103 protein-coding genes, 2 tRNA genes and 2 pseudogenes (1 of these 107 only partly in view) are annotated in these 114,000 nt (G+C 61.7%); 61 read left to right on the forward strand and 46 right to left on the reverse strand.

Annotation, left to right across the window (positions count from 1 at the left end):
* Both L4G42_RS21165 and L4G42_RS21170 read left to right on the forward strand, forming a co-directional pair.
* The coding region (locus tag L4G42_RS21165) for a hypothetical protein (protein ID WP_237253349.1) at positions 1-294 on the forward strand (294 nt) is incomplete at its 5' end.
* Positions 269-508 carry a hypothetical protein gene (locus L4G42_RS21170; RefSeq protein WP_065988840.1) on the forward strand — a complete coding sequence of 80 codons (240 nt, stop codon included), beginning with the start codon at positions 269-271 and terminating at the stop codon, positions 506-508. The genes L4G42_RS21165 and L4G42_RS21170, both read left to right, overlap by 26 nt.
* Positions 509-529: 21 nt before the next feature.
* Here the strand turns inward: L4G42_RS21170 and L4G42_RS21175 are convergent, their stop codons facing one another.
* The 9 genes from L4G42_RS21175 to L4G42_RS21230 form a co-directional block, all read right to left on the reverse strand.
* The gene (locus L4G42_RS21175; RefSeq protein WP_237259668.1) at positions 530-1,684 is read right to left on the reverse strand and encodes an ATP-binding protein; all 1,155 of its coding nucleotides are present in this window, start codon (positions 1,682-1,684) and stop codon (positions 530-532) included.
* 214 nt (positions 1,685-1,898) lie between these two features.
* Positions 1,899-2,732, reverse strand: coding sequence for a phosphodiesterase (locus tag L4G42_RS21180; protein ID WP_237253351.1), 834 nt, complete (start codon positions 2,730-2,732; stop codon positions 1,899-1,901).
* A 24-nt stretch (positions 2,733-2,756) separates the two neighbouring features.
* Positions 2,757-3,788, reverse strand: coding sequence for an ABC transporter ATP-binding protein (locus tag L4G42_RS21185; protein WP_237253352.1), 1,032 nt, complete (start codon positions 3,786-3,788; stop codon positions 2,757-2,759).
* Positions 3,785-4,579 (reverse strand): ABC transporter permease, encoded by a 795-nt coding sequence (locus L4G42_RS21190; RefSeq protein ID WP_237253353.1) that lies wholly within the window; start codon positions 4,577-4,579, stop codon positions 3,785-3,787. The genes L4G42_RS21185 and L4G42_RS21190 overlap by 4 nt, the downstream gene beginning before the upstream one ends.
* Entirely contained in the window at positions 4,576-5,430 is an 855-nt protein-coding gene (locus L4G42_RS21195) for an ABC transporter permease (protein ID WP_237253455.1), read from the reverse strand. Before L4G42_RS21195 ends, L4G42_RS21190 begins: the two co-directional genes overlap by 4 nt.
* 15 nt (positions 5,431-5,445) lie before the next feature.
* Complete coding sequence (locus L4G42_RS21200; protein ID WP_237253354.1) at positions 5,446-6,450, reverse strand: ABC transporter substrate-binding protein; 1,005 nt, start codon at positions 6,448-6,450, stop codon at positions 5,446-5,448.
* Entirely contained in the window at positions 6,434-7,480 is a 1,047-nt protein-coding gene (locus L4G42_RS21205; RefSeq protein ID WP_237253355.1) for a LacI family DNA-binding transcriptional regulator, read from the reverse strand. The genes L4G42_RS21200 and L4G42_RS21205 overlap by 17 nt, the downstream gene beginning before the upstream one ends.
* A 282-nt stretch (positions 7,481-7,762) precedes the next feature.
* A complete protein-coding gene (locus L4G42_RS26080; RefSeq protein ID WP_272903985.1) occupies positions 7,763-10,345 on the reverse strand; it encodes a M10 family metallopeptidase C-terminal domain-containing protein in 2,583 nt (860 codons plus the stop codon).
* Positions 10,346-10,495: 150 nt separating this feature from the next.
* A complete protein-coding gene (locus L4G42_RS21230) occupies positions 10,496-11,242 on the reverse strand; it encodes an SDR family oxidoreductase (RefSeq protein ID WP_237253356.1) in 747 nt (248 codons plus the stop codon).
* A 101-nt stretch (positions 11,243-11,343) separates the two neighbouring features.
* Here L4G42_RS21230 and L4G42_RS21235 point away from each other — a divergent pair, with 101 nt between their 5' ends.
* Positions 11,344-12,249 (forward strand): AraC family transcriptional regulator, encoded by a 906-nt coding sequence (locus L4G42_RS21235; protein WP_237253357.1) that lies wholly within the window; start codon positions 11,344-11,346, stop codon positions 12,247-12,249.
* Between the two features lie 233 nt (positions 12,250-12,482).
* Here L4G42_RS21235 and L4G42_RS21240 read toward each other — a convergent pair whose 3' ends face one another.
* The 3 genes from L4G42_RS21240 to L4G42_RS21250 form a co-directional block, all read right to left on the reverse strand.
* A complete protein-coding gene (locus tag L4G42_RS21240; RefSeq protein WP_237253358.1) occupies positions 12,483-12,797 on the reverse strand; it encodes an RcnB family protein in 315 nt (104 codons plus the stop codon).
* A 182-nt stretch (positions 12,798-12,979) separates the two neighbouring features.
* Positions 12,980-13,309 (reverse strand): DHCW motif cupin fold protein, encoded by a 330-nt coding sequence (locus L4G42_RS21245; protein ID WP_237253359.1) that lies wholly within the window; start codon positions 13,307-13,309, stop codon positions 12,980-12,982.
* 50 nt (positions 13,310-13,359) lie between these two features.
* Positions 13,360-14,304 (reverse strand): LysR family transcriptional regulator, encoded by a 945-nt coding sequence (locus L4G42_RS21250; protein WP_237253360.1) that lies wholly within the window; start codon positions 14,302-14,304, stop codon positions 13,360-13,362.
* A gap of 177 nt (positions 14,305-14,481) precedes the next feature.
* Here L4G42_RS21250 and L4G42_RS21255 point away from each other — a divergent pair, with 177 nt between their 5' ends.
* The 4 genes from L4G42_RS21255 (at position 14,482) to L4G42_RS21270 (ending at position 17,683) form a co-directional block, all read left to right on the forward strand.
* The gene (locus L4G42_RS21255) at positions 14,482-15,141 is read left to right on the forward strand and encodes a glutathione S-transferase family protein (RefSeq protein ID WP_237259667.1); all 660 of its coding nucleotides are present in this window, start codon (positions 14,482-14,484) and stop codon (positions 15,139-15,141) included.
* A gap of 144 nt (positions 15,142-15,285) precedes the next feature.
* Positions 15,286-15,843 (forward strand): GNAT family N-acetyltransferase, encoded by a 558-nt coding sequence (locus tag L4G42_RS21260; RefSeq protein WP_237253362.1) that lies wholly within the window; start codon positions 15,286-15,288, stop codon positions 15,841-15,843.
* Positions 15,840-16,409, forward strand: a complete 570-nt coding sequence (locus L4G42_RS21265; RefSeq protein ID WP_237253363.1) for a nucleotidyltransferase family protein — start codon at positions 15,840-15,842, stop codon at positions 16,407-16,409. The genes L4G42_RS21260 and L4G42_RS21265 overlap by 4 nt, the downstream gene beginning before the upstream one ends.
* Before the next feature lie 95 nt (positions 16,410-16,504).
* Positions 16,505-17,683 (forward strand): MFS transporter, encoded by a 1,179-nt coding sequence (locus L4G42_RS21270; RefSeq protein ID WP_237253364.1) that lies wholly within the window; start codon positions 16,505-16,507, stop codon positions 17,681-17,683.
* Between the two features lie 45 nt (positions 17,684-17,728).
* Here the strand turns inward: L4G42_RS21270 and L4G42_RS21275 are convergent, their stop codons facing one another.
* The gene (locus L4G42_RS21275; RefSeq protein ID WP_237253456.1) at positions 17,729-18,103 is read right to left on the reverse strand and encodes a MerR family transcriptional regulator; all 375 of its coding nucleotides are present in this window, start codon (positions 18,101-18,103) and stop codon (positions 17,729-17,731) included.
* A 73-nt stretch (positions 18,104-18,176) separates the two neighbouring features.
* On the opposite strand from L4G42_RS21275, the gene L4G42_RS21280 reads away from it, so the two are divergent.
* A complete protein-coding gene (locus L4G42_RS21280) occupies positions 18,177-18,638 on the forward strand; it encodes a hypothetical protein (RefSeq protein ID WP_237253365.1) in 462 nt (153 codons plus the stop codon).
* Between the two features lie 44 nt (positions 18,639-18,682).
* On the opposite strand, the gene L4G42_RS21285 is transcribed toward L4G42_RS21280, so the two are convergent.
* Positions 18,683-19,561 (reverse strand): LysR family transcriptional regulator, encoded by an 879-nt coding sequence (locus tag L4G42_RS21285; RefSeq protein WP_237253366.1) that lies wholly within the window; start codon positions 19,559-19,561, stop codon positions 18,683-18,685.
* Positions 19,562-19,667: 106 nt separating this feature from the next.
* Here L4G42_RS21285 and L4G42_RS21290 point away from each other — a divergent pair, with 106 nt between their 5' ends.
* Positions 19,668-20,063 (forward strand): tautomerase family protein, encoded by a 396-nt coding sequence (locus L4G42_RS21290; protein WP_237253367.1) that lies wholly within the window; start codon positions 19,668-19,670, stop codon positions 20,061-20,063.
* A gap of 4 nt (positions 20,064-20,067) precedes the next feature.
* Here L4G42_RS21290 and L4G42_RS21295 read toward each other — a convergent pair whose 3' ends face one another.
* Entirely contained in the window at positions 20,068-20,922 is an 855-nt protein-coding gene (locus tag L4G42_RS21295; RefSeq protein ID WP_237253368.1) for a LysR family transcriptional regulator, read from the reverse strand.
* A gap of 114 nt (positions 20,923-21,036) precedes the next feature.
* Here L4G42_RS21295 and L4G42_RS21300 point away from each other — a divergent pair, with 114 nt between their 5' ends.
* A complete protein-coding gene (locus L4G42_RS21300) occupies positions 21,037-22,404 on the forward strand; it encodes an NAD(P)-binding domain-containing protein (protein WP_237253369.1) in 1,368 nt (455 codons plus the stop codon).
* Between the two features lie 133 nt (positions 22,405-22,537).
* Here the strand turns inward: L4G42_RS21300 and L4G42_RS21305 are convergent, their stop codons facing one another.
* Positions 22,538-23,743 carry an MFS transporter gene (locus L4G42_RS21305; protein ID WP_237253370.1) on the reverse strand — a complete coding sequence of 402 codons (1,206 nt, stop codon included), beginning with the start codon at positions 23,741-23,743 and terminating at the stop codon, positions 22,538-22,540.
* Positions 23,744-23,863: 120 nt separating this feature from the next.
* On the opposite strand from L4G42_RS21305, the gene L4G42_RS21310 reads away from it, so the two are divergent.
* Positions 23,864-24,511: a TetR/AcrR family transcriptional regulator gene (locus L4G42_RS21310; protein ID WP_237253371.1), complete on the forward strand. Its 648-nt coding sequence runs from the start codon at positions 23,864-23,866 to the stop codon at positions 24,509-24,511.
* 46 nt (positions 24,512-24,557) lie between these two features.
* Here L4G42_RS21310 and L4G42_RS21315 read toward each other — a convergent pair whose 3' ends face one another.
* The gene (locus tag L4G42_RS21315; RefSeq protein WP_237259664.1) at positions 24,558-25,445 is read right to left on the reverse strand and encodes a LysR family transcriptional regulator; all 888 of its coding nucleotides are present in this window, start codon (positions 25,443-25,445) and stop codon (positions 24,558-24,560) included.
* A 103-nt stretch (positions 25,446-25,548) separates the two neighbouring features.
* Between L4G42_RS21315 and L4G42_RS21320 the strand changes: the two genes are divergently transcribed.
* From L4G42_RS21320 to L4G42_RS21330, 3 genes are all read left to right on the forward strand, one after another.
* Positions 25,549-26,211: an NADPH-dependent F420 reductase gene (locus L4G42_RS21320; protein WP_237253373.1), complete on the forward strand. Its 663-nt coding sequence runs from the start codon at positions 25,549-25,551 to the stop codon at positions 26,209-26,211.
* A gap of 230 nt (positions 26,212-26,441) precedes the next feature.
* Entirely contained in the window at positions 26,442-27,293 is an 852-nt protein-coding gene (locus tag L4G42_RS21325) for a helix-turn-helix domain-containing protein (RefSeq protein WP_237253374.1), read from the forward strand.
* Between the two features lie 125 nt (positions 27,294-27,418).
* Positions 27,419-27,967 (forward strand): carboxymuconolactone decarboxylase family protein, encoded by a 549-nt coding sequence (locus L4G42_RS21330; RefSeq protein ID WP_237253375.1) that lies wholly within the window; start codon positions 27,419-27,421, stop codon positions 27,965-27,967.
* A 29-nt stretch (positions 27,968-27,996) separates the two neighbouring features.
* On the opposite strand, the gene L4G42_RS21335 is transcribed toward L4G42_RS21330, so the two are convergent.
* On the reverse strand, positions 27,997-28,170 hold the full coding sequence (locus L4G42_RS21335) for a hypothetical protein (protein ID WP_237253376.1): 174 nt from the start codon (positions 28,168-28,170) through the stop codon (positions 27,997-27,999).
* Between the two features lie 63 nt (positions 28,171-28,233).
* Here L4G42_RS21335 and L4G42_RS21340 point away from each other — a divergent pair, with 63 nt between their 5' ends.
* Positions 28,234-28,548 carry an MDR/zinc-dependent alcohol dehydrogenase-like family protein gene (locus L4G42_RS21340; protein ID WP_237261185.1) on the forward strand — a complete coding sequence of 105 codons (315 nt, stop codon included), beginning with the start codon at positions 28,234-28,236 and terminating at the stop codon, positions 28,546-28,548.
* Positions 28,549-28,841: 293 nt separating this feature from the next.
* Here the strand turns inward: L4G42_RS21340 and copM are convergent, their stop codons facing one another.
* The gene (gene copM / locus L4G42_RS26085; RefSeq protein ID WP_272903984.1) at positions 28,842-29,183 is read right to left on the reverse strand and encodes a CopM family metallochaperone; all 342 of its coding nucleotides are present in this window, start codon (positions 29,181-29,183) and stop codon (positions 28,842-28,844) included.
* A 101-nt stretch (positions 29,184-29,284) separates the two neighbouring features.
* The gene (locus L4G42_RS21350) at positions 29,285-30,154 is read right to left on the reverse strand and encodes an SDR family oxidoreductase (RefSeq protein WP_237253378.1); all 870 of its coding nucleotides are present in this window, start codon (positions 30,152-30,154) and stop codon (positions 29,285-29,287) included.
* 108 nt (positions 30,155-30,262) lie between these two features.
* Here L4G42_RS21350 and L4G42_RS21355 point away from each other — a divergent pair, with 108 nt between their 5' ends.
* Together L4G42_RS21355 and L4G42_RS21360 are read left to right on the forward strand one after the other, a co-directional pair.
* Positions 30,263-31,183, forward strand: coding sequence for a LysR family transcriptional regulator (locus L4G42_RS21355; protein ID WP_237253379.1), 921 nt, complete (start codon positions 30,263-30,265; stop codon positions 31,181-31,183).
* A 154-nt stretch (positions 31,184-31,337) separates the two neighbouring features.
* Positions 31,338-33,998, forward strand: a complete 2,661-nt coding sequence (locus L4G42_RS21360) for a hybrid sensor histidine kinase/response regulator (protein ID WP_237259663.1) — start codon at positions 31,338-31,340, stop codon at positions 33,996-33,998.
* A 21-nt stretch (positions 33,999-34,019) separates the two neighbouring features.
* Here the strand turns inward: L4G42_RS21360 and L4G42_RS21365 are convergent, their stop codons facing one another.
* From L4G42_RS21365 to L4G42_RS21380, 4 genes are all read right to left on the reverse strand, one after another.
* Complete coding sequence (locus L4G42_RS21365; RefSeq protein ID WP_237253381.1) at positions 34,020-35,546, reverse strand: FAD-dependent monooxygenase; 1,527 nt, start codon at positions 35,544-35,546, stop codon at positions 34,020-34,022.
* A gap of 99 nt (positions 35,547-35,645) precedes the next feature.
* Positions 35,646-37,055 (reverse strand): efflux transporter outer membrane subunit, encoded by a 1,410-nt coding sequence (locus L4G42_RS21370; protein WP_237253382.1) that lies wholly within the window; start codon positions 37,053-37,055, stop codon positions 35,646-35,648.
* A 1-nt stretch (position 37,056) separates the two neighbouring features.
* Complete coding sequence (locus L4G42_RS21375; RefSeq protein WP_237253383.1) at positions 37,057-38,085, reverse strand: HlyD family secretion protein; 1,029 nt, start codon at positions 38,083-38,085, stop codon at positions 37,057-37,059.
* Positions 38,082-39,623, reverse strand: coding sequence for an MFS transporter (locus tag L4G42_RS21380; protein ID WP_237253384.1), 1,542 nt, complete (start codon positions 39,621-39,623; stop codon positions 38,082-38,084). Before L4G42_RS21380 ends, L4G42_RS21375 begins: the two co-directional genes overlap by 4 nt.
* A gap of 348 nt (positions 39,624-39,971) precedes the next feature.
* Between L4G42_RS21380 and L4G42_RS21385 the strand changes: the two genes are divergently transcribed.
* The 9 genes from L4G42_RS21385 to L4G42_RS21425 all read left to right on the forward strand — a co-directional run bounded on the left by L4G42_RS21385 (position 39,972) and on the right by L4G42_RS21425 (position 49,037).
* Positions 39,972-40,862: an alpha/beta fold hydrolase gene (locus L4G42_RS21385; RefSeq protein WP_237253385.1), complete on the forward strand. Its 891-nt coding sequence runs from the start codon at positions 39,972-39,974 to the stop codon at positions 40,860-40,862.
* Between the two features lie 26 nt (positions 40,863-40,888).
* On the forward strand, positions 40,889-41,431 hold the full coding sequence (locus L4G42_RS21390) for a carbonic anhydrase (protein ID WP_237253386.1): 543 nt from the start codon (positions 40,889-40,891) through the stop codon (positions 41,429-41,431).
* A gap of 31 nt (positions 41,432-41,462) precedes the next feature.
* Complete coding sequence (locus tag L4G42_RS21395) at positions 41,463-41,858, forward strand: hypothetical protein (RefSeq protein ID WP_237253387.1); 396 nt, start codon at positions 41,463-41,465, stop codon at positions 41,856-41,858.
* Positions 41,859-41,998: 140 nt separating this feature from the next.
* Entirely contained in the window at positions 41,999-42,937 is a 939-nt protein-coding gene (locus L4G42_RS21400; RefSeq protein WP_237253388.1) for a GlxA family transcriptional regulator, read from the forward strand.
* Between the two features lie 93 nt (positions 42,938-43,030).
* Entirely contained in the window at positions 43,031-44,005 is a 975-nt protein-coding gene (locus L4G42_RS21405) for a nitrilase-related carbon-nitrogen hydrolase (RefSeq protein ID WP_237253389.1), read from the forward strand.
* A gap of 174 nt (positions 44,006-44,179) precedes the next feature.
* Positions 44,180-44,701, forward strand: coding sequence for a winged helix-turn-helix transcriptional regulator (locus L4G42_RS21410; protein ID WP_237253390.1), 522 nt, complete (start codon positions 44,180-44,182; stop codon positions 44,699-44,701).
* Between the two features lie 21 nt (positions 44,702-44,722).
* Positions 44,723-45,898: an HlyD family secretion protein gene (locus L4G42_RS21415; RefSeq protein WP_237259659.1), complete on the forward strand. Its 1,176-nt coding sequence runs from the start codon at positions 44,723-44,725 to the stop codon at positions 45,896-45,898.
* Entirely contained in the window at positions 45,895-47,460 is a 1,566-nt protein-coding gene (locus L4G42_RS21420) for a DHA2 family efflux MFS transporter permease subunit (protein ID WP_237253392.1), read from the forward strand. The genes L4G42_RS21415 and L4G42_RS21420 overlap by 4 nt, the downstream gene beginning before the upstream one ends.
* Before the next feature lie 20 nt (positions 47,461-47,480).
* Complete coding sequence (locus L4G42_RS21425) at positions 47,481-49,037, forward strand: efflux transporter outer membrane subunit (RefSeq protein WP_237259658.1); 1,557 nt, start codon at positions 47,481-47,483, stop codon at positions 49,035-49,037.
* 133 nt (positions 49,038-49,170) lie between these two features.
* Here the strand turns inward: L4G42_RS21425 and L4G42_RS21430 are convergent, their stop codons facing one another.
* On the reverse strand, positions 49,171-49,959 hold the full coding sequence (locus tag L4G42_RS21430) for an SDR family NAD(P)-dependent oxidoreductase (RefSeq protein ID WP_237253394.1): 789 nt from the start codon (positions 49,957-49,959) through the stop codon (positions 49,171-49,173).
* A gap of 145 nt (positions 49,960-50,104) precedes the next feature.
* Here L4G42_RS21430 and L4G42_RS21435 point away from each other — a divergent pair, with 145 nt between their 5' ends.
* A complete protein-coding gene (locus L4G42_RS21435; RefSeq protein WP_237253395.1) occupies positions 50,105-51,001 on the forward strand; it encodes a LysR family transcriptional regulator in 897 nt (298 codons plus the stop codon).
* Here L4G42_RS21435 and L4G42_RS21440 read toward each other — a convergent pair.
* Positions 50,986-51,606: a TetR/AcrR family transcriptional regulator gene (locus L4G42_RS21440; protein ID WP_237253396.1), complete on the reverse strand. Its 621-nt coding sequence runs from the start codon at positions 51,604-51,606 to the stop codon at positions 50,986-50,988. The genes L4G42_RS21435 and L4G42_RS21440 overlap by 16 nt on opposite strands.
* Positions 51,607-51,721: 115 nt before the next feature.
* On the opposite strand from L4G42_RS21440, the gene L4G42_RS21445 reads away from it, so the two are divergent.
* On the forward strand, positions 51,722-52,123 hold the full coding sequence (locus L4G42_RS21445; protein WP_237259657.1) for a DoxX family protein: 402 nt from the start codon (positions 51,722-51,724) through the stop codon (positions 52,121-52,123).
* Between the two features lie 124 nt (positions 52,124-52,247).
* On the opposite strand, the gene L4G42_RS21450 is transcribed toward L4G42_RS21445, so the two are convergent.
* Positions 52,248-57,527, reverse strand: coding sequence for a DUF4011 domain-containing protein (locus tag L4G42_RS21450; RefSeq protein ID WP_237259656.1), 5,280 nt, complete (start codon positions 57,525-57,527; stop codon positions 52,248-52,250).
* A gap of 546 nt (positions 57,528-58,073) precedes the next feature.
* Positions 58,074-59,126, reverse strand: a complete 1,053-nt coding sequence (locus tag L4G42_RS21455) for a GGDEF domain-containing protein (RefSeq protein ID WP_237253399.1) — start codon at positions 59,124-59,126, stop codon at positions 58,074-58,076.
* 328 nt (positions 59,127-59,454) lie between these two features.
* On the opposite strand from L4G42_RS21455, the pseudogene L4G42_RS21460 reads away from it, so the two are divergent.
* Positions 59,455-59,693: pseudogene (locus L4G42_RS21460) on the forward strand (hypothetical protein); the annotation flags it as partial.
* Positions 59,694-59,796: 103 nt separating this feature from the next.
* On the opposite strand, the gene L4G42_RS21465 reads toward L4G42_RS21460, so the two are convergent.
* A complete protein-coding gene (locus L4G42_RS21465) occupies positions 59,797-60,096 on the reverse strand; it encodes an ArsR/SmtB family transcription factor (protein ID WP_237253458.1) in 300 nt (99 codons plus the stop codon).
* 85 nt (positions 60,097-60,181) lie between these two features.
* Here L4G42_RS21465 and L4G42_RS21470 point away from each other — a divergent pair, with 85 nt between their 5' ends.
* Together L4G42_RS21470 and L4G42_RS21475 are read left to right on the forward strand one after the other, a co-directional pair.
* Complete coding sequence (locus tag L4G42_RS21470) at positions 60,182-61,273, forward strand: NADH:flavin oxidoreductase/NADH oxidase (RefSeq protein WP_237253400.1); 1,092 nt, start codon at positions 60,182-60,184, stop codon at positions 61,271-61,273.
* 130 nt (positions 61,274-61,403) lie between these two features.
* On the forward strand, positions 61,404-62,282 hold the full coding sequence (locus L4G42_RS21475; RefSeq protein WP_237261187.1) for a LysR family transcriptional regulator: 879 nt from the start codon (positions 61,404-61,406) through the stop codon (positions 62,280-62,282).
* An 18-nt stretch (positions 62,283-62,300) separates the two neighbouring features.
* Here the strand turns inward: L4G42_RS21475 and L4G42_RS21480 are convergent, their stop codons facing one another.
* The gene (locus L4G42_RS21480; RefSeq protein ID WP_065988806.1) at positions 62,301-62,726 is read right to left on the reverse strand and encodes a VOC family protein; all 426 of its coding nucleotides are present in this window, start codon (positions 62,724-62,726) and stop codon (positions 62,301-62,303) included.
* A 253-nt stretch (positions 62,727-62,979) separates the two neighbouring features.
* Here L4G42_RS21480 and L4G42_RS26450 point away from each other — a divergent pair.
* From L4G42_RS26450 to L4G42_RS21545, 14 genes and pseudogenes are all read left to right on the forward strand, one after another.
* Positions 62,980-63,051, forward strand: a pseudogene (locus L4G42_RS26450) (hypothetical protein); the annotation flags it as partial.
* Between the two features lie 115 nt (positions 63,052-63,166).
* Positions 63,167-64,378, forward strand: coding sequence for a GGDEF domain-containing protein (locus L4G42_RS21485; protein ID WP_237253402.1), 1,212 nt, complete (start codon positions 63,167-63,169; stop codon positions 64,376-64,378).
* Between the two features lie 1,182 nt (positions 64,379-65,560).
* On the forward strand, positions 65,561-71,176 hold the full coding sequence (locus L4G42_RS21490) for a putative Ig domain-containing protein (RefSeq protein WP_237261189.1): 5,616 nt from the start codon (positions 65,561-65,563) through the stop codon (positions 71,174-71,176).
* 473 nt (positions 71,177-71,649) lie between these two features.
* The gene (locus tag L4G42_RS21495; protein ID WP_237261192.1) at positions 71,650-73,005 is read left to right on the forward strand and encodes an iron-containing redox enzyme family protein; all 1,356 of its coding nucleotides are present in this window, start codon (positions 71,650-71,652) and stop codon (positions 73,003-73,005) included.
* A 56-nt stretch (positions 73,006-73,061) separates the two neighbouring features.
* Positions 73,062-74,003, forward strand: coding sequence for a methyltransferase (locus tag L4G42_RS21500; protein ID WP_237253459.1), 942 nt, complete (start codon positions 73,062-73,064; stop codon positions 74,001-74,003).
* Complete coding sequence (locus L4G42_RS21505) at positions 74,003-74,317, forward strand: hypothetical protein (protein ID WP_237259654.1); 315 nt, start codon at positions 74,003-74,005, stop codon at positions 74,315-74,317. The genes L4G42_RS21500 and L4G42_RS21505 overlap by 1 nt, the downstream gene beginning before the upstream one ends.
* 138 nt (positions 74,318-74,455) lie before the next feature.
* Positions 74,456-74,971, forward strand: a complete 516-nt coding sequence (locus L4G42_RS21510; protein ID WP_237253406.1) for a DUF4142 domain-containing protein — start codon at positions 74,456-74,458, stop codon at positions 74,969-74,971.
* Positions 74,972-75,104: 133 nt separating this feature from the next.
* Complete coding sequence (locus L4G42_RS21515; RefSeq protein ID WP_237253407.1) at positions 75,105-75,347, forward strand: hypothetical protein; 243 nt, start codon at positions 75,105-75,107, stop codon at positions 75,345-75,347.
* A gap of 689 nt (positions 75,348-76,036) precedes the next feature.
* Positions 76,037-78,748 carry a DNA ligase D gene (ligD, locus tag L4G42_RS21520; RefSeq protein ID WP_237259653.1) on the forward strand — a complete coding sequence of 904 codons (2,712 nt, stop codon included), beginning with the start codon at positions 76,037-76,039 and terminating at the stop codon, positions 78,746-78,748.
* A gap of 351 nt (positions 78,749-79,099) precedes the next feature.
* Positions 79,100-80,341, forward strand: a complete 1,242-nt coding sequence (locus L4G42_RS21525; RefSeq protein ID WP_237253409.1) for a zinc-dependent alcohol dehydrogenase — start codon at positions 79,100-79,102, stop codon at positions 80,339-80,341.
* Positions 80,342-80,366: 25 nt separating this feature from the next.
* The gene (locus L4G42_RS21530) at positions 80,367-80,585 is read left to right on the forward strand and encodes a PLD nuclease N-terminal domain-containing protein (protein ID WP_237253410.1); all 219 of its coding nucleotides are present in this window, start codon (positions 80,367-80,369) and stop codon (positions 80,583-80,585) included.
* Positions 80,586-80,878: 293 nt separating this feature from the next.
* Positions 80,879-81,643: an apolipoprotein A1/A4/E family protein gene (locus L4G42_RS21535; protein WP_237253411.1), complete on the forward strand. Its 765-nt coding sequence runs from the start codon at positions 80,879-80,881 to the stop codon at positions 81,641-81,643.
* Positions 81,643-82,074, forward strand: a complete 432-nt coding sequence (locus L4G42_RS21540) for a phage holin family protein (RefSeq protein ID WP_237253412.1) — start codon at positions 81,643-81,645, stop codon at positions 82,072-82,074. Before L4G42_RS21535 ends, L4G42_RS21540 begins: the two co-directional genes overlap by 1 nt.
* The gene (locus tag L4G42_RS21545; protein ID WP_237253413.1) at positions 82,071-82,913 is read left to right on the forward strand and encodes a DUF3618 domain-containing protein; all 843 of its coding nucleotides are present in this window, start codon (positions 82,071-82,073) and stop codon (positions 82,911-82,913) included. Before L4G42_RS21540 ends, L4G42_RS21545 begins: the two co-directional genes overlap by 4 nt.
* Before the next feature lie 115 nt (positions 82,914-83,028).
* On the opposite strand, the gene L4G42_RS21550 is transcribed toward L4G42_RS21545, so the two are convergent.
* Positions 83,029-83,886 carry an SDR family oxidoreductase gene (locus L4G42_RS21550; protein ID WP_237253414.1) on the reverse strand — a complete coding sequence of 286 codons (858 nt, stop codon included), beginning with the start codon at positions 83,884-83,886 and terminating at the stop codon, positions 83,029-83,031.
* A 446-nt stretch (positions 83,887-84,332) separates the two neighbouring features.
* Here L4G42_RS21550 and L4G42_RS21555 point away from each other — a divergent pair, with 446 nt between their 5' ends.
* Positions 84,333-84,713, forward strand: coding sequence for a RidA family protein (locus L4G42_RS21555; protein ID WP_237253415.1), 381 nt, complete (start codon positions 84,333-84,335; stop codon positions 84,711-84,713).
* Positions 84,714-84,836: 123 nt separating this feature from the next.
* A complete protein-coding gene (locus tag L4G42_RS21560; RefSeq protein ID WP_237253416.1) occupies positions 84,837-86,831 on the forward strand; it encodes a peptidase U32 family protein in 1,995 nt (664 codons plus the stop codon).
* 68 nt (positions 86,832-86,899) lie between these two features.
* Here L4G42_RS21560 and L4G42_RS21565 read toward each other — a convergent pair whose 3' ends face one another.
* Positions 86,900-87,229, reverse strand: coding sequence for a hypothetical protein (locus L4G42_RS21565; RefSeq protein ID WP_237261194.1), 330 nt, complete (start codon positions 87,227-87,229; stop codon positions 86,900-86,902).
* A gap of 286 nt (positions 87,230-87,515) precedes the next feature.
* Here L4G42_RS21565 and pcsA point away from each other — a divergent pair, with 286 nt between their 5' ends.
* Complete coding sequence (gene pcsA / locus L4G42_RS21570; protein WP_133770588.1) at positions 87,516-88,235, forward strand: phosphatidylcholine synthase; 720 nt, start codon at positions 87,516-87,518, stop codon at positions 88,233-88,235.
* 106 nt (positions 88,236-88,341) lie between these two features.
* Here pcsA and L4G42_RS21575 read toward each other — a convergent pair whose 3' ends face one another.
* Positions 88,342-88,803 (reverse strand): Lrp/AsnC family transcriptional regulator, encoded by a 462-nt coding sequence (locus L4G42_RS21575; protein WP_237253418.1) that lies wholly within the window; start codon positions 88,801-88,803, stop codon positions 88,342-88,344.
* Positions 88,804-89,009: 206 nt separating this feature from the next.
* On the opposite strand from L4G42_RS21575, the gene L4G42_RS21580 reads away from it, so the two are divergent.
* Positions 89,010-90,170 (forward strand): aminotransferase class V-fold PLP-dependent enzyme, encoded by a 1,161-nt coding sequence (locus L4G42_RS21580; RefSeq protein ID WP_237253419.1) that lies wholly within the window; start codon positions 89,010-89,012, stop codon positions 90,168-90,170.
* 218 nt (positions 90,171-90,388) lie between these two features.
* Here L4G42_RS21580 and L4G42_RS21585 read toward each other — a convergent pair whose 3' ends face one another.
* From L4G42_RS21585 to L4G42_RS21595, 3 genes are all read right to left on the reverse strand, one after another.
* Positions 90,389-90,802, reverse strand: coding sequence for a hypothetical protein (locus L4G42_RS21585; RefSeq protein WP_237253420.1), 414 nt, complete (start codon positions 90,800-90,802; stop codon positions 90,389-90,391).
* A 382-nt stretch (positions 90,803-91,184) separates the two neighbouring features.
* Entirely contained in the window at positions 91,185-91,445 is a 261-nt protein-coding gene (locus L4G42_RS21590) for an Imm32 family immunity protein (RefSeq protein WP_237253421.1), read from the reverse strand.
* Complete coding sequence (locus L4G42_RS21595; protein ID WP_237259649.1) at positions 91,442-96,004, reverse strand: RHS repeat-associated core domain-containing protein; 4,563 nt, start codon at positions 96,002-96,004, stop codon at positions 91,442-91,444. The genes L4G42_RS21590 and L4G42_RS21595 overlap by 4 nt, the downstream gene beginning before the upstream one ends.
* A gap of 451 nt (positions 96,005-96,455) precedes the next feature.
* On the opposite strand from L4G42_RS21595, the gene L4G42_RS21600 reads away from it, so the two are divergent.
* The 3 genes from L4G42_RS21600 to L4G42_RS21610 all read left to right on the forward strand — a co-directional run bounded on the left by L4G42_RS21600 (position 96,456) and on the right by L4G42_RS21610 (position 99,512).
* Positions 96,456-96,800 (forward strand): YggL family protein, encoded by a 345-nt coding sequence (locus L4G42_RS21600; protein WP_237253423.1) that lies wholly within the window; start codon positions 96,456-96,458, stop codon positions 96,798-96,800.
* A 386-nt stretch (positions 96,801-97,186) separates the two neighbouring features.
* A complete protein-coding gene (gene dacB / locus L4G42_RS21605; protein WP_237253424.1) occupies positions 97,187-98,653 on the forward strand; it encodes a D-alanyl-D-alanine carboxypeptidase/D-alanyl-D-alanine endopeptidase in 1,467 nt (488 codons plus the stop codon).
* 226 nt (positions 98,654-98,879) lie between these two features.
* Positions 98,880-99,512: a DUF5666 domain-containing protein gene (locus L4G42_RS21610; protein WP_237261196.1), complete on the forward strand. Its 633-nt coding sequence runs from the start codon at positions 98,880-98,882 to the stop codon at positions 99,510-99,512.
* A 129-nt stretch (positions 99,513-99,641) separates the two neighbouring features.
* Here L4G42_RS21610 and L4G42_RS21615 read toward each other — a convergent pair whose 3' ends face one another.
* The 3 genes from L4G42_RS21615 to L4G42_RS21625 all read right to left on the reverse strand — a co-directional run bounded on the left by L4G42_RS21615 (position 99,642) and on the right by L4G42_RS21625 (position 100,979).
* Complete coding sequence (locus L4G42_RS21615; RefSeq protein ID WP_237253426.1) at positions 99,642-99,938, reverse strand: 2-oxoacid ferredoxin oxidoreductase; 297 nt, start codon at positions 99,936-99,938, stop codon at positions 99,642-99,644.
* Positions 99,939-100,091: 153 nt separating this feature from the next.
* Complete coding sequence (locus tag L4G42_RS21620) at positions 100,092-100,649, reverse strand: DUF4174 domain-containing protein (RefSeq protein WP_237253427.1); 558 nt, start codon at positions 100,647-100,649, stop codon at positions 100,092-100,094.
* Between the two features lie 253 nt (positions 100,650-100,902).
* Positions 100,903-100,979, reverse strand: a tRNA-Val gene (locus L4G42_RS21625).
* 311 nt (positions 100,980-101,290) lie between these two features.
* On the opposite strand from L4G42_RS21625, the gene L4G42_RS21630 reads away from it, so the two are divergent.
* Positions 101,291-101,614 (forward strand): hypothetical protein, encoded by a 324-nt coding sequence (locus L4G42_RS21630; RefSeq protein WP_237253428.1) that lies wholly within the window; start codon positions 101,291-101,293, stop codon positions 101,612-101,614.
* A 164-nt stretch (positions 101,615-101,778) separates the two neighbouring features.
* On the forward strand, positions 101,779-102,000 hold the full coding sequence (locus tag L4G42_RS21635) for a hypothetical protein (protein WP_237253429.1): 222 nt from the start codon (positions 101,779-101,781) through the stop codon (positions 101,998-102,000).
* Between the two features lie 111 nt (positions 102,001-102,111).
* On the opposite strand, the gene L4G42_RS21640 is transcribed toward L4G42_RS21635, so the two are convergent.
* Positions 102,112-102,188, reverse strand: a tRNA-Val gene (locus L4G42_RS21640).
* Between the two features lie 236 nt (positions 102,189-102,424).
* Between L4G42_RS21640 and L4G42_RS21645 the strand changes: the two genes are divergently transcribed.
* Entirely contained in the window at positions 102,425-103,708 is a 1,284-nt protein-coding gene (locus L4G42_RS21645; protein WP_237253430.1) for an NAD(P)/FAD-dependent oxidoreductase, read from the forward strand.
* A gap of 171 nt (positions 103,709-103,879) precedes the next feature.
* Here the strand turns inward: L4G42_RS21645 and L4G42_RS21650 are convergent, their stop codons facing one another.
* Positions 103,880-104,581 (reverse strand): peptidase C39 family protein, encoded by a 702-nt coding sequence (locus tag L4G42_RS21650; RefSeq protein ID WP_237253431.1) that lies wholly within the window; start codon positions 104,579-104,581, stop codon positions 103,880-103,882.
* Positions 104,582-104,807: 226 nt separating this feature from the next.
* Between L4G42_RS21650 and L4G42_RS21655 the strand changes: the two genes are divergently transcribed.
* Positions 104,808-104,984, forward strand: coding sequence for a hypothetical protein (locus tag L4G42_RS21655; protein ID WP_192172473.1), 177 nt, complete (start codon positions 104,808-104,810; stop codon positions 104,982-104,984).
* A 143-nt stretch (positions 104,985-105,127) separates the two neighbouring features.
* Here L4G42_RS21655 and L4G42_RS21660 read toward each other — a convergent pair whose 3' ends face one another.
* On the reverse strand, positions 105,128-105,892 hold the full coding sequence (locus tag L4G42_RS21660) for a TerC family protein (protein ID WP_237253432.1): 765 nt from the start codon (positions 105,890-105,892) through the stop codon (positions 105,128-105,130).
* Between the two features lie 118 nt (positions 105,893-106,010).
* Here L4G42_RS21660 and nhaR point away from each other — a divergent pair, with 118 nt between their 5' ends.
* Positions 106,011-106,907 carry a transcriptional activator NhaR gene (gene nhaR, locus L4G42_RS21665; RefSeq protein WP_237253433.1) on the forward strand — a complete coding sequence of 299 codons (897 nt, stop codon included), beginning with the start codon at positions 106,011-106,013 and terminating at the stop codon, positions 106,905-106,907.
* On the opposite strand, the gene L4G42_RS21670 is transcribed toward nhaR, so the two are convergent.
* On the reverse strand, positions 106,904-108,061 hold the full coding sequence (locus L4G42_RS21670; RefSeq protein ID WP_237253434.1) for an MFS transporter: 1,158 nt from the start codon (positions 108,059-108,061) through the stop codon (positions 106,904-106,906). The genes nhaR and L4G42_RS21670 overlap by 4 nt on opposite strands.
* A 157-nt stretch (positions 108,062-108,218) precedes the next feature.
* Positions 108,219-108,728 (reverse strand): DUF1993 domain-containing protein, encoded by a 510-nt coding sequence (locus L4G42_RS21675; RefSeq protein WP_237253435.1) that lies wholly within the window; start codon positions 108,726-108,728, stop codon positions 108,219-108,221.
* A 109-nt stretch (positions 108,729-108,837) separates the two neighbouring features.
* Here L4G42_RS21675 and L4G42_RS21680 point away from each other — a divergent pair, with 109 nt between their 5' ends.
* A complete protein-coding gene (locus L4G42_RS21680) occupies positions 108,838-109,527 on the forward strand; it encodes a YceH family protein (RefSeq protein WP_237253436.1) in 690 nt (229 codons plus the stop codon).
* A gap of 425 nt (positions 109,528-109,952) precedes the next feature.
* On the opposite strand, the gene L4G42_RS21685 is transcribed toward L4G42_RS21680, so the two are convergent.
* Positions 109,953-110,765 (reverse strand): shikimate 5-dehydrogenase, encoded by an 813-nt coding sequence (locus L4G42_RS21685; RefSeq protein ID WP_237253437.1) that lies wholly within the window; start codon positions 110,763-110,765, stop codon positions 109,953-109,955.
* 227 nt (positions 110,766-110,992) lie between these two features.
* On the opposite strand from L4G42_RS21685, the gene L4G42_RS21690 reads away from it, so the two are divergent.
* The 3 genes from L4G42_RS21690 to pbpG all read left to right on the forward strand — a co-directional run bounded on the left by L4G42_RS21690 (position 110,993) and on the right by pbpG (position 113,058).
* Positions 110,993-111,346, forward strand: coding sequence for a hypothetical protein (locus tag L4G42_RS21690; protein ID WP_237253438.1), 354 nt, complete (start codon positions 110,993-110,995; stop codon positions 111,344-111,346).
* A 240-nt stretch (positions 111,347-111,586) separates the two neighbouring features.
* Positions 111,587-111,769, forward strand: coding sequence for a hypothetical protein (locus tag L4G42_RS21695; RefSeq protein ID WP_237253439.1), 183 nt, complete (start codon positions 111,587-111,589; stop codon positions 111,767-111,769).
* Positions 111,770-112,107: 338 nt separating this feature from the next.
* On the forward strand, positions 112,108-113,058 hold the full coding sequence (gene pbpG, locus L4G42_RS21700; protein ID WP_237253440.1) for a D-alanyl-D-alanine endopeptidase: 951 nt from the start codon (positions 112,108-112,110) through the stop codon (positions 113,056-113,058).
* 190 nt (positions 113,059-113,248) lie between these two features.
* On the opposite strand, the gene L4G42_RS21705 is transcribed toward pbpG, so the two are convergent.
* A protein-coding gene (locus L4G42_RS21705; protein WP_237253441.1) for a magnesium transporter CorA family protein crosses the window boundary here: on the reverse strand, positions 113,249-114,000 show its 3' portion. 181 nt of this gene lie beyond the right edge of the window; the window shows 752 of its 933 coding nt (coding positions 182-933); its start codon lies beyond the right edge, outside the window; its stop codon occupies positions 113,249-113,251.

Below are 114,000 nucleotides of genomic sequence, written 5' to 3' on the forward strand. Positions count from 1 at the left end.
GACCACAGCAGTGCAGCCGTGCAAAAAGCCGATAGGCGTCAAACCCAGGGCTTCCAGTCGATCTTCCGCAACAATCAGGCAAGCGGCCGCCGCATCGTTGCGCTGGCAGGCATTACCCGCTCGTTAGCGGGGAATGCCTCGATCGGGGCTGTGAAGCGCATGACATTGCCGGTGCAGAACGCCATTGAGGTCGCGACACAGCCCCGTTATTGGCACACTGTGCAGCATTCGCTTAAACACACAGCGCCAACCTTTATCTGGACGTCACATGACACCCAACGCAGAACTCTATAACCCTTCCACCGAATACGCCGACAAGCTGATTTCGCGGATCGGACAAACACCTTCGTGGATCGCCAAGCGTATTGGCGTCACTGACAAGCGCATCCGCTACATCCTGGACGGCGAAAGAACCGTCAAGGGAGAGACCACGCCCATTCAGATGACGTACACCGAGCAGTTCGCCCTTGAGTGTCTTGTCCAAGAGGCCATCGCCCTTAAAAGGTAACGATTCCGGGCTGCCGCGACGCTACAAGCCTTCCAGCAGCCCGTCCGCACGAAGCAAATCAACGATCACGTGCTCATCCACCGCATACACACCCCGCGAAGCCTTCCAGACCAGGTTCTTTTCCTGCAAGGCAATGAGGGCTTGTTGCACGCCCGGCACCTCAACCTTGATGTCGCTTTCTGCAATCCCCGCCTGCTTCATCGCTGCGGCGTACAACGCCATGGTGGGCGCCTCGAACGGGGCGTAGCTGTCGCCCATACTGCCCATGACGCGAATCACGGCGGACTGGATCGGAGTAAGGCTGTGGATCACCTTCTTGAGGTTCGCGTTCAGCTCATCCGCTTGCGCCCGAACCAGCTCGGCAAACCGCTCGCGTACGTCTTCAGGGTCGATGAAAAAGTCAAAGCGGATGGCATCAGCCGCCGCACCGAGCAGTTCGGGGCGATAGCCACTTTCTTTGAACAGCTGGAACACCTCCGCCGGATCGAGCGGCGATGGCAGGTCGATGTTGGCGCACAGCCAATCAATGTAGTTTTGATCGAGCGTCGGGAACGGCACCATCGACGCCCCGAAGAACGCCTGATCCTTGCTATTGCGCAGCATGGCCAGCTTGTCCCGGTTCGAGCCGGTGCAGACGATGCGCAGACCGTGGTGCCGGGAGCTGTTGAGTTCGTCCCTTGCCGCCTTGAGCGCGAACAGCGCCGCCACACCCGCCTCGGTAGTGATCGCGTGCTGCGCTTCATCGATCATCAGAACAATGAGCTTCTGCGATTCGTCGGAGAGCGCCACCAGCGCGGTGGTGAGGTCGATGTCTTTGCCGAGGCCAATTTTATCCACGCTGAAGTTCAAACCACCGACGACCACCTTCTCTATTCCGGAAGACTTGGCCAGTCGTGTGATGAAACCATCGTTTCGGCCAACCGCTTCGCGGATGGCTTCCACGATGACAAGGCCGGGATCTTTGGTCAGGTCTTGCCAGAGGTCGGCGTACAACACAATGGCCCCCGCTTTTTCTAGCGCGGGGCGCAGGTCTTCACGCGCGAAGGTGGATTTGCCGGTACGCCGTGGCGCTGCCAGGAAGACGCCTGAGCTCGCGGAACTGCCCACAGATACCTGCATGATCAGCTTCGAGAGCCGGGCGGCCAACTCGGGACGGTGGTAGAAGATTTCAGGCATCTGTAGACCTCGATCACATCTCTATAGGCAATTATAGAGCGACTATAGACCAATTATAGATGTGAGTGAAATCTACGTTTATAGGTGATTATAGAACGACTATAGAACGATTATAAAAACGTGACTTTAGCCATGCGACATCCATCGGCGCCCGCAGAACATTCGGGTGCCGCCGGGCCAAAGCGTCAGCACACTCTTCTGAGATGGGGATTTCCTAATCGATCAACCCCTGCGCGTCATAAAACGGATACGGCCCTGGGTAATCACCGAACACGCCGTTGTGGGTCACCAGGCCCTGCTCCGCATCCCAGCGATGCAGCAGGTAGCCCGCCGGCTCAAGGTTGAAATGCGCCGGTGCGTCGTCGCGAAGGTCCAGCACGATCTGGTGCGAGGTGCCCGGGCAGGTGCAACTGAGGCTGCCGGCAAAGCGCCGTTGCATCGGCCGATGCAGATGGCCGCACAGCACCCGTTCGACTTGCGGGTGACGGGCGATCACCTCCTCCAGCGCCGCGCCGTTGATGAACCCTTCGCGTTCCATGTGGCCGATCCCGGTGACAAAGGGCGGATGGTGCATGATCAACAGGGTCGGCACGTCCGGGCGTCGGCCGAGGACTTCATCCAGCCAGGCCATCTGACTGTCCAGCACCTGCCCGCCGTGGGCACCGGGAATGGTCGAGTCCAGACCGATCAGCCTCACCGGATGCTCTTCGACGATCCAGTCCAGTGGCGCTTCGGCAGAGATCGGCAGGTACACGTGATCGGCGAACTCGGCCAGCAGGTGCTCGCGGACGTCGTGATTACCGGGCACCAGGTAGTACGGCATGCTCAGGCGCGCCAGCTCGGGGTGCAAGACGGCGTATTCATCCGGCCGACCGAAATCCACCAGGTCGCCGCTGATCACCACGATGTCGGGACGCGGCGTGCTGGCATTCAGATGATCGACCGCGCGACGCAACGCGCCGAGGGTGTCGACCACGCCATAGGTCAGCTTGTTGCCGGCTTTGAGGTGCAGATCGCTGATCTGCGCAATGAGAAACGGAAGACTCAAAATTGACCTACCCAAAAACGATGATTACGGGTGCAGGGCGAACAGTGCCTGCGGCTCGATGGCCAGGGCAATGAGATCGCCCGGGGCATGAATAACGCTGTCGGCGCTGTCGACCAGCAGCGGTTGCGCAGCGCCGACCTCAATCAGCAAGCGGCTTTGCGCGCCCTGAAAAAACTGTCCCAGCAGACGCCCGTGCAGGTGCCCTTCGCTCTTCACCACCCGCAGGTGCTCGGGCCGGCAATAGACGGTGGACGGCTCACCCGACCCACTCCACGGCAGTTCGCCGCCACTGACTTTCAGGCCGTTGCTAGTGCGGCCTGCCACCGAGAAGGCGTTGAGATTGCCGACGAAACCGGCCACGAACGGGTTGGCCGGCTGCTGATAGATTTCACGCGGGGTGCCGAGCTGGGCGATGCGCCCTTGCTGCATGACCAGGATCCGGTCGCCCAGGGCCATGGCTTCGCCCTGGTCGTGGGTGACGAACACCGACGTAATGCCAAGGCCGCGTAACAGCTGATCGAGTTCGCTGCGCAGGCGTTCACGCAGTTGCGCGTCCAGTGCGGCAAGGGGTTCGTCGAGCAGCAGGACTTTCGGCCGTGGCGCCAGGGCGCGGGCCAATGCCACCCGCTGACGCTGCCCGCCCGACAGCTCATGAATGCCGCGCTTGGCGTGTTCCTGCAGCCCAACCAGTTCCAGTAGTTCGGCGCAGCGCTTGTTGCGCTCGGCGACGGCCATACCGCGCACCTTCAGGCCATACACGATGTTGCCTTCCACCGAGAGGTTGGGAAACAGCGCGTAATTCTGAAAGACCATGCCGACGTCGCGGCGCTCGATGGGCAGACGGGTGACGTCTTGATCACCGAAGAACACCTGGCCGACGTCCGGCCGCTCCAGCCCGGCGATCATCCGCAGGGTGGTGGTTTTACCGCAACCGGACGGGCCGAGGATCGCCAGGGTCTCCCCCGCCTCGATGGTCAGGTTGAGGTCGTGAACGGCAACAGTGCCGTCGGCGAAGGCCTTGCGGCAGCCGATCAGGCGCAGCGTGGTTCCAGTCATCTTTGCTCTCCACGGGAAAGGCGCGCGCTGATGGCCTGCAATGCCACCAGCAGCGGCACGATCATCAGCAGAAATATGAGGGTGTAGGCGCTGGCCACTTCCAGCCGCGCCGAGGCGTAACTGTCCGCCAGACCGACCGGCAGGGTTTTGGTCATGGGCGTGTGCAGCATCCACGACAGGTTGAATTCGCCCAGGGACAGCGTGACCACCATCAGCACGCCGGCAAGAATCCCCGCGCGGCAGTTGGGCACCACGACGCTGAAAAACCGTCGCAACGGTCCGGCACCGAGACTGGCGGCGGCCTCTTCCAGCACGGGCAGGTGTTGACGCTGCATCACCGCCATCACCGGCCGCACCAGAAACGGCAACGTGAACAGCACGTGGCCGACGAGGATGAACAGCCAACTGCTGCGGAAACTGCCGAACTGGCCGTAGGTCAGCAGCAGGGCCAGGGCGCTGGCGAGGCCCGGCATGGCGACCGGCAAGACCATCAATTCCTCAAAGGCGCGACTGAAACGGTTGTTCATCCGCACCAGTGCATACGCGGCGGGTACGCCGATCACGCAGACGCACACCGCGCAGGCGAAGGCCAGTTGCAGCGACAGCCACACCGTCGGCGAATAGGCCTGCCAGACTTGCGCGATCCAGTCGAAGGTCAAGCCGCTGGACACGCCCTGAAAGTAATTACGCGTCAGCCCGGCCAGCAGCGACATCAGCACCGGGACCAGCATGAAGGCGCAGACCAGCAGCGTGAACAGCAGCTGCACAATGAACAGCGATGAGCGCTTCACAGGACGGTCGCCGATTGCTTGACCATGCGCCGCGCGAGCAGCAACACCGCCCAGGTCAGCGCGCCCAATACCACCGACAGCGCAGCCGCGACGGTAAAGTTGGCGTAATTGGTGAACACGTTGTAGATCGCCACGGGGGTGACGTTCAGCTGGGTGCCGAGCGTGAACGCCGTGCCGAACGCGCCCATGGACGTGGCAAAACAGATCGCACCGCAGGACACCAACGCCGGTGCCAGCCCGGGAATGATCACGTCACACACCACCCGCCAGTGCCCCGCGCCGAGGGAATGCGCGGCCTCTTCCAGGCTGCGGTCGAGGCTTTCGCAGGCGGCCATAATCGTGAGGATCACTCGGGGAATCGAGAAATACAGATAACCGAGGAACAGGCCCGCCAGGGAATAGGCGAACACCCAGCGCTCACCCGCCAGTTTCAGGCCGAGCATGGCAAACAGACCCTGCCGCCCTGCCAGCAGAATCACCAGAAAGCCCACCACCACGCCGGGAAATGCCAACGGAAAGGTCAGCAGCGCCACCAGTGTGGCGCGTCCAAAAAAACGCTGTCGGGCGAGAAACACCCCGGTGATGCCGCCGACCAGCAGCGCGGCGAAGGTCACCACCGCCGCGAGCACGCAGGTTTGCGCCAAGCTGCCCAGGTACTGCGGGCTGCTCAGCACTTGCCAATAACCGCTGCCGGCGCCGTCCCGCTGCTGTCCGCCGAGCAATATCAAATGTGCTAATGGCAAGATCCAGAACGCCGCGAGTACTGCCGCCGCTGGCGCCAGGGCCCAGGCCGCTGTCGGGCGCAGACGCCCTGGCCGCGACCCGCGCGCGCCGGCGGCCTGCGCCTTCAAAACCGTGCTGCTCACTTACTTGACCTCGCTCAAATAGCGCGCGGAAAAGGCTTCCTGCACGTCGGCCATGTGCTGGTAATCCACCACGCCGGCGCGGGCGTAATCGCTGTCCGGTAGAAACTGCGCGGCTACGTCGGCCGGCATTTTCATGGCGCGAACCGGGCGCAGATACGCCTTGGCCCACAGTGCCTGGCCCTGCTCGGAGAGGACGAAATCCAGCACCTTTTCGGCGTTGGCCTGATGCGGAGCATTGGCGACCAGACTCATCACGTAGGGAACGCTGATGCTGCCCTCTTTCGGGATGACGAAGGCGACGTTGGCCTTGTCCTTGTAGCGGGCGCGGTAGGCGTTGAAGTCGTAGTCCACGAGGATCGGCAATTCGCCCGACAGCACCCGCGCATAGGCCGTTTGCTTGGGCACGATCGGCGCGTTCTTCGCCAGTTTCTGGAAGTAGTCGATGGCCGGGGCGAAGTTATCCAGGGTGCCGCCCATGGCCTGATTGATCGCCACGGCGGAGACGTAGCCGACGAATGCGCTGGACGGATCGAGGTAACCGACCATGCCTTTGTATTCCGGCTTGAGCAGATCAGCCCAGCTTTGCGGGACCGGCAAGCCACCCAGTGCATCGACGTTGACCATGATGCCGAGGGTGCCGGAGTGGATCGCGAACCAGTGACCCTCCGGGTCTTTCAGGCCTGCGGGAATTTGCTCCCAGCCTTTGGGTTTGTAGGTGCCGACCACGCCGGCTTTCTGCGCCTGCAAGCCGAAGGTCACGCCGTAATACACCACGTCCGCCACCGGGGCGGCTTTTTCGGCCACCAGTTGCGCCAGCGACTGGCCGGAGTTCTTGTTGTCCAGCGGCACTTGCACGCCGGTGCTGTCGGCGATGGCCTTGAGCTGGGTGCCCCAGTCCGCCCACTCTGGCGGGCAGTTGTAGCAAATCGCGGTTTCGGCGGCCTGGGTCAGGCTGGCCACGCCACACAGCAGCAGTGCCGCCAAGGTTTTACTGAAGCGGATCATGGAGCGTCTCCTCGTAGGGCTGATTGTAGGGTTGACTACTTTCGCCCGGCCGGATGTGGCACGGCAGGCAATGGGAAGTCGGGGCGGCGCCGGCGATCTGCGCCAGCAATTGATCGATGACGGTGGTTGCCAGCGCGGCGACGGGCTGGACCACGCTGCACAGGGTCGGGTGCATCTGAGTGCCGATGGCAATGCCGTCGAAACCGATGATCGACAGCTGCTGGGGCACCGCCCATCCATGGCGGCGCAGTTCGGCGATCAGGCTGATCGCCAGCAAATCGTTGGAGCAGACCAGCGCTGTGGGCGCGTGATGGCCTCCTAGTAACGGCGCGAGCGCGGCGAAATCGGCCTGGGTGTGGCTCGGCATCTCGATGATGGGCATGGCGGTGATCGGCGGTTGTGAGGTGCCGCGTTCGCCCATGGCGTCGCAGTAACCTGCGTAGCGCTGCCGCGCCCGGTCGGACTGCAGCGTCGGCCCCGCGACCATGCCGATGCGTCGATGACCGGCGTCCAGCAGATAGCGCGTGGCCAGGGCCATGCCCGCACGGTTGTCCACCGAGACGGCGCTGTATTCGGTGCTGCCGGGCTGGTGGTAGGCGAGTACAAACGGCGTGTCCTCGGTGCTGAGGCTTTGCAGCACGCGATTGCTGTGGGCGTCAGTGACGGTGAGGACCAGGCCGTCGACGCGTTGGCGCAGCAGCTCCTCAACCACTGCGCTTTCCCGCTCGGCGCTGTAATCGGTGGTCGCCAGCAGCAGGTTATAGCCTCGCGAACGCGCGGCGCGCTCCATGGCTTGAAATTGTTCGGCAAAGACCGGATTGAGCAGGCTCGGCACGACCACGCCAATGAGCTGGGTGGTTTGCAGGCGCAACTGGCGGCCCAGCAGATTGGGGCGAAAACCCAGTTCCCGCGCGGCGGCGAATACCTGCTCACGGGTCGTTGGACGCACCACTTCAGGGGAGGCAAAACACCGGGCAGCGGTCGCTCTGGAAACCCCGGCCACCCTCGCAACGTCTTTCAGGTCACTCATGATCACTCGCTTGAGATCGATCTCATTGGCGAGGACATTACGGCGTCAATGTGGCATTTCAGGGGCGGGGGTGTGACAGATTGGAGTCAATGGGGGTTGCAGGGGCCAGCTGCGTAGGTAGACATGTGACTGGCTCAACTCACTGTAGGACCGGCTTCAGCCGGGAAGGCGTCAGGTGTCACACCGTAAATCTGGGGGTGTCCGGACTGGCCTCTTCCCGGCTGAAGCCGGTCCTGCAATGAGATCGCGTGCAGCCTGAGAGACCGCATGCATTGAAGGCGATCAGGCGTCGGACAACACCACATGATCCATCGGCGCCGCCACACCCACCACCTTGATCTCAGCCGCGTTCCCTGCCGGGCTAAACGCGAAGTCCTCGGCCTTCAGGCTATGGCTGTAATCCCCCGCCAGGCTGACCTGGAATTTCTGGCCAGCGCTGTCCGCGTCGTTGCTGCGCACGTAGGTGCGGTCGCTGTTGGCGTTGTAGCTGACCTGCAAGGTGCCGTGGCTGCCATCGCCCAGTCCGGTGAAGCCCAAAGCGGAAACATCCAGCGTGTCATGGCCAGTGGTGAAATCAGTGATCAGGTCCGCCGCGCCGACGTAGCTGTCGCTGATGTGATCGAAGCGGAAGGTGTCCTCGCCCGATCCGCCGGTGAGTCGATCGCCGCCGGCACCGCCAACCAGTAAATCATCGCCGACGCTGCCCGCCAGCACGTCATTGCCCGCCAGGCCAGACAAGGTGTCGTTGCCCCAGTCGCCATACAGCGTATCGGCGCCTGCCGTGCCGGTGGCGTTCACCGAGGTCAGCGGCTGGGACGAATCCGTGCGGGTGTCGTCGGGGTTGGCGAACAGCACGTTGCTGGCGGTCAGGTCATAGAGATGATTGCCGTTGAGCAGGATTTCGAAGCGGTTGCCGTCGGCGTCCGGCTCCAGCGACTTCAGCGCCGTTTGATCACCGGCCAGGTTCAACACCACTTTCAGCGTGCCGTCGTAGCCGTTGCCCAAGCCTTTGAAACCCAGCGCCGTGAGGTCGAGGCGATCATGTCCGTTGCTGTTGAAATCCGTGATCAGGTCGCGTTGCGCGTAACTGCCGCTGGCATCGTTGCGCAGGCTGTCGCTGACGCTGGTGTAGACGAAGGTGTCCGCGCCAGCCCCGCCCGTCAGCGTGTCGCCGCCGCTGCCGCCGAGCAACCGATCTGCACCGCCGTCGCCCGACAACGTGTCGCGCCCTGCGCCGCCGATCAGCACGTCATCGGCGGCGGTGCCGAAAAGCTTGTCGTCGGTGGCTGTACCGGTGATCGACGAAAAGAAGTTGGCCGCGCTCAGCGTGCTCAGGTGATTGCCGTCGAGTGCCAGTTGAAAGCGATCGCCGGCCGCATCGGCGTCCAGGCTGGAGAGGTAAGTGATGTTGGTGGCGGCGTTATAAGTCGCCTTGAGCGTGCCGTCGTGGCCATTGCCCAGGCCGGACAATCCCAGCAGGGTCAGGTCGAGACGGTCGCTGGTGTCGTTGAAGTCAGTAATGCGATCGGTGAAGGACGTGGTGGCCGTACGGTAGCTGTCGCTGACCGAGGTGAAACGAAACACGTCGCTGCCCGCGCCGCCGCTGAGGCGGTCCGCGCCTGCACCGCCGTGAATGACGTCGTCACCTGCGCCGCCATCGATGCGATCGCGCCCTGCCCCGCCACTGATGAGTTCGTCCGAGCGGCTGCCACTCAGCGTGTCGGCGCCCGCACTGCCGCGCACGATCAGCACATCGCTGTTGTTGTAGACCTGGCTTTCGTTGCCCGCCGCGCTGATGTCACCGGCATGAGTGCCGTTGATGACGTTGCCGAAGATCACGCTGCCTTGCACGCTTGCCACGTCCGACGGCACCTCGGCCACGCCCCAGGTGGATCCGGCGCTGCCCGTGATCAGGTTGTCGTAGACGAAATTCTGCGTGCCGCTATCGCTGCCCAGGTTGCGGATTGCCACTTCCGGCACATCGCTGCTCTGCGCATTGGCGTGGATGACGTTGTCGGACACTTCGATGTGGGTCGTGCCTTGCAAATTGACGCCCGACCCGCCGTTGTCATGGATGTCGAGGCGATACACGCCGCCGTATTCGATGCCGCGCATGTGCACGCCGTCGCCGCCGTTGCCGTAGACGTCGCCGCCAATCACGCTGAAAAAGCCGGTGTCGACGCCACTTTCTTCATGGACGTGAATCCCGTCACCGGCGTTACCGGAAGCCTGGTTGTCGGTCAGGGAAAGCGCCACGCTGCCAAGGCCGACATTGATGCCGTTGCCACCGTTGTCCAGCGCGCGGTTATCCTGAAAGGTCAATGCGGCCAGCGACCCTCCCAGCACGAAGCCGTCGGAGGCGTTGTCTGTGGCCGTGCTGTTGCGCACCGTCAAATGCACTGATGCACCGGTCAGGTCAAAACCGCTGCCGCTGAAGTTCGTGGCGGTGACGCCGTCGATCAACAGGTTGGTGCTGCTCGCCCCCGATTGAGACCAGCCACTGACCTGCCCACCGCCGTTGGCCTGATTGCCATCCAGCGAAAGGTTGCTGACGGTTGCGTCTCGCACGGTGCTGCCTGCCACCACGCCCAACAGCGAGGTGGTATTCAAGCCGGCGCCATCGGCGAGCTTGAGCACGCTGTCACCGGCGCCATCGCCGGTGAGAGTGACGTTGCTTTTAAGCGCGAGCGCGTTGCCCGAACCGTCGCTGTCCGACACCCGCCAGGTGCCGCCAGGAATGTAAACCTTGCCCCCACCCGAAGCGCTTGCGGCATCAATTGCCTTTTGGATGGCGACGGTATCGTCAGTGAAGCCGTCGCCCTTGGCGCCATAATTACGGATATCGAAAGTGGGGGTGATGCTCATGCGCTGCTCCTGCCTGGAATACTGACGACCTGTGAACCCGTTGTCGCAACCGGTTCGGGAACAGGTTGGACCGGCAGAGTTCCGGATTGTTAGTACCTTTTCAGGGGCTTTCGTCGGATGAGCAGCACGATCGGCGATAACAGCGGATCGTCAGTGCGCCTCGCCCATCAACGCGACCGCATCCGCGCCGGCCGCCAGGCGCGTTGGCGAAGCCGGGTCGTTCGCCGCGCGCCAGATCACCTCGGCGACATCCTGAGCCTCGGTCGCCAGGGTCGATTGCGACCACTCGCTGAACACCCGCTGCGCCAGATCGGCATAGGCGTCCGGAATGCTGCCCTGCATGCGCGGCTGTGCGTTTTTGCCGAAGTCGGTCCCCGGTGCGCGCCCCGGCAATACCAGATTGACGCGAATGTTGAACGGCTCAAGTTCCAGCGCCAGGGATTCGGTGAACGCATTCACCGCCGCCTTGCTCGCCGTGTACACGCTGAGCAATGGCAGTGATTTGATCGTCACGCTGGAGGTGACGTTGATCACGACCCCCGCATTGCGTTGGCGAAATTGCGGCAGCACGGCCTGAGTCATTGCCAGGGTGCCAAACGTATTGGTCTCGAAAATGCTGCGAATCTTCTCCATCGAGCAGCCTTCGAGGGCGCCCAGCAGTCCGATGCCGGCGTTGTTGACCAAAACATCAATGGGCCCGGCAGCGTCGAGCGCCTGCTGAATGCTGTCCAGATCGGTGACGTCCAGCGAGAGCACGCGCAGGTGATCGGACCCTTGAAACAGCGCGGGGTTGGGTGTGCGCATGGTCGCAATGACCTTCCAGTTTCGGTCGAGGAAATACTGGGCGGTAGACAGGCCGAAGCCCGAAGAGCAGCCGGTGATCAAAATGGTTTTCATGGGTGTGTATCCATCGGGTGATTGACAGTGACGCCACGATAAGCTGTGGTAACCGGACTGAATATCATCGCCAGTCCGCCTTTTTTTCGCAGGAGTCCGGGATGCTCGATCCGCTCGCTGAAGTCGTCACCCTGCTGCAACCCAGCGCTTCACTGTCCAAAATCGTCAACGGCGCCGGCGCCTGGCGGGTGCAGCGCTCGGTACACGGCCAGCCTTTTTACTGCGCGATTCTGCAAGGGGGATCTCGGCTTTCGGTGGCCGGTCAGTGGCCGATCACGCTGCAGGCGGGGGACTTCGTGCTGATTCCGGCGGCTTATGATTTCGAAATGATGAGCCTTCAGCCGTTGGCAGAAGGCGATGCCGAGCGCGCTCCCGTTGAGGTCCGCCCTCGGGACATACGGGTCGGCCCGCCCGACGTGCCCGTCGACGTTCAACTGCTGGTCGGCCACTGCACGTTCGGCTCACCGGACACGGCACTGCTGGTATCGCTGCTCCCGCAACTGATCCATGTACGCGGCGAGCCCCGACTGGCGATGCTAGTAGGGTTGGTGACCGAGGAAGCCCGGGCTCAGCGGCCAGCGAGGGACGTGATCCTCGCCCATTTGCTGGAAGTGCTGTTCATCGAAGCACTGCGTTGCACCGCCACCGAAGCCGCGCCACCCGGATTGTTGCGCGGACTGGGCGACGAACGCCTCGCGGTGGCATTGCGGCAAATGCACGAACATCCGGGCCGCCCGTGGACCGTGGATCAACTGGCGAGGGAAGCCGCCCTGTCGCGCTCGACGTTCTTCGAGCGGTTTCAGAACGCATTGGGCATGGCACCCATGGCGTATCTGTTGGCATGGAGGATGGCACTGGCGAAAAAGCTGCTGCGTGAGCGAGTGGCGGACATTGCCGGGATTGCCCAGCGCGTGGGTTACGGCTCGGTGAGCGCGTTCAGCGTGGCATTCGCCCGCTACACCGGGCGGGCGCCGGGTCGGTATTCGCGGGAAGGAGACGGTCAGTAGGACCGGCTGCGCTCCACTACAGGACCGGTTTCGGCCGGGAAGACGTCATGTGTCACGCCGAGAGCCTGATAGTGCGCACACAGGCCTCTTCCCGGCTGAAGCCGGTCCTACCAGACCGCGTGCATCCAGTGTCATCGGCGATGTACTCCGGTGTAGGACCGGCTTTAGCCGGGAAGGCGTCAGACGTCACGCCATCATTCGTTGGCTGAGGAATGGGGTCTCAGCCAATGGCGTTACTTGTGTCCTTTGGCCTTCGGCACCATCTGTTTGATCGTCCCGGTAGGGATGTCAATCAACGCATATTTGTCCTTGATCTCCACCCACTGTTGGTTCTCGTCCGGCGCAGTCAGGTGACGTGCGCGCCAGTCTTTGAGGGCGAGGCTCGGACGTTGGTATTGGTCTGGGGCGTTGTCGCCTTCCTTGATTTCCTTGACCCCTGCGCCCGGTCGATCCATCGTCACGCTTGGCTGTTCGGCTGCGTAGGAGAAGCTGCTGACTGCGCATACCGCGGTGAACAGCAGATGAGGGAGGTATTTCGTTCCGAGCATGATCAGATCCTTCGGCAAACGAGTGCCGCTGATTGAATAAGGGGTGACGGTGCATCCGTCATGCTCTGACCGGGACTGATTCGCAGGAGTTCGATCTGATCACGTGCGTTCAGATCCGTATCACCAGGTTACGTACCCGAGTGGCAGACCTTGCTCGTATCAAGCCCCGAACACCCGCAACACTAATCAACGATGAATAGCCTGGCGCCCACAGCGCTCGAGGACCTATGCGCCTCCGCGTTGTCAGCCACCTGATAGCTCATGCCCGGACGCAAAGTGAATGTCCGGCCATCTTCGAGCTCGGTGTCCAGTTGGCCGTCCAGGCACAGAAGAATGTGCCCCTTGCTGCACCAATGATCGGCCAGGTAGCCAGCACTGTAATCAACCATGCGCACCCTCGCATCGCCAAACTGGCAGGTGCGCCAGAGCGCTGTGCCCGTCTCCCCCGGATGCGGGACGGATTCGATTTTAGACCAGTCGGTCGTACCAAATGGAATAGCGGTAAGTTTCATGGCGGCCTCGCCGAAAGAAGGACTTTCGATGCTACCGATGCGCTAACGGGTCAAACAGATACAGATCGGGTTGATTGGGCCCATACGCTCGCATTCAGCCCCGCCGAGCTAGCCCCCAAGACGTCAATGAGGTGTGCGACGAGCGCCCGCACCTTCGCCGAGGGTCTGGGGCCGGAGGGGAATACGGCGAACACCTGCAAGGGCTCAAGTTCGCAGTCGGGCAACACGTGAATGAGGCTGCCATTGCGCAGCTGTTCTGCCGCCATGAGCGTCGTGACATTGGCGATCCCGAGGCCTGCCGTGGCGGCGGCCAGAATCCCGGGCGCCGCATCTATTTTGACGCGGCCGTGCAGCGTGACCCGTTGCTCAATGCCTGCCTTGAGGAGCTTTAGCGTGCTTTTTGCCGGAAAGCTTTGTTCGTGCAAGAGCGCGTCGTGGAACGCCAGGTCTGCGGGTGTTTCCGGCAGCCCTCGTTTGGCAAGATAGGTCGGGGATGCCACCAACATGCGCGGCACTGAAGCAATCCGCCGGGCGCCAAACGTGGAGTCCTCAAGCGTGCCCATTCGAATGGCCAGGTCGACGCCGGCCGCCACGAGGTTCTGCCGCTCGTCGCGCATGCTGATCTCGACGCGCAGTTCAGGATAACGCTCAAGGAAATCAGGCAATGCGGGAATCACTGCCAGGGTGCCGTACGCAATGGGCACCGCAAGACGGAGGGTGCCCCGCAGCGAATCGATGCCACGGGCTGCATCTTCCGCGTCCTGCAGGTCGGCCGCGGCCTGACGAGCCTTGTCCAGAAACGCCGCGCCCGCTTCAGTGAGGGCCACACTCCGGGTCGTGCGCAGCAACAGCTTCACGCCCAGCCGCGCTTCCAGCCCCGTAACGATTCGCGACGTCGAAGGCTGGGAAAGTCCGAGTGCCTGCGCGGCACGGGAGAAGCTGCCCGACTCCGCCACGCGGGTGAATACCTCGATCTCCAGCCAGCGGTCATTCATTTGAATTCCAGATAAGTGTTCTGCGAAACAACGGCATAATTTTGTTTGGAGAAAGAGTCTACCGTGGTCTCGTCATTCAACGGAGCTGACGGCTGACATTTTATTCATGGCCCGCTCCACGCCATGGGTGCCGATGGGTACACCCGCCGGTTCCACCATCCAATTGTGAGGAAAACCATGTCCATCAAACTCTACGGCGATCCGGGCTCGGGCAGTCTTCGGCGCGTCACTGCAGCGGCCGCGATCATGGGCGTCGACATCGAACGCATCAACGTCGATTTATTCAAAGGGGAAAGCCACACCCCTGAGTTTTTGAAGCTCAACCCCCATGGCCTGACGCCGGTACTTCAGGATGGCAATGCCGTGATCTGGGAAGCATCGGCGATCAACCTCTACCTCGCCGAGAAAGCCAACTCGAACCTGCTGGGACGTACTTCTGCGCAAAAGTTCGAAGTCCTGCAATGGATGTTCTGGTCGGGTGAACAATGGCGGGTATTCTCTACCTTTCTCTTCAACGAATGGGCCGGCAAGACGTTGATGGGCAAGCCGCCGACCGACGCCGTGGTTGAGTTGGCAATGAGCAATATCCGCAACGCTGCGAAGGTGCTGGACGCGCATCTGGCGACCCGAAAATTCATCGTCGGTGAGGACCTGACCCTCGCAGACATCGATATTGCAGCGCCCTTTTCGCAGTATCAGCGGACGGGCGCGCCGTTCGACGAATTCCCGAATCTGATGGCCTGGCAACAGCGTCTGCTCGACACGGTACCGGCATGGGCCGCCACTCGCGATGAGGTCGAGACGCGCATGGGTGGTGTGGTTGAGGCCCTAGGCTGACGTCGAAAGGTGTGGGAATCGTTACCCCTGTCGGGGGGACAATGTGCGATATCGACGTAAGCCGCCGGGCAAAACAGTGCAGTGGACTGCGTCGCTACGACAAGTTAGCGTCCGCCCTTCAGCAACTCCCAAGGAGAAAACCGCATGGAAAGCCCCACGCTCCAGACTGCCCGACTCATACTCGCCCCGCTGCGGTTGCTCGATGCGCCCGTGATTCAACAGTTGTTTCCCCAGTGGGACGTGGTCCGGTATCTGGGCAGCCATGTGCCCTGGCCCTATCCTGACGACGGCGCGCTGACCTACATTCGCGACGTGGCGCTTCCTGCCGTGGCAGAGGGACGCGAATGGCACTGGACGATACGCCTGACCTCCGAACCGGCGCGGGTGATCGGCTGCATCAGCCTGCACGATCAGCCCGAGAACCACCGGGGTTTCTGGCTGGCGCCGCAGTGGCGAGGTCATGGCTATATGCGGGAAGCGTGTGAAGTGATCAACGCCTTTTGGTTCATGACCCTGCAGCGGCCGTTGATGCAGGTTCCCAAAGCGGTTGGCAACGAAGCCTCGCGCAGGATCTCCCAGCGCGAGGGCATGCGGGTCATCCAGCGTCAAGACGGCGATTTTGTGTCCGGGCCGATGGAACAAGAAATCTGGGAATTGACGCGCGCCGAATGGTTGGCGATGCACGGGCGGACCTCAGCATGATGCAGCGGAAGTTGATCTCGCTCCTGACCCGCGATCCTGTGCGAATGCAGATTCTGAGACAGGTGAGCACACTAGCCTCTCCTGACTGCTGGGTAGCGGCAGGGTTTGCGCGCAGTCTGGTATGGGATCATTTGCATCACCGCACGCGGTCACCGCTTCCCGAGGATATTGATGTCATCTGGTTCGACCCCGAACACGCAGAACAGCAAGCGGATCATCGTCTGGAGAACGCTCTCAAACGGATGAACAGCCACCTGAGATGGTCGGTAAAAAATCAGGCCCGGATGCACGTTCGCAATGGCGATGCGCCATATCAATCGGCGACTGATGCGATGACGTATTGGCCAGAGACGGCAACTGCGGTGGCTGTCAGAATCAATGGACAAGACGAAATCGAAATAGCCGCGCCGTTAGGTCTGGAAGATCTGTTTTCGTTAATGGTGAGACCTACGCCGCGCTTCGAGGGCGACAAATACCCGGTCTTTCTGGACCGTATCCGGGCCAAAGAGTGGGAGACGGTGTGGCCGGGGCTGATGGTGCTGGCAGGGCGGCACGACACACGCTGACGAACCCACCTACTCGGATGAACACCTGATTGCCTGTTGACCTGCCCCGTCTCAATCCCTAGGGTAGCCGGCCTTCTTTACCCGTCAGGAACCCCATGTCCAGCCGCAGCAAACTCCCGTCCACCTTCTACCTTCTGGGCCTGACGATCTTCTCGCTGGTGACGGCCGAATTCATGGTCGCTGGAATGATGCCGGCGCTGGCCGATGCGTTCTCGGTCAGTCTCGCGCAGGTCGGCAACCTGATCGCCTTCTACGCCTTGGGCATGGCGATTGGCGGCCCGCTTGTGACCGTCCTGCTGCTGTCCAGAGGCGTCAGCAACAAACGCTCTTTGATCGCCCTGCTCGTCTGTTATGGGGTGGCCGGCGCAGTCGCAGCGGCCGCGCAAAGTTATCTGGTGCTTGGCGCTGCTCGCGTGGTCATGGGCATTGCCAGTGCCGTCTGCATCGGTTTGTGCATGACGGTGTGCGCAGGCCTTGTCACCCCGGAACGACGCGGCCGAGCGGTGTCGGTGGTCCTCGCCGGGCTGATACTGTCCCCTGTCGCAGGCGTGCCACTGACCACGTGGGTCGAGCAACACTTCGGCTGGCGTGCGAGCGCCTGGCTTGTGGTCGCGCTGGCGATGCTCTGCACGGTGCTGGCGAGCAAGCGCCTGCCGGCGAGCGCCGATGGCAGCGAACCGCAATTGCGGCAGCAATGGACCGACATGAAGAATGCACCCCTCTGGGCGGCGTACCTCACCAGCGGGCTGATCATCGGCGCCACCTTTGCCGCATTCAGCTATTGCACGCCCATCCTGATTCAGGAAGTCGGGGTCGCGCCGAAGTTCGTCGCACCGCTGCTGGCGCTGTATGGCGTCGCGAACGTGCTGGGCAACTGGGTGGTGGGCAGACTGGCGGATCGCTACATGCTGGCGATCGTCGGCTGGGGCCTGGCAATCATGGTGCTGGCATTGTCGGGCTTTGCCCTGGCCGGGGATCATCTGTGGCTGAACCTGATGTGCTTCCTCGCCCTCGGGCTGACCGGCGTAGCGCTGAACCCTGCGATGGTCGCGCGTGTCATGAAAGCGGCCGAACCCGGCGCGCTGGTGAACATCATGCACACCTCGGTGATCACTGCCGGACTGGCGCTCGGCAGCTGGGCAGGCGGCGTGACCATCGATGCAGGCCTGGGTTTGCGATCGCCCCTCTGGGTCGGTGCGGCCATGGCGCTGGCGGGATTGCTGAGCCTGGTGCGGCCCATAGCGATACGTCGCAGCCCGGCGCTGTGCGACTGAAGGCAGGGTAACTGACGTCCAGGAATTGCGAGCTGATGTGGTCCTTCACCGCACGTCAGCGGCGCCAGTGCCCACCAGCGGACAGACCTGCCCGGCGCGCTCGGCCAAGCGATTGCGCAGCGCGTGCATCTGCCCGATGCGCTCATCCAGCAACGCGATCTTCTCAGCGAATAATCGCCCCAGCAGGTCGCTGGAGACCTGCTCGCTGTTCCACAGCAGCGGCAGGTTTTCGCCAATTTCCTTCAGCGAAAACCCCAGCTGTTGCGCCAGCTTGATGTACCCCACCAGCTGCAGAGTTTCCTCCGGATAATGCCGGTAGCCATTGGCACTGCGCCGGGGTTTGATCAGGCCTTTCTCTTCATAAAAACGCAATGCGTCCACGGACACCCCCGCACGCAATGCCACTTCACCTATTTTCATGCGTTCAATGCTCACGTTGACTCTGGACCCAAGACCAGGCTTTAGCCTGCGGGCTCCACTGTGAGGGATGATCATGATCAGCGCAAAGACCAACAGGCACCTTGTCAGAGGCAGCGCCTTTTACGATTTGATAATGACAGCGGGCTTCATGACGCCCTGGACGGCCGCATGGGTGTTCAACACCTTTGCCGCGCTGTCGGCCGCTCTGGCACTGGAACGCCCAGTGCCCGTGCTGGACGTCAGCGGGATGCTGTTCGCAAACCTCCTCGGCAGCGTGGTGGTGATCTGGTCGTTATGGCGCCTCGCGCGACCGAGCCGCCGCGTGGGGTTGTACGACGCACTGGCGAGAACGTTGTTCGCGACCTGGCAGCTTTATGCGGTCGCCCACGGAGCGAGTGTTCTGATTCTCGGGTTTACGGTTTTCGAGGGGGTGTTTGCTGTTGCGCAGGTGCTGCCGGTCAGTCGTTCAAGGGCGATTCAAGCCACTAATGCGCGCCGGGCTCTATCCGATACAGGCGCGCGGCAGTTGGAATGACCGCTTGGTGGACGAACACGTCGCGCCGCTCAGGACGGCGTCCTCTACAGCGCCAACGTTGCGGCCACAATCTGTCCCACCGATTTCAGTCGCTCACCGGCAGCTCCACGGCTGCGGATCGATGGCAATAAAACGATATCGGCTGTCGGCAGCGCGGGCAGATTCAGGCCGGTGACTTCCACCATATCGGCCTCGATGACCGCAGAGGCATTGAGGCACGCCACGCCCAGACCCGCCGCAACAGCCGCTTGAAGTCCGGCAACACCGGACGCCATGTGAGCGACAACGTGAGGAATGCCGTGTGCATCCAGCGCGCTGCACGCCAGCCTGTGCAGCGAGCAGGTTTCAGGCAACAGCGCGAGTTCGATGACCTTGTCTTTGAGCGGAAGCGGCTTGCTGCGGGCGGCCACCCACAACAACCGTTCGGTACGCAGTATTTGAACATCTCCCGAGGACAAGGAAGGAGATCCGGTCGTGCGCAGGATGATCGCCAGATCCAGCCCTCCGCTGCTATGAGCGGTGGCGATGACGTCGCTCTTGTCGATCTGGGTGCGCATCCGCAAACCGGGGTATTGCTCAGCGATGCGCGCCAACAGCGTCGCCAGGTGGCTGGGCCGAACGTAATCGGAAATCCCGATGTGGACCTCGCCCTCAAGGGGGACGCTGTGCATGTCTCGCCAGGCCGCATCCGACAACGCGAGTATCTGCCGCGCGTGAGCGATCAGGCGCTGACCGGCGACGGTGGGGCGTACGCCCTGCTTGCTGCGCACCAGAAGCTGTTCGCCGGCGGCTTCCTCCAGCTTGTTGAGCTGCTCGCTGAGCGCCGATTGCGATCGATAGCGCAACGGCACCGCCGCCGTAAGGCTGCCAGCGTCAACCGCAGCGACAAGGGTCTTCAGTTGTTCGATATCGAAACCGTGCATAGCTATCTACCGGAATACCTGATGGCTTCCGACGGATCTTACTGCTATTCCGATACGAGCATCACGAGCAATCTCAACGCTCGTACTCACGTAAAGGAATGCCGCCATGCCATTTGTAAGAATATCGCTGCGCAAAGGCAGAACGCCTGACCAACTCCGCGCCATTGCCGATGGCGTACACAACGCGCTTGTCGAGACTTACGGCGTACCGCCGGACGACCGATTCCAGGTCATCGATCAATATGAGAAGGAGCTGTTTTTCTACGATCCGGGTTTCATGGGTGTTGAGCGCACGGACGATGTCGTGTTCATCCATATCCTCGCCAGCCGGTGGCGCGACACGGCGACGCGGCAGGCGCTTTACCGCGCCATCGCCGATCAACTCACTGCCAGCCCGGGCATGCGCCGCGAGGACATTCAGGTGTTTATCTCGAACAACGATAAACACGACTGGTCGTTCGGTAACGGCGTCGCTTCCTATGTGCCGGAGGCTGACGCCTGACCCGTCAGTCTTCGCCAATGATCTGCCCGGCAAGGTCCGCGAATGCGCGTAGCCGGTCCATCTGACGCATGTCGTGGTGGTAGCCCATCCAGATATCTCGCCCGGGCGGCGCCTGGCCGACGTCCAGCAGCCTGAGCGCGGCGGTCTGATCTCCCAGGGCGCGCGGCAATACGCAGACGCCAAGCCCGAGGGCGCACATCCGCGCTTGCACGGTGCGGCTGCTGCTGGTGAAGACCACACGCGCCTGCGGGTACAGTGCTCGCAGCCAGATGACGTCCGGGTAATGCGCCTGGGCGGTGTCCATGGTGATTAATCCGACGCCTTCCCCGTCCGTACCCGGACAGAACGACTGCTGTGCGCCCACGTACAGACCGTAGTTCAGGGTAGCCAAGCGACGCTGGACGATGTCCGGCTCCGTGAAAGGGACGATCCGGAATGCAATATCCGCCTCCCTGCGTGTCAGGTCGGACAGCCGCTGTCCGGCGATCAGTTCGGGCACGATCAGGGGATGGCGCCGGAGCAGTTCGGCCAGCACCGGCCCGAGCACATAGCCGGCAAACCAGTCCGCCGACGAGATGCGCAGCAGGCCTTCGAACTGATCACTTTCGCCGGCAATGCGCCGCTCGATCGTCAGCGCATTGCGCTCCATCTCTTGCGCCAGCTCGAAGATGCGCTCACCGCTGTCGGTCAACACCAGGCCGGTCGCCGTGCGGCGAAAGAACACTTCACCACTGGTCTGCTCCAGCACATGCAGGCGCCGCCCCACGGTGGGATGGCTGACGCCCAACAGCTTTGCGGCGGCCCCCAGCGAGCCGCCTTGGGCGACGGCCAGGAAGACGCGCAGGTCATTCCAGTCCATGGCGTACCTCGTACAAAAGTGAACGCCGAAGATGCAGCAATGACAGTCCCTAAGCAACCGCACGGCTCGCACAATGGTTCCTCGAGCAAAACAGCCATGGGCAGAGGGGCATTGATGAACATCGGGTTTATCGGAGTGGGAAGCATGGGGCGGGTGATGATCCCGCGGCTGATGGCGGCAGGTCATCGCGTGAGCGCCTGGAACCGAAGCCCTCAGGCACTGGCACATCTTGAAGGCGTGACCGCGCTGGCTGACCCCGCGCTTGCTTTTGAGCAAGAGGTGGTCATCAGCATGCTCGCCGATGATCCGGCGGTGCGGCAGGTGCTGCTGTCTTCAGATGCACTGGCGCGGGCCAGCCAGGGCTGCATTCACGTGGTGATGTCGACACTGTCACCCGCTTTGATCAATGAGCTGCAAGGCAGGCACGAGCAGGCTGGTATCGAGTTGGTCGCGGCCCCGGTGTTCGGGGTGCCGGCGGTGGTGGCTCAGGGTGAATCAAACATCCTCGCGGCCGGCCCCGCTGGCGCGATCGAGAAGATCCAGCCGCTGTTGGATGTGCTCGGAAAAAAGACCTGGCGGATGGGCGAGCGACCTGTGCAGGCCTGCATCGCCAAGATCGCCGGCAACATGATGATCACCCAGGCCATTGAATCGCTGGGCGAAGCAACACGCCTGGTCGAGGCCTACGGGCTAGCCCCTTCGGCATTCGTTGAAACCGTCACTCAAACCCTGTTCGCCTGCCCGAGTTACCAACGCTACGGGCATTACATCGCCAACCGCGTTCACGAGCCGGGCTTCAAGCTGTCCCTGGGCCTGAAGGATGTCAACCTGGCGCTGAGTGCCGCCGACGCCATGGGCCAGGAGCTGCCTGCCGCGAGGGTGGTGCGCGCCGGCATGTCGGCGGCTGTCGCCCAGGGCCTGGGGGATCGGGACTGGTCCGCGTTCGCCACCGTCAGGGCAAATCCACAGAGTGGAGACACACCCCATACGCTGCCGAGGGGAAACACCATGAACATTGAAATGCTCGCTGCACGGCTTGAAGCGCTGGAAAACCACGCAGCGATCGAAGCGCTCATTTTCGGCTACGCCAACGCCTTCGACCTAATGGACATCGACTTGCTGCGCAGCCTTTGGCACCACGACGCCACGCTGGACCTGCCGGGTTTTGGCGCCGGGGCAGGCCTTGAGGAGATCCTCGCCATGGCGCAGGCCAACTGGATAAAGATGCCGCACATGCATCACTGGATGTCCAATCCAATGATTCATATCCAAGGTGCGATGGCGACGGCAACCGTTGCGGCGGACTGTCTGTTTCATGATCGCGAACAGGGCCCGGTACAGGTCAGCGGCCTTTACCACGACCGCTTCGAGCGTCGCGATGAACAGTGGCGATTCACCTCTCGCCGCTTCGAACTGCACTTCCTGACGCCCCTGCTCAACTGGACGCCGATTGCAGGTTCCGAAGCCTTCGAGCGCGTCTGAGACCCTCCCGCCTCAACCGCGCATCGCGCTCTGCCTGGGCGCCGGGGTGCTGTTGAGTATCATGCTGGTGCGCGAGCCGACGTTGCCCGATGGAAAAGCCGCCACCCGGGCAGAGGGTCAAGCGGCGCAAATCTTAATGAGCGCCGGCCACTTCCCCGGCAAACCGTTCGCCCTGCACAAACCCATGGGCCCGCGCACGAAACGCAATCGCCAGGCTGATCAGCAGCACCAGCAACATCACCCACGCAAAGGCGCCCGCGCCCCAGTGATCGAGCAGCACGCCACCCAGAAGCCCGCCGCCGGCAATCGCGCTGTTCCAGACGACCACGTTCATCGACAGGGCAACGTCGGCGCCCTCACCTGCTGCGTCAGCCAGTGCGGTTTGCAGCAGTGTGGCGGCGCCGCCGAAGGTCAGGCCCCAGACGAAGACGCCAAGGTAAATCGCCGTGGCGAAGCCCGAAAATAGTCCGAAGAACACTGAAACCCCGGCGAAGGTGGCAAGGCTCAGCAGCACCGCAGTGCGAAGATGACGATCAACCAGACGACCCCCGACCCAAATGCCCACCAGCGCGGCAATGCCGAACACCAGCAGCACCAGATCCACATGGCGACCCAGCCCGGCGAGGGAAACGAATGGCGCGACGTAGGTGTAGAGAATGTTGTGGGCCAGCATCCAGGTCAGCACCACGCCGAGGACGGGACGCACGCCCGGCGTGAACAGAACCTGACCCAATGCCATGCGCCGGGACGACGATTGACCCGGGTAGTCCGGCACTTTGATCAGCACCCAGGCGATCAACACCAGCGTCAGTCCGGACATCACGGCAAACGACATCCGCCAGCCGATCGCTCCGCCCAGCCAGGTGCCAAGGGGCACGCCCAGTGACAACGCGATTGGCGTACCCACCATCGCCACCGCCATGGCGCGGCCCTGTGAGGCGGGCTCGACCATGCGCCGCGCGTAGCCGCCAACGAGGCTCCAGGCCAGTCCCGCTGAAACCCCTGCGAAAAATCGCGCAATCAGGGTCAGCCAGTAAACCGAAGACAGCGCCGTGATGGAGTTGAACAGCAGAAAGCCGACGACGGTGAGCAGCAGCACCGTCCTGCGCCGCCAACGGCGCGTGGCAATGGTCAGCGGGATGGCGGCCAGCAGAGACCCTAATGCGTACACCGTCACCATCTGGCCTGCCAACGACGCCGATATGCCCAGGCCATTGCCAATTTCAGGCAACAGCCCGGCTGGCAACGTCTCCGTGACAATGCAGATAAAGCCGGTCATCGCCAGCGCCAGCAGCGCTCCATACGGCAGCTTTGTGGCCTTTCCCTCATGGGTCATCATTCGATTCTCCGACTAATATACTGATCGGTAGCAATCTAAAGAGCGAAGGCCGGGTAGTCAATAACTTATGTATCGACTAGTATTTAAGTGGCTGGATAGGTGACTTTAAAGGAGATCCATATGGCTCAGATGGGACGACCGCGCACGTTCGACCGTGACGTGGCAATCACCCAGGCACTGCATCTGTTTTGGGAACATGGCTACGACGCAACGTCACTCAGCCAGCTCAAGGCGAGCATCGGCGGCGGTATTACCGCGCCCAGCTTTTATGCCGCGTTTGGCTCCAAGCAGGCGCTGTTCAATGAAGTCATGGAGCGCTACCTGAACACCCATGGCCGCGTGACCGACAGTTTGTTCGACACCGCCCTTGCCCCCAGGGAAGCGATCGAGCGCACGCTGCGTTGCTCGGCACACATGCAATGCGAGGCGGGTCATCCCAAGGGCTGTCTGGTGTCACTGGGTTTGCTCAGTGCGTCCACCGAAGAAAGCAAAACCATCTCCCAGCCACTGGCGGATGCGCGAGCGTTGAACCGCGCCGCCATTGTCGCGTGTATCGAACGGGCCATCGCAGCGGGAGAACTGCCCGGAACGGTGGCGCCGGTCGCGCTGGCCACGGTGTTCGACAGCTTTATGCTGGGCATGTCGGTATTGGCCCGCGACGGCGCGACGTTTGAAACGCTGGACGCCGCAATTACTCATGTGATGGGCGTATGGGACGGGCTGAGCATCGACACGTTGAAGGATGCTGACGGCCGGCCCGATGCCTGATGGCCGCCAACGCCTGAGCCTGGTATCGCCACCCGCCTGCTACGGCTTAACCAAAACGCACCAATGCCGCATCAATGAATCGGCGCAGCTTGGCCGTTCGCTGCCGGCTGGCGGTGTAGAGCACATGCATGGGCCGGCTCGGCGCTTGGTAATCCGGCAACAGACGCACCAGTGCGCCGCTGCGCAAGGCGGGCTCGAGGTATTCCAGCGCGCCCAGCACAATGCCGAAACCGTCCAGCGCGGCCGAGAGTAACGCGCGGCTCTCGTTGACCCTCAATCGACTCGCCACCTGAACCCGCTCCACCATTGGCCCTTTGCAGAAGACCCACTCGCGGTCAGTCGGCCGCGACCACCAGGCGTACCCCAGGCACTCATGCTGGCTCAGGTCCTGCGGACGTTGCGGCACGCCGCGTTCGGCCAGATAGCCAGGCGCCGCGCAGGCGACCAGTTGATAAGGCGCCAACGGCCTGGCGGTCAGGCTGGACACTTCAAGCGGGCCGATCCTGAACGCGATGTCGAACCCCTCCTCCACCAGATCAACGAAGCGATTGGTCAATTGCAGATCGATTTCAATCTCGGGATGCTGCCGCAGAAATTCCGTCACGAAGGGCATGAGGCAAGAGGAGCCGAAGGTGATGGGTGCGCTGATTTTGAGCTTGCCGCGCGGGGTGTCGTTCATGATCTCGCCAAGGGAGTCAGCCGCCTTCGCTTCACTGAGGATGTGTCTGCAACGTTCCAGATACGCCTGGCCCAGTTCGGTCAGGCTCTGGCGCCGCGTGGTGCGGTTCAGCAGGCGTGCGCCGAGCCGATGCTCAAGGGCGGCGACGTGCTTGGCGACCATCTGCGGCGACAGCCCCATTCGCTCGGCCGCCCTGGCGTAGGAGCCGCATTCTGCCGCCGTGACGAAGGCTTCCATGCTGCTGAGACGGTCCATGATTCAACACTCCGGGTGGCGAGACTAAGTGCCTGATGATTATTTATCTGCTGCAGGTTCGCAATCATCATGGCCGCTTCCAGCACACCATCGGAGTCATCACATGCGCATCGGCATTATCGGAGCAGGCTTTATCGGGCAGGCAGTGGCGCAATTGGTCATCGCCGCAGGTCATGAAGCCATGCTCAGCAATTCACGCGGGCCGCATACCCTGAAAGACGTGCTCGCCGAGATACCCGGCGCTCAGATCGGCACGACTGAGGACGCTGCTGCCTTTGGCGATGTGGTCCTCGTGGCCATTCCCTTCATGCACTACCAAAGCCTGTCCGCAGAGTGGCTTGAGGGTAAAACGGTGCTGGATGCCAACAACTACTACCCCGAGCGCGACGGCCCTATACCGGCGCTCGATGCGTTTGAAACCACCACCAGCAGGCTGCTTGCGGAGCATCTGTCTGGCGCCCTTGTGGTGAAGGTGTTCAATGCGATCCTGGCCGATGACCTTCTCCGCGATGCCCGCCCAGGTCAGGCGCACGACCGACGCGCATTGCCGGTGGCGGCCGATGATCCTGCGGCGAAGGCGCTGGCGATCAGGCTACTGGACGAGGTGGGATTTGACGCGGTCGACGCCGGCAATCTTGATGAAAGCTGGCGGTTCGAACGGGCCAAACCGGCTTACTGCATTCCATTGAACAAGGAGGCGCTGAAGACCGCACTGGCTGAGGCTGACCGACGCATTGAATTGCCCCATGGGTCTTGGCGCCATTAGCGCGGGGGTTAGATCCTCGCTGATCAGAGGCCAAGCCTGCTCGGCTCGCTCGGCCAGAAAATTACGCAGGGCGTGCAGCTGTGCGATGCACTCGTCTCATTAGAGCGCAGCGCGTCGACAGCCACGTCCGCGCGCGGTGCCACTTCAGCCAATCGTCTCCCGGATCATTGTGACGACCTGGCCCGGTTTCGCTAAAGTCTCATCCGCCCACCCGCTCAAGAGGTCACCCTATGCGCACCATCCGCCTCGCGTCCAACGTGTCAAAAGAGCTGGGCGGCCTGCTGCGCTACTGGCGAGATGTGCGTGGCGTCAGTCAGTTGGCGCTGTCGCTGGACGCCGGGATTTCGCAACGGCAGATCAGCTTCATCGAAAGTGGCCGCAGTGTGCCCGGTCGACAGACCCTGCTGGACCTTGCCCAGTCCCTGGAGGTGCCATTGCGCGAGCGCAACATGTTGCTCCTGTCGGCGGGCTACGCACCGATGTATTCCGAGGCCGGCTGGAGCACTCAGGAGATGGCCCGGGTCAGCGCTGCCGCGCGTCGCGTGTTGGAGCAACAGGAGCCATTTCCCGCTTTGGTGATGGACCGTTACTGGAACGTATTGGAGGTCAGTCGCTCAACGCTGCATTTCTTCAACTGCTTCATCGACATGACTGCCCGCACCGGGCCGCGCAATATGCTGCATCTGATCTTCGATCCTCAAGGGCTTCGCCCGCACATCGCCAACTGGGAAGTCGTGGCGCGTAGTCTGATTCAGCGGGTGCGTCGCGAGTCCCTGGGCCAAGTAATCGACCCCCAGACCCGGCATTTGCTGGACGCGCTGTTTGCCTATCCCGAGGTGCGCGCCGAGTGGCAATCTCAGGGTTTTTCCGGGAGCGAATCCGGTTTGCCCATGGTACCGCTGGGTTTCCTCCACCAAGGCGCAGTGCTCAACTACTTTTCGATGGTGAGTACGGTCGGCACTCCGCTGACGGTGGCCTCTCAGGAACTGCGCATCGAGTGCATGTTTCCCGCTGACGATGCCACTGACGCCTTGCATCTGGAGTTGATGAAGACGTTGAACGATGACGACGCTGAAGGCTGAAGCTCCGCCGTGATTACCTGCCAGGTAGTGATTACCTGCCAGGTAATTGTTGCCCATGAACCCCTGCCAATAAGCTGGCCACGTTGTTTTCCAGAACACTTGGCCCGACTTCACAGGACATGCTCATGACTCATTTTCCCGTCTACACACTCGACACAGCACCTGAACGCTCTCGCCCTGCCCTCAGCGGTCTTGCCCAGGCCTTTGGCCGGGTTCCGGGGGTTGCTGGCGTCATGGCGAGCTCCAGCCAATTGATCAACGGGTTAGTGGCCGTGTTTGGACAGGTGCACGGCGGCAGCTTCACCGAGGCCGAAATCCAGGTGCTGCTGCTAACCAACGCGGTGACAAATTCGGCCGCGTGGGCCGTGGCGTTCCATTCATTTTTAGGACTCAAAGAGGGCTTGACCGAAGCTGACGTCGAAGCGATTCGTCAACGCCAGCTGCCACAGGACGCCAGGCTCGCCGCTCTCTCGCGCCTTGCCCGGGCGCTGATCGAACATCGTGGGCAAGTTGATGACCAAGCGATCGCGGCATTCCTTGAGGCAGGCTTCGATCAGGCGCTGCTGCTTGAAGTCATACTCGTAGAAGCGGCTTCGACCATGACTAACTACACCGCAAGCGTCGCTCGACTGACGCTGGATGAATTTCTGGAACCCCACGCCTGGCGCGCGTGACCAAGCCCCATGGATTTAGGGGCCGTTGATTAATCCAGCCGCCGAACCTGCGCATCCCAGCCCGACATTGCCACCCTGGCGACCTGCTCCAGTTCCTCGACGGTCACACCGTCGCGGGCCTGGATTGACATGCCGAACTGCACGTTTTGCACGAAGCGAGCGAGTGACCCAGCGTCCACCGTGGCAGGGATCTCGAGACCCACTGCCGAATCCATCAGCAACGCATTGACGGCCTCGCGAACGGAGGGGCGCCTGAGTTGGGGACGTTGGGTGTTGATCTGATTTCTGCATCGGTCTGCGGCGCCATCGCACAGTACGACTTCCCAGGCAGCACCGAGGGGCCGAACCGGCTTCCTGATCTGCTGAAGTTGTTACTTTATCGTTTTATCAAAGTGCGCGGATTCGCGACTCCAGACCATTTCCACAGTTTCCCGGAATTCCTCGCCGAGGACGGGCCGTGCGTGGCACAAGGCAAAATCAAATACCGGTCAGAATTCATAGGGATTGACGCGATTTCTGAAGCTTTTATCCGGTTGTTTGGCGGACCCCATGAAGGAAAGTTGATCGCCGGAGTGGGATGAATATTGGCTGGCACGTGCCGTTCTGAAATTACAGTTCAAGACCGGTCCCTTGAATGGCAGCTTCAGCGATCTGCTGATCCTGGGTATACGTGTCGCCCAATACGCCGATGCCGCTGGTCAACTCTCCGGCGCTCATCGGCGAATACCCGCCCACCAATGCGAGGAATCGAGGGAGTCCACGTCCACAATGCCAAACAGGGTTGCTACTCCGGGCGCATTGACCGGGCGTAGACAGGTCCAGGGCATGTCCCTCGCCTCGGTACACCGTAGCGAGGCACATGAAAACTGCGGGATTAATGAGCGGGATGCGCCTTCAGCCAATTCTTCATCTGCGTGATTTCCGCCGCCTGCGCCGCCACAATCTGTCGCGCCAGTTCCAGCATCTCCGGATCCTTGCCGTATTTAAGCTCGATCTTCGCCATCTCCACCGCGCCTTCGTGGTGAGGCAGCATGCCCGCCGCGAAGGCAACGTCCGGGTCGTCACTCATCATCCCGTGATGCATGTCGTCTTTCATGGCGCCCATTGATTGCCGGTAGGCCTCATGCATCTGTTTGACGTCCTCCGTCTGGTCAGCCCTGACGGCTGTTACGGCAAGCAGAGCAATTACGCTGACAACGGCGGCAATCTTTTTCATGACGGAGCATCCTGGATGAGGGTAGATACGAAGCCGTCACGCTAGACCTTTCCATGGCGGCAAGGTCAAGCGCATTCTCGATTGCCGTTTAAAACACTCGCTCAAAGCCCGAATGCATCCTTGAGCAGCGCCGAAAGCTGTTTGGGTTTTCGCCCCAGCACTTTTTCGAGGTCGGTACTGGCCTGGTCGAAGGCGCCGGCTTTGATCGCCGCGTACCAGCCGGCGATAAATCGGGCAACGTGTGGAGGCCAGCCTTCGCTTTCACGGGCCTGCAGGAAAGCTGCTGACGAGATGGGCTCATAGGAGACCGCCTTGCCCGCCAGCCCGGACAACGCGTTGGCGATGTCAGCGAAGGACCAGAGACTGCCGCTGTTCAGCAGATAACTGCGATTATCATGCGCGCTCTGCCTGAGCAGGACGGCACCGGCTTCAGCCAGCTCTTGATAACAGGCCAGCGCAATTCTGCCGTTGCCGGCGGGCGCCGCGAAGCCTGCATTGATCGCATTGGGGCCGATGAACATCGGCAGATCGTTGGCATACAACGGATGCCGGAGCACGGTGTACCCCAGTCCCGACTGCTTCAGCAGGTTTTCAGTGGCAATGTCGCTGTCAGTGACGCCCTCGATCGGACACAGCACATCGTCGAGCCGCTGGATGCCGGTGTACATCACATGGCCGACGCCGGCGCGGCGGGCGGCATCGATCACGTTTTTGTGCTGGGCGATCCGATCGCTGAAGGCTACAGCGGACACCATGTAAATCTTCTCTACACCCTGGAACGCGCTCACAAGGGCGTCGTAATCGGTGTAATCGCCGTAGCGCACCTCGATACCCAATGAGGTCAACGGCTGCGCTTTGACAGGATCCCGCGCCAGACCCACCACGTCGCCGGCGTCGCCCCGTTGCACCAGCGCATGCACGACCGCGTTGCCCAGTCGCCCCGTGGCCCCTGTTACCAGAATCTTGCCCATCGACGTTCACCTGTTTGCGTTGAGAGAACGCTCACTGTGCAGTCATTCACCCGGATGAATTAGTCTTGTATGGGTAGAATCAGCTTCAACCAAACGTTGGAGGCATCGATGGAAACCCTGGGCAATCTGGAGTCGTTTGTGCGAGCTGCGCAAGTCAGGAGTTTCTCCGAAGCAGCCCGGCGCATGGGCGTTTCCGCTGCGGCAGTGAGCAAGAATGTGGCGCGTCTTGAAAGCAATCTGGGCACCCGGCTGTTTCAGCGCAACACCCGCAGCCTGACCCTGACGGAAGCAGGCGAAGCCTTTTATGCGCAGGTTGCCGACAGCCTGGAGACCATTCAGGCCGCCGTCGCGCAGGTAGGTGACAATCGCAATGTCCCGGCCGGTCGCCTTCGGGTCAATGTGGCGCCCTCCTTCGCCTACGACTACTTGCTGCCGTTGCTCAAGCCCTTCAAGGAAAAATACCCGGCCGTCATCCCCGATTGGCACCTGGCGCTTGCCCGTGCTGACTTGATCGGCGACGGATTTGACGTGGCGATCGGCGGTGGCATGGAGCTGTCTCCCGGCGTTGTCGCGCGAGAACTGGCGAAGCTGCATCTGGTGGCCGTGGCCTCACCCGACTGGCTCGAAGGCCGAAACCTGCCGCAAACGCCAGCGGATTTGCAGGGGCAGCCGGGTGTCGTCACGCGCTCGACCGACACCGGCCGGCTGCGCGCCTGGACGCTGCGCAACGGCGTGGGCGAGACCTTTGATTTGGATCTTGACCCGACGGCAATCATGAATGACCCGGAAGCGTTATGCGGTTGCGCGCGCATGGGCCTTGGCGTGGCGTTGGTACCAATGGAGCGCGCCTGGCCCTGGCTGCAGAACGGCGAACTGATTCGGCTGTTACCTGAGTGGTATGTGGATCTGGGTTCGGTCTCCGTCTACTTTTCCGCCCGCAAGGCCCTGCCCGCCAAAACGCGCGTGTTTGTGGATTTTCTGGTCGAGCATTTTCACTCGACGCTCGGTAGCCGGTTTAACGCAGGCTGAGGCACGACGCCCACGCCAAGCGTCTGGACGATCCCGCGGCGGAACCTTTGTCTTTCTGCCCGAGTCCTTTCTGAAAGCCGAATTGCATTGCCAGCATGCAGCGTAAAACGCTGGCCGCCGATACCGCTGGATCAGCCGGCTGGCGCAGTCCCGGATGGCGCATGGCGCACCTCCGACCTCAGGTCATCACGTTACGTTTGCAGGTGGACACTTGAAGCATTTGACCCGGGAAGCCCTTGAGGCTGAAGTCATGCAGTTGCGGTCGGCATTGAAGAGAAGTGAAGCCCTGAGGCTGGAAAGCCTTTGCACCGGCCCACGACAGAACGCTGTCGCGGGCTCGCTCGACAATACGGCTGAGCCCGCCGCCGAAGAAGTGGCCGAGCAGGCGATCGAAGACGCGCAGACCCGCTACCGTCTCGCTGTAAAAGCCACCAACGATGCGATCTGGGACTGGGACCTCAAAGAAAACCACGTCCTGTGGAACGACGCGCTGGAACGGGTCTACGGGCATCCGCTTGCCACGGTCGAGATGACCGGCGACTGGTGGATCGCACAGATTCACCCCGATGACAGGCACCGCATCGTCACCTCGATCCATAACGTGATAGACGGCAGGCAGACTGGCTGGAGTGAAGAGTACCGGTTTCGCCGGGTGGACGGCACCTACGCTCAGGTCCTCGACCGCGGGCACGTCATCCGCGACGTTCAAGGCGCCGCCGTGCGCATGATCGGCGCGATGCTCGATCTCACGCCGATTCGCGACACCGAAGCCGCACTGCGTCAAAGCGAGGAGAGTTTCAGGACGATTCTGGAAACGATCGAAGCCGCCTTCGCCATTGTTCAGGTCAAGTTCGATGCAAATGACTACCCGGTCGACTATCGCTTTGTTGAAGCCAACCCGGCGTTCGAACGTGAGGCTGGCGTCAACCTGCGCGGGAAGTGGGTCAGGGAATTTGCCCCGGATCTGGAGCAATTCTGGTTCGACACCTACGGGCGGGTGGCCAGGACCCGCGTGCCGGCCACATTCGAAAGCTACGCCAAAGCCTTTCAGCGCTGGTTTGACGTGCGCGCCGTACCCGTTGGCGATCCTGCCGAATGTCAAATTGCGATCATCTTCAACGACGTGACGGGGCGGCGTGATGCCGAGGAACGTCTGCGTCAGAGCGAAGCCATCGCACGTGCGAACGTCGAGCGTGTGCAGCTGGCCCTCGCAGCCGGGGCCATTTTCGGCACTTGGCACTGGGACTTGCCCAGCGACAGTTTCACCGTGGATGAAGCGTTTGCCCGAGCCTTTGGCCTCGACCCGGCGCTTGGCCGGGAAGGACTCAGACTGGAACAGGTGGTGGCAACCGTCCATCCGGAGGACCGGGCAGGGCTCATGACGGCGATCAGTGAAGCGCTGGCTCGCGGCGGTGCCTATGCCCACCAGTATCGCGTCCGTCGGGCTGACGGCAAATACTACTGGATTGAGGCCAACGGCCGGGTTGAATTCAACGACGAAGGCACGCCCGTGAGTTTTCCGGGTGTCTTGATCGATGTGGAGGAGCGGCGTTCGGTCGAAGCCCAGCGCGACCTGGCAACCGCCGCCCTGCGTACGCTCAATGAGACCCTGGAACAGCGCGTGGCGGAGCGCACCGCGGCGTTGATGCAGGCCGAGGAAAAGCTGCGCCAGTCGCAAAAGATGGAAGCAGTGGGGCAACTCACGGGCGGGCTTGCCCATGACTTCAATAACTTGCTTGCGGGTATCTCGGGCTCGCTGGAGTTGTTGGGTGCGCGGTTTGCGCAAGGCCGTCTGACAGATGTCGACCGCTACCTGACGACGGCACAAGGCGCCACCAAACGTGCTGCTGCCTTGACTCACCGGCTGCTTGCGTTTTCCCGTCGACAGACACTCGATCCTCGGCCCACCGAAATCAACAGCCTTGTCGAAGGCATGACAGAACTGATCCAGCGTACCGTGGGGCCCAGCATCACCGTGCAGACCGCAGGCTCGCCGGACAGCTGCGTCGCACGGGTCGATGCGAGCCAGCTGGAAAATGCGCTGCTGAATCTTTGCATCAACTCGCGGGATGCCATGCAGGACGGCGGCAGCATTACCATCGAAACCCGCTGTCAGGTCGTGGGATCAGCGGAAGCACCGCTGCTGGAGGTCACCGAGGGCGAATACCTGACCCTCAGCGTGACCGACAACGGGACCGGCATGCCTGCCAGCGTCGTGGCGAAGGCATTCGACCCCTTCTTCACCACAAAACCCATTGGCCAGGGTACTGGCCTGGGCCTCTCGATGATTTACGGTTTCGCCAAGCAATCCGGGGGGCAGGTTCGCATCGCCTCGGTGGTCGGGCAAGGGACAACGCTGTCCATCTACCTCCCCCGCTACCACGGGAATCCCGGCTCCAATGAAGCGCACATACTTGATGCCGCCACTCAGACTGCAGGCATTGGTGAATCGATCCTTGTTGTGGATGATGAACCCACGGTGCGCATGCTGGTGACAGAGGTGCTGAGCGAGCTTGGCTATTCAGTCATGGAGGCGGCGGACAGTGCCAGCGGACTGAAGCTGCTTCGCTCCGACGTGCGAGTCGACATGCTGGTCACCGATGTGGGTTTGCCCGGCGGTATGAACGGACGCCAGATGGCGGACGCCGCGCGCGAGCTCCGTCCGGGACTGAAAACGTTATTCATCACCGGCTACGCGGAAAGCGCGGCCATCGGCGATAACCAACTTGAGCCTGGCATGCATGTGCTGACCAAGCCCTTTGCCATTGAAACACTGGCCGCTCGCGTGCGTGAACTCATGAACACGCCGATCTGATCCTCACCCCGCAAGACGCGGTCAGGCCGAGCTGACGCCTACGCCTGATTGAGCGAGCGTCAGGCCGTGCCGCTGCAGGAACCCCAGCAGCACGTGCGGATCCTGATGTTCCATGACCTGCGCGATATGGCTGTCGGGGCGGACGAGGTAGGCAGCATGCGCCTTGACGCCGTTGGATTTCGCCAGTGCCGAGTACGGGAAGCTGAGCACCGGCACACCCGCCCGGCGGGCCTCGCGTTCGAGGTCTGCGCTCGCCTCGCCGAAGACCTGCACGTGCCAGTACAACGTGGCGGCATGGCCGAAGTTATCGCCCGTCCACGGCATCCGATCACCGCCATGCAGATCGCCGACATGGCCTTCGCTGATGGCGCTGTCACGGTATCTGATGCGGGTCTGCGAAAGGGTCTGGAACAGCGTTTTGCGAAAACCGTTGAAGTGACTCAGCACCGGGGCCAGATGCGGGAGCATCCAGTTGCGCAGGAATATGCTGCGCCAGCCCTCGCCGACCATCCCTTCGAACGCCTTGTCGGTGGTCTCGACCAGCTTGCGCGCGAACGCGATGCGCTCGGTTTCATAGGTGTCGAGCAAGGTTTCGGGAGCGCGCGCCTGAACGACATCCGCGAGCTTCCAGGCCAGGTTGACCGCATCGCCAATCCCGGTGTTCATGCCCTGGCCGCCCGCGGGGCTGTGCAAGTGCCCCGCGTCGCCGAGCAGAAAGGCACGGCCGACGCGAAAATGTTCAGCCACCCGGTGGTGAACGCGATAGGTCGACAGCCAGTTGGCCTTGCCGACCGTAACACCCAGCATCGCTTCTGCGCCGGGGCGAAGGTCTTCGAAGGTCAGCCCTTCGTGCCCGTCCAGCTCGGGCGGAACGATGCCGATCAGGCGCTGCATGCCACTGCTGCGCACGGGCGCCATCAGAACCATGTTGTGCTTGCCGGCGTGCAGGTAAACGTTGGTGCTGGCGGGGCCTTCGAGGGCCACGTCGGCCACATAAAACAGCTGGTTATAGGTGCCGCCGGGAAATCCGACCTGCAATTGCTTGCGCACCACACTGCGCGCGCCTTCGCAGCCACACAGGTATCGGGCCTGGCACACTTCTTCGACACCGCCTCGGCTCAGCGTGGCAACGACATGCTCGGCCTGCTGTTCGAAACGCTGCAGCGCAACGCCCCACTCCACCTCGACGCCCAGCTTCTTCAACTGCTCGACCAGAAAGAGTTCGTGATCGTCCTGAGGGAACGACAGCACAAACGGGTAAGGCGTGAGGTCCTTGCCGGCATCGCCCCAGGAGAGACTGGCAATGTCGCGCCCTTCTTCACTGTAATGAATGCTGTCGATGCGGATGCCGCGCTCGATCAGTTCATCCGCCAGCCCCAGTTGCTGATAGAACTCCAGGGTCCGCGCCTGCACCACCATCGCGCGCGACGCCTGACCCGGGCCGCTGCTCGCTTCGATGATGCGGAACGCAACGCCCATCCGCGCCAGCCGCAATGCCAGTGTCAAACCGGTGGGGCCGGCGCCTGCGATCAAGATTTCGGTATTCATTGGATTCCAGAGTGTCGGTTGAGGTTGATTGCCGTAGGGTCAATCGTGATTACGTTTGCCGCTGCCTTTCCTTGTCTTGCCTTGCTTGTCTTGCCTGCGTCAGGGCGATGGCCAGCCACCGCCCAGTGCCCGGTAGAGATGCACGCGGTCGATGGCGGCTGCCGTGGCGCTGTCCACCTGCTCGCTTTGCGTGGCGAGCAGCGCCCGCTGCACCGCCAGCACATTGATGAAATCCGTCGCGCCCTGGTGGTAGCGATCGCGGGCAATGGCGAGCGCGTCACTGTTGTGCTGCACCGCCTGCTGCAGGGCGGCGTGATGTCGGGTTTCGGCCGCGTAATCCGTCAGGGCGTTGTCGATCTCATGCCAGGCGCCGAGCACCACGCGCTGATAATCCAGCGCGGCCGCCTGCTCCTGGCGCTTGCGCAACTCAAGGGTGCCGGTCAAACGGCCACCCTGAAAAATCGGCAGATACAGGCTCGGCCCATACGACCACTGCCGCGAGTTCCACGCGCCCAGATCAGCGCCGTTCAACGCTTGAAAGCCCATGCTCGCGCCGAGGCTCACCCGCGGATAAAAATCTGCCTGGGCGACGCCGATCGCGGCAGTCGCACGGTGCAGCGCGGCCTCGCTCTGCTGGATATCCGGTCGACGCCGGGCCAGCTCCGACGGCAACCCTAGGGGCACAGACGCGGCAGGCTGCGGAATCGCTTTCGCTTCGCGCAGTTGCGCGTCGAGGGCGCGTGGCGGCTCGCCAAGCAGGTAACTCAGCGCATTGATCAGGGTGTCCTGCTGCGCCTGCAGGACTGGCAATGTCGCTGCAATGGTCGAGACCTGCGCGGCAGCGTTGGCCGTGTCCAGTTGCGTGGTCACGCCGTTGTCGAAACGAAGCCGGGTCAGGCGCTCGCTCTGTCGCGCGATGTCCAGGTTTTCCCGCGCGACCGCCAGCCGCGCCTGAACACCGCGCAGCCGGATGTAATCGGTGGCGGTTTCAGCGGCGATGCTGAGCAAGACGCCATCGCGCTGCGCCGAGGTGAGTTGCAGCTCCGCGTCGGCGGCTTCGACGTCTCTGCGAACGTGCCCCCACAGGTCGACTTCCCAGCTGGCATCCAGGGTCGCGGTCCAGACCTCATAGGGCGACTGACCGTCGCGGTTGGAAGGGTCGAGCAAGCCCTTCTGGCTGTTGCGGTCGCGCTGATAAGCGCCGCTGGCGCTCACACCCGGGTACTGCTGACTGCCGGTCACATCGCGCAGGACCCGGCTCTGCTCAAGGCGGTTGCTGGCGGTGCGCACATCCAGATTGGACTTCGCCGCACGCTCGACCAGAGCAGTCAGTTGCGCATCACCCAGCTGCTGCCACCAACGGCGGTCCACGGCCCCGCCCACGGAGGTCGCGGAATCCGGGACGGTTTCCCATTGATCGGGCAGCTGCGCCCGGGGCGGGTGAAAGTCAGGGCCGACCGTACACGCGCCGAGGCCAAGCAGTGCCAATGACAACATGGCGCGCTTCATGTCATTGCTCCTGAGCGGTGTCGACGCTGACCACCACCGACATGCCGACCCGCAGCCGCTCAAGCCCCTGTTGATCGGCATCGAAAACGATTTTTACCGGGATGCGCTGGGTGACCTTGGTGAAGTTACCGGTGGCGTTGTCTGGGGCGATCTCCGAAAAAGACACACCGCTGGCCGGCGCCACACTGGCGATGCGCCCGCTGAAACGCTGACCGGCGACGCTGTCCACACGGATCTCGACGCGCTGGTTCTGGCGCATGTGCGAGAGCTGCGTCTCGCGGAAATTGGCGACGACGAAGGCCTGCGCCAGCGGCACCACCGCCAGCAGCGGTTGCCCTTGGGACACATAGGCGCCGACCCGCACCGAACGTTGCCCGACCATGCCAGCTTGCGGTGCGGCGATTTTGGTGTAGGAGAGGTTCAGATCGGCCTGACGCAGCGCAGCCTCGTCGCGGGCCAGGATGGCCCTGGCCGCTTCACGTTGCGCCTTGAGCACGTCGAGGGTTTTCAACGCTGCGACCCTCGCCGCGTCGTCGCGATCGCGGGTGGCCTGAAGCCGGTGCAGGTCAGCCTCGGCCTTTTGCCGCTCCTGCTGGGTGCCGGCCCCGGAAGCCGACAGATTCAGATAACGCTGCGCGTTGTATTCGGCGAACTTGATCAGCGCCGCGGTAGAACGCGTGGTGGCCGCCGCCTGGTCAATCACCGCCGCCTGCCGCTCGATGCCGGCCGAGAGGTTTTTGATTTCAGCCTCGGCGCCCTGAACACCGGCCGCCGCCGCAGCCCTGGCGACGGCAAAATCGCGGTCATCCAGCTCTACCAGCGGCTGCCCGACCTGCACCGCTTCATCGTCCTCGACCCACACTTTCGCCACCTGGCCTGACACCCTCGACGACACGAACACCGAATCTGCACGGACGTAGGCGTCGTCGGTGGTCTGCACCGAATCGCTGCTCAACAGGCGATAAATGCCATACACGGCACACAGCAGCAGGGCCGCGGCAACAAGGGAAATAGCGGTTCTATGCTTCATGGCGTGACCGGAGGTTGCGGTGGATAGGCGCGTTTGGGCAGGATCACCAAGATGCAGAAGAGCACGGCGATGACCAGCAACAGCGCAAGAAAGGCGTCGCTGAAACTCAGGACAAATGCCTGCGTCCTGACCCGCTCGGCGAGTTCAGTGATGGGCACCGACGTCCTGGGCGGCGCCAGCGTGTGCCAGCGTGAAGCGACGGCGTCGAGCAGCACGTTTGAATGCAGGTGCTCGCGCCAGGTCATGAAGTTTTCAACCGCAGAACCTGCCACCACCGCCGCGAGACCGCGCAGTGCGTTGACCATCGCCGAAGCAAACGGCCCTTCCATCGGCGCGATCACCCCGGTGGCGTTCATCAGCAGCGGAACGACCACCATCGGCTGGGCAACGGCATGCAGCATCTGCAGCAGGTAGAAGTCTTCGCGTATCCACTCGCCGGTGATAAAGGCGCCGCCGGTGCACGCGACGGTCAGCAGGATCAGTCCTGCCGCCAGCACGTAGCGCGAGTCCAGCCAGCGCCGATTGATGACGAAGGCCACCAGCGGTGCGAGCAGCAGTTGCGGGACGGCGATCAGCAGCGCGATGGGCATCACCTGAAGCGAGCGGTAGTGCTGAATCTCGATCAGGTAGGCGGCGGGAATCGCGCCTCCGGCACTGGCCACCACCACGAACAGACAAAGCGTCGCCAGGCCGAAAGCGAAATTGCGGCGCTCGAGCAGTTGCAGCTTGAACAGCGGCAGCGGGTGAAACCACTCGTTGATCAGGAACAACGGCAGGCACACCGCCGCCCCCAGCAGCATCGCGACGATCAACGGCGAGGCCAGCCAGTCCAGACGCTGGCCCTGGGTCAGGGCGATGACCAGCATGGCAATCCAGCCCACGCCCAGCGCAGCGCCGAGCCAGTCCGCCTGTTTGAAGCGCTCAAGCCGCAGCGGGTCCTGGGGCAGACCGTAGGCGATCAGTGCCGCGCCAATGAAGCCCGCCGGGACGATCTGCCAGAACACCAGTCTCCAGTCACTTTGCTCGGTCCATAACGCGGCCAGCGGCATCGCCAGGTTGGGGCCGAAGGTCGCCGTCAGCGCGTAGGCCGATAGCCCGTACAACTTGATATTCCAGGGCAGAAACCGCAGCGCCACGGTCATCAGCAAGGGTGGCAAAGCGCCGCCCGCCAGCCCCTGCAACACCCGAAGCACCAGCAAGGCAGGCAGGTTGGGCGCCAGCGGAATGAGCAGGCCCATCAGTGTGAACACCACCGTCACGGCAATCGCGAAACGCCGGATCGAAAACGTGATCGCCAGCCAGGGCGCAATGAGCATGGCCGAGACTTCCGCCGCCGCGTAACCGGTGCTGATCCAGCTGCCCTCGTCATGGCCCAGGCCGAACACGCCGAGGGTGTCGATCAATGTGATGTCGGTGACACGGTCATTGATGCCGGAGGTCAGCGCAGCGATCAGAACGCCAAAAAGCCCTACCGCCAGGCGGCCATCGAAGGGCGCGGGGCCAGCTGGAGCAATGGGAGGGGAAGTCGGGGATGACACGTTATGGCTCGCAGGCAAGAGGGCAAAAATCCTGCTTCGCGGCGTCGACAGACGGGCCGCCGTGACACCCTCGAAACAGGAACAAGCGTAGTGGCTGGCGCACGACGCGCCCATATCCAATTCGAGGGAATTCGCGGAGGCCACTGCTCCCGCGGCGGCAGTGACAGGCGTGTCCGAAAAGGTGGGATCAATGACATTGTGACCATCATCCAAGAGCCGCATCCTGTCTCACATCGGCACCGGCCAACCCCGAGGTGCCCCATCCGTAGTCGGTGCGTTGATGGATGAACGCGGGCCTCGACAGGTCCGGCTCATGCTCGGCTGCACCCCTGACCGTGAGGATTTTTGATGAGCATTTCTGACCAGCCCATGGCGACGCCCTACACCGAACACTGGATTGCCCGCGAGGGCGGTCGGCTGTATGCCAGGCACTACCCAGGCACCGGCCCGGCTTTTGTGTTGATGCACGGCTTTCCCGACAACCTGCACATCTACGACGGCCTGGTGCCTTACCTGACCCAGGCCGGCCGCCGCGTGGTGACCTTTGATTTTCTGGGCTTTGGTGCTTCGGACAAACAGGACACTGCGGTATACGGCTTCAAGCAGCAACTGGGCGATTTGCAGGCGGTGGTCGAGGGCCTGCAGCTGGGCAAAATCGTCCCGGTTGCCCACGATGCCGCAGGCCCCGCCGCGATCAATTTCGCGTTGGAGCACCCCGATAACGTTCATGGGGTGTGCCTGCTGAATACGCTTTACGGCGCCACTCCCGCCGCGCGCCTGCCGGAATTGATCGAGCTGTTTGCCCAGCCCGGCCTCGCCGCGCTGGCTGCCGAGATCATCCAGAGCCCCGAGCAGATGGGCTTTTTGCTGAACTTCCAGTTCGGAAAATTCCAGGCCAGCCTCCGCGAACGTCACCAGGCCCACAGCGCCGCCGTGCTCGGGCCGATCGTGATCAACAGCTTCACGCAGCAACCGAGTTCGGCCCGCGCCTTTGTGCAGCTGGCGGCCGATCTGTTTGCCGAAATCGGGCGCAACACGGCGCGCCTGGCCGACCTGAAACAACTCGACGTCCCCGTGAACATCCTCTGGGGCAGTCACGACCCCTACCTCACTAGCGCAATGGCCGAAGACTTCAAACGCCATCTGCCCCATGCATCCGTCAGCTTCGTCGACGCCGGCCACTGGCTGATGATCGATGAGCCCGCGCTCGTTGCGCAAAAAATGCTGGCGTCTGCCTGAACCCATTGTCGACCAAGGACACCCCCATGACCGTTATCGATGACCTCACCCAACGTAATGCCCTGTTCGCCAGCACCGGTTTCGATGCGCAGTTGCAGATCATGCCGTCGATGAAGACCGTCATCATTGGCTGCGTCGACCCCCGCGTGGACCCCGCCGATGTGCTGGGCCTCAAGCCAGGCGAGGCTGCGGTGATCCGCAACGTCGGCGGACGCATCAACCCGGCGACGCTGCAGAGCATGGCGATCGTGCGCACCGTTGCGGCCGCACAGGGCAAGGAAGTAGGCCCCGGCTGGAACCTGATCGTTCTGCACCACACCGACTGTGGCATCACGCCGTGCCTGACCCACGCACCGGTGTTGCTGGCGAAAAACCTGGGCGTCGAGATAGCGGACCTCGACACACTCGCCATCGCTGATCCCTACGCAGCCGTTGCCATCGACGTCGCCGCGCTCAAGGCCAACACGCAGCTGCCCGGTGGTTTTCTGGTGACCGGGATGGTCTACGACGTCGAAACCGGCAAGGTCGACGTGGTCGTACCCCCTGCCCTGCTGCGCCCTGCAACGTGAACCCCTTCGCCCACCGCACCGAGCACACCTTATGAACCTGATCTTTCGCCGACTGCTGCTCGCCAGCGCCTTGTCACTCAGCCTGGCCGGCACCTCCCAGGCGGCCCCGCTGCCCACGGTGCCAACCACGAAAATCATCGCCATCGGCACGATCACACCCGGCTCGACCCAGGAAGCGATCGGCGCCGTGCTGCCCCAGGAAGTCCGCGAAACCGTGCAGCTGCACCTGGACGGCAAGATCGAACAGTGGAACGTGCGCAACGACACACTGGGGGTGGTGTTCGTGCTGAACATGACCAGCGTCGAGGAGGCCAAAGCGATTTTCGCCAGGATGCCGCTGGACCGGGCCGGTCTTATTTCCTTCGAGTTCATTCCCGTGGGGCCCTTGTCACCGCTGTCGCTTCTGCTGGCGCCCGCGGGTCACTGAAGAGGCCGCTGTTTCACTGCCGACGGCGTCCTCACAAGGTACGCCGTTTTCGTTGGCGTGGAGGTGTGTTTAGCGTACAACCCTGATGGAGCAGCCTGCAGGTCTTGCAGGCCACCGTTCCGTTGATCAGGGCAAACGTCATGCAGACTGTGGGATTGATCCTCTACCCGGGCTTTCAGGTGCTGGGGCTGTCCATGTCCGCCACCTTTGAAGTGGCCAATCTCATGGCCGAGCGCGAGGTGTATGCCGTCAAACTGCTGTCCGAAACCGGCGGCCTGGTGCAGTCATCGGCAGGCTTCGGCGTCGACACCGAGCCCTTTGACCAACGCCGCTTCGATACCCTGTTGATCCTCGGCGACAACGTGGTCAGGCCGGCGTCCGCCGGGTTGATCCAGTACATGCGCGAGGCCAGCCCGCTGACCCGCCGGGTAGGGTCGATCTGCACCGGCTCCGCCGCATTGGCCGAAGCCGGCCTGCTTTCCGGGCGTCGCGTAACCACCCACTGGGCCCACGCACCGGACTTACAGCGCCTGTACCCCGACATCCAGGTGGACGAGGACCGCATCTTCATCAACGACGGGCCAGTGTGGACGGCCGCCGGAATGAGCGCCTGCATTGATCTGGCCCTGGCCCTTGTGGAAAACGATCTGGGCAGCGAAATCACCCGTCGGGTGTCCAGGCATCTGGTGGTCTATCACCGGCGCGCCGGCGGCCAGTCGCAGTTCTCGGTCATGCAGGACCTCGACCCGAAAACCGACAGAATTCAAGCCGCGCTGACCTACGCGCGCCAGCACTTGAAGACCGAGCTTTCCGTGGAGCAGCTGGCCTACGTCGCCCATCTCAGCCCCCGGCAGTTCAGCCGGATCTTCCTCGCCCAAACCGGCAGATCCCCCGCCAAGGCCGTGGAAAACCTGCGCGTCGAGGCGGCCCGATTGATGATGGAAAACGGCCACAGCTCCATCGACGTCGTCGCCACCGAGACCGGCTTTGGTGATCGCGAGCGCATGCGTCGCGCCTTCATCCGTGCGTACGGCCTGCCGCCGTCGAGCTTCACCCGCACTCATCCACAGCTGACCTGATATGACCGAAAAGGTGGCAACCACGACCTACGACCATGGGATGACGCCTGTAATCTGACCTCACTGAAACCCAACCCCCGTGAGGAAAGCCCCATGACCATCGTCAAAGCTGCCGCCGTACAAATTGCCCCTGTGCTCTACAGCCGTGAAGGCACCGTCGCAAAGGTGGTGCAGAAGATTCTCGAACTCGGTGAAAAAGGCGTTCAGTTCGCTGTGTTCCCGGAAACCATCGTGCCGTACTACCCCTACTTCTCGTTCGTGCAGACGCCGTTCGAAATGGGTGCCGAGCATTACAAGCTGCTCGACCAGGCCGTCACCGTCCCCTCGGCCGCGACCGACGCCATCGGCAAAGCGGCCAGACAGGCCAACATGGTGGTCTCGATCGGGGTCAACGAACGCGACGGCAGCACGCTGTACAACACCCAATTGCTGTTCGACGCCGACGGCACCTTGATCCAGGCCCGTCGCAAGATTTCGCCGACTTATCACGAACGCATGATCTGGGGCATGGGCGACGGCTCCGGCTTGCGCGCCGTGGACAGCGCAGTCGGGCGGATTGGCCAGCTGGCCTGCTGGGAACACTACAACCCGCTGGCCCGTTATGCGCTGATCGAGGATGGCGAGCAGATTCACGCGTCGATGTACCCCGGCTCGTTCGCCGGCGACCTGTTCACCCGGCAGATAGAAGTCAGCATCCGCATGCACGCCCTGGAATCGGCCTGCTTCGTGGTCAACTCCACCGCCTGGCTGTACCCGGAACAGCAGGCGCAGATCATGGCCGATACCGGCACCTCGATCGACCCCATTTCCGGCGGCTGCTTCACCGCGATCATCGACCCCCAGGGGGAAGTCATCGGCTCGCTGACCGAAGGCGAAGGTGAAGTGATCGCCGACCTCGACCTCTGGGAGATCGACAAGCGCAAACGCCAGATGGACGGCCGCGGGCATTACAGCCGTCCGGAGATCCTCAGCCTGGTCATCGACCGCACCGCCCACAGTCACGTGCATGAGCGTGCGCCGCATCCCAAGCTCGCCGAGCTGGACCAGCGCGCGGCCAGCAACACGTAGTCGGGTTTAAACGCACTCGGCGCACCGTCGATAACGACGGTGCGCCGATCGCCCCTCCTCCCAGGCACACGAACCCGACCACCGGCATCATTCATTTCCCGGAGTCACTTTCATTATGAAATTCACTGTGTAATATTATGGTCGTCATTCAGCGTAATCGAACCGGAGAAATCCATGAAACGCGCCACCTTCCAGCCCATGCCCTGCCCCGTTGCCAACGCCCTGGAACACATCGGCGACGGCTGGAGCATGCTGATCCTGCGCGATGCCTTTTACGGGCTGCGCCGCTTCGATGACTTCATCAACAGCCTCGGCATCGCGTCCAACACCCTCACCCGTCGCCTCAACGACCTGGTCGCCCACGACCTGCTGGAGCGCCGCCCTTACCAAGACAACCCGCCGCGCCACGAGTACCACCTGACCGAGGCCGGCCGTGATCTGCGCCAGGTGATTCTCACCCTGATGGCGTGGGGGACACGCCACTCGAACACCGGCGACAAGGTGTATCTCGCCGATCAGGAAACCGGCCAACCGGTGGACCTGGCACTGATCGACGCCAACACCGGCAAGCGCATCACCCGCGACGGCCACCGCGTACACATCAGCCCCGATGCCGACGCGTTGACCTTATGGCGTGTGCGCACCGGTCAGGTCTACCGCGACAACGACGCACTGGTCAGCCCCTTCCCTAACTGATTCCCACGAGGTCCTTTCGCCATGGACACCCACGCCACGTCTGCACCGCCAGCCGCTACCCGTCCCAGTCCTGATGCAGTCAGCGAGTCTGCTGCAGAAAACCCTGCCATCAGCACGCCACCCGCGGCCTCCCGGCGCAAGAAAGTGCTGCGTCTCGGCCTGCTGGCCATCGCCGTGGTCGGCGCGCTGGGGTATGCCAGCCATTGGTGGCTGACCGGGCGTTTTATCGAGGACACCGATGATGCCTACGTCGGCGCCGACACCACGGTCATCAGCGCCAAAGTGCCGGGCTACATCAGCGAAGTCGCGGTGCAGGACAACCAGTTCGTCAAGGCCGGTGATCTGCTGGCGCGCATCGACGTGCGCGACTATCAGGCGGCGATGGCCAAGGCCGACGGCGCGGTGGCGGCGCAGCGAGCGACGCTGGTCAATCTGGATGCGACCGAGCAGCTGCAGCAAGCAATGATCAATCAGGCCAAGGCACAACTGGACGCCGCCGACGCCGAAACACAGCGGGCCAGCGACGACCACGCCCGCTATCAGAATCTGGTGCGCACCCAGGCGGTGTCCGTCGAAAGCGCGCAACGGGTCGACGCCACCTGGAAGACTGCCCGCGCCGACCACGCCCGTGCCGAAGCCGGGCTGCTTGGCGCTCGCCGGCAACTGGACGTGATCGAGAGCCAGCGCGGCCAGGCACGTGCGGCGCTGCAACAAGCCCAGGCCGAGCGTGATCAGGCCCAGTTGAATATCGGTTACACCGAATTGCGCGCACCGGTGGACGGTTATGTCGGCAATCGCCGCGCCCGGCTCGGCGCCTATGCCGCCGCTGGCAGCCAACTGATCTCGGTGGTCCCTGCTCAGGGTTTGTGGATCGATGCCAATTTCAAGGAAGACCAACTGGCGCGCATGCAAGTGGGCCAGAGCGTCAGCGTTCGCGCGGATATTCTCCCGGGCCGCGAATTCCACGGCCACATCGAAAGCCTGGCCCCGGCGACCGGCGCGCAGTTCAGCGTGCTGCCAGCGGAAAACGCCACGGGCAACTTCACCAAGATCGTCCAGCGAGTGCCGGTGCGGATCCGCCTCGATGGCACCGACGCACGCTTCGGCGCCCTGCGTCCGGGCCTGTCGGTGATCGCGAAAATCGACACCGCCGAATCGCCTGAGCACAAGGACGTTGCCGTGGCGGTGCAGCCATGAACACGCCGATGCCAACCCTGAGCACGTCGCAAAAGGTTGCCGCGTTTGCCACCATGTGTGTTGGCATGTTCATCGCGCTGATCGATATCCAGATTGTCTCCGCGTCACTCAAGGACATCGGCGGCGGCCTCTCAGCCGGCGCCGATGACACCGCCTGGGTGCAGACCGCTTACCTGATTGCCGAAATCATCGTCATCCCCATGTCCGGCTGGCTGTCGCGGGTGATGAGCACGCGCTGGCTGTTCGCCGTCTCGGCCGCAGGATTCACCCTGGCCAGCCTGCTCTGCGCACTGGCCTGGAATATCCAGAGCATGATCGCCTTTCGTGCCTTGCAAGGGTTTCTTGGCGGCTCGATGATCCCGCTGGTGTTCACCACCGCCTTCATGTATTTCACCGGCAAGCAGCGCGTGATCGCCGCCTCGACCATCGGCGCCATCGCCTCGCTTGCACCCACACTGGGCCCGGCCATTGGCGGCTGGATCACCGATATTTCCTCCTGGCACTGGCTGTTCTACATCAATCTGGTGCCCGGCCTGTTCGTCACCTTCGCCGTGCCTATGCTGGTCAAAATCGACCGGCCGGACCCAAGCCTGCTCAGGGGCGCGGACTACATCGGCATGGCGCTGATGGCGGTGTTCCTCGGCTGTCTGGAATACACCCTGGAAGAAGGCCCGCGCTGGAACTGGTTCAGCGACAGCACCATTTCCACCACGGCGTGGATCGCGGCCATCAGCGGCGGCCTGTTCATCTGGCGCTGCCTGGAGATCAAAGACCCAATCGTCGATCTACGCGCCCTGAAAGACCGCAACTTCGCCCTCGGTTGCCTGTTTTCGTTCATCACCGGCATCGGCATTTTCGCGACGATTTACCTGACGCCGTTGTTCCTCGGCCGAGTGCGCGGCTACGGCTCCCTCGACATCGGCCTGGCGGTGTTTTCCACGGGGATCTTCCAGCTGCTGGCGATCCCGGTCTACGGCATGCTCGCCAACCGCGTCGACCTGCGCTGGATCCTGATGTTCGGCTTGGCCCTGTTCGCCCTGTCGATGTGGGACTTCTCACCGATCACCCATGACTGGGGCGCCAAAGAGCTGTTGTTGCCCCAGGCCATTCGCGGCTTTGCCCAGCAGATGGCGGTGCCGCCGGTGGTGACGCTGACACTCGGTGCGCTGGCGCCGGACCGGCTCAAGCTGGCGTCCGGGCTGTTCAACCTGATGCGCAACCTGGGCGGCGCCATTGGCATCGCCGCCTGCGCCACCGTGCTCAACGACCGCAGCAACCTGCACTTCCTGCGCCTGGCGGAGAACCTCAACACCCGCAACGAGCCGATGAACACCTGGCTCGAACAGTTGACCGGCAGCGCGCAGAGCCTCGGACAGAACAGCCTCGACGCCAGTCAGGTGGCGCTGCGGCAACTGTGGGCGCTGACCTGGCGGGAGGCACAAACCCTGACCTACGCCGATGCATTTCTGATGATCATGGCCTGCTTCGTCATCGCCACGCTGATGGTGCCGTTGATGCACAAGGTCAAGCCGCCGCAGCAGCCTTCTGCCGACGCCCATTGATGACAGTCGAGGATATTTCGATGAAAACCTTCTTCCCCGTAATGCGTTTCCCCCTCGCGGCGCTGACGCTCGCGCTGGCTCTCGTGCAGACCGGTTGCGCCGTCGGCCCTGACTATCAACGGCCCGATGATCAGGCAGCGGCACAGTTCATGGCCCAGGATGCCTTGCAACATCGCAATGGCAGCCGCTCGGCGCCGACCCTTGAAAAGTGGTGGCTAGGGTTCGACGACCCGCAGCTGACGCAGCTTATCCAGACGGTGCTGGCGCAAAATCTCGACCTCGCCGCCGCCATGGCTCGCGTCGATCAAGCCCAGGCTGTGGCGGCGCAGGCCGGCGCCATACGCTTGCCCCAAGGCAGCCTGGACGGCCAGGTCGTGCGGCAGCGTCAGTCGCTGGAAAGCCCCCAAGGTCAGTTGGCCAGTCATCAGCCCGGCTACGACCGTAGCCAGACCCTGAGCACGATCGACGCCGGCGCCAGTTGGGAACTGGACCTTGCCGGTGGGCTGAAGCGCGGTGAACGCGCGGCGCTGGAAGATGCACAGGCGGCGCAAGCTAGCCAGGCCAGCGTGCGGGTGTCGGTGGCGGCGGAAGCGGCGGATGCCTACCTGCGCATCCGTGGCGCCCAGCAGCGGATTCGCGTGGCAGAGCAACAGATCGACAACCAGACCGACCTGCTCGATCTGGTCGACAAGCGCCTCGGCCAAGGCGTGGGTACTCAGCGCGAAGCGTCCCAGGCGCGAGCGGTATTGCAGCAGGCGAAAACGACGCTGCCGCCACTGCGCACCGAACTTGCTGTGCAATTGAACCGCCTCGATGTACTGATGGGTGCCGCCCCTGGCACTTATGCACGGGACCTCGCCGGCAACACGCCGCAGGACGACAGCTACCAGGTGCCGCAGATCCCGGCCAACATTGCCCCCAGTCAGATGCTGCGTCGGCGCCCGGACGTGATCGCTGCCGAACGCCGATTGGCCGCCAGCAACGAACGCATCGGCCAGGCCACTGCCGAGTTCTACCCCAAGCTGTCCCTCGGTGGCCTGCTGGGTTTCAACAGCCTGCACGGCGGTTCGCTGCTGACCGATCAGGCGTTTCAGCCCCAGGCCATGCTCGGTTTGCGCTGGCGGCTGTTTGATTTCGGCCGCGTCGATGCCGAGGTCGCCCAGGCCAAAGGCGCCAATGCCCAGGCCCTGGCCGAATACCGGCAGTCGATGCTGCGCGCCAGCGAAGACGTCGAGAACGCGGTGGTGACCCTGGTTCAGCTGGAAAGCCAGCGGCAGGACCTGGCGCTGGAAATCTCCGCTCGGTACGCCGCCCGCCAGGCGGCGAGTGAAGCCTATCAAGGCGGTGCCGTGAGCCTGATCGAAGTCCTCGACGAAGACAGCGAACTACTCCGCGCCCGCGATCAGATGGCCCAGCTCAACGCCAACGACGCCCGCGCCGCCGTCGCGACCTTCCGGGCGCTGGGCGGCGGCTGGGAGCCAGGCGATGCCGAGCTGTCGGAAAACTCCAGTGCGCGAACCGGCCTCTTCCCGGCTGAAGCCGGTCCTACGGAACACCGCGTGCCGTCAGTGAGATAGAGCGCGAACCCGGATGTGGGACCGGCTTTAGCCGGGAAGGCGTCAGGCGATACAACACAGCACTGGGGTCGCTCGTAATGGCCTCTTCCCGGCTAAAGCCGGTCCTGCCGGGATCATGCAGGCCGAAGCTTCCTCAAAAAATACTGTCAACCACACCGCCATCCACCCGCAGCGCCGCGCCGGTGGTTGAGGACGCCTGCTCGGAGCTGACGTAGATGATCATGTTGGCGATCTCGTCCACGTGAGAGGCGCGGCGGATGATCGACGAACCGCGATGGGCAACGACAAAATCCGCCGCCACTTGCTCCAGACTTTTCCCCGAGCTTTCAACGTCGGGCTTGAGCATCTCGGCGACGCCCTCTGACAGCGTCGGCCCGGGCAGCACCGAGTTCACCGTCACGCCAGTGCCGGCCAGCCTTTTGGCCAAGCCTCGGGAAATCGCCAGTTGCGCCGTTTTGCTGAAGCCGTAATGGATCATGTCGGACGGAATGTTAATCGCGGATTCCGAAGAAATGAATACGATCCGTCCCCACTTGCGCTCCACCATGCCAGGCGCGTACGCCCGGGAAATGCGCACGCCGGACATCACGTTGGTGTCAAAGAACCGCTGCCACTCGCTGTCGGGAATCTCGAAGAAATCCTGAGGATTGAAGATGCCCATGTTGTTGATGACGACGTCGAAGTCAGGGTGTTGTGCCAGCAACTGCTGGCAGGCGGCCTCATCACTCAAGTCGCCGGCAAAACCCATGGCCATCTCCGCCAACGGGCCCAGCCGCTGCAATGCAGCGTCGACACTGCCCTGGCTTCGGCCGTTGATCACCACGTGCCCGCCGGCCTCAAGAAAGCCCTTGGCTGCGGCGAAGCCGATGCCGCTGGTTGAACCGGTGACCAGCACCTTACGGCCCGTAAAATCGATTTTCATCTTTCTAACCCTCTGATCTGGTGAATGACAACATCATTGATCATTTTCCCGCCGCTGATAATCCGGCTGATTTCGAGATGACTTTTCGAGATCATCGAACTATCGTCCAACGCTTACCCTTCTCCCATTACCAAGGCGGCCTGCCATGGACACCCTTGACGCATTGCGCCTGTTCGTCAGCATCGCCGAAGCCGGCAATCTGAGTGCCGCTGCTCGCCAGCAATCCGTCGCGACCTCGACCGTCACCCTCGCCCTCCAACAGCTGGAGGAACGGGCGGGCACTCAGCTGATTGTCAGGTCTACCCGCAAACTGACGTTCACCCATGAAGGCGAACAGTTCCTCGCCGACGCCCGTCGGCTGCTGATCGACTGGGGCAGCGCCGTCGATGGCATTCGCCAGGGCCGCACACTCAAAGGCCCTCTGCGCATCACCGCGACCAACGATTTCGGCCGACTGAAACTGGCGCCGATCATTGACCGTTTTCTGGACATTCACCCTGAGGTTCAGATCACGCTGCTGTTGGGCGATGGCCTGTTCGACATTATCGACAACAATCTGGACATCGCGCTGCGCAACGGCCCCCTCTCTGATTCGAATCTGATTTCCCGGCCATTGATCCGCAGCCAGCGAATCATCTGCGCCGCCCCCGCCTACTGGCAGGCTCGCGGCAAGCCATCCCATCCCGATCAACTGGCCGGGCACAATTGCCTGCTGCTGCACCGACCCGGCATCGCCTTCTCCTCGTGGCCGTTTCTGATCGAAGGCAAAACGGTACCTGTCCGTGTGTCGGGCAATCGAGTCGCCAACGACGGCGGCGTCCTTCGACAATGGGCGATGCAGGGCCACGGCATCATGATCAAAAACCGCTGGGAAGTTGAAGAGGAGATCGCGAGCGGAGCGCTGGAGACAGCCCTCGACGCATTCGCCCTGCCCCACGTCGATCTCTACGCCGTCACTTCGAGCAGCCATCCGAGCCGTCGGGTCGCGGCGATGGTCGAGTTTCTCGTCGAACAGTTGCGAGGGGATCAAGCCGAGCGCTGATATCGAAGGTAGCTCAAGACGCTGTGCACCGCTTCCTCTTCGGCTATTTCCAGGCGGTGCGGTGGCGCATCGGCCCAGCTTTCGACAACCCCGCGCACCAGGGCGGGAACCGTTTTCGCTGCTCGCTGCGGATCAATGCCCCGGGCTGCGCTGGCCCAATGCGTCAGACCCGCCATGAACACGCGGCAGCCTTGATCGAGGTAGTCGGCTCTGACGTCATGGATAGGCAGCCGCATTTCCTGCTGGCTTAAAAGCCCGGCCACCGTATCGCCGTCGCGCAAATGCTTGAGCCGGCCGCGGATCAGCAGGCGCACGGCCTCATCCAGGCTACGTCCCGAAGCCGCGCGCATGGCACGAGCAATGTCGACGAGCATTCGCTGTTTCTGCTCACGAATCAGCGCCAGCATCAGCGCGTCCTTGTTGGGGAAATATTGGTACAGCGTGCCGATGCTGGCCCCCGCGCGCTCGGCCACGGCATTGGTATTGAAACCTGCAAGGCCATGGGCCGCCAAAACCTGAGTAGCGCCCTGCAGAATTGCCGCCTGCGTCGCCAAGGCTCGTGCCTGACGGGGTTCTTTACGGGGTTCCAGCGACGAGCGAGACATGAATGAAGTGCCTGTGCAATGCGAGTAAGGGAATGGTCGGCCGCTTCGTAAAATAGGCGTCCGGGTTGATCTGCGCAATCCCGTGCAGACCCACGTTCAACGGATGCGCCCTGCCATGCCTGCATTGATTCACGACCTTCTTCTCAGCGATGGCTTCAGCGTGTTTGCACGCCTGCTGCTGACGTCCTTCTTCTGGATTGCCGGGTTTTTTGGCGTCTTTAAGTTCGGTGTCATGGTCCAGGCCATCGCCCGCGAGAACCTGCCGTGGCCGCGCTTTATCGTGGTGCTCATGATCCTCACGGAGTTAATCGGCTCCGCGTTACTGGTCAGTGATTTCCGAGGTATGGGGTGGCTGGGCGCCGGGGCGCTTGGGGTATTCACCCTGCTGTCGATTCCGTTGGGTCATGCGTTCTGGAAGCTTCAGCCACCCAAAAAAATGGAGGAATTTCAGATCGCGCTGGAGCACCTCGGCATCATCGGAGGCCTGATGTGCGCGGCGGTGCTGACAGTGGCGTGAGGTGCGGGATACCCCATCAATCTCGAAAAGTGATCTCTATACCCCCAAAACCCGGTCAGACGTATCGACCCTGCTCGCCGCAGCCTGCGCCTCCTCTGCCGGGATTTCTGCCATGGAGCGCGCGTCATTGGCCTAAGCGGCCACCCGCGTCAGCTTCAGTTGTAGCCTCAGGTTCTGGCACCGCGGCGAAGTCGACCACGACCGGCGCGGTGACGGCGTCATCGGCCAAGCTAGGAGCGACGTCCAATCGAGATTGAGCCAGCAGATCGTTCAGCGCCACGTGCAGCTTTTGCAACGCCCCCTGTTTATCCACCCACCAGTCGGTGGACCACAGCCTCAGCAGGTTCCAGCCCAGGCCACTGAGAATCGCCCCGCGCACTTTGTCCCGATCCCGCGCGGTGGCAGCGCTGTGATACGTGGCGCCGTCGCACTCAACACCCGCCAGGTAGTCGCCCGGCCGATCAGGGTGAACGATGCCCAGATCGATGCGGAAACGTGACACGCCGATCTGCGGGACGACCTGCCAGCCCAGTTGCCTCAGCCCTTGGGCGACGGCCTCCTCGAACGGCGAGTCATAACCGCCTACCGAGCCTTGGATCGCCTCCGCCAGCGCCTTCGGCCCACGCTGAGCGAACTCGATGAAGTGCTTCAAATCGCGCACGGCCCGCGCATTGGTGCGGTTGAGGTCAATCATCGACGGATCGAACGAGGTGAACACCAGCATTTCCCGGCGGGACCGGGTGATGGCAACGTTGAGCCGGCGCCACCCGCCGTCTTTGTTGAGCGGCCCGAAGTTCATCGACATCACCGGCGCACCGGCTTCGGTGGGGCCATAACCAATGCCAAGCATGATCAGGTCACGCTCGTCGCCCTGGACCGTTTCAAGGTTTTTGACCACCACCGGCTCGGTCTGGGTGTCCTGGAAGAACGGCTCGATCTGCGGGTATTGCTTGCGGGCCGCGTCCAGCAGGTCGTTGATCAGCTTCTGCTGATCCGAGTTGAGGGTGATGATGCCGATGGAATGACCCGCCGCCACAAACACAGGGTCGGTGAGGCGCTTGACGGTTTCATTGACGATGGCTTGGGCTTCGGCCTGGTTGTAGCGCCCCTTGCCTTTGGCATACACGCCCTCGACCTTGCGCCACTCCACCGCACTGGCGCGGGTTTCCGCCGCCGGGAAGGTGATCAGGTTGCTGTCGTAGTAACGGTGGTTGGAGAAAGCAATCAGGCTTTCATGGCGACTGCGGTAGTGCCAACTCAAGCTGTGACTTGGCACCCCTGCCCCCAGGCATTCGTCGAGGATGCTTTCCATGTCTTCGGCCGTGTCGTCGTCGCCGGCATTCGGGCCACGGCTGAAGAAGTTGGTCGGCGGCATCTGCCGAGGGTCACCGGCGATAATCACCTGCTTGCCCCGGGCAATCGACCCTATGGCGTCCCACGGCGCGATCTGCGACGCCTCGTCGAAGATCACCAGATCGAACGGCGGCTGGTCGGCGGGCAGGAACTGCGCAATCGACAACGGGCTCATGAGCATGCACGGGGCCAGGCGATTCAGCGCATCGCCCATCTCGATCGCCAGTTGCCGGACCGGTTTGTGCCGGCGCGACTTCTGCAACTCATGCTTGAGGATGGCAAAGCCGCTGCTTTTGGGGATGTCGTTCTTGGACGGAATCAAGCCGCAGAGCTTGGCCCGGATATAGCGCACGGTCAGTTTCGCGAGCTCGTCGTCCAGGCGCACGAATGCGCCGATGTCACTCATGTGCTCGGCCGCCACGAAATTGCGCAGCAACGGTTCGCCGTCGATGCCCTGGGTCGCGAACCAGTGAGCATAGGCCGTGACGAAGGTCTCCTCGGCGGCAGACGGCAACAGGCTGCCGGTTTCCAGTGCCCGGGCCAGATTGGCCAGGCCGGCCTCGGCCGCCTGTTCGCGCACCCGGCACCAGTCGCACCACGCCTTGAGCTGCGCTTCCTGCTGCTGAATGGCGAGTGACGTCGCCCTAAGCGCAGCCGCGCTCGGCTGTGTCTCGGTGCCTGTGCCCGCCAGGCCGGTGAACAACCGCGCGGCCGCCCCAACGCGTAACAACGCCTGTTGCAAGGTCGATACGGCGATAGCGATTTGCCCACTCGGCGCCAACATGTCGTTCGCGTCGATCACCAGACGCGCAACGGCGCCGCGCAACGCAACCAGGTGTTCGGGTGATTCGGCCAACCCGATCAGCATGCCGCGCAAACGCTCAGCCAGGGTCACGGCCTGCAGCGTGCGCACCGGGTCGCTGTTCAGGCCTTGCCAGCCGGGGATCGACTGCATGTCGCTGGCCAACGCATCCAGCTCCATGAGTTGAGCCTGCAGGCGTTCAAAAATGGTGAGGTCGCCGACGGTGTCCGGCAGGCCTGCCGCGCCACCGAGAGAGGCGAGTTTCTTCGCCACCTTTTTCTTGGCGAACGTCGCCAGGAACCAGAACTTGCCCTCGGCTTCGTGCCATTCGTTGCGCATTGGCGAGACCGGTACACGACGGCACGCTTCATCGGCGTAATCCAGTGACAGGGTTTCTTCAAGCTCCCGATAGCTCTCGAGCAACTGGCAACTGCGCCGGGCCGCCTCGATACGCGCGGCAGCATCGGGTGCAAAGGCAAACGACAGGTTCAGGCCATGGGATTCAAAGATCAGGGCGGTCAGATCATGCAGCTGCTGGACCTGGGCTACTTCAGCCACTGGCAATGGCATGTGGGTCAGTGCCAGCAGCCGTTCGCTGGCGGCATTCAATTCATCGAGCGCCTGGGGCACTTCCCTTGCGGCACCGGCAATCTGTGCCTGCCAGGCGTTCGACCATTGGGTCTGCGCCAGGGCGCCGAATTTTCCTGACAGGTCGCGAGCGGCAGTGCCATTGAGGCCAAGGCGACGGGCGAGATCCAGCAACTCGGCGTACTCGGCCCCATCGTGTTGCGTGCCCGTCTCCCAGCCCAGCCTTGGCGTCTGAGGGCCGTGGTCGCGAACCACCCGACCGATCGACTGGTGCAGGGTCAGGCCGTTATCCCAGCGTCGGTGCAGCACGTCGACCAACTGATTGAGCCGTGAGCGCAGGGTCTGCAAGCGCGCGGCTTCCCGTTCCCATTCCTCGGCGCTCAAGGCCTCACTGACGTCCCAGGCGCGGTCCAGCTGCTTGAGCACTTCAACCTTCGACGCCTTGCTTGAATGCAGCTCCAGACAGAACTCGCCCAGGCCCTTTTCGGCCAGGCGACGAAACACCACGTCAAGGGCCGCGCGTTTCTCTGCCACGAACAGCACACGGCGACCGAGGGCCAGGTTGTGGGCAATCATGTTGGCGATGGTCTGGGATTTACCGGTGCCGGGCGGACCGTCCATGACAAAGCTATGGGTGTTGGCCGATGCCACGACCGCTGCCAATTGCGAAGAGTCGGCCGGCAAGGGTGCAAAGAGCTGAGCCGGGGTGACTGACGCATCCAGACGCTCGGGCCGGGGGAATTCGGCCGAGCCCGAAAAGCCCTCACCCGCTGCGTCGGGGTCCAGCAGATGCTTGACCAAAGGGCTTTGCAGCAGCTGCGCCGCGTTGGCGTTCAGGTCTTTCCACATCAGGTATTTGGCAAACGAGAAGGTGCCCAGCACCAGCTCGGTGCTCACCTCGAATCCAGGCACATCGCGCACGGCCCGGCGCACGCTGTTCCAGATGCCGGCCACATCAATGCCGCTCCCATCGCTGGGCAGCTCACCGTCCAGCCCGGGAATCAACAGCTCGAAGTCGTGGCGCAGCAGCTCAAGCAAGGTCAGGTTGAAGCGCGGCTCCTCGTCGAGCAGGCTCAACGTGACGCCGGACAAGGCGCTTTTACGCTCGAGTTTCACCGGCAGCAGAATAAGAGGCGCTGAATAGGTTTTCGGGTCGTCAGCGCTTTTCTTCCACTTCAGGAAACCGATGGCCAGGAACAGTGTGTTGGCCCCGCCTTCCTCCAGATCGCTGCGAGCCTTGCGGAACAGGTCGATCAGCGTGGCTTCAAGCTTGACCTTCTCCAGACTGGCCAGGACTTCGCCGCGCGCCAGTGCCTGACGGGCCACTTCGTTTACCAGGCTTTCGTTGTTCTGTTGTTCATACAAGGCCTCATCACGGCCGCTGCTTTTCAGATCAGGTACGGCCACCACGCGGATGCGCTGACCGCTGGAGAGCAGGTCTTCAAGGGCCGCCGGATCGGGGCACAGCAGACGCACACCTTTGGCGCTGTCCGGCAAATGCAGCAGACGATTGCGCGTGGTCAAATCGAGCAGTTTGCGTTGCCACAGGGTCAGTTTTCCGGCCGGGCCCGAGGCGTCTTCATTGATCTCGACATCGAACGCCGGCAGCGACGGCGCTTCCTCCAGCCCTTCAATCACAGGCGGTGCATCGTCGGCGCCATCGACTGGAGCAACCGCTGACACCAGCGCCATCGGGCGAATCTTCTGCATCCGGGCGCGGTGCACATCGATGGCCATGATGAACTGCTCGTCGTTGAGCTCCCGCTCGGCGGCGGCCACCGCCCGGGAAAAACTTGGCGCGGGCGCCTGGGTCGCGAGGGTCGTCTCGAAGACCACCATTTCTTTCAAATCGAGACGCTTGCGCACGGCCGACGCTTCATCGGTCAGCAACTGGGAAAATTCCTGAGGCTGCAACCAGACGCCGGCAAACGCATGGCCCTTGGTCATGACCAGGAGTGCATTCAAGCCGGCCTGCTCCAGCGCGGCCGCAAAAAGCAGCGCGGTATCCAGACAGGTCGCCACGCCGTTTTCCAGCACCACACTCGGCGGCCTGATTTTCTGGCCCTGCTGCTCGAAACTGGCGGGTGGCAACGCATAGCTCAATTGAAAGCTGCACACCCCCGACCAGATGGCGGAGGCCAGCTCCCAGGTGCGCGTGCGGGATTTGCTTTCGTAGCCGTCGATGCCGTCTTTCTTGCCGGCACGGCGCAGCACTTGCGAGGCCGCTTTCAACACGCGGTCTACCGCAGGGTCATTGGGCATGCAGAACGCGGCGAGCAGTTCCGGCATCGCGCTCAACCCGCCCCATTCGGTCCGGGCGAGCAGTTCGGTGGGGAAGCGCTGTTCGACGAGCACAGTCTCGCCTTGGGATACGCGCATTACCACGTCGGCGCTCAGGCTTTCCGTCAGGCCGGACAGGTAACCGGCGTTCAGCTTGATGTCGCGTTCCGGGATGCTGAGGCGATCACCGGGATGGATGCGGTCGATATTCCAGCTTCGGCTTTCAACGAAATCAGGGTCGGTGCTCAGCGTCAGCACCAGGTTTTCGAGGGTGGTGTCTTCCTGGTTCCAGAGGCTCAATTCACGCACGAGGGGAACGGCATTCTGGTGGGAGGCGAAGCCGATCTTGCGAGCGATCAGCGCTTCAATCTTGATGTTCATTCACGGGATCCTGAAGCTGCGAGCGCAGGCCCCCTGTAGAGGCCGCCAAATGGCGCCTATAGTCCATGAGTAATCGGTGGTTGTGAATGTGTTTGTCAGTCAATCAGCCCGCCGGGCAAACGTTGCCGTCTGGTAGGCCGTCGGGCGAGCTTTCAGTGGGACCGGCTTTAGCCGGGAAGGCGTCAGGTTTCACACCGCAAAATCGACGGCGCACATTCAGGCCTCTTCCCGACTGAAGCCGGTCCCACTGAGATCAAAAACCCCCGCCACTGAACCACCGCGCATATTCAGTGGGACCGGCTTTAGCCGGGAAGGCGTCAGGTGTCACGCCACAAAATCGACGGCGCACATTCAGGCCTCTTCCCGACTGAAGCCGGTCCCACTGAGATCAAAAACAGCCGCCACTGACACACCGCGCGCATTCAGTGGGACCGGCTTTAGCCGGGAAGGCGTCAGGTGTCACGCCACAAAATTGATGGCGTATGCACTGGCCTCTTCCCGGCTGAAGCCGGTCACACTGAGATCAAAAGCTGCGTCCCAACGCCCTCACTCCGCCCGCATCACCCGATTGCGCCCCTCCTGCTTGCCCTCATACAAACGCTGATCCGCCCGGTTCAGCGCATCCCGGAACGTTTCCCCATCCTGCAGAATGGCCACCGCAAGGGTCGCCGTGAGGTTCAGGCTCATCTGCCTGATCTCCCCGGCCTGCTCGCGAATGTGCGTCAGTATCCGCTCCGCGATCAGTTGCGCATCCTCCAGGGTGGTGTTGGGCATCAAGACCAGAAACTCCTCGCCGCCCCAGCGCGCCGCGATGTCGGTGGTGCGCACGCATCGGGCGATGACGTCGGCCACCTGCTGCAGCACCACGTCGCCCATGTCGTGTCCGTACTGGTCGTTGATCTGCTTGAAATGATCGATGTCGATCAGCACCAGCGCCGTGGGGATCTCGCGGCGGCCGCCGCCCAACTGACGCAAGCGCTGAAGCACGCGGCGCCGGGTGTAGAGGTTGGTCAGGCTGTCGCGATGGGCCGAGTGATAGAGGTTCATGTGCATGGACAGGTTGAAGCGCACCGACAACGCCGTGGCGTGCAGCAACAACGCGGTGGCGGTCAATGCGTTGGCCGCGCCGAACAGGTCCTGGGCGTTCTCGCTGATGCTGATGACGGGCACTTTGTTGCGCAGGAGGTACCCGCCCACCGTGACGATAAGCACGGCAGCGCTCAGGCAGCCGCGGCGCACCGGCGAGGAATGAAAGCCGAAGGCGATGATCGGTACGATGCAGAAGACGTACAGGTGGAAGTTGCTGTCCCAGCCCAGGACCCAAGTGGCGATGGCCGCGTGGGCGATGATTTCGATGCAGATGAGCATGCCGGCGCATCGGTACAAGCGACGCTTGATCGCCAGCAGGCACGCGATATAGGCCATGACGCTGGCCGCATTGGTGGCCCACATCACGGACAGACCCACAACCAGGAACAGACCGAGCAGGAGCACGTGTATCGCGAACGCGATTTGCACAATGGGAATGATGTGTTTCCAGTATTCGACGGTGGCTTCCCGAGTTACCTGAGTGCGGTCATCGGCGGTGAGGGTATTCATCAGGATTTCTCAGAGGAAATAAGTACGGTGGGATAGGAGGTCGCTAAGGACAGTGTCCGGCGTGACGCAATATCGCGATTCTGAATAGCTTTAATCCCAGTTTGATCTGCTTGCAGACCTTTGATTTCCCGGCATTTTTAAAGTTTAGGCCTTTTGCCAGTATTTTATTTCCCGCCTGCCTAAAACCAACTAAAAACCGCGAGGGTTATTGAAGTACGCGCAGGGAGCCTTTGCGTTCTGCCCATGACCAGAGGAACTGCCACTGGATCTGCGATGACCGAGTTAAACCTGCCGGCTACGACAATCTTGTCTACCGGGGCATTCCCAAGGCGTCGTGCGTGGCGGTCTGAACCTGGCGAGCAGCGGCAGTTGGCAGTTGGCAGTTGGCAGCGGTATCGCGCAAGTGGCCCAGGCCGTTGGCGGCAAGATTCAGGAGCAGCTGCGTGCCCAGGGCATCGACTTCAATCTGGACGATATCCAGGGTGAATCGAACAGGCCACGCGTCAGACCGGCAAGCCTGAGCTGGACCCGAACGCCGTCAAGCAGGACGTCGCCACGACCCAGGAAGTGTCCAAGCGTCGCGTTTAGCGCAAAAAAATGGCCCGATCCTGTGATCGGGCCATTTTCGTTTCAGGGCAACCTCTGCCCCGACCATCTGAAACGGTGGTGCTCAATCCTGCGCCAGGATGATGCGCAGCAAACCCGGAAAGCGGACATCCAGCTCTTCGGCGCGCAGGGAATTCATGTGGGTGGTGCCGATGTTGCGCGTGTGCACCAGGCCCGCGTCGCGCAGGACCCGGAAGTGATGGGACATGCTGGACTTGGGCCGCCCGCCGTCGAGCTCACCGCAGGTCGCCTCGGCCACCGAGGAAAGACGGCGAACGATGTCGAGACGTACGGGGTCACTTAATGCGTAAAGCAAACGCTCAAGTGTGAGTTCGGTCGGTAACGGATGTTTGAAGGCGCGCATGCCGCACATCATAGCGAGGGGTTTCATCTTCCGCCATATTTCGAATACTATCGAACAAGCGAATTCAATCATCAGGAGTATTTCCATGTCTGCATTGTTCGAACCCTTCACGCTGAAGGACGTGACCCTGCGTAACCGCATCGCCATTCCTCCAATGTGCCAGTACATGGCAGACAACGGCGTCATCAACGAGTGGCACCACGTTCACCTCGCGAGCATGGCCCGCGGCGGCGCCGGTCTGGTGGTCGTCGAAGCCACTGCCGTCTCCCCGGAAGGCCGCATCACTCCGGGTTGCGCCGGTATCTGGAGCGACGAGCACGCCCAGGCGTTCATCCCTGCCGTGCAAGCGATCAAGGCAGCCGGTTCGATCCCGGGCATCCAGATCGCCCACGCCGGTCGCAAGGCCAGCGCCAACCGTCCATGGGAAGGCGACGACCACATGGCCGCCGATGACGCCCGTGGCTGGCAGACCATCGCGCCCTCGCCCATCGCCTTTGGCGCCAACCTGCCGAAAGTCCCGCAGGAAATGACCCTCGACGACATCGCCCGGGTCAAGCAGGACTTCGTCGACGCCGCGCGCCGCGCGCGTGAAGCAGGCTTTGAGTGGATCGAGCTGCACTTCGCCCACGGCTACCTGGGCCAGAGCTTCTTCTCCGAACACTCCAACCAGCGCACTGACGCCTACGGTGGCAGCTTCGACAACCGCAGCCGCTTCCTGCTGGAAACCCTCGCCGCCGTGCGTGAAGTCTGGCCGGAAAACCTGCCCCTGACCGCGCGCTTCGGTGTGATCGAGTACGACGGCCGTGACGAGCAGACCCTCAGCGAATCCATCGAACTGGCGCGCCGCTTCAAGGCTGGCGGTCTCGATCTGCTGAGCGTCAGCGTCGGTTTCACCATCCCGGAAACCAACATCCCGTGGGGCCCGGCCTTCATGGGCCCGATCGCCGAACGCGTCCGCCGCGAAGCGGGTATCCCGGTGACGTCGGCATGGGGTTTTGGCGATCCAAAACTGGCTCAGGCCGCTGTGCAAAACGGTCAGCTGGACCTCGTGTCGATCGGCCGGGCGCACCTGGCGGATCCGCATTGGCCGTACTTCGCCGCCAAAGAGCTGGGCGTCGACAAAGCTTCGTGGACGCTGCCTGCGCCGTACGCGCACTGGCTGGAACGCTATCGTTAAGCGTCCCGCGATAAAGAATGCCGCCCATTGAGGCGGCATTTTTATTTGTCGACGGCACTGGTTACTATCCGCTGCCGGCCGCCTGTCGATGTGCCCTGCCCGATTTGAATTTCCATCCCAGGACCTGACGATGATCAGAGAGTTGAAAACCTTCGTCTGCGTCGCGCGCCGAGGCACTTTTGCGGCGGCGGGACGTGAGGTCGGGCTGACGCAGTCGGCGGTTAGCGCACAGATCAAGAACCTCGAAGACACCCTGGGCGTCACCCTGTTCGACCGCACCGGTCGCGCCGCCACCCTCAACGCTGCCGGTCAGCGCGCCGTGGCACTTGCCGAAGAAATGCTGCAATTGTTCGGGCGCATGGGCAGCCCCGACAGCGCCAATGACTTCCGTGGCGCGCTGCGCATCGGCGCCATCAGCACGGCGCAGACCGGCATCTTGCCGCAAGCCCTGGTCGCGCTGCGCAGCAAGGCGCCGTTCATCGAAGCCAGTCTGGTGCCGGGGGTGTCGCTGAACCTGCTCAGTCAGGTGGACGCCGGCGAGCTCGACCTGGCGATCATGATCAAGCCGCCGTTCGCCCTGCCCAAGGAGCTTCACGCGGAGGTCATCGCCAGAGAACCCTTCGTGCTGATCACGCCATCGAACATGCAGGGCGACGACCCACGGCAGATCCTCCGCGACAACCCATTCATTCGCTACGATCAACGCTCGTTCGGCGGCCGCCGTGTCACGCAGTTCCTGCGCGAGCGCAAGTTCGAGGTGCGGCAAACCCTGGAGCTCGACGAGCTGGACGCGATCGTCAAGATGGTCCGCGCCGGGCTCGGCGTGTCGCTGGTGTCCATGGCCGGATTGTGGCTGGAGCACGCAGAAGACGTGAGAATCATCGACCTCGGTGAGATGACCTTCTTCCGCGAGATCGTGCTGGTGAGCAAATACCTGCAGCGGCACACGCCGCTGCTGGACCTGTTTCGCCGTTGCGTCATTGACACGCTGAATCACCCGACCCGCTGAGGGCTATCTGGCAGACGGCTACTTGGCGAAGAGCTGGCTCATGTCCTTGAACGCCTTGAACTCCAGCGCGTTGCCGCACGGATCGAACAGAAACATGGTCGCCTGCTCACCGACCTGGCCCTGAAAGCGGATGTAGGGTTCGATGACAAACCTGGTTTCGCGGGCGCGCAGACGCTCCGCCAGCGCCTCCCATTCTGCCCAGTGCAAGATGATGCCGAAATGCGGAACCGGCACGTCGTGGCCGTCCACCGCGTTGGAATGCACGGATTCCTGGGAAGTGGTCTTCGGGTGCTCGTGGATGACCAGTTGATGGCCGTAGAAATCGAAATCGACCCATTGCTCGCTGGAGCGGCCTTCGGAAAGACCGAATACATCGCCGTAGAAGTGGCGCGCGGCGGCGAGATCATAGACGGGGATGGCGAGGTGGAATGGCGAGAGGCTCATGGTCGATCCTGGGGACGGGAATGGTATGGGCGGATTGTTGGCCTTAATCGGGCGCAATAAAAGCGGGTATTCCTTCTGCTGAGCCTCAATTTTTTCGATCAAACCCACTTATATGACATGCAGCCGTACGCCCACGACCGACTGTCAGATTCCAGTCAGACAGAGGCCTGTTTGCGCAGGAAGACATTCATCTATCGCACCGCCCGCCGATAGACCGGCAGACAGACTGCAATCATTTCCCTGCAATCGCTTCATCGGGCAGATTCTGGAGGTCATCACCGGCATCTCCCCGCAGACCAACCTGTTGGCGCTCAACGCGGCCATCGCACACCTGAAGCTTATTCGATCAGTCCTTGCGAAACGAGCGCTCCTACGAAATGATGGCACTGAGACATCAACAATCATGTCATAGTCCGGTCAACCCACCCCTTTGGTGCCACATGCTTTCCTTCGTCCTCGATCGACCTGGCCCCAATGACGCGCAACTTCTCGCCGAGGTTGATCGCACCATCGCGTCGCGCTTTCGCAGCCTGCGTTTCAGCGCCGACCTGGAGCGTCGTTACGAGGCCGAGACGCTCGAGCAACGCCGCCAGTTTCTGACCGCCGTGGGTATTGGCGGCATCCTCATCTACAACCTGTTTATGGTCAGTGACTGGCTCAGCCTCAACGACATGTTTCCCTATGTGGCGCTCGGCCGGGTCTGCCTGATGACCCCCATCTTCGTTGTTCTGTTGATCATCGCGGGCCGTGCCCGCACCCGACGCACTGTCGAAACAACGGCCGCCATCGGCACCGTGATGTGTTCGGTGATGCCGCTGGTGGCGATGATTTTCAGCGAAAGTCCGTTCCGCTTGCACTATCAGCTGGGGATGCTGCTGATCATGGTGTATTGCACGGTGATCCAGCAGGTGCCTGTGCGCTGCGCGGCGGTCGCCATGGCCTGCATGCTGGTCATCCAGTTGGTGACCACTTACCTCGCTGACTTCGCGGACTTTCAGATCTGGCAGGCCAATGTGCTGCTGTTCTTCTCCACCGCGGCGCTGCTGATGATGGCGTCGTGGTTTCTGGAACACGGCAACCGCTTGAGTTATCTGTTTGCGTTGCGCGGGCAGTTGCTGCGAACGCAGTTGGGTGAACTGGCGCGCATTGATTCGCTGACGCAATTGTTCAACCGGCGCTTTCAGGGCGAGGTGCTGGCGTCGTTGTGGAGCCGCGCGGCGCAGACGCCCATGAACGTCGCGGTCATCCTGCTGGACATCGATCACTTCAAATCCTACAACGACAACTACGGGCACCTGCAGGGCGACACCTGCCTGCAGCTGCTCAGTGGCGTGATCCAGCGCGTCGCGCAGAAAGCCGACGCCCTGACCTTCCGCTTCGGCGGCGAAGAAATTCTGGTGCTCATGACCCACGCCCACCCGGCCCAGGCCAGGGCGCTGGCGGAAAACCTGCGCTCGGCGGTCGCCGCGCTGAATGTGCCCCACCCGGTACTGGGCGATGGCGCCAGAGTCACCATCAGCCTCGGTGTCGCCATCGCCAGCGCACCGAAGATCAGCGCTGAAGTCCTCATCGCCATGGCCGACAAAGCCCTCTACGCCGCCAAGGACGAAGGCCGCGACTGCCTGCGCTGCGCCCCGGCCGAAGTGGCCTAGCGGTCCCGCGAACGTTGTGGGACCGGCTTTAGCCGGGAAGGCGTCGGCATTTACCTCGCAGAATTGAGGGTGCTCACGCGGGCCTCTTCCCGGCTGAAGCCAGTCCCACTAGAAAGCATCGCGTGCATCCAGAGGCACTGGCTGAACGCAAACTTTGTAGGACCGGCTTTAGCCGGGAAGACGTCGGCGTTCACATCGCAAAATTGAGGTTGCACACACCGTCCTCTTCCCGGCTGAAGCCGGTCCCACTAGATAGCATCGCGTGCATCCAGAGGCACTGGCTGAACGCAAACTTTGTAGGACCGGCTTTAGCCGGGAAGGCGTCGGCGTTCACATCGCAAAATTGAGAGTGCATACACCGGCCTCTTCCCGGCTGAAGCCGGTCCCACTAGATAGCATCGCGTGCATCCAGAGGGGCTGGCTGAGCGCAAACTTTGTAGGACCGGCTTTAGCCGGGAAGGCGTCGGCGTTCACATCGCAAAATTGAGAGTGCATACACCGGCCTCTTCCCGGCTGAAGCCGGTCCCACTAGATAGCATCGCGTGCATCCAGAGGGGCTGGCTGAGCGCAAATTTTGCAGGACCGGCTTTAGCCGGGAAGGCGTCGGCGTTCACATCGCAAAATTGAGAGTGCATACACCGGCCTCTTCCCGGCTGAAGCCGGTCCCACTAGAAAGCATCGCGTGCATCCAGAGGCACTGGCTGAACGCAAACTTTGTAGGACCGGCTTTAGCCGGGAAGGCGTCGGCGTTCACATCGCAAAATTGAGGGTGCACACACTGACCTCTTCCCGGCTGAAGCCGGCCCACTAGAAAGCATCGCGTGCATCCAGAGGCACTGGCTGAGCGCAAACTTTGTAGGACCGGCTTTAGCCGGGAAGACGTCGGCGTTCACACCGCAAAATTGAGGGTGCACACACTGGAATCTTCCCGGTTGAAGTCGTTCCCACTTCCCCTCCGCATGCCCCCGCGATCTACCCCACCCCCAAAAGTGCCAGAAAAGCACAGCCCTCAAAACGTCAATTAGGTGACACCAACAACCGCCCAAATGTGCCGACCGTCACAAAACGACGGTTTCCCGACATACGGCCACAACTTTTCCGTTCAGTTAGGTCATACCTGCTGCAGTGCCGATTGGAAATTGGCACGCAGCGAGACCTCAGCCTGTGACCGGAGATAAGTACATGATTTTTAACGTCCAAAATTTTGGCGCCAAAGGAGATGGCGTTTCTGACGACACCGCGGCCATTCAACAAGCGATTGATGCAGCTGCGGCGGCTGGCGGAGGACAGGTCTATGTACCCCCGGGGACCTACATCGTGTCAGGCGGTGAGGAACCGTCCGACGGCTGCCTCATGCTCAAGAGCAACGTCTACATGTACGGCGACGGCATGGGCGTCTCGAACATCAAGGTGGCAGACGGCTCCGACACGAAAATCACCGGCGTCATCCGCTCTGCCTATGGCGAAGAGACCCATGACTTCGGGTTGAGCAACCTGACCATCGACGGCAACCGGGACAACACCACCGGCAAGATCGACGGCTGGTTCAACGGCTACATCCCGGGCCAGGAAGGCTATGACTCCAACGTTACCCTCGACGGCGTGGAGATCAAGGACTGCTCCGGTTACGGCTTCGACCCCCACGAACAGACCGTGAACATGGTCATCAAGAACAGCGTGTCCCACGGCAACGGCCTTGACGGCTTCGTCGCTGACTTCCTCAGCGACAGCACCTTCGAAAACAACATCGCCTACGACAACGATCGCCACGGTTTCAACGTGGTCACCAGCAGCCACGATTTCACCCTCAGCAACAACGTCGCCTACGGCAACGGCGGTGGCGGCATCGTCGTGCAGCGCGGCAGCGAGAACATTCCTTCGCCGAACAACATCACCATCACCGGCGGCGAGGTGTATGGAAACGGCGCTGAAGGCGTGCTGATCAAGCTCTCCAGCGAGGTCACCATGACCGGCGTCGACATCCACGACAACGCCAGCGCCGGTGTGCGCATCTATGGCAGCAACAACGTCGACGTTATCAACAACACCCTGAGCAACAACGCACTGGGCGGCGGCGTACCGGAAATCATCATCCAGTCCTACGACGACACTAAGGGCGTTTCCGGCAAGTATTTCAACGGCAGCGACAACACCGTTCAGGGCAACACCATCAACGGCAGCGCCCTGTCGACCTATGGCGTGGCCGAGCGCAACGAAGACGGCACCGACCGCAACGCCATCATCGGCAACACCATCACCCACACCACCAAGGGCGACACGCTGGTGTATGGCGATGGCAGCTACGTCAGCGCGACCGTCCCAGTGGTGGCCGTGCAAGGCACCGACGGCAACGACACCCTGCTGGGCAGCGACGCCAACGAGATCTTCTACGCCGGCGCCGGCAATGACACCGTCAGCGGCGGTGGCGGCAGCGACATCCTCATCGGCGGCGCCGGGGTCGACAAGCTCACCGGCGGCGCGGGCGCGGACATCTTCCGCTTCACCAGCGAATCCGACAGCTACCGCACCGCGACCACCAGCTTCGACGACACCATCACCGATTTCGACCCGACCCAGGACAAGATCGACCTCGCCGGCCTGGGCTTTACCGGCCTGGGCAACGGCCGTGGCGGCACCTTGCAGGTGAGCTACAGCGCCAGCAACGACCGCACCTACATCAAGGATTACGATGCCGACGCCAATGGCAATCGCTTCGAGCTGATCCTGGCCGGCAACCTGGTCAGTGCGCTGACCGCCAACAACTTCATCTTCAACCGCACCCTCACCGGCACCACGGGTAACGACTCGCTGCAGGGCACTGACTCAGCCGACACACTGCTGGGCCTTGCCGGCAACGACAGCCTGGCGGGCGGCGCCGGTGACGATCGTCTCGACGGTGGCGCCGGGCAGGACACCCTGAGTGGTGGCGCCGGGGCGGACACCTTCGTGTTCTCCAGCCGCACCGACAGCTACCGCAACTACAACGCTGGCGGCGCCAACCTGGGCGACGTGATCACCGATTTCGACGTCACCGCCGACAAGATCGACCTCTCCAAGCTGGGCTTCACCGGCCTGGCCGACGGCATGAACAACACCGTGTACGCGGTGCTCAACGACGCCGGCGACAAGACCTACATCAAGTCGCTGACCGCCGATGCCGACGGCAACCGCTTCGAAGTCGCGCTCGTAGGCAACTACCTCGACAAACTGACCAGCGCCAACTTCGTGTTCGCCACCGCCCCGACGGTGAATCAGGCGCCGGTCGTTGCCAACCCGCTACTGGATCAGAACGCCACCGAAAACACGCCGTTCAGCTACGTCGTGCCCGGCACCAGCTTCACCGATCCGGACAACGACACCCTGAGCTACACCGCGACCCTGGCCGACGGCACCGCCCTGCCGACCTGGCTGATCTTCGACCCCGCGACCCGCACCTTCAGCGGCACCCCGAGCAACACGGCGTCGGGCACCTACGCGATCAAGATTACCGCGAGCGACGCCAGCAACGCCACCGTCAGCGACAGCTTTACCCTCGCCGTGCAGGACGTGCCGGTGACGCCGGGCGTGATCAACGGCACGCCGGGCAACGACACGCTGACTGGCACCGCCGGCAACGATCAGCTCTTCGGCGGCGCGGGCAACGACACCCTGAATGGCGGCGACGGCAACGACGTCCTCATCGGTGGCGCCGGTGCCGACAAACTCACCGGCGGCGCGGGGGCGGACGTGTTCCGCTTCACCTCCACCCAGGACAGCTACCGCACAGCGACCACCAGTGCCAGTGACCAGATCCTCGATTTCGATGTGGCTGCCGACAAGATCGACGTCTCGGCGCTGGGCTACACCGGCCTGGGCAACGGCCTCAACGGCACGCTGCAGGTGACCTACAACGCCAGCAACAACCGCACCTACGTCAAGGACAGCGTGGCAGACGCCAACGGCAACCGTTTCGAACTGTCGCTTGCAGGTAATCTGGCCGGCAGCCTGAACGCCAGCCATTTCGTCTTCGCCAGCCAGAACGTGCCGATCAACGTGGCGCCGGTGGTGGCGATTCCGCTGGTGGACCAGAACGCGACGGAAAACTCGCCGTTCACCTACGCGGTCACCAGCAACAGCTTCTCCGACGGCAACAACGACACGTTGACCTACACCGCGACCCTGGCCGACGGCAGCGCCCTGCCCGACTGGCTGAGCTTCGACAGCACCCGCCTGACCTTCAGCGGCACGCCCACCAGCACGGCCTCCGGCAACTACACGCTGCTGATCAAGGCGACCGATCCGTCGGGCGCGTCGGTCAGTGACAGCTTTGACCTGGCCGTGGCCGACGCGCCAGCCAGCACTATCACCGGGACCGACAACGGCGAAACCATCGCCGGCACCGTCGGCGCCGATTTGATCCTTGGCCTGGGCGGCAACGACACCATTCGCGCCGGCGCAGGCCCGGACATCGTCGACGGCGGCGCAGGTCGCGACTCGCTGTACGGCGGCGACGGTGCCGACACCTTCCGCTACACCAGCGTTCAGGACAGCTACCGCGACTACAACACTGGCGGGGTGACAGCCACCGACACGATCTACGATTTCACCCACGGCGTGGACAAGATCGACGTCTCCGCCCTTGGCTTCCTCGGCCTGGGCGACGGCAGCAACGGCACGCTGTACCTGAGCCTGAACGCCGCCGGTGACAAGACCTACATCAAATCCAGCGTGCCCGACGCCGACGGTCACCGCTTCGAGATCGCTTTGAGCGGCAATTACATGAACACCCTCACCGCCGACGATTTCGTCTTCGGCGCGCGGGCGGACCAGGACATCCTGTTCCTGCCGACCCTCGGTCAGTCCAACGCACGTCTGCTGCGCATGACCGAAGACGACAGCCAGTCCGGCACTACCATGCTGGTCGACGGCCTGAGCAAGTACACCACCTACGACGTGCGCAGCCAGTTCAACGACGCCGACGGCAATGGCATCGACATCGCGGTGGGCGGCAGCACGGTCAACGGCATGTCGACCCTCGGCGCCGAAGAACTGAAACTGTGCTGGTGGCTGACCGACACCGATCAACCAGGCCCGGCATTGCTGCGCGCCGTGGCCCTGTTGAACGACCAGCTCACGGAGCTTAAGTCGATCGACAACGTAACCATGGGCATCATCTGGGGCCAGGGCGAAGAAGCGGCGCAGGAAATCGCCCGCGCTTCGGACAAGGAAGCAGCTGCGGCGTCGTACAAGGCCGCGACCCTGGCGGTGTTCGATTACCTGCACGCGCAGTTCGGCAACTTCAACGTGTACATGATGGAAACCGGTCACTACGACCAGGACGCAGCCCGCGCGCGCGGTTTCTCGGAAGAGAAGATCGCCGGCATCGTCGAGGGCGTTGGCTATGTGCGCGCCACTCAGGAAGCAATCGCCGCCCAGCGTGACGACGTGAAGATTGCGGTGGATTACACCGACCTGCCGTTGCGCCACGAAGTCGACCCGCTGGTCTACCCCGACGACGTCTGGCACTTGCATGAAGAGTCCGCGGAGATCGTCGGTCAGCGTCTGGCCGACTACATCGCCGACGACCTGGGCTTCCACGGTGACCCGAGCGACAACAACAGCGTGCAGGCCATCTTCGACGGCGCGCAAAACGAAGGCGGCATGATCTTCGGCACCGATCAGGACGACACGCTGGTGGGCTCGTCCGGCAACGACACGCTGGACGGCGACCTCGGCGCCGACAGCATGAGCGGTGGCGACGGCAACGATATTTATATCGTCGACAACGCCTTCGACAGCGTTACCGAAAGCAGCAACTCGCCGTCGCAGATCGACACCGTGCAGGCCTCGGTCAGCTGGACCCTTGGCGCGAATCTGGAAAACCTGGTGCTCACCGGTGTTTCGGCCATCGACGGCAACGGCAACGACCTGCGCAACTTCATCACCGGTAACGCGGCGGCCAACGTGATTGACGGTGCGGGCGGTGCCGACAGCATGAGCGGCGGCAACGGCAACGACACGTATTACGTCGACAACAGCGGCGACAGCGTGATCGAAACCAACGCCGATCGCGTCTCGGGCGGCATCGACAGCGTGCACAGCACCCTGGCGACGTTCACCCTGGGCAGCAACGTCGAAAACCTGTACATCGACAGCCTCGATGCGGCCAATGGCATCGGTAACGCCCTGGACAACGTGCTGTTCGCCGGCATCGGCAACAACGTGCTGGACGGTCGCGACGGCAACGACACGGTGTCCTACTTTGGCGCGCAGTCCGGCATCACCGCCACGCTCTCTACTTCGGCGCAGCAGAACACCGGCGGCTCGGGCCTGGACACGCTGAAGAGCGTCGACAACCTGATCGGCAGCGCCTTCGCCGACAGCCTGACCGGCAACAGCGGCGCCAACGTGCTCAACGGCGGTGCCGGCGATGACACGCTGATCGGCGGCTCGGGCAACGACCGTTTGATCGGCGGTGCAGGCACCGACTCGCTCACCGGCGGCACCGGGGCGGACACCTATGTGTTCGACTCCGTCGCCGACATGGGCGTCGGGGCGTTGCGCGACGTGATCAACGGCTTCAAGAGCGCCGAAGGCGACCTGCTCGACTTCAGCGCCCTGGACGCCAATCCGCAGACACCGGAGATCGACGCGTTTACCTTCATTGGCAGCAACGCCTTTGACGCGAATGATGCGACCGGACAGCTGCGTTTTGCCGACGGGATCCTCTACGGCAGCATCAACGCCGACGCGACCCCGGACTTCGAAATCCAGCTGGTCGGCGTCAAAGAGCTGCATGTGACTGACTTCGTTGCCTGATTGATCGCGTAAACACAAAAACGGCCTCCGCAATGGAGGCCGTTTTTTTTGCGCCCAGTACGCCCGCGTCGACCGCGAATCACAGTCAGGTGGCGATTCATTGTGGGAGCGTGGCTTGTCCCGCGATCGGCTGCGTAGCAGTCGTAAAACCTGACGCCTCGGTGTTACCGCGATACCGCGCCCACTGGATTACTACCGCTGCGCGGCAGATCGCGGGACAAGCCACGCTCCTACGGGTTATGCATTCACCGGGACTATCCGGTTGGTCGAAGATCCACCGTAGGAGATGGCGGCTACACTCGCGGCGGTCGGGTCACGGTGTACGACTTTTAGCCCGCGAGGCTTCGATTGAATCGAAATCCGCGCCATCCATCCGCCGCAAGTGTCGATCATCGACTGCCCTGCAACTCGATGGAATTTTCGCGAACCGCCTCCCTCTGACCTACATATCAAGAAAAGTCAGCAGGCTAGCCATGACCTCTTTACAGCTACTTTCCGGGCGTTCTGCCACAGCGCACGTATCCACCGGCGCCCACTACTCGCTGTATTCCCGTCTGCTGCGCGGACAGGTGGAAGCCGAGCGGGATAACGTCCGTGATTTTCTCCAGGAGCAACTGGAGATCGCGAAAACGCTGCCGTCTAACCTGCCTGCTGACCTGAACGATCTGTCGGCATGGGTGGCCAGCAACAGTCACTCGGTGGCCGAGCGGTACCGCGTTTATCTGGAGGAACGCCGCGCCGGCGGGCCCCGGAAGTTCTTCACCAACAAAGCCCATGCGCTGTATTTCCTGCAAAGTGTTGCGCCCAGCAAGCTGGTGGATGGCGCCTGGCTGTACGGCACCGTCAAGCATGCCAGCGACTGGCGCTATCACGGCCTGATCCGCACCTACCTTGAAGAGCTGGGCGACGGCGAGCCCGCACTGAATCACGTGGTGCTGTACCGCAACCTGCTCACCGAACACGATTGCGCGCCTATCGCGCCGCTCGACGATGCGCTGTATCTGCAGGGTGCCATTCAGCTGGGTCTCGGCCACTTGAGCGATGAGTTTTTGCCGGAAGTCCTCGGCTACAACCTCGGTTATGAGCAACTGCCGCTGCATCTGCTGATCACCGCCTTTGAGTTGAGTGAACTGGGCATCGACCCGTATTACTTCACCCTGCACGTGACCATCGACAACGCAAGCTCCGGCCATGCCCACAAGGCAGTGCAGGCAGTGCTGGATCTGTTGCCGAACGACGACAGCAAGAACGAATTTCTCCAGCGTCTGCGCGCGGGCTATCTGCTCAATGATCTGGGCATTGGTTCGACCGACATCGTCCGCGCCTTCGATCTGGAAGAAGAAGTGGTCTCGATGCTGGAGACCAAAAGCACCTTCGGCCAGCACATGCACTCGGATTACTGCCGCCTCGAAGGTCGCACGATCAACGATTGGCTCGCCACCCCTGGCCAGAGTCGTCAGCTGCTCAGCGCGCTGGAAGATCGCGGCTGGATCAAGCGCAACCAAGACCCGCAGGACAGCCGCTTCTGGCAACTGATCGACGGTCCTGGTGCCGTTATGTTTGGCGTTTTCAGCGGCTATGAAATGCAGCTGCTGAAGGACTGGATCGCCGGGGACTGGAAGGCGTCCGAGCAGAGCAACCCGTTTCGCACCCGCTTCCGCCGCCGCCAAGTCGCAGCTGCCGGCACCGAACAGCCGCGCAACGCCCCTTCTCTGCCGATCGAGAAGCTGGTCGAGCTGATCGCTCCCGATTCCCATCCAACGCCTGAAGGTCTGGCGGCCACCCGAATCTATGCTCGCCAGCTGGCGCAAGGAAGCCTGACACGATGAACCCGCGAACGCTGCTTGAACCGCGCCTTGATGAATCGCAAGCCGGTACGCCAGAAATGTCTGACGAAACCCACGATCTCGCGCTGCTGCAACTGGGCCAGCGCCTCGAGGCTGAAGTCTATCGCTTCATGACGGTCACACCGTTGACCCATCAGCGGGTCAATGGGCGTGAGCAGAACCGCAAGGCCCGCAGCCTGCGCGACGTCTTCGGCTGGAGCCGCCCTTTCGAAACCGGCCTGCTCGAGGAAGCCGAGGTCGAAACCTTGCTCGCCGCCGGTGTGCTCCGTGCCCACGCCGGCATGTGGGTCAGTGAAGTGCGTTGGTCGAGCCTCGATGATTTGCTGTTTGTCCACTCCAGCTTCCCCACCGTGGCTCACGATTCGGTGTTCTTCGGCCCGGATACCTATCGCTTTGCCCAAGCCATCGAAGAACACCTGCGCACTTCGACGCACCCGATTCGCACCGCCGTCGACATCGGCTGCGGCAGTGGCGTCGGCGCGATTCTGATTGGCCGTGCCCGACGGGACGCCAGTGTGCTGGCCGTGGACATCAACCCCACTGCCCTGCGGTTTACCGCCGTCAACGCGTCGCTGGCCAAGGCCAATAACGTGGTCGCCTACCACAGCGACATTCTGGCGGGCACCACGGGCGAGTTTGACTTGATCGTCGCCAACCCGCCTTACATGAAAGACAGCCAGGAACGTGCCTACCGCCATGGTGGCGATCAGCTGGGTTCGGAGCTGTCCGTGCGTATTCTGGCGCAAGCCATCGAGCGACTGGCTCCGGGCGGCAGCGTGTTGCTGTATACCGGCGCGCCTTCGGTCGACGGCGTTGATCTTTTCCTTGAGCAGGCGCGCAAACTCATCGACCGTTCTGATCTCGCCTGGTCCTATCGCGAGATGGACCCCGACGTGTTCGGCGAAGAGCTGGAAACCGAGACCTATCAGGAAGCTGACCGCATCGCCGCAGTGGTGCTGACGGTGACGCGGATCCAGTGATGTATCCGACGACGCCGGACGGCCGCTATTTCGTCGTCAAGGGCCAACTATGGCGCTGCAGCAACCCGGCCCTTGCCGAAGAAGAGCGGCAGCAGTGGGTCAATGGGTTGATGAAGGCGCGGCAAGCTGTCAAGGCCGCCAAACGCGCCGAAGATGCTGCCGCGCTTAAAGCGGCTCGCGCTTCGGTCAATGCGGCAAAGATTGCACTGGGTGAGCGCGGTCCGGTGTGGTGGTTGGACGGTGCAGCAGACTTCAATCGCTACAAGGCTTTGAATACGCCCTATCGGGAGTGGTTTGAGTCGTTGCAACGCTGAGCTGCTGCTGAGTTAGGACGTGCGGAACATCACTTGGTAGCGGGGCGTTATTAAATTCTCTGAACGATTAATACGATAAGCGCGTCGTAACAAGTACGGGCACTCAAGCCACGTCAAGGACAGAAGAGGAACTTCACTATGGCAAATCTTATTCAGACTTCCGCACTCGCATTGTTGATGGCCATCGGTAGCCAAGGCGCTTTCGCCGCCCAGGACAATGACGACTTTGTCGAAGATGCATCCGCCAAAGGTGTGGCAGAAGTCGAAGCCGGTAAGCTTGCGCTGGAAAAAGGTACTTCCGCGGATGTGAAAACGTTTGCGGAAATGATGGTTAAAGATCACACCGCCGCCAACACTAAACTGAAAGGCATCGCTGACACCAAGAAGCTGGAAGTGTCTGACAACGCCATGCTGATGGACAAAGCGAAAGCCATGATCCTCGAACTGCGCAGCTCGAAGTCGTTTGATCAGGCGTATGCGAACAACCAGGTTGTCGCCCACGAACAAACTATCGCGCTGTTCAAGAAAGAAGCCGCTGAGGGCAAAGACGCTGATCTGAAGGCGTTCGCGACTGCGACCCTGCCGAAGCTGGAAGAGCACCTGACCCACGCCAAGGCCCTGGCCAAAGCACACGGCGGTGACGCTGCTAAATAATTCGGAAGATGCCTGTCACGGGCTGATTCGATTGTTTAGTTGAAGGAGGCAGGGTTTAGACACCCTGCCTTTTTCATGTTTGCCCGTGTGTAATAACGCCAACCGCGCCTGTCCCTATAACGTGAGGCCCGACATGAGCAATGCAACCCGCAATCAAATGGCCGTTGTCCTCAATCAACTAAACGAACTTCGCAGCAGCGTGAACGAATTGTTCCGGCTTGAGCTTTCCGACGTCACCGAGCTCACCGGGCACCAGACGGTGGACGACAAACAGAGCATCGCCCAATGCTTCGCCACGCTGGACGCCTCCATCGTCGACATGGAGCAGACCCTGGCGATGCTGGCGGAAGCGACGGAGCAGCGTGGGGCTGTTTAGCCTCTCCACTCCCAAGGCCAGGCCATTCATTTTGCAGTGTCTCCATTGACGCCTTCCCGGCTAAAGCCGGTCCCACCATCAGACCACGCTGCACCTGTAGGACCGGCTTCAGCCGGGAAGACGCCCGTTTAGACGCCGATATTTCGCGGTGTACCACCGGCCCCCTTCCCGGCTAAAGCCGGTCCCACTATCAGACCACGCTGCACCTGTAGGACCGGCTTCAGCCGGGAACAGGCCCGGTCAGGCGCCGATATTTTGCGGTGTGCCACCCGACGCTTTCCCGGCTGAAGCCGGTCCTACTATCAGACCGCGCTGCACCTGTAGGACCGGCTTCAGCCGGGAAGACGCCCGTTTAGACGCCGATATTTCGCGGTGTACCACCGTCCCCCTTCCCGGCTAAAGCCGGTCCCACCATTAGACCACGCTGCACCTGTAGGACCGGCTTCAGCCGGGAACAGGCCCATTCAGGCGCCGATATTTTGCGGTGTGCCACCCGACGCCTTCCTGGCTAAAGCCAGTCCTACTATCAGACCGCGCTGCACCTGTAGGACCGGCTTCAGCCGGGAACCGGCCTGTTGAGGCGCCATCATTGTTGCGGGTGCAAGGAGACGATTGCCCCGCCCCCGGAACTCCGCCCTCGCCGCGAACTCTGCGTTTAACAGACACATGCCGCAGGGTGAGGGATTTCCATGAGCGCCGGACTGGACGAATACAACCGCAAGCGAGATTTCGACGCGACGCCAGAGCCGTCAGGCAACATAAAGAAAAAGCGCGCTTCGACCAAGAAGGCAGCCCATGCCCTGCAGTTCTGCATCCAGAAGCATGACGCCTCCCGCCTGCATTACGATTTCCGCCTCGAAATCGATGGCACGCTGAAAAGCTGGGCCGTGCCCAAAGGCCCCTCGCTGGACCCCAAAGCCAAGCGCCTGGCGGTGCACGTCGAGGATCACCCCATTGCGTACGCCACCTTCGAGGGCAGCATTCCCGAGGGGCATTATGGGGCGGGCGACGTCATCGTCTGGGACCGCGGCGTGTGGACCCCCCTCTCCGACCCTGCCGAAGCCTACGCCAAGGGCAAGCTCAAATTTGCACTGCAGGGCGAGAAGCTCGGCGGCGTGTGGAACCTGGTCAAGACGCACATTCCCGGCAAGCAGGAGCAGTGGTTTCTGATCAAGCATCAGGACGAATTCGCCAAGCCGGAAACCGACTACGACGTGGTCAAGGCGCTGCCCGACAGCGTGCTCAGCGAGCGCACCCTGATTCCCAAAAAGCGCGGGGCCAAAACGACGTCATCCGGGGCGGCGCCTTCCAAGTCTGCAAAGTCCAAGTCGGCAGCGCCCAAGCCTGACGAGCCGAAGCCCGTAGAGAAGGTCCCTGCCCCTCGGAAAAAATCCGCCAAGGCGCAACTGGTCGGCGCCGAGCCCGCCGATCTGCCGGACCTCATCAAGCCGGAACTGGCCACGCTGGTGGAATCGGCCCCAGAGGGCGACTGGCGCTACGAGATCAAGTTCGACGGCTACCGGGTCATGGCGCGGGTCGCCGACGGCAAGGTGCAGCTGTTCACCCGCAATGGCCATGACTGGACGCACAAACTGCCGCGTCAGGCCGAAGCCATCGCCGGGCTGGGCCTCGAGTCGGCCTGGCTCGACGGCGAAATGGTCGTCGCCAACGACGACGGCGTGCCCGACTTCCAGGCGCTGCAGAATGCCTTCGAGGCCGGCCGCAGCGGCAACATCATTTATTACCTGTTCGACATGCCCTTCCTGAACGGCATGGACCTGCGCGAAGTGCCGGTGGAGCAGCGCCGCGCTGCGCTGTCCAAGGTGCTGGAACGGACCGACGACGAAGTGCTCAGGTACTCCGAAGACTTCGCCGAAGTGCCGGAAGTCCTGCTCAACAGCGCCTGCCAGATGAAGATGGAGGGCCTGATCGGCAAACGCGTCGGCAGCCCTTATGTGTCGCGCCGCAGCGCTGACTGGATAAAGCTCAAGTGCAAACGCCGCCAGGAATTCGTCGTCGTGGGCTATACCGATCCGAAGGGCGCGCGCAGCAAATTCGGCGCGTTGCTGCTGGGTTTGCACGATGCCGACAGTGGCGAGCTGAGGTACGCCGGCAAGGTCGGCACCGGGTTCAATGAAGCGACATTGGGCACGATCTACGACCAGCTGACGCCGCTCCACGCCAGGAAGGCTGCGGTGGTCAATCCGCCCACCGGCTTTGAAGCCAAGGGCGTGCACTGGCTGAAACCGGTGCTGCTGGCGGAAGTGGCCTTCGCCGAGATCACCCAAGAGGGATCGGTGCGGCACGCGGTGTTCCATGGCCTGCGCACCGACAAGCCTGCCGAATCGATCACCGAAGAGTGCCCTGCTCCGGCACCTTCTGCCGATCAAACGTCCGCGCCAGCGCCGGAACCAGAAGAGCCAGAAGAGAAACCAAAGCCCGCGCGCAAACGCGCAACAGCATCCAAGGCAGTCAAGTCTGAAGAAAGCCGGCATGGATCAGCAGCCCCAACCGACGCCACAACGGGCAAGATCCGCCTGACCCACCCCGAGCGGGTGATCGACCCCACCAGCGGCGCGACCAAGCGTGACCTAGCCGATTACTACATCCGCATTTCCGACTGGCTCCTGCCGCAACTGGCCCAACGCCCTGTGGCGCTGGTGCGGGCACCGGAGGGCATCGGCGGCGAGCTGTTCTTCCAGAAAAACGCCGACCGCCTCGCCATCCCCGGCATCGAGACCATGGGCAAGGAATACACCGGCCATCCGGTCATGCTGATCAACAACATCGAAGCGCTGATCGGTGCCGTGCAGATGAGCGCCATGGAGCTGCACACCTGGAACGCCGTCGCCAAGGACCTTGAGCGGCCGGACCGTTTCATTCTCGACCTCGACCCTGATCCGGCGCTGCCCTGGAAGACCATGGTGGAAGCCACGCAACTGACCCTCGCCGTGCTGGATGAACTGGGGCTCAAATCGTTCCTGAAAACCAGCGGTGGCAAAGGTATTCATGTGGTCGTGCCGCTGACGCCGAAAGCGGACTGGGACGCCGTCAAGGATTTCAGCCACGCCATCGTCAAGCACATCGCCAGGCTGCTGCCGGAGCGGTTTTCAGCGGTGTCGGGGCCGAAGAACCGCATTGGCAAGATCTTCATCGATTACCTGCGCAACGGCCTCGGCGCCACCACCATTTGCGCGTACTCAGTGCGCACACGGGAAGGCCTGCCGGTGTCGGTGCCGATCTATCGCGAGGAATTGCTGGAGATCAAAGGCGCCAACGCCTGGGACATCAACACCGTCCACGAACGCCTCGCCGAACTGGACAGCGACCCGTGGGCGGACATGGGCAAAACCCGGCAGACCATTACCGCAGAGATGCGCAAGCGGGTCGGGCTCAAATAACCCCGCCGCGCACACTTGTAGGACCGCATTCATCTTGTAGGACCGGCTTCAGCCGGGAAAGCGCCAGTGGCCACACTGCGAAAATGAGGGCGTCTGCACCGGCCTCTTCCCGGCTAAAGCCGGTCCTACTGGCACCGCATTCATCCTGTAGGACCGGCTTCAGCCGGGAACGCGTCGGCAGCCACACTGCAAAATTAATGGCGCTCACACTGACCTCTTCCCGGCTAAAGCCGGTCCTACTGGCACCGCACACACCGCTAATCCCCCCACCGCTGCAAAGTCCTGAACTAAACCCCTCGCCGTCTGCTCCGCTACTTAGTTGCCCATTATTACTCGCGGAGAAAAACCACAATGAGAGCACTCACCTACCACGGCGCCCATGACGTGAAGGTCGACACCGTTGCCGATCCGGTCCTCGAACAACCTGACGACATCATCCTGCGCGTGACCGCCACGGCGATCTGCGGCTCCGACCTGCACTTGTATCGCGGCAAGATCCCCACCGTCGAACACGGCGATATCTTCGGCCACGAATTCATGGGCATCGTCGAAGACACCGGCTCAGCCGTGACCGCTGTGCAGCGCGGCGACCGGGTGGTGATCCCCTTCGTCATTGCCTGCGGCGAATGCTTCTTCTGCAACATGGACCTCTATGCCGCCTGCGAAACCACCAACACCGGTCGCGGCGCGATCATCAACAAGAAGGCCATTCCACCAGGGGCCGCGCTGTTCGGCTTCAGCCACTTGTACGGCGGCATCCCCGGCGGCCAGGCTGAATACGTGCGCGTGCCCAAGGCCAACACCGGCCCGTTCAAAGTCCCTGGCACGCTGTCGGACGAGAAGGTGTTGTTCCTCTCCGACATCCTGCCCACCGGTTACCAGGCAGTCATGAACACCGGCATCGGCCAGGGTTCGAGCATCGCCATCTACGGCGCGGGTCCTGTGGGGTTGATGGCTGCGGCCGTGGCCCGGATGCTCGGCGCCGATCAGATTTTCATGGTGGACCATCACGCTTACCGGCTGGCGTACGCCCAGGCCACCTACGGCGTGATTCCGATCAACTTCGATGAAGACGACGATCCGGCCGACACCATCATTCGTCAGACCAAGGGCATGCGTGGTGTCGACGGCGTGGTCGATGCGGTGGGCTTCGAAGCCAAGGGCAGCACCACCGAAACCATTCTGACCAACCTGAAAATCGAAGGCAGCAGCGGCAAGGCCTTGCGCCAGTGCATTGCTGCCGTACGCCGTGGTGGTGTGGTCAGCGTGCCGGGCGTGTACGCCGGTTTCATCCACGGCTTCCTGTTCGGCGATGCGTTCGACAAGGGCCTGACCTTCAAGATGGGCCAGACCCACGTGCAGCGTTACCTGCCGGAACTGCTGGGACACATCGAGGCCGGCCGTCTCGCGCCCGAAGCGATCATCAGCCACCGCATGTCCCTGGAGCAGGCCGCCGAGGGCTACAAGATTTTCGACAAGAAACAGGAAGACTGCCGCAAGGTCATCCTGACCCCCGGCAGCCCTGAAATCCCTCTGACTGCATCCGTCACTGAAACTGAAACTGAAACACTCACCGGCATCCCCGCCATGTGATCCCGCGCACACCGAGGACAATGAAATGGAAACGCTCTTCTCGATCGCCCTGGCGGTCATCATCCTTCTGGTCGACGTGTGGGCCATCGCCAGTGTCTGGCGCAGCACCAAATCGTCCGGCACCAAGATCGGCTGGGCGGTGCTGATCTTTATCTTCCCTGTCATCGGCGTCGCCATCTGGGGCATCGCCGGCCCACGGGGCATCGCCGAAGCACCCACGTCCAAGGAGCACAGCAAGGGCTGAAGTGGGCCGATTATCCGGCGCGCGGTCGCAATGACTGCGCGCCGTTGCTGCCCGCACCTTCCCCTCGTTTAAATCAATCCACGCGCGAACAGATCGATTATTCGGCCTGCGTTTGCGGCGTTCGGATCAACCGCTCTACCGTCCGTCTTCGACCTCGAACTCCCGCTTCGCTCCGCCCCTCCACCCTTACACAGCGTGCAGATTCCCTGCAGCGTGAGATGGCCAGGTGCGCCCGTCGCAGTGTGTGCCTTTGCCCCGAATGATGTCCCGATTGATTTAAGGATGATGATCAAATGCCTACATTCAGCGAAGACACCGCAGGCGCTCAAGCGCGCCCCGCGTCTCCCGGCGAGGCGCTGCACACTCTGCAAGATAACGCGAAAGACCTGCTCGACACGGCCCGCGAACACGGCACCGAGCAGTTCGGCAGTTACCGCGACAGCGCCGCCGAGCAGATCGAAAACCTGGCCAAAACAGCAAGCGCTGCAGCTGAAGAGCTGCAAGACAAGGACACCCTGGGCATCTCCCATTACATCAGCGACATCGCCGAGAGCCTGAGCGCGTTCGCGACCAGCATGCGCGGCAAGAGCGCCGAGGAGATGCTGCAGCAGGCCGGTCGCCTGGCGCGGGAGAACCCGGCGCTGTTTGTCACCGGCAGCGTCGCGGTGGGCTTCGGGCTGTCGCGGTTCCTGCGCGCCAGCAGTCCGGACCTGACCACCTCAACCGCGTCGTCATCCGCCCCTGATTCGTCGCAGTACCGCTCAGGCGACGGCGAAACCGGCGTCAAGGCGAGTGAAAGCGAAGGTGATGGCCTGAGCGCGCGTCATTCCCACGAAGGCGACGCAGCCCACGGTGCGCCGATCCAGCGGCCGGACCCACTCGCTCCCCGCGACCCCGCCGCTCACGCCTCGGCCACACCTGACCTCGACGAGGGCAGCGGAATTCAGCAATCGGGTTTAGAACTGGGCAGCTTCAATGCAGACCCCGGAACAGCCTCCAGCCCGGCGCCCACCCATTCACCAGCGCCTGACAAGCCCGCGCCACGAGGAGAATTCTAATGTCGATCAATTCTGAACTCCCGCCGCGCGGCACCAGCAGCCACAACGGCGACCCCGACACCTCGGCGCTCGGCATCATCCGCCAGCTGGCCCACGAAGTCCCTGCGCTGATCAGCGAAGAACTCGCACTGGCCAAGGCCGAAATCCGCACCTCGGTCGCCACTGCCAAAGCCGCGTCCGCGGCCCTCGCCGGAGGCATGGTCATCATGCTGGCGGGGTTGGTGATCCTGCTGCTGGCTGCCGTCTATGCGCTGGCGATGGTCCTCGTTCCCTGGCTGGCTGCGCTGATCGTGGGCGTGGCGGCGATGATCGTCGGCTTCCTGATGGTGCAATCCGGCAGGAAACACCTTGAAGCCACCCAACTCGCCCCTGAGCGCACGATGAACTCGCTCAGCAAGGACAAAGACGCCATTCAGAGGAAAGTCTCATGAGCATCGACAGCAGGTTTGCCACCGAAGATGAACTGAACCGCGACATCCCCGATCCGCTGCTGGCGGAAAGCCCGGACGCGATCGAACGCAACATCGACGCGCGAAGGGCCAACATCGAAAACCTCGTCGACGCTTTGGAAAGCAAGCTGTCGCCCGGGCAACTCATAGATCAGGCACTGACGTTTACCAGGGAAAACGGCGGCGAGTTTTTCGGCAACCTCGGCACCTCGATCAAGAACAACCCGATGCCGATGCTGCTCACCACCGTGGGCATTTCCTGGCTGATGCTTGGGCAGAATCAAAAGCCCGGCTACACGCCCGGCAGCGGCAGTGGCGCGTCGATGTTCGGCCAACTCGGCGAGAAGCTCAGCGGCGCTGCGCAGAGCGTGAGCGAATCATTCAGCGGCGCGACGGATCACGCGCGGGAATCGGCGCATCAGGCCAGCGACAAGGTCGGCCAGTTCGGTCAATCCGCCAGCCACACACTGGACGATCTCAAGCATCAGGCCAGTGAGAAAACGGCGGCGATGAAGGACACGCTGGCATCCACTGCGGGCAATGCCCAGGATGCGCTTCTGCGTCAGAGCCGTAATTTGCAAGGCACCTTCCAGTACATGCTCCGCGAGCAGCCGTTGGCGCTCGCCGCCATGGGCATCGCGCTGGGGGCGGCACTGGGCGCTGCGCTGCCGAGCACCGAGAAGGAAAACAAGGCGTTCGGCAAGGCCAGCGACAACCTCACTCAGAAAGCCAAGGCGACGGTCAGCGAGACATGGGAAACGGTGTCCGACGCCGGCAAGAACATGGCCGACGACCTCAAGAGCACCGCCAAAGGGGTTTGACAGCGTACGCACCCGGAGACGAAAAAAAGGGGCTGCCCGGGCAGCCCCTTTTCCATGCGCGTCTTTAAGGCGCGACTTGTAAGCGTGCGCGACGCAACAGCCCCGACAGGATCAGCTACAGAATCGGCTTGCCGCCGGTCACGCCATAACGTGTCCCCGAGATGTAGCTGCCTTCGTCGGAGCCCAGCAGTACATAAATCGGTGCGACTTCCACCGGCTGGCCCGGGCGGCCCAAAGGCGTTTCTTCGCCGAAGCTTTTCACGTCGTCGTCGGTCATGGTCGACACAATCAGCGGCGTCCAGATCGGGCCGGGCGCTACGCTGTTCACGCGAATCCCGCGCTCACCCAGCAATTGCGCCAGGCCAGCGGTGAAGTTGGCAATGGCACCTTTCGTGGCTGCGTAGGGCAGCAGCGTCGGCTTCGGCGAATCGGAATTGACCGAACTGGTGTTGATGATCGAACTGCCCGCTGCCATGTGGGGCACCGCCGCTTTGCAGATGCGAAACATCGCGGTGACGTTGATATCGAAGGTTTTCACCCATTCCTCGTCGGGGATTTCCTCGAGGGTCTTGTGAGACATCTGGAACGCGGCGTTATTGACCAGCACGTCGATGCGGCCAAACTTCTTCACCGTTTCATCGACGATGGCCAGGCACTGCGCCTTCTCGGCCAGATCGCCCGGCAGCAGCAGGCATTGACGGCCGGCCTCCTCCACCCAGCGTGCGGTTTCCTTGGCATCTTCGTGTTCATCGAGGTACGAAATCGCCACGTCAGCGCCCTCACGGGCATAGGCAATCGCCACTGCGCGACCAATGCCGCTGTCGCCGCCGGTGATCAGCGCAATCTTGTTGCTCATGCGGCCCGAGCCCTTGTAGCGGGTCTCGCCGCAATCCGGGTAAGGCTCCATTCTGCTCTGATCGCCAGGCACTGGCTGCTGCTGAGGCTTGAAAGGCGGTTTCGGGTAATCAGTCATGGGGCTCTCCTTGAAATAGTCCAACGCAAACGGTCAGCGTTAAAGGTGGACTGAAGGCCCGAGGGATGAGTTCGGAGTTTTTCAAACGGCCGTGCCAGGCGGTTTCATCAGGGGTATCAACGCGGCGTCGATTATTTCCACATCCGCAACACTGTATTGCCAAATGTTAGCTAGCTAACGGAATTTACCACTGCTACTGTCAATCACGTTGAATCCGCCGATTTGACACCCCCCCGGAGCCGCCTTCACGTCAGAGATAACGTGACGGCGGCTCGCTTTTTTTGTGCCGGGGCCCTGGTGCATCGGTATGAAGATCTGATCGGAGGCCGTGACCACCCGGCCCGCAGCGACACTGTCAAGCCTCCCTTTTCCCTTCCGAATCGGACATCATGAGCACCGGCCGTTTCCTGGCCCGTCATCCACACACTCGTAGAAGAGAACTCCCCATGGCAAACCCCGACATCACCTTCACGCCGGATCCTGACGCCGATTCCATCTCCTCGGACGTCGCCGGCTTCGGCGGTCTGCTGGTGTCCACGCAGATCCCCACGCGCGCCGACGGCAGTCTGGAACTGGGCGGTATCGTCGAGCAGAGCGAGTGCACGCTGCAGGCGCTGAAAGTGGCGCTGGAACGGGCAGGCAGTTCCATGGACCGTGTTTTACACCTGACCATCTACCTCACCGACATGGCCGATCGCGCCGCTTTCAACGAAGTCTATAAACGCTTTTTCGCCAAACCCTGGCCCGTGCGCGCCGCTGTTGGCGTCGCTGCGTTGGCCGTCGAAGGCATGCGCGTGGAAGTCACGGCGATGGCCGCCAAGGCCTGATCACGCGGTTTTCCTGGCGCCCCCGCTGAACAGGCAGGCGCCATCGGGCAGCAGACGGGTGCCGGTCAAGCGTTTCGCCGCTACAATGCGCGCCTTGACCGTGACCGTGCCGAATAAAAAAATATGTCTCTGCCCAAACATCACCTGGAACTGCTCAGCCCTGCCCGCGACGTGGCCATCGCCCGCGAGGCCATTCTGCATGGCGCTGACGCGATCTACATCGGCGGCCCCAGCTTCGGCGCGCGCCACAACGCGGCCAACGACGTCAGCGAAATCGCCCAACTGGTCGAGTTCGCCCGCCGTTACCACGCCCGCGTCTTCACCACCATCAACACCATCCTTCACGACAACGAGCTGGAGCCGGCGCGCAAGCTGATCCATCAGCTCTACGACGCAGGCGTCGACGCGCTGATCGTGCAGGACCTCGGCGTGATGGAGCTGGACATTCCGCCCATCGAGCTGCACGCCAGCACCCAGACCGACATCCGCACGCTGGAACGCGCCCGCTTCCTCGATCAGGCCGGCTTCTCGCAGCTGGTGCTGGCACGCGAGCTGAACCTGCAAGAGATCCGCGCCATCGCTGACGAAACCGATGCCGCCATCGAGTTCTTCATCCACGGCGCGCTGTGCGTGGCCTTCTCCGGTCAGTGCAATATTTCCCACGCGCACACCGGGCGCAGTGCCAACCGTGGCGACTGCTCCCAGGCCTGCCGTCTGCCCTACACGCTGAAAGACGATCAGGGTCGCGTCGTTGCCTACGAAAAACACCTGCTGTCGATGAAAGACAACAACCAGAGCGCCAACCTGCGCGCACTGGTGGATGCGGGCGTGCGCTCTTTCAAGATAGAAGGCCGCTACAAGGACATGGGCTACGTGAAGAACATCACGGCCTATTACCGCCAGCGTCTGGACGAGATTCTCGAAGACCGCCCGGACCTGGCCCGCGCCTCCAGCGGCCGCACCGCGCACTTCTTCCTGCCGGACCCGGACAAGACCTTCCACCGGGGCAGCACCGACTACTTCGTCACCGACCGCAAGATCGACATCGGCGCGTTCGATTCGCCGACCTTCACCGGCCTGTTGGTCGGCGTGGTCGAGAAAGTCGGCAAGCGTGACTTGCAGGTGGTCACCCACGAGCCGCTGTCCAACGGCGACGGCCTCAACGTGCTGGTCAAGCGCGAAGTGGTGGGTTTCCGCGCCAACATCGCCGAGCCCAAAGGCGAGTTCGAGGAAGACGGCGAGAAGCGCTACCGCTACCGCGTCGAGCCCAACGAGATGCCGAAAGGCCTGCAACTGCGGCCCAACCATCCGCTCAGCCGCAACCTTGACCACAACTGGCAGCAGGCCCTGCAGAAGACCTCGGCCGAACGCCGCATCGGCCTGTCATGGGTGGCGCGTCTGCGTGAAGAGCGGCTGGAACTGGTCGCCACCAGCGAAGAAGGCATCAGCGCCCGCGTCGAGCTGAACGGCCCGTTTGGCGTCGCCAATAAACCGGAACAGGCGCTGGAGCAACTTCATGATCTGCTCGGCCAGCTCGGCACCACCGAATACCACGCGACCGCCATCGAGCTGGACGCGCCGCAAGCGTTTTTCATTCCGAACTCGCAACTCAAAGCGTTGCGCCGTGAGGTCATCGAGACCTTGACCGCCGCTCGCATCAAGGCGCACCCGCGCGGTGCCCGCAAGCCGGAAACCTCGCCGCCGCCGGTTTACCCTGAGGCGCACCTGTCGTTCCTCGCCAACGTTTACAACGAGAAGGCGCGGCACTTCTATCACCGTCACGGCGTGCAGCTGATCGACGCGGCTTACGAGGCCCACGAAGAAAAGGGCGAAGTGCCGGTGATGATCACCAAACACTGCCTGCGCTTCTCCTTCAATCTGTGCCCCAAGCAGGCCAAGGGGGTGATCGGCGTGCGCACCAAGGTGGCGCCGATGCAACTGGTGCATGGCGATGAAGTGCTGACGTTGAAGTTCGATTGCAAGCCGTGCGAAATGCACGTGATCGGCAAGATCAAGGGCCACATTCTGGGTCTGCCGCATCCGGGCAGCGGCGTTCAGGTGGTGGGACATATCAGCCCTGCCGATCTGCTGAAGACCATCCCGCGCGCGCCGCACTGATCCTGCCTTGTTGCGCTGATCGCGCTGCACCTTTTCGGAATGGAGCTTCCGGGATGCAGCGCGGTGATTCAGCGCCGTGCGACTTCGTGCTTGATGCAGCCCTCGTAATACACTTGTTTGACGCTTTCCGGCCGCAGCCGCGACGGGCTGTCGTAGGTCTGCTCCGTAATGCCCAGCGCGCGCATGCGCATCCATTGCTGGGCAAAGTGCTGGGCCTGCATCTTCTTGCGCGCGCCGTACAGCGTCAGGCCGGACAGTTTGTATTGCTGAGCGGTGCCGGCCATACCGGCACCCCAGGTGCAGAGGTCACGTTCGCTCTTGCTCGGACTGCGCGCAAACGCTTGAGAGGTCACCACAGCGAGAAGACAGAAGGTCAATACGGTTCTGAGAAATGACATGCGATTTCTTGCCTAACTGACTGATAAGGCGCGGATTCTGACGAGATAGGCCTTTTAACGGGGCCAGCATATTGCCTTCTTTCTCGCTCAGGCGACCAATGACACCTGCGCCGCTCTGTTCCATGGCGCGGCGTCACATTTGGGTAACGAAAGCCTGCGCCGCCTGCTACCGTGTAGGGGTTACGTATGAACCTTATCGACCGATCCCCGGTCGATAGATGCACCTCTGGTTCCGTCGACCGCTGCCGTACCCGACCGAACCCGCTTAATTCCAGAAGGACCGTCCATGATTCCAATTCAACGCATCGCCTGGCTCAAGGCTTGGGGCGCCCATGGTTTTACCGCCACCGGCGTGGTGCTCGCCTTTCTCGCGACCATTGCTCTGTTCGATAACCAACCCAAGGCGTGCCTGCTCTGGCTGGGCTTTGCCCTGATCGTCGATGGCGTAGACGGCTCCCTGGCGCGCAAGCTGAACGTGCAGTCGGTCCTGCCGCACTTCGACGGCTCCGTGCTCGACCTGGTGATCGATTACCTGACCTACGTGTTCATCCCCGCCCTGTTCATCTACCGCTACATCCCACTGCCGGAATACACCCTGCTGCTGACCACTTCGATCATTCTGGTGTCGTCGCTGTTCTGTTTCTGCAACGTCGAGATGAAGAGCAAGGACAACTACTTTCAGGGCTTCCCCGCCGCCTGGAACGTCGTCGCCCTGTGCGTGTACATCCTTTCCCCGGCGCCGTGGCTGACTTTCATTACTGTGATCTGCCTGGCGCTGCTGACCGTCACACGCATGAAGTTCCTGCACCCGTTCCGCGTCCGCCGCTTCATGCCCCTCAACATCGCGGTCACGGCCGTGTGGTTCTTCTGCAGCTTCCTGCTGGTCATGAACCACCCGTACAACGCGTCGGTGACGTTGTTCGTGTGGCTGGCCATGTCGGCATACTTCCTGGGGATCTGCATCTGGCGCACGTCGATGGAATGGATCGACAAAGCCCGCGTCTGACTTCCGACGACTTTCTTAAACGAACAAAAAGGCAGCCCTCTTCGGATGGCTGCTTTTTTTTGCACGGGATTTTGACCGGGCGTGTTAATGCTTCTCGGTGCGGCGCTTACAAGGTGTAGTTCAACGGCAGCTGGGTCGTTGACTTGATCTGCTCCATGGCGAAGCTGGAACTCATGTCAGTGATGCCCGACAGCTGGATCAGCTTTTTGTAAACGGCATCGTAGCCGGCGATGTCCGGCACCACGATCCGCAGCATGTAGTCGGTGTCGCCGGCCATGCGATAGCACTCCACCACTTCGGGCAGCGTGGCGATCAGGTCATGGAAGCGACCCAGCCACTGGGCGTTGTGCTGGTTGGTGCGAATGGCGGCGAAAACCGTCACTGCGACGTTCAACTGCCCCGGGTCAAGCAACGCCACCCGCCCGCGAATCATGCCCTGCTCTTCGAGCTTTTGTACGCGACGCCAGCACGCGGTGCTGCCCAGACCAACGCTGTCAGCGATCTCCGCAATCGGACGGGTGCAATCGTTTTGCAGAATGCTCAGGATGGCCTGGTCGAATTTGTCCATGGAATGCGCGGTGACCTCAGTGAAGACATATGCCGGGAAGCGATAAAGATAGGCCAAAAAGCGCGAGGCAGAAAATAATATTCCGTAAACGGAGTTTTTATCGGAAATAAATTCTATGGAGCGCGTTAATCTCCGTCGAGGAATCAATTTTTTTTCAGCCTGACGCTAGTAGTATTTTCTGCACGACGGACAGCGCAGAAATCCCCATGAAAACACTCCCTTGTTATTTCGATTACGCCGCCACCACGCCGGTTGATGACCGCGTCATCCAGGCCATGGTCACCTGCCTGGGCCGCGAAGGCACCTTTGGCAACCCGGCGTCCACCTCCCACGCATACGGCAATCAAGCCCGCCAGGCCGTTGAATTGGCGCGCCGTCAAGTTGCGGAACTGGTGGGCAGCAGTGCCGACGCTCTGGTCTGGACCTCAGGTGCGACCGAATCCAACAACCTGGCGATCAAGGGCATCGCGCTCAACGCCAACAACGGCGCACGCCGCCACCTCATCACCAGCACCATCGAACACAAAGCCGTCATCGACACCGTGCGCCAGCTTGAGCAGGCCGGGTGCCCGGTGACCTGGCTCGAACCCGACAGCCGCGGTCTGATTCACCCCGACGCCGTGCGCCAGGCACTGCGCGACGACACCCTGCTGGTGTCGCTAATGCTGGTGAATAACGAGCTGGGCACCGTCACCGATATCGCGGCCATCGGCCAAATCGTCCGTGAACACGGCGCCCTGTTCCACGTCGACGCCGCCCAAGGCGCTGGCAAACTGGCGATCGACTTGAGCGCATTGCCGGTGGACCTGATGTCCTTCTCTGCACACAAGACCTATGGCCCGAAAGGCATTGGCGCCCTCTATGTTGGCGAGCGCGCCAGACCGTTGCTCGAAGCGCAAATGCACGGCGGCGGCCACGAACAGGGTTACCGCTCCGGCACCCTCGCCACCCATCAGATCGTCGGCATGGGCGCGGCTTATGCACTGGCCAGCGCTGAAATGGACGAGGAAGTTGCGCGCATCAGTGCCTTGTCGGCGCAACTGCGTGACGGCCTGCTCAGCCTGAACGGCGTGAGCCTTAACGGCGATCCCCATCAACGCGTTCCCCATACGCTCAACGTCTGTATCGACAGCCCGGGGTTTAACGTTGCCAGCCTTGCCAGTGAATTGGCCGTTTCGTCTACCTCGGCGTGTAATTCTGCAAGCAGCAGCGTTTCCCACGTGTTGCTGGCGCTGGGATTGAGTGAGGGTCAGGCGGGCAGCAGCTTGAGGCTGAGCTTGGGGCGGTATACCGAGGTGGGCGATGTGGAGAAGGCGATTGCGGTGATTGCCGGGAAGTTGAAGGCGCCGGCTACGACGTTTTGGTGAGGAAACTGGATCAGAAGCGAAATTGATTCTTCATGGATCGTAAGGGGACTGATTTATTTACAGCGCTTCACCGTAAATTAATCTGTCCCCGATAGCGGAAGGGGTTAAAGGGTCAAAAGGTCTCTGTCCCCTTTAACCCGGGTTTTCAGGAGTGGAGTTAGCAGCCTCCCAACGGTCCGTCCCCTCCCGACGCGTGAGTTGAGGGCGACGAGCCCAGCTTAACCTTGAGCTGAGCCACTATTAAGGCTTAATCTTTTTTTCGCTGCCTCTGCACCAATAGGGTCTTTATCCGTCGATAGCTGCAATAAGATATCTTCTGGCGCTTTGGGGTTACACGCGATTCTGTGCCTGACGCTGATATTCTCGTCACACGCCAGCCGTTCAACAATTGTGCGATTTATCCTTCTCTTCATGGCCACATTCCAACGAACATTCATGTCATCACTTAGAGAAAGTCGCTCTAACACCTCCACCGATATCGTGTGATTAAAGACAACATCACGAGACAGCTCAGGGTATTTTGATAATATATCGAACCATACTTCATTAGAGGCCGAATCAAGCGCTCTGCTGTTGTCTTCATCGTTCTTGCTCTCAATGTATCGCTTGAACTCTTCAGCGCTTGCAATCATGATCCACCCCCTCTCGCATCCCGACACCTCATACGTTTCATCGGCATGACTTTACCCGTTTTTCCTTTGTGCTTATTCATGGAGTCTCCATAAATATTTGCATCTTGGACATGAATTAAATAATTACTCTCTTGCTCCATGAGTTTCCATGCTGTTCCACCTTGACCTTGAGTGCCAGCTGACCACCATAGCTCTGACCCTGGCTCACGATAATATCTAACTACTGTGCCATTAAGCTTTGCTTCGCAAACGCGATCAAACCGATCGATTTCCCATTTCTTTCTGCACGTACACTTCGCATTATGGTTAGGTTAGCGAGTTGAAGGAGTCCGTCCCCTTTAACTCCTCTTCAGCATAAGGGGCTGTCCCTTTAAGCCATTGGCTAGCCTTTTGTAGGTTCAACAATTTCACGGTTCAGGGCGATGAAATCTACATGAGTTTCATGGGAAAAATTTTCAACTAGGTCTTGGAGGTGGAGGTGCTCCAAGCCGAACTGTGCCATTTCGTCCGCCGCATTGATTAGAAAATTCCCTAAAGCTCTCATGGTTTCGGAATCCGCGATAATTGATATCTCATCAAGTTGAATATTTTTATTACTGCCAATGGCCGTGCCATGTACGGTAAAAGCCGTAAGATTTTTCATAGGTTGAATCCCTGCGATCGAAGGTAATCTTTCTCTTTACGCGTCAAATCATCCACATCACCACGTGAGCCGTGACTCTGTGAGCCGTCTCGGTTTACAACAATCTCTTTCTTTCTGGACTTGCATTGGCAGTGAGCATGAACCTGCTGATTAGTGTTTTCCACATGGGGCGGGTCGAGTCGTATTCGGCCTGTACCTACCGGTTCCCAACGCCCCGAGCTCGCCAAGCCCGTTGGATCAATCCACGATATCGGGTTCGGCGCATAAACATGGAGGTTCAATCCGCCCGCGTAGCTGATCGGATCCTTACTGATGAACCGCCCAACTCTAGGATCATAGTACCGATGCCGGTTGTAGTGCAGGCCGGTTTCGTGATCGTGGTGCTGCCCCTGGAATCGGATCGGGTTGGTCAGGCCGACTTGCTGTGCGAATTCAGAACGGTGTTCGTGCGCTTCGCCCCACGCTTTGTATTGCGCGCTCCAGGCGGTGTTGCCGTTTTGGTCAGTGATTTCCTGAGGGGTGCCGAGGTGGTCGCATTGGTACCAGGCCAGCGCGTCAATCGGTAGCGCGACGGGTTTGTAGGTCCAGAGCGGGTCTTCTTTGAAGTTGTGGCGACCGGTGTAAGTTGGTTGGCTTACGAGGCGGATGGTTTCGTGGCGGATGGCTTGGGCCACCGGGACGAAAGTGCCGGGTTCGTGGATGTAGTGGACGGTTCGGCCGAGGGCGCCGGCGTAGGGCGGCGGGCTGCTTTCCCACGCGAGGTTGTCGCCGTCCCAGCCGTATAGAGTGAAGCCGCAGCCGAGTTCCCGTTCCTTGCGGGCGTGTTCGTTTTCGTTCCAGCCGGTGCCGGCTTCGGAACGCGGGCGGTAGTGGGCTTTGGAGAGTTTGTAGAGGCGCCGTCCGAGCGGGTCGTAGCCGAAGTCGACGGTGAGGCGCGGATCGCAGAAGTGCACCAGACGATCGAAGAGGTCCCAGTGCAGTTCGCTGCGCAGGCCGTTGGTCCAGCGCTCCGTCTGGTTGCCGCGTTCGTCGTATTCGTAGTGGTTACCGGCGTAGTCGCGCAGCAGGTTGTCGATCAGTTTGTGGCGGACAGGCTCCGGATCTAAAGGGCGGCGAACTGGAGCGGCGCTGTGGTTGAGCAGGTTACTCGCGGGATCGAAGGCGAAGGTTTCGGTGCCGAGGCGGCTTGTTGCGGCGAGCAGGCGGCTGACCGGGTCGTAGCGGTACGAGAGCGGACCGCGACGGCTGTCATTGATGTCGGTGAGTTGGCCGGCGGCGTCGTAGGTGTAGGCCCGTTTGATAAGTGTGGTTTTGTCGTCGTTGCGTCCTATCAGTTGCTCGTTCAGGCGTCCCGCGGGGTCCCAGCTTTGGGTCTGCAGCAAGCTGTTGCCTTGATGGCGGGCGACTTCGCGGTGGAGATCATCGCGCTCGTAGCTGAGCAGTTCGTGCTCGTCGAGCTTCAGACCGAGCAGATGGCCGCTGCCGTAGGTCAGCCAGCTCACGCGGTGTCCATCCGGGCGAATGGTCGCAACTCGGTTATTGAGGGCGTCGTATTCGTGCTGCCAGACCGCAACCAGTGGTTTATCCAGGTTCGAGTAATGCTGATGCTCGCGTATCAGGTTGCCTGCCGGATCGTGAAACCATTGCAGGCGGCTGGCGGCGTTAATCGCCATGACCAGATTTCCGTTGCCGTCGTAGGCAAAGGTTTCGCTCTGGGACTTTTCGCCAAGAGTGGCCCGGCGTTCGGTCAGGCGGCCCATGGGGTCGAATGTCAAAGCAATGGAGCGCTGGCCGTTGATGGTCTCGGCGAGGCGGCCGGTTTCGGGATCGTACTGATAGCGAGTCGAGCGTCCGTCGAAGCCGCGCTCTTCCAGCAGCCTGCCGACCGGATCGTAGTGAAAGTGGGCGCGGCGTTCGTTTTCGTTTTCCAGCGCTACGAGGCGGCCAAGCTTGTCCCAGCGGTAACGCAATGTTTGCTCGGCAGCGTCGACGCGTTCAGCGATAAAACCGGCGGCGCTATAACGCCAGGTGGTGCAGCGTTCCAGGCCATCGGAGTGGGCCAGCAAACGACCTTCTGCATCGCGGCTGAAGCGTTCTTCGGTTTTGTCCGGATGCTTGATCAGGACCAACTGGCCCGCTTTGTACTCGTACGTCGTGCTGTGGCCAGCCGGATCGGTGAAGCGAACCATTTGGCCCCGCTCGTCGTACTCCCAAGCGCTGACCTTCCCGGAGCAGTCGGTGTACCTAACGAGTTGTCCGGCGTCGTTGTAGGCCAGCTCCTTCGTATTGCCGTTGGCGTCCTTGATCGCTGTAGGAAGGCCGAACGCGTTGTAGGCGTATTCGGTGATGTTCTCTAGCGGATCGGTCGCTTCAACCAGATTTCCACGATGGTCGTAATCCCGTTTCCACAGCCCGCCTTCGCCATCACTGATCTTGATCAGATGACTCTTATCGTCGTACGCGTAATTCATCACGCTGTGATCGGCGCGGGTGTGCTCGGTGAGGTTGCTTAGCTTGTCGTAGCGATACCGATCGGTACTGCCATCGGTGTGCACATGGCGAATGATATTTTTCGCCTGATCACGAAAGAACCACTCGGAACGGCCATCGGCATGACAAATGCGATAGGTGTAACCCAGGCTGTCGTAGTAGTGCCGGGTTTCGTGGCCCAAACCGTCAGTGACGTAGGTGAGGCGGATGGTTTCATCCCACGACAGCCGGGTGTCGAAACTGCCGTCGTCGGCCCACTCACGCACGGCTTTCGCGCCGGGACCGGAGCCCTGCCATTGCAGGTTCAGCCCACGATTAGTGCGGTCGGTGTACCGAGTGATGAGATGGTTTTGATACTGATAACGCCACGCAGCGCCGTTCTCGTCCTGAGCCAGATCAAGGTCGCCAGAATCATCGTACTGATACGCGCACAGTTGGCGTTTAACGTCGCCATCACGAATTTCCCAAAGGCCCGTCAACCGGCCATGATCGTCGATCAAAGTGCCAAGGCGCAGATGGACTTTGTCTGCATGCTTTTCCGAGTACGTCACCAACTCGGAGAGCACCGAATGCCCGTCATGCCGATGCTCATAATGCAGCATCACCCCGGCGCCGTTGGGCAGCACCTTGTTAATCAGAACAAAGCGCTTGCCCCGCCGAACATAGGTTTCCCTATGCTCAAGCCCCCGCATTAGCAACAGCCGATCCTTGCTGAGGCGAATAACGGTCAGATTTTCGATGGCATTGAAATGGAACAGCTTAACCTTGGGCAGAGGGAATTCGTGGGAGCGGCCATCGGCGTCGTGGAAGACCAAACCATCGCCGACGAGATCAAACCGCGTGGTAAAGGGCGTGATCCAGCGTGCGCCGATGACGTCCTGATCGTAGGCATCCAGACTCGAACAGTAAGTCCGCGTCCACTCAATCGGAAAAGGCCCCGGCAGGCTGAAGTCGGTATGACTAACCGACTCCGAGCCCATCGCAAAGCTGATGCTCTTGATCGTCGCCGCACAGGCGCAATTCTTCAGCTCGTTAGGCCGCCCCTTGGCAGGCGTCTCCTGCTGAACCTTCTCAAGTTTCCCTTCGCCGGCCCTGCGCTTGGCCTGATTAACAACCCCCGGCTTGATGTTGAAAGACTGCCCCTGCCCATTGCGCGACCGCCAACTGGCAACGGCACCACCCAGCGTCAGCAGCAGCGAACCAATGGAATTCTGAACCCCGGGGTCCGCCAGACCAGTAATCCTGGTGCGAAGCTCTGGCCCCATGGCGCGCAACAATTTGACCTGGCTGACCACCTCCGCCTTAACCGCGTCAGGCACCAAATGCTCGACGGCGCCGTTAACCGCACCCTTACCCGCAGCGACGCAAACATCCGCAGCCGCCGCAAAAATGTTGCCAATCGCGGCTTTGGGGTCATAGGCCCACTGATCCCCAGCGGCCTGAACGCGCTGTTGGGCCTCAAGCAAATCAGCACTGGCGTTCAGCTCAGGGTTAACCAACTTCTCAAGACCAGCAGCGATCTCAAGGAGCATGCCTTCCCCAAGTTTCCCGGCATCCTCAAGAATCCCCGGAAGCTTCGCCTGCGCCTGGGTCACAAAGTCATCAAGCGTCCCTACGATGTCGGCATTGAGATGCCCGATCAGAATCTCGATCAGCGCATCGCCCAACACCGTCTTGCCGGTCCGACGCATCTCCTGGCGCACCAGAAACAGCATTGGACGCAGGCTCATACGCGCTGCTGCCATGGTGGGCGGGAATGGCATCATCCCGATCAGATTGATGCCGAGGCTGACCCAATCCAGAAGATCACGCTCCGGACTCTTCGAGAGCGTGGCGATGTCATTCAGCGCATCAACCAGCGCCATGATGTTGCCCACTACCGGCAGAACCCCGGCAGCGCTTTTGATCCGGTCGAGCGTAACGACCCCGCCGCTGATCTCCCGCAGCCAGGCGTCAACGTTGGCCGCACCGACGCCAATGTCCTCAAGCTGGATCAGATCAAGCGGAGCGATCGCCACCTGAGGCTCGTTTTTTGCGTCGCTGCCGGACGTAACTGCGGGGTGTGCCAAGGATGCTCTCCGTGCTCAAAAACCATCCGAGAAGGCGTGAATGCCAATCCGGGGGCCACGGAGATATCAAGGGCTATGCCAGCTATAAATTAGCCGAACAAAATCAATAGTTTAAGAGAAATAACGGTAGGTTTAAGCGAACACTAAACCCGGAAACAAAGAAGAAGTGCGCAAGAAGTTGCGCACCCCTGCGCAACTTCTTGCGCACTCGTCTGCACGCCACAAACGACTTGGCCTCCAGCCCATCAATCACCCCATTTTCAACCAACGAGTGCGCAACTTCTTGCGCATCATGGCAATGCGTCATCCCAAGCCTCTCTGCGCCAGCCCGCCAGAGACATCCACCACTCGAGCACAGCCAGAAATGCGAAAAACCAAATCAGCATCAAGCAGGCGCCTTCAGGGCGAAGCTGATAGACTGCGCCCCGAAATTACTTAAGAGGAACGCTTCATGGCCACTAACCGCTCCCGTCGTCTGCGCAAAAAACTCTGTGTCGACGAGTTCCAGGAATTGGGCTTCGAGCTGAAGCTGGGCTTCAAAGAGGACCTGGATGACGAGGCCATCGATGCTTTCCTCGACGCTTTCCTGACAGAGGCCATGGACGCTAACGGTCTGGACTACGTCGGCGGCGACGACTTCGGCCTGGTCTGCCTGGCGAACCGTGGTTCGGTCAGCGAAGAACAGCGCGCTGCCGTTGAAGCATGGCTCAAAGGCCGCAGCGAACTGACTGAAGTTGAAGTCAGCCCTCTGCAGGACGCCTGGTACCCGGAAACGCCGATCAACGCGGCTGTCTGATGAGCGGGCGGGTCTTCCCGCCGAGCTGATACCTAAAAAGCCATCCTCCGGGATGGCTTTTTTGTGTCCGGAATTCGAGGTTTTGGTGTGTTCACCGTACAAAAATCGCAGCCGGACGTCACGAATGCTGCTGCGAAATGGCGGCCTGCAGCCGGCGTTACGCGAAAAAACCACGGTTTAACGTGACTTTGAATGGGCAAGCGCAAAAAATAGCGCCGTTTGACGGCAGTACCCCGGCGCAAGTCACCAAAGCTTGGGGCATAATGCCGCTTTACCGAAACGCCAGTGTCACGCCCTGCCATCGGGCATTTTCTGGCGGTTCGTTCCCAGTGCGAGGGAATTCATCCCCTCTTCATCTCCGTTGTTTGCTGCAGTAGGGTTATTGAATGATCAAGTCTTTGCGTCCGCTGTTTATCGCCACCCTGCTTTTGCCCCTCTCGTTCTCCATCGCAGCCGCCCCCATCAATACCGCCCTGCCCCCCAAGGTTCAGGAAGCACTCAAAGCCAGCAAGCTGCAGAACGACGCGCTGTCTCTGGTGATGCTGCCGGTGAGCGGCCCCGGCACCCCGACTGTTTTCAACGCCGATGTGTCCGTCAATCCGGCCTCGACCATGAAGCTGGTGACCACCTACGCCGCCCTGGAAATGCTCGGCCCGACCCATCAGTGGAAAACCGAGTTCTACACCGACGGCACCCTCAGCAATGGCGTTTTGCGCGGTAACCTGTACCTCAAGGGCGGCGGCGATCCCAAGCTGAACATGGAACGCTTGTGGCTGCTGATGCGCGATCTGCGGGCCAATGGCGTGCAGCAGGTGACCGGTGATCTGGTGCTTGATCGCAGCCACTTCGTGCAACCGCAATTGCCAGTGTTCGACGACGACGGCAACGACAAGAACAAGCCGTTCCTGGTGCGTCCCGACTCCTTGATGGTGAACCTCAAGGCCCTGCGTTTCGTCACCCGCAATGACGGCGGCAGGATTCTGGTCTCGGTGGAGCCGCCCATCGCCGCCATCCACATCAACAACCAGGTCAAAGCGCTGTCGTCCAACAAATGCACCGGAGACGTGCTGTACAACCCGGTGCCGGAAGCCGATGGCGGCATCACCGTGACGGTGTCCGGCCAGTTGGGTGACGGCTGCAACTCCCAGACGTACCTGTCGCTGCTCGACCACCCGACCTACACCGCCGGCGCCGTGCGCGCCATCTGGCAGGAACTGGGCGGGACCATTCTCGGCAAGGACCGTCTGGACGTGACGCCGGGTAGCGCCAAGCTGCTGGCCAAGGCCTTCTCGCCGGACCTGGCGGAGATTATCCGCGACATCAATAAATTCAGTAACAACACCATGGCCCAGCAACTGTTCCTCAGTCTGGGCGCCGAGTTCCGTAACGAAGCCGACGGTGACGATGCCAAGGCCGCGCAGCGTGTCGTGCGCCAATGGCTGGCGAAGAAAGGCATCATCGCGACGCATCTGGTGATGGAAAACGGTTCAGGTCTGTCCCGCGCCGAACGCGTCAGCGCGCGGGAGATGGCGCAGATGCTCCAGGCCGCGTGGAACAGCCCGTTTCAAGCCGAATTCATGAGTTCGCTGCCGCTGGCAGGGATGGACGGTACCATGCGCAAACGCCTGAAACGTACGGCCCTGCGCGGTGAAGCGCACATCAAGACCGGCACCTTGAACACGGTTCGGGCGATCTCCGGATTCAGCCGCGACAGCAACGGCAACACCTGGGTGGTGGTCGCGATCCTGAACGACCCGCGTCCGTGGGGCGCGTCTTCGGTGCTGGATGAAGTGCTGGTCAGCCTGTACAACCAGCCGAAGCTGGCGAGCACGTCCATTTCCCTTCAGCAGTAATCTCCTGCGCCGGGCTGTGCGAAGTCGTTCGACGACGTGCGCACAGCCCGGTTGCCCCCCTGCCTACCCGCTCTGCCCCAACCCCAGCAAACCAAGAATCTGCTTGCGCAGGTCGACCCGATACGCCAGCAGCACCAAACCTGGCTTGCTGGCGGCAATGTCATGCACCTGCCCGGGCACTACCGCTATGCTCCGTGCTCGACCCATCACAGGACTCGCGCTGCCAATGAAGACTTCCAGAACCCAGACCCTTCGTCACCCTCTTCTCATATCGGGATTGCTCAGCGCACTGCTATCGGCAGCGCTGCCAGCCCATGCCGAAGACGGCAAACCCACCCGCGTGCGCGGCGCCATCACTGTGGTCGAAGGCGATGTGCTTAAAATTCACAGCAACCGCGGAGAGGACCTGCAGGTTGTGCTGACCCCTGACACGCAGATCCGCGGCGTCACGTTGGCACAGGTGTCGGAAATCAAACCGGGCAGCTATATCGGCTCCGCAGCGGTACCGCTGCCGGACGGTTCGTTGAAAGCGCTGGAGGTTCATGTGTTTCCGCCGGAAATGGCGGGCACGGGGGATGGCCAGCGGGCGTTTGATCTCACGCCGGACAGCACGATGACCAACGGATCGGTCGGCGATCTGGTCGCCAGTAATGGCCGCACCGTCACCGTGAATTACAAGGGCGGGCAGAAGAAGATCGTTATTCCTGATGACGTGCCGATCGTCAACCTGGTGCCAGGCGATCGCAGCTTGCTCAAGCCCGGTGTAAAGGTGGTGCTGCAAGCGCAGAAAGGCTCGGACAACACGCTGACCGCGCTGTCGATTTCTGCCGGGGAAAATGGCGTGATACCGCCGATGTAAAACGGCCGACGCAAAGCGGCCGATTTAACGCGGCTAATGCGAAGGGATTGTAGCGTTCAAAACCTGCGTCGGGCCGGGAGATGAAACAGCACCGGTCAGCACACGCAGGTCAGTGAATGCAGGTCTGACTCAAAGGCAGGTCGCGAGCACCGCGCCACGCTGCTCAATCACCTTGGCGCCCGGCTTGGCGTAGAAATTGACCTTGGTCATGCCGGCCTTGCCGGCCACGTCAGCGAAATATTCGCCCTCGGTGGTGTAGACCGTGAAGGCGCCAGGATCGCCTTTTGCCATGAACACGTCGGCCACGTCACCGAACAGCTGGACGTTGGCCCAGGTGACCTTGATGCACTCGGCAACGGCGACTGCAGGTTTCTGACTGGTGTAAACCTGCGCCGGACCTGCCGAACGCGTCTGATTCAAGCTCATGCAACCCGTTAACCCACCCGATAACATGATCAGTGCCGCAGCGCCCGCCCAATGTTTCATGCCAGTCCCACTCATCAAAAGTCCTTTTCGTTAAAAAAGGAGCGATGTTACCAGCAACGTCAAGCGAGCCCCATGGGTAAGCCGTCTGAGCGCTTAATCATCCAGCCCGGCGGGCGGTGCAGCGGGGGCAGCCTTGCCAGGCTTGGCCGGTTTGCCTGACTGCGTTGCAGCCTTCGGTTCGGCAACTGGCGCGGGCGGCGCGGTGGCAGCGGCTTCTTTCTCGGCCATCGGCATCTGGTCGATGGTGCTGAAGATGTCCTTCGGATCGATAGGGCCGTTGTGAGTCATTTTCTTCTCACCGTCCTTGCCCACCAGAATCACCTGAGCCTGCCCACCCGCCTGGGCGCCAAGCTTGAGCTCGCGGATCAGGGCCATGGTGGTCTGGGCATCGAGATCCTTGCCGTTGCGCTGCCCCACGGTGTTGATGATGGTGTAGAGGACCATGTCCCGCTTGGCGAATCCCTCCTTGTTGGCGGGCTCGTCCAGGTTTTTCTTCAGGCCCACCAGCGTCGAGTCCACGGAACTCGACGCGATAACGATCAGTGGACGAGTCTTGCCGCGCTCCTGGGAAAGTGGGCCATCACCATCGGCAGCCAGCAAGGGGCTCGATACGGCGAACAAAACGGCAAGGGTCAACGACCGGCTAAACATACACACCTCCTCTGGATTCCATGCACTGATGATCGCGCATCATGGGAAAAGGTCCAGACGGTAGCGGGAAAAAAACCGGATTTATTTCGCGGTGTGCGAGGGTTCGTGGGGGTGGAATCGGGTCGAGGCGTCCGGCCATAGGGGCTGTGGGTGACTTGAGGACGGCTGGCATCACATGGAAATTTCGGGCAATAAAAAAGGGCGAATCTTTCGATTCGCCCTTTTTTTCACCGCCCAGCAGAGCGGATTTGTTTGGTAGGCGCGATTGGACTCGAACCAACGACCCCCACCATGTCAAGGTGGTGCTCTAACCAACTGAGCTACGTGCCTGCTGTGGGTCGGCATTCTACGGATATTCAAATAGCTGTCAACGTCTTTTTCGCCCAGTAAGCCTATGAATATGCAAATTATTTCCCCGGCACGTCGACATGGCCGCATCGACCTCAAGAGCGGCTGTCGCTCAGCAAGATCCGGGCGGTTGACACCATGACCTGCATCCTGATTGTCCGCCCCTACTCGCTCGAACCACCAAACGCCCGTCAGTCTTGCCGGCTCAACGTGCCGCCTGTCGCCGTCATGGCACTTCGCACCAACCTTAGATGCCCAACGAATACAAGGAACCAAGACACGGAGATCACCTGATGAACAGATCACTTGCTGCACTTGCGCTGGGCTGTGCGCTGACATGTACCTCCCTTGCAGCGCTGGCTGGCGCGACATCGCCTGACATGGGCCCGCCACCGTCGCAAACCGGTATCGACCCACGCGTACAGGGCAGCGACCCGGCCCGCCAGGGCTCTGACGTGGACACGCAAACCAGGAAAGGCATCAGCATCGGCGGCGGTACGTCGATGAGCAACGGCACCGGCAACAACAATGATGCGGACCTGCCGGGTGGCGATACCACCAACGGCGGCGGCAGTAAAGGCTCGGGCTCGTCGAGTGCCGGCGGCGCAGGCGGCTGATGCCCACCCACGCAAGTGAGACAGCAGAGGGCGCTTGAACAGCGCCCTTTTCGTGCCTGGTTGTCTTGGCTGGCCGTCGTGCTTTGATATAGTGCGTCGCCGCCGCGACTGAACCAGAGTCGCGGGCCCGGGCGTCATCAACAGTGGAGAGCGGCACCGTGGGCATGAAAAAATCAGCACTGGAACTCAAGCGCGACCTGAGCACCATTGCGGCCAATCTGGAAAGCACTGCTGGCGAAATCAGCCGGTTGGCCGAACGGGTCAACGATGTGGATGTGGTCGCGGTGCTGCACTTGATGAATCAGCAGTACAAGGACGCTGACCGTCTGCGCGCCTATGTGGACGAGATCAGGGCGGGCCGTATTACCCGCGCCAAACCCGAGTGATCGGGAAGCGGAATAACCGGACGCCCGAGATGATTAAGGTTCGATCAAGCAAAAAAGGGTGACCCTTTAGGGCCACCCTTTTTCGTTACCGCCCAGCAGAGCGGATTTGTTTGGTAGGCGCGATTGGACTCGAACCAACGACCCCCACCATGTCAAGGTGGTGCTCTAACCAACTGAGCTACGTGCCTGCTGTGGGGCGGCATTCTACCGAGATTCGGATTGCTGTCAACTTCGATTCATCCCTAAGCCCATGAATGTCCGAGCTATTTGCGCCTGCGCTGACGAATCGGGTTGGATGAATGCGCCCGTACCTCGGGGGCCAATGCCTTGATGAAGCCACAAACCTCCGGCGGCGGCTGGCCGCCCAATTTCATCTCAGGTAGGATCCGCCCATTCGTAAAAAATATAAAACAGGGGTTACAGGATGACGAACACGCCATACCCACATTCCTACTACGCCGCTTCTGCCAATCCCGTTCCGGTTCGGCCTCGGCTGCAAGGGGACGTCGAGACCGACGTGGTCATCATTGGCGCCGGTTACACCGGGCTCTCCAGTGCGCTGTTTCTCCTTGAACACGGCTTCAAGGTCACTGTGCTGGAAGCCGCAAAGGTCGGTTTCGGCGCCTCGGGCCGTAACGGCGGGCAGATCGTTAACAGTTACAGCCGCGACATCGACACCATCGAAAAGACCGTCGGGCCCAAGGAGGCGCAACTGCTCGGGCATATGGCCTTCGAGGGCGCGCAGATCATCCGGGACCGCGTCGCCAGATACCAGATCCAGTGCGACCTGAAAGACGGCGGCGTTTTCGCCGCGATTACCCCCAAGCAGATGGGCCATCTGGAATCGCAAAAACGTCTCTGGGAACGCTATGGCCACACGCAGCTGGAGCTGATGGACCAGCGCCGCATCCGTGAAGTGGTGGCGTGCGACCAATACATCGGCGGCATGCTCGACATGAGCGGCGGCCACATCCACCCGCTGAACCTGGCGCTGGGGGAAGCGGCGGCGGTCGAGTCTCTGGGCGGGGTCATTTACGAACAGTCGGCAGCCACCCGCATTGATCGCGGCGCCAGCCCGGTCGTGCACACCGCCGAGGGCAAGGTTCGGGCGAAGTTCGTCATCGTCGCGGGCAATGCCTATCTGGGTAATCTGGTGCCGGAACTGGCGGCCAAATCGATGCCCTGCGGCACACAGGTCATCACCACCGAGCCGCTGAGCGAGGAACTGGCGAGTACGCTGCTGCCCCAGGATTACTGCGTCGAGGACTGCAACTACCTGCTGGATTACTACCGGCTTTCCGGCGACAAACGTCTGATCTTCGGTGGCGGCGTGGTGTACGGTGCGCGCGACCCGGCGAACATCGAAGCCATCATCCGGCCGAAGATGCTCAAGGCGTTTCCGCAACTGAAGGACGTGAAGATCGATTACGCCTGGACCGGCAACTTCCTGCTGACCTTGTCGCGGTTGCCGCAGGTTGGCCGGCTGGGCGACAACATCTATTACTCCCAGGGATGCAGCGGCCACGGCGTGACCTACACCCATCTGGCCGGCAAAGTGCTGGCCGAAGCCTTGCGCGGACAGGCAGAACGATTCGACGCTTTTGCCGGCCTGCCCCACTACCCTTTCCCGGGCGGGCAACTGCTGCGCACGCCGCTTACCGCATTGGGTGCGTGGTATTACAGCCTGCGGGACAAGCTGGGGTTCTGACGGTCACCGCGCCGGCGCCCCGTCCGTCTCGGACTTTCGTCCGCCTGTAGGAGCGCGCTTGCCCGCGAATGCATTTGATCTGGCGCTGCAGTGGCGAATGACACACCGCGTTCGCCAGCAAGCCGGCTCCTACAGGTTTCGCCTCCAGACCGGGATCATTGCTCATTCATCTTAGCGGTCAGCTTTGCTGTTCAGCGCCTTGACCGCCTCGCCCGCCGCCTGTTCCTGCCCGGCCTGGGCCAGCTCATTCGCGGCTTTGAGCCAGCGTTCACGGTCCACCGGCACCGGCACCTGGCGTGGACCCTGGATCAGCACGGCCCAGTTGCCGGCGTCGTTCCAGTCCGAGGTAAACGAATCGAAGCTTGTCGTCACACGCCCCGGCCCGGTATAGATCAGCACCGTGCGCTTGTTCTGATCAAACCCGACCAGCACGCCATAACGCTGCTCTTTCCAGAACATGGAGCCGTCCGAGAACCGCACCATCACCGGATAACCCGCCGACACCTGGGCCAGCAGGTCAGGTAAACGGTGATCAACGGGATACACCACAAACCCGTGTTCGCGGGCCAGATCCAGCATGCTGCGGTCGAGCTTGTCTTCGGCGCCCGGCAGTTTCAGCGGTTTTTCCAGCAGCCCCGGGGTGGTCTGTACGCCATGCACGGTCAGCATGCTGGCCAGCGCGAACGGCGCACTCTGGTAATCCTTGCCCCGGAACGAAGGCACCGCGTTGATTTCGACCCGATCAGGCAACGTCTTGTACATCGGCGGGTAGCCGGGCTTCCAGTTGTGGGCGTTCGAGCAGCCTGCCAAGACCAGCACGGCGGCAAGCGCCAGCCATTTGCGTCGACCTGCAACGCTATCCAATCGCGTCAATGCCCGCACGTTATTCACTCACTTGACTGATGGCGACGGATCCCGAGATCCGGCCGAAGCGCGGATCATAGAGCCGCCGCCGGTTGCGGTATAGCCCGAAACGCTGTCAACGCGAGTGGATAGAACGAATCGGTCATGCAATTCCTACCATCGGTCAATTTTCGGCAACAACATGCGGACTAGACTGTCGATTACCAAGAGACGAAGAGAAGAGCCGGAGGAAGCCATGAGCCTCGGAATGACCATTGTGATGTTGATCGCTGCCTGGCTTGCCGTTGCGGCTGCCATGTTGTGGGGGGTGATGCGGATCTCGCGTCGCCATCATCCGCATTATCGGGAAACCGAAGCCGCGAAATCCGTAGAGCGTGCACAACGCAAAATCCGTCATGTCACTGCGCACTGATGATGTGGTGAGCTGAACACGTAAATGACAAACGAAAACGGTCGGTGATGGCATCCCATCCCCGACCGTTTTTTTGCCCTCCTTCTTTACTGCTCCGCCCTTCCTGCTCCGCCCTTCATAGCCAGGCGGAGCCCATCTCAGCGTCAGACCTTCTGGCCTTGCGCTTCGGCGTCCAGACGGCGCTGGCGGGACCGACGAACCAGCATGTTCAGCACTTCAATCAGAGCCGAGAACGCCATGGCGGTGTACACGTAGCCTTTCGGGACGTGGGCGCCGAAGCCTTCGGCGATCAGCGTCATGCCGATCATGATCAGGAAGCCCAGGGCCAGCATGACCACGGTCGGGTTATCGTTGATGAACTTGGCGAGAGGCTCCGACGCCACCAGCATCACGACCACGGCGGCCACTACGGCGATGACCATGATCGGCAAGTGCTCGGTCATGCCAACGGCGGTGACGATACTGTCGATGGAGAACACCAGGTCGAGCATCAGAATCTGACCGATCGCGGCCGCCATGCCCAGGGTAACGGTGCTGGAAGCGGCTTTCTCGGCTTCGCTTTTGATGTCGACGCTGTGGTGGATCTCGGTGGTGGCCTTCCAGACCAGGAACAGGCCACCGGCGATCAGGATCATGTCCTTCCAGGAGAACGCCTGGCCGAACACTTCGACCACGGGCGCGGTCAGCTGGACAATCCACGCCACGGTGGTCAGCAGGCCCAGACGCAGGATCAACGCCATGCTGATACCGATCCGGCGCGCCTTGGTGCGCTGATGCACCGGTAGCTTGTTGGTGAGAATCGAGATGAAGATGAGGTTGTCGATACCGAGCACGATTTCCATGACGACCAGTGTCGCCAGAGCGATCCAGGCCGTTGGGCTTGCAGCCAGTTCCAGAAGGTATTCCATATAAGCGAGTGTCCAGGATCAGTTCAGGGGATAGGGCGGCATTCTAGGGACGGAAACACTTCAGTAAAATTCGTATTTTTCAGGCGTATACTTCGGTTTTCCCGAAGTGACGACGCCCATGCTCAATTACCGACAGCTGCATTATTTCTGGGTCGTGGCCAAAACCGGCAGTATTGTCCGCGCCTGCGAGCAATTGAGCCTCACGCCCCAGACCATCAGCGGGCAAATCAGCCTGCTGGAGCAGACCTACGGTGTCGAGTTGTTCAAGCGCGTGGGCCGTCAACTGGAGCTGACCGAAACGGGTCGCGTCGCCCTCCCCTACGCCGAACAGATGTTCCAGCTCGGTGGCGAGCTCGAAGCTGTGTTGCGCGCGCAGCCGGACGAGCAGCAAATCCTTTTTCGCGTCGGCGTCGCCGATGTCGTGCCCAAATCCATTGTCTATCGGCTCATCGCGCCAAGCATGGCGCTCAACGAGCTGGTGCGCATCAGTTGCCGCGAAGACCAGCTCGAACGCCTGCTGGCGGACCTCGCGATTCAGCGCCTGGACTTGGTGATTTCCGACAGCCCGATGCCCTCTCATCTGGACATTAAAGGCTACAGCCAGAAGCTGGGCGAATGCGGTGTGAGTTTTTTTGCCACCCGCGCCCTCGCCGCCCTGTACGGCGAGAACTTCCCCCACGGCATGCAAGGCGCGCCGCTGCTGGTTCCCGGGCAGCAAACGGTGGTGCGCAGCCGCCTGATGCGCTGGTTCGCCGAGCAGAATATCCAGCCGAAAATCGTTGGGGAATTCGACGACAGCGCCCTGATGAAGGCGTTTGGCAAATCCGGCAGCGGGATTTTCATTGCGCCGAGCGTGATCGCCGATGAAGTGATCGAGCAGTACGACGTCGAATTGATCGGCCATACCGACGCCGTGACCGAGTCGTTCTACGCGATCTCGGTCGAGCGCAAGGTCAAGCACCCCGGCATCGTCGCCATCACCGAGGGCGCACGCCGGCAGCTGTTCCCGGACTAGGCGTCGCAGGTTGCGGGGTTTGGGCGGACTGTCATCAGCAGTAAGGCCAGCAGAATCGACAGCAGAATGATGCCGGCCGCCGCAAAGCCCAGACTGCCAAGGCCCAGATGATCGATCACCCGTCCGCCGATGATCGCGCCAATGCCGATGCCCAGATTGGCGCCCGCGATGTTCAGCGATGCGGCAAAGGCAGGGGCCTGTGGCGCGGCTTTCATCAGGCGGACATGGCTGACCAGAAACAGCGCCGCCTGGGTCGCGCCCCACACGGCCAGCGCCAGAGCCAGCGCAGGCAGGGAGTGCATGCTCGGCACCACCATGACCATGCCGCCGATCATGAAGGTGCAGAAGGTCAGACTGGCGATCAGCGGATGGCGATCCACCAGCCGCCCGCCCAGTGAATTACCCAACAAGCCCACCGCGCCGAAGCCCATCAAGCACCAGCCGACCACCGTGCCGTTGAACCCGGCAAGGCGCTCGAGCATGTCCGCCAGGTACGTGTACGCGGTGAACATGCCGCTGAAGATCAGCACCGACAGCAGCACGTGGCCCTGCATCAACGGGCTGCGCAGAATGCGGAACTGGCTGCGGAACGAAGCCTGATCCTTGTGCACGCTGCGGGGCAGGTAGATGAACAGCAGCAACGCCTTGGCGAAGGCGACCACCGAGAGGATGGCGAAGGCGCTGCGCCAGCCGATGGCGTCCGAAATCAAGGTGCCGACGGGGATGCCGAACACCGTGGCGCAGACGATACCGAAGCCGATCTTGGCAATCGCGCGGCCGGCATGGTCAGGGCCGACGATGTCCACGGCGGTTTCGCTGGCGAGCGCCCAGAACACCGGCAACCCAAGCGCCGGAATCAGCCGCGCGGCGGCCATCACCCAGATGTTGGGGGCCAGCGCTGCAACGGCGTTGGAGACGCCAAACATGAGCAGCACCGAAATAAACAGGCGCTTGCGCTCGAAGCGCGAGAAATACGCGGTCAGGAACGGCCCGAAGCAGGCCACCGTGAAGGCGAACAGCGTGACCAGCAAGCCGGCCTGGGGGATGGTGACGGCAAGGTCACGGGCGATGGCGGGCAACAGACCGACGATGACGAACTCTGTGGTCAGCACGGTAAAACCAGCAGCTGACAACAGGTAAATGGGGAAAAACATGAAATCTCCATAACGACAAAACGACCAGTCCTCGCGGAGCGGTCGATCGGATGTGGCGTGAATCAGGACGCAGAGGGTATCAGAGCCGGGCGTCTGGCTGGCAGACGCCGGACGAAACACGTGTTGCTGCCCGCGCTGAGGCGGGCAGCGAGGCCGGTCAGTAAGCGCCCATGTAGTCGCGCTTGCCGACTTCCACGCCGTTGTGGCGCAGCAGGTCATAAGCAGTGGTGACGTGGAAGAAAAACTGCGGCAGCGAGTAATGCAGCAGGTAGGTCTGGGTGTTCAGACGCTTTTCCTTATCGGTGCCCGGGCGCAGCACGATTTCGCGCGCTTCGTTGCCATCGACCTGTTCGGCCTTGATGGTGTCGAGGAACGCCAGCACTTTGGTCAGCAGCGCTTGCAGGTCGGCGAAGGTGGTTTCGGTGTCTTCGTACTTCGGCGGCTCAAGGCCTGCCAGTCGTGCGCCGGCGCCTTTGGCGAAGTCCACGGCGATCTGCACCTGACGCACCAGTGGGAACATGTCAGGGAACAGACGCGCCTGCAGCAGGGCATCCGGCTGGATGTTCCTGGCGGTGGCGTGGGCTTCGCCTTTGGCCAGGACGGCGCTGAGGGCGGTGAGCATTTGCTTGAAGACAGGAATCGAAGCGGCGTAAAGAGAAAGGGTCATGGCAGTTCCTGGGGAAATGAGTCGCACGGAGGCGGACGCGAACGCGGCTTGTCTTTTACCTCATACAGCCCCTACCCTCATAGCCTTTTCAACGCTTGGGGAATGGGTCATGTCTGACGAGCTGGATTCCGAAAACACCGTTGAAGCCTCGGATGCGCTGCAGCTGAGCAGCACCGAAGTGCGCATTCTGGGCTGCCTGATCGAGAAGCAGGCGACCCATCCCGAGACCTACCCCCTGACCCTCAACGCGCTGGTGCTGGCCTGCAACCAGAAGACCAGTCGCGAGCCGGTGATGAACCTGACGCCCGGCCAGGTCGGCCAGAGCCTGCGCGCACTGGAAAGCCTGCAACTGACGCGTCTGGTCATGGGCAGCCGAGCAGACCGCTGGGAACACCGCGTCGACAAAACCCTGGAGCTGGTGCCGGGCCAACTCATTCTGACCGGCCTGCTGTTGCTGCGCGGCCCGCAAACCGTCAACGAGCTGTTGACCCGCAGCAACCGCATGCACGATTTCGAAGACGCCGACGCAGTGGTGCATCAGCTTGAACGGCTGATCGCGCGCGGGCTGGCGGTGTTGATCCCGAAACAGGCAGGCCAGCGCGAAGACCGCTACCTGCACGCGCTGGGTGATCCGGCCGACAGGGAGACAATCCTCGCCGCCCGCGCGCACCCGGCAGAGCGCAGCAGCAGTGGCGGCAACTCGGCCAGCGCGGGCAATTCGGCGGTGGCCGAGCGGGTCGAAGCACTGGAAGCTCGCATCGCCGCCCTGGAAGAACGGCTGGCAGTACTGGAAGGTTAGAAGCGGTTTAGAGGTAAGCGCAATTCTTCAGCCTGACACGCTTTACATGGGAGGTTGCTCACGATCGCGGTTTTCCAGATGCAAATGCATGCAACGGCCGATTGCCTTCGCGGGCAAGCGCGCTCCTACAGGTTTTGCGTTCGCCGAAGAGGACGGGCGTTGCGGAAGTTCGACACGGGGAGCCGGCTTGCTGGCGAACGCGGTGGGTCAGACCAGAGGTGTCGGCTGACGAAACCGGTTCGCCAGCAAGCCGGCTACTACAGGTGTTGCGTCAGCCGAAAATCATGATCGCTGCCCAGATCTATTGTAGGAGCGCGCTTGCCCGCGAAGACGGCGTGTCAGACTTGAAGATGCCGAATGACACAACGCTTTCGCGGGCAAGCGCGCTCCTGCGGGTTTTGTGTTGGCCGAAGATCATTGTGGCATCAGCCGCGGGCGAACGCGGCGGCTGCCTGATACTGCGCCTCGCTCGGCGTCACGCCGGTGTAAAGAATGAACTGCTCCAGCGCCTGTATTGCCGCGACCTGGTCGCCGGTGATCAGGCGCTTGCCGAGCCGCTCGGCCTCCACAATGAACGGCGTGCGCGCCGGCGTGGCGACGACGTCAAACGCTGTGTCGGCCTGCTCGATGGCGGACACATCAAAAGCCAGCGCGTCGGCTTGATCGCCTGCCATCCCCAACGGGGTGACGTTCACCAGCAGCGGCGGGCGTTCACTGCCCAGTTCGGCTTGCCACTCGAAGCCGCACGTCTGTGCAAGCGCCCTGCCCGCCTGCTCGTTGCGCGCCACGATCAGCCCGTCAGTGAAACCGCCGTCGCGCAGGGCACAGGCGACGGCCTTGGCCATGCCACCGCTGCCGCGCAGGGCAAAGCGCGTGCGCGGCACTTCATGGGTGTCGACCAGTTGGGCGATGGCGATGTAATCGGTGTTGTACGCTTTCAAGTGGCCATCGGTGTTGACGATGGTGTTGATGGATTGAATGGCGGCGGCGGACGCGTCCAGCTCATTGACCAGTGCAATAGAGGCTTCTTTAAAGGGCATCGACACGCCACACCCGCGAATGCCCAATGAACGCATGCCGGCGATGGCTGCGGGCAGATCGTTCGGCGAGAAAGTCTTGTAATAGAAGTTCAAGCCCAACTGCTGATACAGGTGGTTATGGAAGCGCACGCCGAAGTTGCCCGGACGTCCGGCCAGCGACATGCACAACAGCGTTTCCTTACTGGCGGTGACCAACATGAAATCTCCCGAGTGGTATTAGAAGACGCCTGGGCAAAGGCGTAGAATTACAACGCTTCGCCGGAATGGGCACAGCCGTCGTCATTAAAGTTGTCGAATACCTTACACAAAATTTACGCAACGGCCTCGCAGATATTTCCGAAACCGTTGTCTGAGAAGTTATCCCGTGGCAGTGCCTGAGCGTAACGCAGGCTCGCGACAACGGGAATGAACACCGAGGAACAGTCATGATTCGTCAGATCCCCAAAGTTGCCTTGTTGTTAGGCGCCCTCGCCCTCGCAGGCCAGGCTGAAGCCCATGGCGGCGGCCCGGGCTGGGGTGGAGCAGCGGTGATCGGTGCGGTCGTCGGCGGGGTCGTCGGCGCGGCAGTGGCGTCCGGTCCGGCTTATGCAGCACCCGCTCCCGTGTACTACGCGGCACCGGCCCCCGTTTATTACGCGCCACCGCCACCACCGCCGGTTTATTACCAGCCGGCTTATGTCGTTGAACGCCCGGTCGTCTACGGACCGCGCTACTACGGCCCGCCACGTTATTATGGCCCACCACCGGGCTACTACCACCACGGTGGCGGTCGTTGGTAACAGCGGTCTGCTTCTGGCCGGAGGGCTGTCGACTTAGGGTCGCCAGCCCTCATCCAACAAAAACCCCGCCTCTCCGGCGGGGTTTTTGTTTCCGGGCCTTTTATGCGGGACGCAAGCGCGGTTTTGACACGCTGCCCATCACCGTCCCTACCCGCTCATCAATGACGACTATCGAGAGCGGTGATTTCTGCATCAACCGGTCGCGCCGTACAGTAGCGCCATAGATTGATGGAGGCACTTATGACCAAGGTTCAAATCATGTCGGTTGTCGGCAGCGCAGTACCCGCCCAGCTTCGTGAGCGCGGTCTGTTGGCGTGCTGGTACTTGATGCACAACGGCGAGCCCGTCAGCGGTCCGTTGCTTTCATTGCCAGTGGCGCAAGCGCTGTCACAGCAACTCGAACACCGCCCGCTCAACAGCTGAAACCCTATTCGCTCTTCCTTGTGAATCGTGCGTTGCTCCGCACACCCCTTTAGCCCGCCTCTTTAACGACGCGGGCTTTTTTTTGCCAGACGACCGGGCTTTTTATGGACTGGGCTGTTCATCAGGCACGCGAGAAACGGCGATTCAACCTTTTTAAATACAGGCTTTTGGGATCCGCTACCTGAACCTGACCTAGACAACAGCGGTTTATTGGCAAAACCCCGCACCGCCCCATCGACAACTTCAGAAACTTGCTCCTAAAATGCGCCGAACGTGTTGTCGTCCTTGAAGAAAGTCCGACGTTCCACGCTATTTCCATCATTAAGTGAGCGTTGCTCTTGAAAATTCGCCCAACCGTCATCGGCCTATTATTTGCACTTACAGGCTGCGCACTTTCCACCGCCGTACTTTCCACCACTGCACTGGCCAGCGAACCGGCGGCGTTCAATCGCGATCCGGCCAATCTGCACCTGGCTTCCGGCAGCGCCATGATCACCGACCTGCAAACGGGTCAGGTGTTGTACTCGAGTAACCCCGACATCGTCGTCCCGATCGCCTCGGTAACCAAGCTGATGACCGCGATGGTCACCCTCGACGCCAAGCTGCCCATGGACGAGATGATCAAGGTCGACATCTCCCAGACCGCCGAAATGAAAGGCGTGTTCTCCCGGGTCAAGCTGGGCAGTGAGCTGAACCGCCACGACATGATGCTGATCACCCTGATGTCGTCGGAAAACCGCGCAGCGGCGAGTCTGGCGCACAGCTACCCGGGCGGTTATCCGGCGTTCATCCGGGCGATGAACGCCAAGGCCAAGGCGCTCGGCATGAACCATACCGTGTACATGGAGCCCACCGGGCTGTCGGTCTACAACGTCTCCACGGCGCGAGACCTGACCAAGCTGGCTCTCGCCGCGCGCAACTATCCGATGCTGCGCGAGCTGAGCACCACGCCGGAGAAAACCGTGACCTTCCGCAAGCCGAACTACATCCTCGGCTTCAGCAATACCGACCACCTGGTGCGTAAATCCAACTGGGACATCAAACTGACCAAGACCGGCTTCACCAACCAGGCTGGCCACTGTCTGGTGCTGTTGACCAGCATGGCCAACCGTCAGGTGTCGGTGGTCATTCTCGACGCCTTCGGCAAGTACACCCACTTCGCCGATGCCAGCCGCATGCGTTTGTGGATGGAAACCGGCAAGAGCGGCCCGGCGCCGGAAGTCGCGCTGCAGTACAAGAAAGAAAAGAATCAGGTGATGAGGCAGAAGGGTTTGCAGGCGTCGGAATAAGACGTCGCGCCGCAATTCTGCTCTTCCAGCGCCCGGCGCAGCCGCTGCCGGTGCGCCCCCTGTAGGAGCCAGCTTGCTCGCGAACGCGGTGGGTCAGTCGACATTTCGTCACAGATCGGACGCATTCGCCAGCAAGCCGGCTCCTACAGGTGGTGGCGCACTGCCGGGCCGAGGGTACACACACCCTCCATCACTGACTCGCCCGCGCCATGCGCTTGAGTATCACCACCATCCCCACGCCCAGCCCGGCCATGCCGATCAGCAACGCCGGGTAGCTGATCCACCACGGGATGGGCGTGGTCATCATGCTGTATTCCGACATCCCGCCAATCCCCGCCACCAAATTCAATGGCAAGAACACCACGTTGATCAACGTCAGCTTGCGCAGCAGGTTATTGGTGTTGTTGTTGACCAGATTGCCCCGGGCGTCCATCAGGCTGGCGAACACGGTGGAATAGATGTTCGCCTGTTTATGGCACTGTTCGTTCTCGATGATCATGTCTTCGATCAGCGCCAGGCTGTCGCCGGAAAACTGATGCTTGTGGGCGTGATTGCGCAGGCGGGTCAGCACCGAACCGTTGCTGTCGATGGCATTGATGTAATAGACCAGGCTTTCGCTCAAGTTGAACATCTGCACCAGATGGCGGCTGTCCATCGAGGCATTGAACTGCTGTTGCAGTTCCCGGGCGATCATCTTGATCACCTTGAGGTGACCCAGATAATGATGGATGTTGTGGAACAGCACCTCCAGCAACACGTCCAGCAGCGTGTGCATCGGCCGGTGCTGTCCCAGGTCGCTGATCTGCTTACTGTCGGCGCAGATCAGCACCATGTGATGGGGGCTGAGCAGGACCCCGAACGACGACACGTCGAACGAAAACGTGTCCTTGCCCGAGTAGTTCTCCGGGCGCTTCCAGATCATGAACAGCGCGTCCGGGTGAA

Origin of the sequence: Pseudomonas petrae, assembly GCF_021728295.1 — a bacterium.
Classification (GTDB): domain Bacteria; phylum Pseudomonadota; class Gammaproteobacteria; order Pseudomonadales; family Pseudomonadaceae; genus Aquipseudomonas; species Aquipseudomonas petrae.

Bases quoted from the DNA above. Each gene is read 5' to 3' on its own strand.
- L4G42_RS21170 (WP_065988840.1), top strand. From the start codon at position 269: ATGACACCCAACGCAGAACTCTATAACCCTTCCACCGAATACGCCGAC.
- L4G42_RS21175 (WP_237259668.1), bottom strand. From the start codon at position 1,684: ATGCCTGAAATCTTCTACCACCGTCCCGAGTTGGCCGCCCGGCTCTCG.
- L4G42_RS21185 (WP_237253352.1), bottom strand. From the start codon at position 3,788: ATGACTGGAACCACGCTGCGCCTGATCGGCTGCCGCAAGGCCTTCGCC.
- L4G42_RS21200 (WP_237253354.1), bottom strand. From the start codon at position 6,450: ATGATCCGCTTCAGTAAAACCTTGGCGGCACTGCTGCTGTGTGGCGTG.
- L4G42_RS21205 (WP_237253355.1), bottom strand. From the start codon at position 7,480: ATGAGTGACCTGAAAGACGTTGCGAGGGTGGCCGGGGTTTCCAGAGCG.
- L4G42_RS26080 (WP_272903985.1), bottom strand. From the start codon at position 10,345: ATGAGCATCACCCCCACTTTCGATATCCGTAATTATGGCGCCAAGGGC.
- L4G42_RS21230 (WP_237253356.1), bottom strand. From the start codon at position 11,242: ATGAAAACCATTTTGATCACCGGCTGCTCTTCGGGCTTCGGCCTGTCT.
- L4G42_RS21235 (WP_237253357.1), top strand. From the start codon at position 11,344: ATGCTCGATCCGCTCGCTGAAGTCGTCACCCTGCTGCAACCCAGCGCT.
- L4G42_RS21240 (WP_237253358.1), bottom strand. From the start codon at position 12,797: ATGCTCGGAACGAAATACCTCCCTCATCTGCTGTTCACCGCGGTATGC.
- L4G42_RS21245 (WP_237253359.1), bottom strand. From the start codon at position 13,309: ATGAAACTTACCGCTATTCCATTTGGTACGACCGACTGGTCTAAAATC.
- L4G42_RS21250 (WP_237253360.1), bottom strand. From the start codon at position 14,304: ATGAATGACCGCTGGCTGGAGATCGAGGTATTCACCCGCGTGGCGGAG.
- L4G42_RS21255 (WP_237259667.1), top strand. From the start codon at position 14,482: ATGTCCATCAAACTCTACGGCGATCCGGGCTCGGGCAGTCTTCGGCGC.
- L4G42_RS21260 (WP_237253362.1), top strand. From the start codon at position 15,286: ATGGAAAGCCCCACGCTCCAGACTGCCCGACTCATACTCGCCCCGCTG.
- L4G42_RS21265 (WP_237253363.1), top strand. From the start codon at position 15,840: ATGATGCAGCGGAAGTTGATCTCGCTCCTGACCCGCGATCCTGTGCGA.
- L4G42_RS21270 (WP_237253364.1), top strand. From the start codon at position 16,505: ATGTCCAGCCGCAGCAAACTCCCGTCCACCTTCTACCTTCTGGGCCTG.
- L4G42_RS21275 (WP_237253456.1), bottom strand. From the start codon at position 18,103: ATGAAAATAGGTGAAGTGGCATTGCGTGCGGGGGTGTCCGTGGACGCA.
- L4G42_RS21280 (WP_237253365.1), top strand. From the start codon at position 18,177: ATGATCAGCGCAAAGACCAACAGGCACCTTGTCAGAGGCAGCGCCTTT.
- L4G42_RS21285 (WP_237253366.1), bottom strand. From the start codon at position 19,561: ATGCACGGTTTCGATATCGAACAACTGAAGACCCTTGTCGCTGCGGTT.
- L4G42_RS21290 (WP_237253367.1), top strand. From the start codon at position 19,668: ATGCCATTTGTAAGAATATCGCTGCGCAAAGGCAGAACGCCTGACCAA.
- L4G42_RS21295 (WP_237253368.1), bottom strand. From the start codon at position 20,922: ATGGACTGGAATGACCTGCGCGTCTTCCTGGCCGTCGCCCAAGGCGGC.
- L4G42_RS21300 (WP_237253369.1), top strand. From the start codon at position 21,037: ATGAACATCGGGTTTATCGGAGTGGGAAGCATGGGGCGGGTGATGATC.
- L4G42_RS21305 (WP_237253370.1), bottom strand. From the start codon at position 23,743: ATGATGACCCATGAGGGAAAGGCCACAAAGCTGCCGTATGGAGCGCTG.
- L4G42_RS21310 (WP_237253371.1), top strand. From the start codon at position 23,864: ATGGCTCAGATGGGACGACCGCGCACGTTCGACCGTGACGTGGCAATC.
- L4G42_RS21315 (WP_237259664.1), bottom strand. From the start codon at position 25,445: ATGGACCGTCTCAGCAGCATGGAAGCCTTCGTCACGGCGGCAGAATGC.
- L4G42_RS21320 (WP_237253373.1), top strand. From the start codon at position 25,549: ATGCGCATCGGCATTATCGGAGCAGGCTTTATCGGGCAGGCAGTGGCG.
- L4G42_RS21325 (WP_237253374.1), top strand. From the start codon at position 26,442: ATGCGCACCATCCGCCTCGCGTCCAACGTGTCAAAAGAGCTGGGCGGC.
- L4G42_RS21330 (WP_237253375.1), top strand. From the start codon at position 27,419: ATGACTCATTTTCCCGTCTACACACTCGACACAGCACCTGAACGCTCT.
- copM (WP_272903984.1), bottom strand. From the start codon at position 29,183: ATGAAAAAGATTGCCGCCGTTGTCAGCGTAATTGCTCTGCTTGCCGTA.
- L4G42_RS21350 (WP_237253378.1), bottom strand. From the start codon at position 30,154: ATGGGCAAGATTCTGGTAACAGGGGCCACGGGGCGACTGGGCAACGCG.
- L4G42_RS21355 (WP_237253379.1), top strand. From the start codon at position 30,263: ATGGAAACCCTGGGCAATCTGGAGTCGTTTGTGCGAGCTGCGCAAGTC.
- L4G42_RS21360 (WP_237259663.1), top strand. From the start codon at position 31,338: ATGGCGCATGGCGCACCTCCGACCTCAGGTCATCACGTTACGTTTGCA.
- L4G42_RS21365 (WP_237253381.1), bottom strand. From the start codon at position 35,546: ATGAATACCGAAATCTTGATCGCAGGCGCCGGCCCCACCGGTTTGACA.
- L4G42_RS21370 (WP_237253382.1), bottom strand. From the start codon at position 37,055: ATGAAGCGCGCCATGTTGTCATTGGCACTGCTTGGCCTCGGCGCGTGT.
- L4G42_RS21375 (WP_237253383.1), bottom strand. From the start codon at position 38,085: ATGAAGCATAGAACCGCTATTTCCCTTGTTGCCGCGGCCCTGCTGCTG.
- L4G42_RS21385 (WP_237253385.1), top strand. From the start codon at position 39,972: ATGAGCATTTCTGACCAGCCCATGGCGACGCCCTACACCGAACACTGG.
- L4G42_RS21390 (WP_237253386.1), top strand. From the start codon at position 40,889: ATGACCGTTATCGATGACCTCACCCAACGTAATGCCCTGTTCGCCAGC.
- L4G42_RS21395 (WP_237253387.1), top strand. From the start codon at position 41,463: ATGAACCTGATCTTTCGCCGACTGCTGCTCGCCAGCGCCTTGTCACTC.
- L4G42_RS21400 (WP_237253388.1), top strand. From the start codon at position 41,999: ATGCAGACTGTGGGATTGATCCTCTACCCGGGCTTTCAGGTGCTGGGG.
- L4G42_RS21405 (WP_237253389.1), top strand. From the start codon at position 43,031: ATGACCATCGTCAAAGCTGCCGCCGTACAAATTGCCCCTGTGCTCTAC.
- L4G42_RS21410 (WP_237253390.1), top strand. From the start codon at position 44,180: ATGAAACGCGCCACCTTCCAGCCCATGCCCTGCCCCGTTGCCAACGCC.
- L4G42_RS21415 (WP_237259659.1), top strand. From the start codon at position 44,723: ATGGACACCCACGCCACGTCTGCACCGCCAGCCGCTACCCGTCCCAGT.
- L4G42_RS21420 (WP_237253392.1), top strand. From the start codon at position 45,895: ATGAACACGCCGATGCCAACCCTGAGCACGTCGCAAAAGGTTGCCGCG.
- L4G42_RS21425 (WP_237259658.1), top strand. From the start codon at position 47,481: ATGAAAACCTTCTTCCCCGTAATGCGTTTCCCCCTCGCGGCGCTGACG.
- L4G42_RS21430 (WP_237253394.1), bottom strand. From the start codon at position 49,959: ATGAAAATCGATTTTACGGGCCGTAAGGTGCTGGTCACCGGTTCAACC.
- L4G42_RS21435 (WP_237253395.1), top strand. From the start codon at position 50,105: ATGGACACCCTTGACGCATTGCGCCTGTTCGTCAGCATCGCCGAAGCC.
- L4G42_RS21440 (WP_237253396.1), bottom strand. From the start codon at position 51,606: ATGTCTCGCTCGTCGCTGGAACCCCGTAAAGAACCCCGTCAGGCACGA.
- L4G42_RS21445 (WP_237259657.1), top strand. From the start codon at position 51,722: ATGCCTGCATTGATTCACGACCTTCTTCTCAGCGATGGCTTCAGCGTG.
- L4G42_RS21450 (WP_237259656.1), bottom strand. From the start codon at position 57,527: ATGAACATCAAGATTGAAGCGCTGATCGCTCGCAAGATCGGCTTCGCC.
- L4G42_RS21455 (WP_237253399.1), bottom strand. From the start codon at position 59,126: ATGAATACCCTCACCGCCGATGACCGCACTCAGGTAACTCGGGAAGCC.
- L4G42_RS21465 (WP_237253458.1), bottom strand. From the start codon at position 60,096: ATGCGCGCCTTCAAACATCCGTTACCGACCGAACTCACACTTGAGCGT.
- L4G42_RS21470 (WP_237253400.1), top strand. From the start codon at position 60,182: ATGTCTGCATTGTTCGAACCCTTCACGCTGAAGGACGTGACCCTGCGT.
- L4G42_RS21475 (WP_237261187.1), top strand. From the start codon at position 61,404: ATGATCAGAGAGTTGAAAACCTTCGTCTGCGTCGCGCGCCGAGGCACT.
- L4G42_RS21480 (WP_065988806.1), bottom strand. From the start codon at position 62,726: ATGAGCCTCTCGCCATTCCACCTCGCCATCCCCGTCTATGATCTCGCC.
- L4G42_RS21485 (WP_237253402.1), top strand. From the start codon at position 63,167: ATGCTTTCCTTCGTCCTCGATCGACCTGGCCCCAATGACGCGCAACTT.
- L4G42_RS21490 (WP_237261189.1), top strand. From the start codon at position 65,561: ATGATTTTTAACGTCCAAAATTTTGGCGCCAAAGGAGATGGCGTTTCT.
- L4G42_RS21495 (WP_237261192.1), top strand. From the start codon at position 71,650: ATGACCTCTTTACAGCTACTTTCCGGGCGTTCTGCCACAGCGCACGTA.
- L4G42_RS21500 (WP_237253459.1), top strand. From the start codon at position 73,062: ATGTCTGACGAAACCCACGATCTCGCGCTGCTGCAACTGGGCCAGCGC.
- L4G42_RS21505 (WP_237259654.1), top strand. From the start codon at position 74,003: ATGTATCCGACGACGCCGGACGGCCGCTATTTCGTCGTCAAGGGCCAA.
- L4G42_RS21510 (WP_237253406.1), top strand. From the start codon at position 74,456: ATGGCAAATCTTATTCAGACTTCCGCACTCGCATTGTTGATGGCCATC.
- L4G42_RS21515 (WP_237253407.1), top strand. From the start codon at position 75,105: ATGAGCAATGCAACCCGCAATCAAATGGCCGTTGTCCTCAATCAACTA.
- ligD (WP_237259653.1), top strand. From the start codon at position 76,037: ATGAGCGCCGGACTGGACGAATACAACCGCAAGCGAGATTTCGACGCG.
- L4G42_RS21525 (WP_237253409.1), top strand. From the start codon at position 79,100: ATGAGAGCACTCACCTACCACGGCGCCCATGACGTGAAGGTCGACACC.
- L4G42_RS21530 (WP_237253410.1), top strand. From the start codon at position 80,367: ATGGAAACGCTCTTCTCGATCGCCCTGGCGGTCATCATCCTTCTGGTC.
- L4G42_RS21535 (WP_237253411.1), top strand. From the start codon at position 80,879: ATGCCTACATTCAGCGAAGACACCGCAGGCGCTCAAGCGCGCCCCGCG.
- L4G42_RS21540 (WP_237253412.1), top strand. From the start codon at position 81,643: ATGTCGATCAATTCTGAACTCCCGCCGCGCGGCACCAGCAGCCACAAC.
- L4G42_RS21545 (WP_237253413.1), top strand. From the start codon at position 82,071: ATGAGCATCGACAGCAGGTTTGCCACCGAAGATGAACTGAACCGCGAC.
- L4G42_RS21550 (WP_237253414.1), bottom strand. From the start codon at position 83,886: ATGACTGATTACCCGAAACCGCCTTTCAAGCCTCAGCAGCAGCCAGTG.
- L4G42_RS21555 (WP_237253415.1), top strand. From the start codon at position 84,333: ATGGCAAACCCCGACATCACCTTCACGCCGGATCCTGACGCCGATTCC.
- L4G42_RS21560 (WP_237253416.1), top strand. From the start codon at position 84,837: ATGTCTCTGCCCAAACATCACCTGGAACTGCTCAGCCCTGCCCGCGAC.
- L4G42_RS21565 (WP_237261194.1), bottom strand. From the start codon at position 87,229: ATGTCATTTCTCAGAACCGTATTGACCTTCTGTCTTCTCGCTGTGGTG.
- pcsA (WP_133770588.1), top strand. From the start codon at position 87,516: ATGATTCCAATTCAACGCATCGCCTGGCTCAAGGCTTGGGGCGCCCAT.
- L4G42_RS21575 (WP_237253418.1), bottom strand. From the start codon at position 88,803: ATGGACAAATTCGACCAGGCCATCCTGAGCATTCTGCAAAACGATTGC.
- L4G42_RS21580 (WP_237253419.1), top strand. From the start codon at position 89,010: ATGAAAACACTCCCTTGTTATTTCGATTACGCCGCCACCACGCCGGTT.
- L4G42_RS21585 (WP_237253420.1), bottom strand. From the start codon at position 90,802: ATGATTGCAAGCGCTGAAGAGTTCAAGCGATACATTGAGAGCAAGAAC.
- L4G42_RS21590 (WP_237253421.1), bottom strand. From the start codon at position 91,445: ATGAAAAATCTTACGGCTTTTACCGTACATGGCACGGCCATTGGCAGT.
- L4G42_RS21600 (WP_237253423.1), top strand. From the start codon at position 96,456: ATGGCCACTAACCGCTCCCGTCGTCTGCGCAAAAAACTCTGTGTCGAC.
- dacB (WP_237253424.1), top strand. From the start codon at position 97,187: ATGATCAAGTCTTTGCGTCCGCTGTTTATCGCCACCCTGCTTTTGCCC.
- L4G42_RS21610 (WP_237261196.1), top strand. From the start codon at position 98,880: ATGAAGACTTCCAGAACCCAGACCCTTCGTCACCCTCTTCTCATATCG.
- L4G42_RS21615 (WP_237253426.1), bottom strand. From the start codon at position 99,938: ATGAGCTTGAATCAGACGCGTTCGGCAGGTCCGGCGCAGGTTTACACC.
- L4G42_RS21620 (WP_237253427.1), bottom strand. From the start codon at position 100,649: ATGTTTAGCCGGTCGTTGACCCTTGCCGTTTTGTTCGCCGTATCGAGC.
- L4G42_RS21630 (WP_237253428.1), top strand. From the start codon at position 101,291: ATGAACAGATCACTTGCTGCACTTGCGCTGGGCTGTGCGCTGACATGT.
- L4G42_RS21635 (WP_237253429.1), top strand. From the start codon at position 101,779: ATGAAAAAATCAGCACTGGAACTCAAGCGCGACCTGAGCACCATTGCG.
- L4G42_RS21645 (WP_237253430.1), top strand. From the start codon at position 102,425: ATGACGAACACGCCATACCCACATTCCTACTACGCCGCTTCTGCCAAT.
- L4G42_RS21655 (WP_192172473.1), top strand. From the start codon at position 104,808: ATGAGCCTCGGAATGACCATTGTGATGTTGATCGCTGCCTGGCTTGCC.
- L4G42_RS21660 (WP_237253432.1), bottom strand. From the start codon at position 105,892: ATGGAATACCTTCTGGAACTGGCTGCAAGCCCAACGGCCTGGATCGCT.
- nhaR (WP_237253433.1), top strand. From the start codon at position 106,011: ATGCTCAATTACCGACAGCTGCATTATTTCTGGGTCGTGGCCAAAACC.
- L4G42_RS21670 (WP_237253434.1), bottom strand. From the start codon at position 108,061: ATGTTTTTCCCCATTTACCTGTTGTCAGCTGCTGGTTTTACCGTGCTG.
- L4G42_RS21675 (WP_237253435.1), bottom strand. From the start codon at position 108,728: ATGACCCTTTCTCTTTACGCCGCTTCGATTCCTGTCTTCAAGCAAATG.
- L4G42_RS21680 (WP_237253436.1), top strand. From the start codon at position 108,838: ATGTCTGACGAGCTGGATTCCGAAAACACCGTTGAAGCCTCGGATGCG.
- L4G42_RS21685 (WP_237253437.1), bottom strand. From the start codon at position 110,765: ATGTTGGTCACCGCCAGTAAGGAAACGCTGTTGTGCATGTCGCTGGCC.
- L4G42_RS21690 (WP_237253438.1), top strand. From the start codon at position 110,993: ATGATTCGTCAGATCCCCAAAGTTGCCTTGTTGTTAGGCGCCCTCGCC.
- L4G42_RS21695 (WP_237253439.1), top strand. From the start codon at position 111,587: ATGACCAAGGTTCAAATCATGTCGGTTGTCGGCAGCGCAGTACCCGCC.